This window comes from Allochromatium warmingii, assembly GCF_900107145.1.
GTDB classification, from domain to species: Bacteria; Pseudomonadota; Gammaproteobacteria; order Chromatiales; family Chromatiaceae; genus Thermochromatium; species Thermochromatium warmingii.
Genome location: NZ_FNOW01000005.1, coordinates 1 through 99,078 on the forward strand (window position 1 = coordinate 1; position 99,078 = coordinate 99,078).

The following is a 99,078-nucleotide window of genomic DNA, read 5'->3' on the forward strand; positions in this document are numbered from 1 at the left end:
TTACCCGTACTAATTGACCGTGCGGCTTGACCATATAACACCCAAGTGCGTTACAAAAAACCTTACGCTCTCACCGTTTCGCGGATCGCTGATCAGCTTTTTATATCAGATCAGTTATCCCACCCTTTCCTTGGCGGCCATAGAGACTTGGAACCACCTGATCCCGTCCCGAACTCAGACGTGAAACAGGTCTTCGCCGATCCTAGTGTGGGGCCTCCCCATGCGAACCTAGGGCACCGCCAGGGCCCTCTTCCTCAAAACCCCTGCCATCTATCGATGGCGGGGGTTTTGGCTTTTTCGTTACCCTAATTACTGTGCTGATCCCTTTCGATTCACCGCTGTTTGATCGCACGCGCTTGTTAATCGGCGATGCGGGTATTACGCGCTTGCACACCAGTCATGTGCTGGTGGTTGGTCTTGGCGGTGTTGGGGCGTTTGCGGCGGAAGCGCTGGCACGCGCTGGCGTCGGCGCACTGACGCTTGTTGACCATGATCGTGTTGAGCCGACGAATCTTAATCGTCAACTGATTGCGCTCAATTCAACACTAGGCCGACTCAAAACTGAGGTGCTGGCCGAACGCCTCGCTGACATCGCGCCCGACTGCCGTGTAACGCTGATCTCAGAATTTATGACCGCAGAACAGATTGATCCGTTGCTGGCTGTCGGTTTTGATCAAGTCATTGATGCAATTGATAGTTTAGCGAGTAAGGTCGCGCTGATTGAAACGGCGTATCGACTACATATACCGATTGTGAGCAGCATGGGCGCGGGTGGGCGTCTGGATCCAACGCGCATTCAAGTCGGTGATCTGATGGATACGCAGGTGTGTGCGTTAGCACGTTCTGTGCGTTTACGGGCGCGACGGCTTGGGGTCGGGCGTGGCGTGACGGTCGTCTGGTCAGATGAACCAGCGCGACGATCAGCGCCGCTGCCACACGCCACGCATCCAGAGCGCCCCCGTCCCGCAATTGGTACTTTGAGCTATTTGCCGGCCATGTTCGGTTTGATGTTAGCCGGCATGGTGGTGCGTCGCATACTGGGTGAAACGGCTATTTGATGCGCTCCCATGCGGCCAGCGCCTGCGTCCGTGACTGCGCTAAATCAACAATGGGCTGTGGATAATCATGGCCGAGGCGAATACCGGCAGCGGCTAACACGTTTTGCGGTGCGGTCCAGGGTTGTTGGAGGTATTTATCCGGCAATCGCGCCAGTTCAGGACACCAGTGTCGCACGTAGGCACCATCTGGATCGAAGCGTTGTCCCTGCAAAACCGGATTAAAAATTCGGAAATAGGGTGCCGCATCCGCACCACAACCGGCTGTCCACTGCCAGCCGAGCGTATTGTTGGCTAAATCCGCATCAACCAACGTATCCCAAAACCAACGCGCCCCGCTTTGCCAGGGAAGCAGCAGATTCTTGGTCAATAGTGAAGCAACAACCATTCGCACACGATTGTGCATCCAGCCGGTGTGCCACAGCTCGCGCATCCCAGCGTCAACGAATGGAATGCCAGTTTGCCCGCGTTGCCATGCTGTGCGTGTCATTTCCGCACGCTCTGTCGCCCACGGAAACGCCTGAAATCGTTCATCGAGCGGCGCGTCTGGGGTCTGTGGAAAATGATGCAGCAGATGATAGCCAAATTCACGCCAGCCGAGTTCGCGTATATAGGGTTCGGCTGTGCCCTGAGTTGGATCGCCGCCACTGCTGAGAATCATGTGCAGCACCCGGCGCGGACTGATCTCACCAAAATGCAAATGTGGCGAAAGACGCGATGTGCCGAGCTGATCGGGGCGATCACGCGCTGTGCCATAATCGGCCAATCCGTGTTCTATGAAGGCGTGCGCACGCGCTATCGCTCCGGTTTCGCCTGGCTCCCAAGTTGCGTGAAATCCGGCATCCCAGTTGCTAGACGGCAGCAATGCCAAGGATTTTAGCGCACAGGCTGCATTGAATTTGATACCGGTATATGACGGAATGTGCTCAGGCGGTGGGTGCGGAGATTCGATTTGCAGCGACCGAACACACGCCCGCCAAAAGGCGCTGAATACACGATAAGGTTGACCACTGCTGTTGAGAATCTCCCAGGGTTCAAACAGTACCTGCGCTTTGTGGCTCTCGCAGCCTAGCCCGTCAGCGCGTAGGTGTTGCTTGATGCGGGTGTCACGCTCGCGGGTTGCGGGGTCGTAGAGACGGTTCCAGTGTATCGCCTGTGCTCCGGTTTCGTGTGCGAGTTGCTGCAATACGGTCAAACTCGGCCCGTTGAATATCCAGAGCCGATTACCACGCGCCCGTAGTGCGGCATCGAATGCGGCGAGGCTCCAATGCAGCCACCAGCGGCTTGCCGCGCCTGGTTGCCAAGGGGCTTCTTCGTCTGGTGCATGGATATAAACCGGAATGATCGGCGCACCGCTGCTCAACGCGGCGCTGAGTGCAGGGTTGTCGTCTAGGCGCAGATCGCGCCGAAACCAGAGGATGACAGGGGCGGTTGCGTGCAAGGCGTTGCTTCCTAAGGGGATTAAGGTACGAATGCTAATCAGATGGTGTCAGCGTAACGATTGTGCAAATTAGGGCTTGCGCTATGCAACCGACATCGGTATTATGCGTCTCTCAGTTGCGGGGTGGAGCAGTCAGGCAGCTCGTCGGGCTCATAACCCGAAGGTCGTAGGTTCAAATCCTGCCCCCGCTACCATATTTGATATTAAAGGCTTAGAGGTCTGACCTCTAGGCCTTTTTTATTGTCCGAAGTAAGGTTAAAACCATCGCCTTTAGGCGGTCAGATTTATCTTTGAAGCCTTTTGCACAACTAGGGCACTACCCACCACCAGATAAATACGGCTTTTCAACGCAAATAAACCGCCAAACAGTTACAAGCCCAGACAATACCAATACGTCGGATAGTCCACAGTCATCGCTTCGATCACTGGATTTGTTGAACGCAGCTTGGCAAGCTGGCGCGTCACATCGGCCTCAAATGGAAATTCCGGGCCAATCTGACGGACAACGCGCCAATAACCAAATCCTTGATCCAAGCGCATCGACCACGTTTGACCGTCGTTCCAAGTCAAGGTTAGCTCCCGCGCATGAGGCAGCTCGCGAGTTGGTTTTTCATTCCAAGTGAAATTCGGCCACTGTGCGCCGAACCAATCTTCTGCAACCTGACGCCGATCTAAGGCATCGCACCAATCATGAAATAACCAGCGCGGTGATTCGCTGCTCAAGCGTTCTAAGGTCGCTGTTTCAATCTGCACCTGTGTTGTCACGCTCAGACCGCCCGAGTAACGCTGCAATCCGTCCAAAACAGCAGACAGCAGTAACAGCGTAAACGGGGAACGCAGATACCGATCAACATAATGCAGCGATTGCAGTGGTTGAGCAGCATTCAGGCGTTGCGCCAGCCCCGCGATCTGAGCGGTGAGATGCGCCCACGCCCGCTCACCAAAGGTCATGGCTGGGCCGTCGAGTTCTCGGGTCATTGACAGCGCGATCACGCCCGGCAGTGGGGCGCGTAGATCGGCTGGCTCCAACCGCTGCCAGGTTGTCGGGAGTGCTGAGAGCGGTTGCGATTCATGGATATGCACAAATGGCCCACCGGGTTCACCGCCGCCCCAAGTCGGACGCGGCACCAGCGCCGATGTCTCACGCGCTGCCCAGCGCACCCGCCGATCTGCGCTACCTAACTCAAGGATCAGCGGGTGTTCAGATACGCTTACACATGGTTCATTGGGCACGCGCCACACATCCGCACCGGTGTAAGCGATCAAAGCGGCGAGTTCGTCGCGTTGCGTTGGCATGAGGGCGTTTAGGGTGACTGCCGGTGCAATTAGATGCACCGCCAGCTCCAACTCAACGCAACGCGCCAGATGCGTGCGTAAACGCCAAGCCAGCGGTTCCCAGTCCGATGCGTCGCCGCCCAGATACACCCGCAATTCCGTCATCGCTGTGCGCTGGGCTTCACGATTCAACGCGACAATCAGCGGTTCCATTTCCAGTTGACTAGCTGGCCCAAAAGCAGAGAGCGCAGCGGGTAGCGCCAGCGCATCAAGGAACGCATCCGACAGCAGACGCAATGCCGCATAGCGATTCAGAGCTTCAACCTGATGCTGGGTGTCATGCGTGAGCACACAGCCCTGACAGGCCGCATTGCAGCCGCGTGGACACTGGAGGACAGCACGGGCTTGGCGCAACAGATCCGGCAACTGCGTTGCGACCTGACTAACATAGCCCGCGCCACCGGCGGCGGTATCGTAGAGATAGATTGAATAGGTCTCGCCGTTCGCGGTGCGACTCGGGGCGGCTAATGCGCCGACCTCGGCTTCTTCGATTCCGAGTGTTTGGCAGAGGGCGCGGCGTAGTGCGACAGCGAGAGTATAGGCGGTCTGTTGATCGATGGGGCGTAAATCCGCATCGCATAGTTGCAATTCAAACAGTTCCGTGTGGGTGACAATGCCCAGCCGAATGCCGCTGAGAATCGACCAATCGGCATCATTGCCTGGGCAATAGCGTTCTTTGTCATGTAAGCGCCCACCGCGCAGGCGCTGATGTGGAAACTGATTTAGCGGGCCGGTATGACCAAAGCCCGGCGGAAGCTGAGCGTCTGCCAGCATGGAATCAGCACGTCCACAGCGTAGGCACAGCGCATATCCACTGCCATAGAGACCGTTACTGCGATGAAATAACGATCCGTGCTGACTGGTGCGATAGCGCCCGAGCGCCGGAATCGGCAGTGGCATCCAGTCGGCACCGTCGAGCGATACCACCGGATTGAGCACCGGAATAAACTGCGGCGTGGTGACATCGTTATGCGGTGTGTCACGGATGTCCACAGCAAATCCGGCGGGCTGAATAAAGCGTTGGCGCGTCAAGGTTGCGCCTGCTGTGCCGCAATGTGGGCAGCGGGGTGGGGCGGTGATCCGCGTGCCGGTACTGCCGCAGTGTTTGCAGCGCCATGCCCAGCGCAAATCTTGAATTTCGGGCGCAGCCTGCGCCTCGGCGGGTATCTGCCAGTTCAGGGTCACGCCGCTACTGCGATAAACGCGCCCATCGAGTACGGTGTCTGTGCCCGGCGCGTAATCGCGGATAGCGATAGCCAGATGCCGACTCGGATAACCGGCACGCCGCGAGCGGTTATCCTCGCGTTCTGCGTGCTTGCTCAGGCGATTGAGGTTTTCCAGTGTTGTCGTGACCAACGGCACGACATGCGTCGGAAAACCATAGCCGGGCAAAAATCCCAGATTGGCCAATTCGCCGAGCAGGTATTCACCGCGTAGGCGCTTAAGTTGAATGTCAATCGCTTGTTCAGGTTTGCTGTCGCCCGTTGGCGTTTTGACAATCTGCCGCTGTTCGAGCAGCGCCTCAAGCTGGCGCAACCAGCGTTCGCCCACCTGCTCAATAGCGTGCGCGGTCTGTATCAAGAGTGAATCAACAGACCGGCCTGCCAGCGGTGTGCGGCGGCATAACGTGTTCAGACCGGTGCGTAATCCGGCAGCAGATAGCGCGGTCGATTCACACCACTCGGCAAAATGGCTGTAAGGAGCCGAGGTCGTTGCGTCGGGCGCTTCAAAAAACCAACCAACCTTGACAGAACGCGCATCGGGGACTTGATCGCGCAAAAAAGTCGCCAGCGTCAGCGCATTGAGATGGCGTTGCACGATGGGCACGCTCTGCAACGCCACACGCGGTAGTCTGAGGCGCGTTTCAAACGGCCAGAGCGGATTTTGAAACACCGCTTCACCCTGAGGCGTCGCCTTGCACAGGGTAAAACTCAAGGCTGCCGATTCAGCGCGTCGCCCAGCACGGCCCGCCCGTTGCAGAAAATTAGCCGGATGCGGTGGCACATTGTTCATCGCTACCGCTGTCAAACCGCCGATGTCCACACCCATTTCCATCGTCGTGGAACAGCTCAACAGATTGATCTGACCGTCTTTAAACGCCTGTTCGCGTCGCGTCAGCTCATTGCCATGAATCTGCGCTGAGTGTTCAGCGGCTTTGATATAGCGGCGATGGCGAGCAAGGCGATCACTGAGATCTGGCCAAGCACCAAGCTGGCGCAGTTCCACAATACGCGGGTCAGATTCCAACCAAGCATCTGCTTCCTCAGCAGTGCGGTTGAGCCAAAACGGATGCGGGAGACGTGGCAGCTCGACGCGCTGACAGTGAATCAACGACTCAGGCGCGGGCTGGATGGGCAGATACGGCGTAATACCGCGCACCGTAATCGGCAGCAAGCGGCGTGTCACCGGACACAACCACGCCGTATTGACCTGAGCCAGCACGGCATGTTTGTCGAGTTCCAGATGAAATCCATATTCGGTTTGCGTCAAAACTGGGCGGATTCCATCCCAAATGGCTTTAAGGATTTCTTCAAGTTGTGCGCCCTGATAGGCGTCATCCTGATTTAATTTGAATAGATATTCAAGGAAACGTATCAATAAATTCCGTTTTGCCCAGGGCCATGTAATGGATGGCCAAGTGCGCTGTGTTTTGCGGTTTTTCAATTGATTGGGCGGTATCAGTAAACTAGGACGACTTTTATAACCAAACCAGCGAATAACGGAATCGAGTGCCGCAACCGAAGGATGACCAGTGCGAACAACATGATTTATCGCTATATGCAATAAATCACGCCATTCATCGCGGCTGATGCCGTACCGCTTCATCACCGCCGGCAGCGGGGCATTTTCAAGTACCGGATAAACAAGCTGCACTAATCCTAGCCCTTCTAATGAAAACTGTCGTTTTGGGCGGAGAAAAAATTCACGCAATAAACACAGTTGCACCAGTTGGCGATCACTCGCCAACAGTCCAAAGGTCAAGGTTTTCAGCTCTGGCATTAACCACCGCTTGAAATCCTCAGAACCGAGCAATTTATTTTCGGCCTCTAGCCATGTCAGGCGACCTTGAGCGGAGGTTTGGAGTTTAGCGAGTTCTTGCCGTTTTTCCTCTAACACCGCTTCTAATATCGGATTGCTCGCTACTCGCTCTAATGCTTGAATCGTGGTTTTTACAGCCTGTATATCGGACGGATCAACTGTCGGAACACTGGCCGCTAAATGGTGATAGAGCAGACTGCGCACATAATCGCGCTCACTGTCTTGCTGAAGTTTCGCTGCAATACGCGCCGTTCCCTGCCGACTATCGGTAAACGTAATCAAGCGGCGTCCGTCGAGCGGGCGGGCCTCAGTGTTTTTGTTGAGCGGCGGCATGGCTTCGAGCAGCGTCGGAATCGCCGTACTCAGCAAAAACGGTGCGCCAATCCGCATCGGCGCGAACAGGTGTTGATCGCGCTCGTGCGCGTGGCACACCGGACACTGCAATCCCCGATCCTCAGGGAGGCGCAGATGCACCCGCACGCCGTTGTGTCCTGCTGGATCCAGCCGCCCGTCTGCCGCCAATCGCCAGTCGCGTACCATCGCCGCGTCCGCCGTCGTCAGTAAGCGCGGATTGGCTGTCAATGCTGTGTCCGGCGATGAATCCTTGTCATCCTCATCATCGCTGCTCAAGGGTTCAAGCGCCTGCTGAAACTCATCCTCGACAACATTAAATTGATGACGCTCTAACCAGTCCGCGCCGTCGTGATAGGTCTCCTGAGCCAACAGATATTCCGCACCACATTCGCGGCATTGCACCAAATCGAATACGGGCGTTTGGCAATGTGGACACTGTTCGCGTCGTTCCAAAAACACCGCGCCAAATGGCCAATCCGGTGCAGCCAGCTCAGTCGCTTCGCGCCCCGGACACTGCGCATTGGGACAGGCCCATAAGCCATTCAGCGTGCGATGAAACAGATGTCCACGCAGCGGCAAAAACGCTTCAGTGGGATGTTTAGCCGGGTGTGCTTGCGTTGCCAAATCCAGCCAACCCAATGTTTCACGTCGCGCTGCGAGGTCATCACATCCGAGCAGCGTCTGCGCCAGCGCACTCAACAGCCGAGGATGGTTCACCAGTTGTGCGCGTAGCTGCCGCAGGCGCGGATCGCTGGCTAAAGCGGCAAAACGCGCAACCGGATCCAGTCGGCGCACCGTCTCTTGATCGGAACAGGGTTGATTCAGTGCGCTGAAACATTCGGGCAAGTCGGGCGTGGCCCGCTGACCTTCAATAACCCGCACCTGATCGGCGCTGACACCCGCCACATCAGCCAAAAATTCCGCAAGCTGACGCCGCGATTCTTCGCTGGCATCGCCCAGCGTGGCCGATGTCGCAATCAATCGCACCTCACTCGCCCGACAGCCAAAAGCGTGCAACACGCGCCGGAGCAACAAGGTCAATTCCGCCGCCTGCGAACCGACATAGGTATGCGCTTCGTCAATTACGATCCAGCGCAAGGTTCCCTGTGATTGATTCAGAATTGGGCGATCTTCATTGCGAACCAGCAGATATTCGAGCATGGTCGCATTGGTAATTAACAGCGGCGGCGCATCCGAGCGTAATGTGCGTCGATCCGCGACCTCGCAATGCCAGTTGCTTTTGCCCTGATCCGGTGTATCGCCGTTATAAAGACAGAAACGCACGCCGCCCTTAAATGGCTCCGACCATGCGATAAGCCGATCTTTTTGACTCTTAATCAACGCATTAAGCGGATAAAGAAACAGAGCGCGAACACCGGTCAAAGGTACGCCCTGACGGTGCGCTAATTCAATAGCCAGATCGTTCAAAATCGGAATTAAAAAACACTCAGTTTTGCCAGAGCCGGTGCCACTAGAAACCAAAATTGAGCGTCCCGCTTTAATCAGCGTGCGCCACGCCTCTAGCTGATGTCGATACGGATGTTGCGTAACCGGAAAACTATAATCATCTAACAGGCCGTGTCGTTGTGGCGTGCTCAACGCCTGCACAAGCTGCGGATGCAGAAGCGAGCCGCTTAAATCGCCGAGCGACGCCTCCGCTTGCTCCCAACCGAAGCTCGCCTCAAACACCGGATCGGCTAAAAATGCCCCAGGTAATCCAGGCGCTTGATCGAGCAAAGCGCGTAAATATTCACGCAATGCACGATTACGAAAACCACACAAACCTAATACAGCGCGTGTGGCGCGGCGACTCAATTGTTCGGTCAGTGCCGCATAAAAACGATCATGCTGTTCCATATCAAGACTCCGATTTTATTTCAGCAAGGTGCATCGTTAATGCAACAGCGTATGCGACATCAAACCAATCTTGATCAAATAACCGAAGCAAACGAAGCTGATGGGGCAAGTGAAATGTCACACGGTCACTAGAATAACTAACCTGTGCAGCGATAGCCGGTGCAAAAAGCACCGCATCTTTTTCTGTCCAATCATGTTGCGTGTTCAGACTATTTTTAATAAGCTGACTCTGCGGCCAAATTTCATTCGCTTCATGCCGCAATAACAACTGATTACGCTCATCATTGATTAAAATGTGCAAGTGCGCATTCCCGCCATAACGCATCAATTGCAATTCGCTGTTGCGCGGAAGGGGGCGATTGTCAAATAAGCGTTCCTGTAACCAATCTGACAATGATTTCCAATACAATGGCCGCCGCACACTCATTCGCTCACGGAATCTTACAAATTGATCAAAAACAATCTCTGGCCCACCGTCAACCTGTGCAAGTGCGTCATTCAAACCGCCAAAATAAATCTGAGCGGCATATAACCAATCATTGACAGCGATCAATTCCCACAAAAACGGTAGCGATAAAGCCAATGACCAGACCGTTTCAAACATCGAATCATCCGCCCGCAGCAATGCTTGCGCCAATGTGCGTGGATGCTTAACTAATTGACGAACAATATCCAGTGCGCTTGGTGGAATATCGCGGATCAAATCTAAATAGCTAAATAACAACGGCCAATCTGGATGATTTGCATCCTCTCCAAGCGCAACAAGCAAACAATCTAATTCATGCAGACGTTTTTCTGCATTCGCCTCGCAAATAATGCGCGATAAACTAGACGCAGATTCCAACTGTTGTGAACATTCAGCATCCGTCATCACCGACCATAATAATGGTCTGAATCGCACCCAATCACGATCATAGCCAATAATCCACCACGGTCCGGTTTCAAGATCATCTGGAATCAACCAGCAGGCTGCTTGATGCGGATCTGATTGCAATACAATCGCGGGCAACTTGGGTTCCCACAGTCGCAACATTTTCAGCGTAATACGCGATTCCCAATCTGCGCCAAGATGCAATAGCGAACGTTCTGGAATCAAAACACAATTTTGCTTTTTATCTGGTTGCAATATCACATCAAAGCGTGCGATGCGAATTGAAGCCAAGCGTTCACCCGTTCGCGTGACAACGGATAATCGCACTTGATCTTCCAAATCATCGCTACTTGCTAACAAAGACTCAATCCGTTCTTGCCAACAAAATAACCAAATATCAAGTCGTTTATTAACTAATGATGGCAACGCCTCTTGGAAACCATATTTCTGCTCAACTAACGTGCGCAACGTATCAAGCGCAGACCAACTCGAACGCGCAGAGACGCGATTTGTAATGAGTTCGGCTTCTAAATAAAACCGCTGACTCGTTGGATCTTGTATAAAAATTTGCATTCCGCCTAAGCGATCAACCGGCGCTAAATCATCACGCGCTAACGTGTTTCCAGCTAATTGAAATGATACGCCGCGTTGCGGATACGGAACAGTCAATGGAACTGGTTTGGATTCTGGCCAATACAGCAAAAGATCCAGCGTCGGTAAAATGTTGAGCAGAGTGGGGCATTCAATTCGGACGCTTTGATCATCCGAATATAAAATATTGATTTTTAAATCTTTATTTTTTAACAACACCCGCGCTCCATGAATGCCGGTTAAATACACGCAACCTGAAGCAGAGGAATGACTCATTTCAAGATTTATTTTAAAATCTTGCGCAACAACATTGATCTGTTTTCTATAACGCTCAACACCATCATCCTCTACAAATCGCAACCAAATGTGTCCACACGCCTTCCAGCAAGTTGACTTCCATGCAAATCGCTCACCGACAAATCGCCACTCAGTTTTATAAGCGGTGGTGCATCGGCGACCATCTTCATGCACGGCATATAAATGCGGAAAGCCGCGATAAATTGGATGCGGTGACTGAATGTCAGTCAGAACATCACCTAAAACAATAAAGGTCTCTGCGGATTCTTCAGTAGCCTGACACAGAATACGATAGCGTTCATGATCTTGAGTTATCAACTCAACATGTCCGGCAATACGATAAACCAATCGATCAACAGATTCAGCTTCTCCCAAATATTCACATTCACCAGAAATAACTTTTGGATTGATATCTAATTCCGCTACAACCCAGACTTGATGCGCTTTAGTGCGCACCGATCCTTCAGCCAGCCATTCAAGCTCACCGGAACTCGATTGCTCGACGAAAATCCAAGGCGAATGCCCCCAGGCATCGGTATGTTTAACCTGTACCGGATATTCCTTTTGACCGTCATGTAAAATAAGTTGATATGATGCTTCGACTGCTGCGCCTTTTAGTAAAACGCCTTGAGTTTTCAACCATTCACGTCGATAACGCGCAGATTCATTTGCGCCCTGCACGAGCGTCAATTGCGCCACTGATTCAACCAAATCAGCGCCTTGCAGCACAATACGCCATCGTGGGCGATTTGCGTCTTGAATACCAACCCAGTGCGCAATCTCCTGCATCGTCAGTGAAGCGGGTAACTCAAGACGTTTTTCCACCAACCAGTTTTTACCGGAAGGATGCAAACATCCACGCCAATGCAGTTTAGCAGCGGTTTCAATCGCAAGCGTTTGCGAACGCTGTACCAACCCAATTAACAATGCTTCGGCAACTTGATCCTCAATACGCAATGGCAAATCTTGTCGCCATCTTGGTTGATGTTGATCGAGCACTGTCAGCGGATTTGTTGCCTTACCGACTATCGGTTGCAACTCGACGATTTTAGTAATCAGATGCCCTGCAAGATGAAACACCGGCTCATGCTGTAAACTGCGCGGCAGAAGACGCATTGCCTGATTCTTTGCAAGATAAATCGCATGATTTATATCACGCTGATGGCTGTGATAAAGATTTTCTAAAATATTTCGGAAAAAGCGCGTTAAATTAGCATTTTCGCGTTCGAGCAATCGCAGTGGCAGCCCACCTTCAACAACAATGGTGACTAAAAATTGTCGATGACCGTTTGCCGAATGCAATAACGTGCGTTTCCACCACTGCAAACCGGTTTCGATCCAATCGTGAATTTTGGTAACAACTGGTGGCTCTAAGCCAAGCGGATCAAAGACGGTTTTATAGCTCCAAGTTCCGTCGGTGTGTTCGCGCCGGAAGGTTTCTGCCGCATAAAGACAGAATAATCGATCAAAACCTACGCTTGCGTTAATACGGGATTCGTTCAGAAGCTGCTGGCGAATTAACTCTTTGAGTTCAACGTAACTGTTTTCGCTGATCTTATAAGCGTAGAGTGGGCGACTATCTGGAGTGCGTGATGCTTGGTGAGGCATCGCAAAAAACAAGAATTGTTTGAGCCAGTTGAGCATGATTCCATCGCTCCCATTTGAATCTACAGCGTCCAAGTTTGAATAAAATTGAGTGCTGATGCAACGTGTAATTGACAGCACATGGCTTGTCGTTGGCGCAAACTATTCTGCGTAGCTGATTAAGTATTGATACCTTGACGATGCTATCGCCCAACTGTCGCATGGCGTTTGGGTTGAATGTCCCGTCACCCTACAGGCATACTGCGTCGTTGTTCCAACCCCTTCATCGCCCCTCGGGCGACCCCCAACTTACAATCACAAAACGATTGGTGTGCGATCCGATGGGAAGTCAGCGTTCAAATCATCTCCGTATCACGCTTTTAGCGACGTTTGCCGCCTTGTTGCCGCTACAGACTGTGGCCGAAAGCGGCGAAACCTTTGTTGTCCAACAGGCGCAGGGCACGCCGACGGTCTCGCTTGGCGGCACCGTTATTCCGTATAAAGCGGTCACGCTTGCTGCCCAGCTTCCGGGGCGGGTGACGTTCATCGCCGGGCGCGAGGGCGATACCTTTACGCCGGATAAACTGCTGGTGGCGATTGGTGATGAAGAACTCATCGCCAAGCGTCACGCCCTGTTAGCGCAACTGACTGCCGCCGATGCCCAACTGCGCAACGCGGGCGTGCAGTACAACCGCGAATTGCACTCGCCGCAATCACGCACCGCGCCCGGCGGTATGGGACTGCCCAATCTGTTCGATCAGATGTTTACGCGCCCGATGGAAAGCTTTGTCGGCGAGCGCAATCAGAGCACTGAGCGGTCAGCGGACATCTTCGCCTCGGGTATTCAGATTCAGGAAGCTCAAAGCGCCATGCTGCGTTTGCAAGCGGAGTTGCAGGCGCTCGACGCCAAAATCCGCGATGCGCGGAGCATTGCGCCCTTTGCCGGCGTGATTATCAAAAAGCATGTCGAGGTCGGCGATACAGTGCAGCCGGGGCAGCCGCTGCTTAATTTCGCTGACATCGAATATCTGCAAGTCGAGGTCGATGTTCCGGCGCGTCTGCGTCCGAGTCTGCACGAAGGTCAAATGGTTCAGGCCGAAATCGACCCGAACAATCAGCGCGTGCCGGTGCGGGTGGCGCAGATTTTCCCGATGGCCGATCCGCAACGCCATACCGTGACCATCAAGTTTGATGTGCCGCAGGGGATTTCTGAGGCGGGGATGTACGCCAAAGTGTTGATTCCCGATCCCAGCGCCCCCGCACACGCCAATCCGGTGATTCCGCTCACCGCCGTGCGCTATAACGGCAGTCTGCCCGGCGTTTATGTTGTCAACGCAGCGGGCGAATCACAGTTGCGCCTGATTCGTGTCGGCGAGGAACTCAGCGGCGGTTTTGTCACCGTGCTCAGTGGCTTGCGGGCCGGTGAGCGCGTGTTGGCCAATCCTGGGCCGCAGGTGAGCGCCGGTTGGGCAAAGGGCGCAGGCGCTTTGCCGGATCGTTGAAGCAGGTCTAAAACTCCATCTATCTCGGGCGCTTTTGGATCGGATATTGAATAGATATGAACCAAGACCTTGACTCACCGTTGAGCGCAAAACACGCGCCACCGCCACACGTTGAAGCCCCCGGCATCGCCGGTCGCACGGCGCGGTTTTTTATCCGCTCGCCGCTCTCGCCGCTGTTTTATGCCGCGATGCTGATGATGGGCCTGCTGGGATTGATCCTGACACCGCGTCAGGAAGATCCGCAGATCTCGGTGCCCATGATCGACATTCTGGTGCAGTATCCGGGGGCATCAGCGCAACAGGTGGCCAATCTCGCCATTCAGCCGCTTGAGCGCCTGATGAGCGAAATTCCGGGGATTAAGCATGCCTATTCTGCCGCGCAACGCGGGCAGGGTCTGGTCACGGTCGAATTTGATGTCGGTCAGGCGATGGGGCCGTCGCTGGTCAAGGTCAACGACAAGCTTGCCTCGAATATGGACAAGATTCCGCCCGGCGTGCAGCCGCCGTTGGTGCGGAGCAAGGGCATCGACGATGTGCCGATTGTCACCTTGACACTGTGGTCAAAAGATCTCGACGGCGATGGCGGGGCCGATGTCGATGATGCGCAGTTGCGGCTGCTGGCACAGGACGTGCTCCAGGCGCTCAAGCAGGTTAAAAATACTGGCAATGCGTTTATCGTCGGCGGACGGCGCGAACAGGTTACGGTCAATGTCTGGCCGGAGCGCCTTTCGGGGTATCGCCTCAGTCTCGATCAGGTCGCGCAGACGCTCAAAAGCGCCAACGCTGAGGCGATTGCTGGCGGGGTTGAGAGCGGCGGGGCGCGGTTTTCGGTTACAACTGGCGCGTTTTTAACCAGCATCGAAGATATTAAACGGCTGGTCGTCGGCACCTATAATGATTTGCCGGTGTATATGCACGATATTGCCGATGTGCAGCTTGGCCCCGAAGCGGATGCCTCGCAATTAGTCAGTTATTACACCGGGCCAGCGGCAGAAATTCAGGAACGTGCCGATGGTCGTCCGGCAGTCACGCTGGCGATTGCGAAAAAAGAATTGACCAATGGTGTGACGGTCGCTAATGCCATTATTGATAAGGTCGAAGAACTCAAAGGCTCGCGTATTCCGGCGAATGTCGCAGTTAGTATTACCCGCAATTATGGTGAAACGGCGAATGACAAAGTCAATGAGCTGATTTTTAAGCTGGTCGTCGCCACCTTCTTTGTCTTTATTCTGGTACTCGTCGCCTTCCGCGCTTTACGCCCAGCCGTGGTCGTGATGCTGGTGATTCCGGTTGTATTATTTATGACCGTGTTCACCGCTTGGGTATGGGACATGACGATTGATCGCGTGAGTTTATTCGCGCTGATTTTTTCGATTGGCATTTTGGTCGATGATGCGATTGTCGTGGTTGAAAATATTTATCGGCGTTGGCTCGAACAGGGTCGCACCGATGATGATACTGCGATTGATGCGGTGCGCGAAGTCGGGAATCCGACGATTTTAGCCACCTTCACCGTCATTGCTGCGCTGCTGCCGATGGGCTTTGTCAGCGGCATGATGGGGCCGTATATGGCTCCGATTCCAAAACTTGGCTCAGTGGCGATGTTTATTTCGCTCTTTGCCGCCTTTGTCTTTACGCCCTATTTAGCTATTTCTAAATGGCTGCGCCCGTCGATGAGCTATTTAGCGGCGGCAGAAAAACGCGAGCATAAAGGCTCAGAACGACTCGAACGCTTTTTTAGAAAAGTGCTAACGCCTTTGATGGAAAATTCCAGCAAGCGCACGCTATTCCGTTTGGCGCTTTGGGGTACTTTTCTCTTTACCTGTTCGTTTTTCTATTTTCATTGGGTGGCAGTCAAAATGCTGCCACTCGATAATAAGCCCGAATTTTCGGTTGTCATTGATTTACCCGAGGGTACGGCGCTGCCGGTCACGGCTAATCTTGCGCAACGCATGGCTGAATCGATTCGCACCATTGATGAAGTGACAGCGGTGCAGTTGTATGCCGGAACGGCGCGGCCATTCGATTTTAATGGCATGGTGCGGCATTATTATCTGCGTTCAGAACCCTGGCAGGCCGAATTACAAATTCAGCTCACGCATAAAAATGACCGCGAGCGCAGTAGTCATGAGATTGCCGTGCAAGCCCGCGAGATGCTCGAACGCTTAACCGCCGATAGCGGCGCTCACATTGCCGTTGTTGAAATGCCGCCCGGGCCGCCAGTGTTGCAATCGGTGGTTGCCGAGATTTACGGCCCCTCACCAGAATTACGGCGCACATTTGCCCGTGATTTGACGGGTGTATTTGCGCAGGCTGCAAGCACCCGCGATGTTGATAATTATCTGCGCGATCCTTTTGATTATTGGCGCTTTGAAGTTGATACCGAAAAAGCGATTCGGCGCGGGATTTCGGTTGAGACCATCAATCGCAATTTATCTATGGCGCTGGGTGGAACAACATTAGGCGATATTAAGCCACAAGCTGGACGCCAAAGCGGACATGAGCCGATTCAAATTCAGCTTCAGGTGCCTTTAGCCGAACGCTCACAAATTCAGCGTCTCGGCGATCTGCCAATTCAATCGACATTCGGCTATACCGTGCCGCTGAGTGAATTGGGAGCTTTTCAGCGTGCGCCGGAAGATGATCTGATTTATCACAAGGATTTACGTCCGGTTGAATATGTTGTCGCTGATGTCGGTGGATTGCTCGCCGCGCCAGTCTATGCCATGTTCCAAATTCAGGATTTCATGGCCGAGACCAATTACACCGCACCGGATGGCAGTCGCCCGGCGGGTATGGCGGGCTTTGGTGATGCCTTTTATTGGCTTGGCCCGCCGCCGGATGATAGCCGTTTGGCGTGGGAATGGGGCGGTGAATGGACAGTGACCTATGAAACCTTCCGCGATATGGGCGCGGCCTTCATGGTGGCGCTGGTGCTGATTTATATTCTGGTGGTCTGGGAATTTGGGAATTTCCGCATTCCGCTAGTGATTATGGCCCCGATTCCGCTGACCCTGCTGGGCATTATTCCAGCTCATGCGGTGATGTTTGCGCTGGGTCTTGGTGGTGAATTTACCGCAACCTCAATGATCGGCTGGATTGCGCTGGCCGGCATTATTGTGCGCAATTCGATTTTGCTGGTGGATTTTGCCATTCACGAGATTCAAAAAGGCGTGCCAGTTGCCGAAGCGATGATTCGCGCTTGCAAAATCCGCACGCGCCCGATTTTGATTACAGCGTTGGCATTGGTTGCTGGATCAAGCGTGATTATCACCGATCCGATTTTTCAGGGTATGGCGATTTCGCTGTTATCTGGTGTTTTGGTTTCAACGCTGCTGACGTTAATCGTGATTCCGCTCGGTTGTGTTGCAGCAAAACAGGATATGTGCAAGGTCGCTGCGGCGTCATTACCCGCAGGGGTAGATATTCCGTGTCTCATGGAATTTGAGGGCACGGCACATGCTGACACAGCGAAATCTCCTAAAAAACGCGGTGTGATTGGGCGGCTGTGGGCGGGCTTAGTCAATGCGGTGGTGCTGGGTTTTTATTTGATTCGCGGCATTTTCCTGCTATTAGGTGAGGCGCTCAAAGGACTGCAAAAACGCTCGGCGTCAGCGGCTAAAACTAAAACCCAGCGGGCCGTTGATGCGAGTGCCACTGATGCCGAGGATTCGGCGGCGGGCGCGGCGCAACGCTCGACCACAGCGCGTAAAAGCACGCGGCGCGGGATTCGTCTTAAAGCGGAGCCGCCGTCGGACGGTGAATAAGCGCAAATGCAGTGGAATGGCGTGGCTGATGTTGAACGCGGTACTGGCGCTGCCGAGTGTGGCGCTGGCCCAGCCGACTGCTGATCTGACCGCGCCGGATTATGCGCACGGTTATGAGCGCCGGCCGCTGCCGCGCTTTGATGCGGAAAGCCCCTTGAATGCGTCATTGCCGGAACGTGACACGGAGCCGCGCTATCGCTTTCGTGGCGATCCGCCTTCGGCAAGCGGCTTCGATGCGCCCGCTGGTGACGCGGCGGGCTTGCGATTTCGACCGCTGACGCCGACAGAACGTGAGCGGGTCGGGCCGACGACGCGCTGGCGTCCGACCGATGCCGAGCGCAACTGAGCGCAATCAGTGCGATCTGTTCAAAACAACCAGAAGATGATGCGAGGAGTGTTCGTTATGTTGAAGCTGCACACATCAACCATCGCTGCGCTTTTGGGCGGGCTGCTGCTGGCCAGCAGCGCTCAAGCCGAGCTTGCCGGCGTTCAGTTCTCGGCTGATACCATCAGTCGCGGCGCGGATGGTCAGACGACGACCGGCAAGCTCTATGTTGGTGCGAATCGGATGCGGGTTGAGCTGGCCCATCAGGGACAAAACCGCGTGCGCATTCACGATCAAACCCGCCAACTAGAATGGATGCTGCTGCCCGAGCAGCAAGCCTATCTCGAACGCGCAGTGCCGCTGCCCAATGCCAATTCTGGCCAGCAGCCGACGCCTTCGGCAGAAACCAATCCGTGTCAGGGTATTGCTGAGCTAACTTGTCAGCGCGTCGGTGAAGAAACCGTTGCCGGACGGCAAGCGATCAAATGGGAAATGACCCTGACCCGCGACGGCCAGACGCTCACTGGCGCTCAATGGCTCGATGTCGAGCGCGGCTTGCCGCTCAAATATCAGATGCCCGATGGTCAAGCGATGGAACTGCGCCTGCTTGGTAACGAAACAGTCGCCGGACGCACGGTTGAAAAGTGGCAGATGACAACTAGCCTGCCGAATGCGCAACCCGAACACGCATTGCAGTGGTACGACCCACAATTAAAGTTGGCGGTGCGTGAAGAATTTCCGAACGGTTTCGTCCGCGAGTTGACCAACATTCAGATCGGGCCACAGGCGGATGCGCTATTTAGCGTTCCGGCGGGCTATCACAAACTGGAATCGCCTGCGCCACAGCGTTGACGTTTTGCGGCCATGATTACGATCATCGGAAGTCTGAAGGGTGGATCGGGCAAAAGTACGCTGACCTTCAATCTGGCGGTGTGGCTAGTCATGGCTGAGGCCAGCATCATGCTGGTAGATGCTGACCCGCAAGCCACCCTGACCGATGTCATCGAGGTGCGTCACGAGGAAGGGTTTAGCCCACAACTCACCGTGTTTGGCCCCGAAGCTCTGACAGCGGAACGCCTACGTGCCGCCGATGAAGCCCTGATTGATGTCGGCACGGCAGATATGGAGAGCGTGCGGCGAGCGTTGGCGCTCTGTGATCGGATCGTGATTCCGGTGCCACCCTCACAGGCCGATATTTGGTCAACGCAACGCTTTATGCGCATGATCGCTGCCGTTGAGCGACCAACACCACCGGAGATTATCGGCTTTATCAATCGCGGCGACACCCATCACGGCGTACAAGAAACCCATGAAACCGCCGCCGCACTGGTCGCACTCGCTGGGCTGCGCTTTATTAAGCCGCGCTTATCACAGCGCACCGTATTTCGCCGCTCATTTAGTGAAGGGCTGGCCGTTTTTGAGCTAGAGCCACGCGGCAAAGGCGCACGGGAATTCATCAGTCTGACGGCGGCGCTCTATCCGCGTCTCGTGAGTTGATGTTTGCTAACTGAATTGAATAAGTCAGGCTGAAAATCACCATGCACGATCACGAAACCGCAACGAACAGCCAAGAATTACCGCCTCAGGCTGAGGATACGCTGGTCAATGTTTATGCGATTGATCGGTTATCACAAGCCTTCGAGACCAGCGCCAAGCGGTGGGAATTGATTGTTTATCCCTCGCTATTTGCATTTATTATTTTGGCCGCCTATGGCTTTTATTTGGTCTTTAGTCTGGCAAAAGATGTGCATTATCTTGCGATTAGCGTCGATACGAATATGACCGTTATGGCGAGCAATATGCAATCCATGTCCGATCATGTCGCGCTCATGAGTCGCGATGTGCGCACCATGTCAACCAGTGTTGAATCCATGGCGCACGATGTCGAAATACTACAACCGCTTTTAGCCAGCATTCAAGATATGGATCGTTCGATGCGCATTATGACGCATTCAACAGCAGCGATGGGACAGGATATGGCGGTAATGAATCAAAGCATCAGTCGGCCAATGCAGTTTATGAATGGGTTTTTACCGTGGTGATAAAAGGTGCGTGACCCACTCAATGCGCCACAGTTATTCCGCTGCGCCCGTATCAATCAAATCAATTTCAATCCGGCGATTGATCCACGCGCCCAAACGCTGCTCATCTTCGGGCGAAAACTTCGGTTCTGATAATCCCTTGCCTTCATGGGTGATGCGCGTCTCATCAATGCCTTCACGCCGCAAAACCGCTGCAATATCTGCCGCACGGCGCTGTGAAAGCAATTGATTACTGGCACTAGAGCCTTGACTATCCGTGTGGGTGACAACATGCAGGCGAATCTGTTTATCGTCTTTAACCAGCGCGGCAAATTGCGCTAATAACACCCGCGCTGATTCATCTAATGCAGTTCGACCATCGCGGAATTGAATTAAACGCGATAAATCAGCGCGTAATTGATTGTTAGCGCGGGATTCAAATGGAATGCCGTGTTGCGCCAAGCGCGTCGCCAACCGATTCAGCGCCGCATATTCGGGAGTCGTTTCGACCGAATCAGGCGCGGCGGGCGGCTCCGATTCAGTGTCATGCACGGGCAGTGGCGCGGCGCTATCGTTACCGCTCGGCTCTTGCGCGAGCCGAATCAACACATCAAAGGGGACAGTTTCCGGCAGCGGATCAGGAGCGGCAGGCGACGGCAGCGCATCCGCATTGGGCGCGGGGTCAGCCAATCCCAGCAGCGTCAGCGGCGCAAAACCAGCGGGCAGGCTGTACCAAGCGACCGCGCCCACACTCACCACCACGCCGAGTGTGATGGCAGTCGTTTCCCAACGCCAACGCGGTTGCCGCCGTCGCCGCGTGTTCAGGGTACGCTGGCGCTCAAACCCAGGCGTGCTGCGGCTCCAGTTCGGCGCATAATCGCCGCGTGTTACCGGGCCACTCATACCCAACGGCGACGAAGCCGTATGTAAATGCGCTGAAATCGTTTCCGCATCGGCTTCCGGCTCTGGATCCGTGAGCGTGTGCGGCTCGACAACTGGTGGTGGGCTGGCCTTCAATGGGGACGGATGCAGATCACTGATGGGCGGCGGCGCTGATTCTCGCTCTGATTTCGGCAACGGTTCTTCGGGCGGCGCTGTCGGTTTAAGCGTCGCATCGAGTTCATCGGCTAAGATGGGCTGGTATTCGGCTAAGGGTTCGATTTCTTCGCCATCAATCGCAAATAACAAATGCGAACCATCGGAACGGACAAAGACATCAATAGCACGGCCGTCAATAAAACGATCACCCGCGCCATACGCAAAAACCAGCGCCGTGTCACAAATTAAATTGATCAGACGCGGAATGCCTTTGCTGTAATGAAAGATCGCATGACAGGCATCTGGAGTAAAAATATCAGGGCGACCGCCTGCGGCTTTCAGGCGATGTCGAATATAGCGGCAACTGTCTTCTTGACTCAAACGCCCGAGATGATACGACGCCGAGATGCGCTGAATAAATTGCTCTAATCCGGGCTGACGTAATTGCTCACGCAATTCCGGCTGACCGAGCAGCCATAATTGCAGCAACATATCATGCTCAGAATTGATATTCGACAACAGTCGAATTTCTTCGAGCATATCGCGGTCGAGATTTTGCGCTTCATCGACAATCAGCAGTGTTTTGCGGCCTTTGCTGTATTCATTCAGCAAAAAATCAACAAAGGCGCGATGTTGCGCTAAACGATTATCGCGAGGTGCATCGATTTCAAATGCAGCACAGATCCAATCTAAAATCTGCCCAAGCGACTGATGCGTATGCGAAATTAGCCCAACCGTCATATCGCGTTCAAGGCGTTCGAGCAAATAACGCATCAGCGTAGTTTTACCCGATCCGATCTCGCCAGTAATCACAGTAAAACCGGCTTGATTATAGAGACCATATTCAAGCAGCGTCAGGGCTTCGCGATGAATTTGGCTCGGATAAAAGAGACTAGGATCAGGCAGGAGCGAGAACGGCTTGTCGCGGAAGCCAAAAAAAGATTCATACATCGTTCAGGTTCCTAAACCGCATCCAGAGTCAGGTGATAGTACGTGTGCTGTGATGCTGTCAATCGAACGTACTGAATCCGACTGCAATCTACATTTCATATTGCCCGCCGGAGCCGGCGGCTTAATGCAGGTAATGCCCGATTATGATTATTCTGGAGTGCGGTAAAACAGACAGCACCACAATCACAACGCGCACCTAAACTCCACCTCAAACCGAAGGTTTTTTTTCTGCGTAATTCCGCGCTTTCAGCGGCGAAAAACGCGATTCAAACTCCTCCTCCGCCTGCGCTTGCAACTGAAGACGCTGCAACCGATAAACATGCCGAATAATCGCCTCACGATCGGCTTCACGCACATGCGCAAAATCGAGCGCCAACCGATAACTGCCGTCCTCAAACGGATCGCACCGCACCACCCGCGCCAGCGACCGCACCAACACCCGATCTGGAAACAACGTCAAACGCAAATCGACCACGCTCTTCACCGCAAATGCGGTTGGCCACTGCACACTCACACCCTGAGCACTCAAACACGCTGGCGTATCCGCCACACCCGGAAAATCCTCCGCCTCACCGACCGCCTGAGCCAGCGTATCGATTTGATGCTCAATAACCTTAATATAAGCTGCCACCGTCGGGAACTTATATTCCAACGCCCGCCGCTCGGGTAAATGCCGCTCACGAATCGCCTGCAAATCATTCAACAGCCCGGCGCGAGAACTGGGCGCTTCCAAGCGTTCGAGCAACTGTTCAGCTTCAGCGGCGGTCAGCGGCGTAAGCGCCAAACCGATCTGATCCGCGATACGAAAATAGCGGCGGCGATCTGATTCCGGCTCAATCGCATCGGCTTGGCACAGCTTCGAGTCATCGGCGCTCATCGCATCAACGCTCCTGGCGTCACGACGGGCACAGGCGCGGTGGGTTCTTCGGTAAGATTTTCCAACAGCGTTTTAGAACTGCGCTCGCCCAACACAATAATTTCCACGCGCCGATTTGCCGCCCGTCCCTCGGGGGTTTCATTCGACACCATCGGGCGATTATCGGCATAAGCGCGAATTTCCACACGCGGCGAAGCAATCCCACCAACGCGGGTCATAGTATGAGCGACAGCGGCAGCGCGAGCGGCAGACAACACCCAATTTGACGGAAATTCAGCGGTTTCAATCGGCACATCATCCGTATGACCGGCAATCAAAATGCGGCCCTCGACCTGATTTAAACCAGCGGCAATTTTCATTAACACACCGCGAAATGCGGCATCAATCCGCGCCGTCGCCGAAGGAAAGGAACCTTTTTCACGAATACTGATGATAACCTGATCGTCAACGGTATTAATTTCAATCAACCCATCGGCGAGTTCTTTTTTCAGTTCCTCTTGTAACTCTTCGGCTTTTTCTTGCGCATCCTGCACCGCTGGATCAATCACATCAAGCTGATTTTTGATTTCATCCGTTGTCTGCTGGCGCACATCGTTAATCACCGTTGGCTGGGGTTGAGCTGGTGAAAATTCCTGCATAATAATGCTGGTGCCCATTGGAATTTGCTCGGCGGGCACCTCACGTTGGACACCAAAGGCTTCTTTAAACGAACCAGAAAGCTGTTTGTATCTTTCCACATCCATTTCCGAAAATGCCAACAACAGCACGAAAAAACACATCATCAATGACATGAGATCGGCGAAAGTCGCCATCCATTCTGGTGCGCCCGATGGTGGTGGTTCGGGGCATTCGCATTCTTCGGTCATGATACAATCCTCATCGAATTGAAGCGATTTTTACGCTAACCCTTATCGCCTGAAGTACGCTGATGTTCGGGTAAATACGTCATCAACAATTGTTCCAGAACACGCGGATTGAGTCCTTCTTGAATACCGGAAATGGATTCAAGAATCAGCGTTTTAGCAAGCTTTTCTTCATTAGCGCGTAATTTCAGCTTTTCGGCAATTGGAATCGCCACCGCATTGGCTAACACCGCACCATAAAGCGTGGTGAGCAAGGCAACGGCCATTGCTGGCCCAATGGCTTTTGGATCGTCCATATTCGCCAACATTTGCACCAGACCGATCAGCGTACCGATCATGCCCATTGCTGGAGCGACCTCGCCTGTGGCCTTAAAGACACTATAACCAGCTTCCTGACGCTGAATAGCGAGATTGATGTCTTTACTCAAGACTTTTTGGACAACATCGGGCGCGTGACCGTCGATACACAGCGTAATACCGGTTTGCAAAAAGGGATGCGAGATTTCTTTGCCTTCCAGCGCCAGCAACCCTTCGCGGCGGGCGACATTGGCTAGAGTGACCGCCTCTTCGATGAGTGTCAGTGGCGGAGTTGCTTTGTGCAAAAATGCGCCCAGCACCACCTTGAAACTGCCGATAAATTGGCTCAGTGTGGTACGAAATAGCACGACAAACGCGGTGCCAACAAACACGATCACGATTGATGGCACATCGATGAAAATCACCGGATCGCCGCCTAACACGACGGCACCGATCATCACGCCGACGGCACCGATCAATCCCAACAGGGTCGCCAAATCCACAGTATTACCCTCGCTGATTCAAAACTGATTCAAAGCTAGTTCAAGACGCGCTGCGGGCGGCTGTTGTGACAAACCGCCGCGCACTCACAATAACGACACGAACCGACTGTCGCGCACTCAGTTGTCGCATCGCATCACTGGGCGCATTTTCAGTGATTCAACCAGTCAGGTCTAGCGGCTGACTGGCTAAACTGACGCGCTCATCACTTTCTATTCGCAAGACCCGAGACCCAAACACGATGTCATCTGTTGCTGATTTGTTTTCGTATCGTAAACATTGGGCGTACAAATTCGGCACTGCGCCCGAATTGCCGCTCTCCCGCGCTGAGATGGATCTGTTGGGCTGGGACAGTTGCGACATCATCATCGTCACCGGTGATGCCTATGTCGATCATCCCTCATTCGGCATGGCGATTATCGGGCGACTGCTGGAAGCGCAGGGATTTCGCGTCGGGCTGATTGTGCAGCCGGATTGGACATCAGCGGCGGATTTTCAGCGCCTCGGACGCCCCAATCTGTTTTTTGGCATCACTGCCGGCAATATGGATTCGATGGTCAACCGCTACACCGCCGACCGCCGCGCCCGTTCGGATGATGCGTACACGCCGAATGCCGAACCTGGCCGCCGCCCGGATCGCTCGGTGACTGTCTACGCGCAACGTGCCCGCGAAGCCTACAAGGGCGTGCCGATCATCATCGGCGGCATTGAGGCCAGTTTGCGCCGAATTGCGCACTTTGATTATTGGTCAGAAACCGTGCGTCGTTCGGTCTTAGTCGATGCGAAGGCCGATTTATTACTTTATGGCAATGCCGAACGCGCCATTGTCGAGCTGGCGCATCGGCTGGCACGCGGCGAACCGATTGCGACCATTCGCGATCTGCGCGGCACGGCTTTTTTGCGCCGCGACCTGCCCGAAGGCTGGACGCTGCTGGATTCGACCCAACTTGACGCGCCCGGGCCGCTGACGCTCTACAACGATCCGTATGAAGCTGACCCGCGCTGCGAACAGCGTGCCATTGGCGTACCGCGTGTTGCCCCACTGCCGCGCCCCGAACGCGATAAAACCGTGATTCGACTGCCGTCATTTGAGCAGGTACGCGACGATCCGCTGCTCTATGCCCATGCCTCACGAGTGTTTCATTTAGAAACCAACCCGGGCAATGCCCGCGCACTCGTGCAAGCACAAGGCGACCGCGATGTCTGGCTCAATCCGCCGCCGATCCCGCTGACCAGCGCCGAACTCGACCGCCTGCACGAACTGCCATTCACGCGCCGCCCACATTCGAGCTATGGCGAGGCGCGTTTGCCAGCGTGGGAGATGATTCGCCATTCGGTCATCATCTTGCGCGGTTGTTTTGGCGGCTGCACCTTTTGTTCGATCACTGAACACGAAGGGCGGATTATTCAGAATCGCTCGGAAGCATCGATTTTGCGCGAGATCGGCGATGTTCGCGACCGCGCCCCGAATTTTACCGGCACGATCTCTGATTTAGGCGGCCCGTCGGCGAATATGTGGCGGCTTGGCTGCCGCGATCCGCGCATCGAAGCGGCCTGCCGCAAGCTGTCCTGTGTCTATCCTGAGATCTGCCGCAATCTCAACACCGATCACAGCCCGCTGATTCAGCTCTACCGCAAAGCCCGCGCTGTGCCCGGAATCAAGCGCGTACTGATTGCCTCGGGCCTGCGCTACGATTTGGCGCTGCGCTCACCGGCTTATATTCGCGAATTGGTCACGCATCATGTCGGCGGCTATCTAAAAATTGCGCCCGAGCATACTGAAGCTGGGCCATTAAGCAAAATGATGAAACCCGGAATCGGGATTTTTGACCGCTTCAAAGAATTATTTGATCGTTATTCACGCGAAGCGGGTAAAGAGCAATATCTCATTCCCTATTTTATCGCCGGACATCCGGGCACGAGCGATGTCGATATGCTCAATCTCGCGGTATGGCTAAAACGGCATAAATTGCGGCTCGATCAAGTGCAATCATTCTTGCCGACCCCGCTGGCGATTGCGACGGCGATGTATCACACTGGACGCAATCCGCTCAAACAGGTGACACGCACGGCGGAATCGGTCTCGGTGGTGCGCGGAATGCGCCAGCGGCGGTTACAAAAAGCGTTTTTACGCTATCACGATCCTGAGAATTGGCCGCTGCTGCGACAGGCATTAAAAGATATGGGCCGCGCTGATTTAATCGGCAACGGCAAGCGGCATCTGGTGCCGACTTTTCAGCCGCCCGGAACCGGCGTCAGTGTGACAGACGGGGCGCGGCGTCCACAGCAGCGGCGCGATTCGGCTCCCAAATCGACGCCATCGAAGCATCCGCGCACCGTCGGGCGCGGCAAGACGTAACGACGCTGGAAGCTGGTAGCTGGAAGCTGGCCGCTAATGTTAGAATTTTGCGCTCAGGAGCTGACCAGACAGTCGCTCTTTCCACGCCAAACACGCGGAATGGGAGGAAAGTCCGGGCTCCATCGGGCAGGGTGCCAGGTAACACCTGGGAGGCGCAAGCCTACGGAAAGTGCCACAGAAAAGATACCGCCGGTTGCGGCTTGCGCCAACGCCGGTAAGGGTGAAAAGGTGCGGTAAGAGCGCACCGCGCCGCTGGCAACAGTGGTGGCAGGGTAAACCCCACCCGGAGCAAGACCAAATAGGGGAACACGCCGCTTCGAGCGGCAGCGTGCGGCCCGTGCGCGTTCCCGGGTAGGTCGCACGAGGCGTGCGGTGACGCACGTCCCAGATGAATGACTGTCCTCGACAGAACCCGGCTTATCGGTCGGCTCCTGACCAATCACTCACGACTCACTGATCGAACCCGCTGCCTGCTCCACCATCGGCCCTGACTGTTAGCCGCTGGACGCCGAGTGTGCGGCTGCGGTTCGGAGACAAATAACCTGTGTCGCACACCCCCGTATTGCTGGAGGAGACTGTCTCTGCGTTGCAGATTCAGTCCTTTGGCCGCTATGTTGATGGCACCTTTGGGCGAGGTGGGCACAGTCGCGCCCTCTTATCGCGTTTAGGTCAGGATGGGCGCGTGCTCGGCTTGGATCGCGATCCCGAAGCCGTGGCCGTCGGTGCGCAACTGGCCGCCGAGGATGCGCGTTTTCAAATCCAGCGCGGCTCCTTTGCCGACATCAGCGCCTTGCTGACCGCCGCCGAGTTTGCCCGACCCCTCAACGGTCTGCTGCTCGATCTGGGCGTCTCCTCGCCGCAACTCGATACCCCCGAACGCGGTTTTAGCTTCAAAGCTGATGGCCCGCTCGATATGCGCATGGATCCGCACAGCGGCGAATCCGCAGCAGACTGGTTAGCGCGTGCCGATCACGCCGAGATTGCCACCGTGATCCGCGAATTTGGCGAAGAACGCTTTGCCAATCGCATCGCCCGCGCCATCTGCGAGACGCGCCAGCACACGCCGCTTGTGACTACCGCGCACCTCGCCGAGCTGATCGCGCAGGCGGTGCCGACCCGTGAACCGGGCAAACATCCGGCCACGCGGACATTTCAGGCACTGCGGATTCAGGTCAACGGCGAGCTAGAGGCGCTGTGTCGCTGCCTAAATCAGGTCTGCGAACTGCTTGCTCCGGGCGGGCGGCTGGCCGTGATTAGCTTCCATTCGCTTGAAGATCGTCTCGTCAAACGCTTCATTCGCCGCGAAACGAAGGGGCCAGAGTTGCCCAAAGGTGTCCCAGCGCGTGCCGTCGAGATGCAGGGTCGCTTGCGCCCCATCGGTAAAGCGATCCGCCCGACGGAACGCGAAGCCAAGCTCAATCCTCGCGCCCGCAGTGCGGTGCTGCGCGTGGCCGAACGGTTACCGCACGGATGATGCGTGTGCGCGTGATGCTGCTGGTGGGGCTGATGCTCGCCGTGATTGTCACGGCGATGGGCGTGGTTCACACCAAATACCGCACGCGGCTACATTTTGCCCATCTGCAAGACCTGCGCACGCAGCGCGATGCCATCGAGGTGGAATGGAATCGGCTGCGGCTCGAAGAGGCGGCGCTGTCCACCCATGTGCTCGTCGAGCGTAAAGCGCGGCGTGAACTCAATATGTTCGCCCCGCGTATCGGCGATATTCTTTTGATTGAGGAGCGCACGCATGTCAAACCCTAGTCGTCGTCCGGTGCGCAAAAAAAAACCCCTGCCTTCTGCGCAACCCCGCCGCACGCCGAATATCGCCCTGCGCCGCCGGTTGCTGCTGTCAGTACTCGGACTGGCATTTGTGATCCTGACCGCTGGGGTGTTTTATCGGCAGGTGATTCAGACCGAGTTTTTGCAGCGCGAGGGCTATGCGCGGCATGTGCGCGATGCGGTGATTCCAGCGCGGCGCGGCATGATTATGGATCGCAACGGCGAGCCACTGGCGGTGAGCACGCCGGTCGAAACCATCACTGCCGAGCCGCGCAAGCTGATCGACTATGCGGCAGCTTTTCCGGCACTGGCACAGGCGCTGGACTTAGATGTCGCCTTTGTGCGTGACCGCATCGAAACCAATCGTGATAAAGGCTTTATTTATCTCAAACGGCGGGTGACGCTCGATGAAGCACGGGCGGTGCGGCAGGTTGTCACCGAACATAAGCTTCAGGGCGTTGGTTTTGAGACCGAATATCGGCGCTTTTATCCGGGCGCGGAGGTGTTCGCGCATGTCATCGGCTTTACCAATATCGAGGATCGCGGTCAGGAAGGTTTAGAACTGGTCTATGACTCGGTGCTAAAAGCTGAACCCGGCTTGCAGCGCGTGATTCTCGACGGACGGCGGCGCACGGTTGAGCAGATCGAACAGGTCAGTGCGCCTCAGCCCGGACAGGATTTGGTGCTGAGTTTAGATCGACGCTTGCAGTATCTGGCCTATCGTGAACTGAAAGCCGCCGTGACCGAACACAAGGCCAAAGGCGGTACCCTCGTTGTGCTCGATGTGGCCAGCGGCGATGTGCTGGCAATGGTCAATCAGCCCAGTTTTAACCCCAACAGTGATCGCACCGGACACAGTGAGCGCCGTCGCAATCGTGCCCTGACCGATGTGATGGAGCCGGGTTCAACGCTCAAGCCGTTTGTGGTCGCCGCCGCACTGGAAAGAAATCTGATCCGCCCCGGCACGCGCTTTTCCACCTCTCCTTACAATATCGGGCGTAATGTGGTGCGCGATGTCCACGATTACGGGATGCTCGATGTGACCGGCATCATCACCAAATCCAGCAATGTCGGCTCGGTCAAGATCGCACAGATGATGAGCTATGAGGATCTGTGGACGCTGTATGATCGGCTCGGTTTTGGGCATCCGACCGGCGTCGGTTTTCCGGGCGAGAGTCGCGGCATTTTGCGCCATTATTCGACCTGGCGACCCTTTGAACACGCGACGCACTCATTCGGCTATGGTCTCTCAGTCACCTCGCTGCAATTAGCGCAAGCCTATCTGGTGCTCGCCGCTGATGGCATCAAACGTCCAGTCAATCTGTTCAAACAGGATCCGCTGGCCGCACGCAGTAAACCGCGTGAGGCGGTGCGGATTCTCAGCCCGAACACCACGCGCCGACTGCGCACGATGATGGAAACCGTCGTCTCCGAACAGGGTACGGCCAAGCAAGCGATGGTCGCCGGTTATCGCGCTGCCGGCAAAACCGGCACGGCAAAAAAATCAGCGGGCAAAGCCGGTTATGCCAGCAATCGCTATCAATCCGTGTTTGCTGGATTTGTCCCAGCAAAACAGCCGCGTTTTGTGATGGTGGTGATGATCGACGAGCCGGGTGCGGGTGCCTATTACGGCGGTGTGGTGGCCGCGCCGGTGTTTCAAAAAGTAATGGAAGGCGCATTGCGGCTGTTCAATGTACCGCCGGATGATCCCGAACCATCGATGATGTTGGCGCAACATCGCCGAGGAGCTGCCGCACCATGACTGCACCAATGTGGACACTCGCGCAAGCTGTCGCGGCAGTCGGTGGGATCCGGCACGGCGCTGATGTCGCCTTTACCAGCGTCGGCACCGATTCCCGTGCCGATTGCAGCGGGCAATTATTCATCGCACTACGCGGCGAGCGATTCGACGGCCATGACTATGTTGCAGCGGCGCAGGCGGCTGGCGCAGTCGCGGCACTGGTCGAACAGCCGCTGGCGCTTGATCTGCCACAATGGGTGGTCGCGGATACACGGCTGGCGCTCGGTCAGTTAGCGGCAGCTTGGCGCAACCGCTTCGCCGGGCGGGTGATTGCGATTACCGGCAGCAACGGCAAAACCACCGTCAAAGAATTGCTTGCGGCCATTCTCGCCCAAGTCGGAACCGTGCGGGCGACGCGGGGCAATCTGAACAATGACATCGGAATGCCGCTGACGCTGTTGAGCGCCCGCGCTGAGGATTTTTTAGTGCTCGAAATGGGCGCGAATCATCCCGGCGAGATCGGCTATATGACCGACATCGCCCGCCCAGATGTGGCGCTGATTACCAATGCGGGACGAGCGCATCTGGAAGGGTTTGGCAGCATCGCAGGCGTGGCACAGGCAAAGGGCGAGATCGCACGCGGATTGCCGCCGGAAGGTGTGTTCGTCGTCAGCGGCGATTCGCCTTATCTTGAGTTATGGCGCGAGCTGGCCGCCGGACGGCGGATGCTGACTTTTGCGCTCGACGGCGCGGCGGATCTGAGCGCCAGCACCGCGTCACTGCGCGTGACCTGGGAACCTGAGGGCTTTCGCACTCAGTTTGTTGCGCAGATCGCGGGCGAAGCGTGGCCGCTGGCGCTGCAACTGGCTGGACAACACAATGTCCGCAATGCGTTAGCGGCGACTGCGGCGGCGCTGGCGGCGCTGGGGTTGGATCGTGAGGCGATTCACACCGGATTAGAAACGCTCACGCCGGTCAAAGGGCGCTTGTTTCCGCGCCGCTGCCGCGAGATCGGCGTCATTGACGATAGCTATAACGCCAATCCCGATTCACTCCGCGCCGCCATTGATGTGCTGGCCACACTCGACGGGCGGCGTACACTGGTGCTCGGCGATCTGGGCGAATTGGGGCCAGATGCCGCGCTGCTTCATGCTGAAATCGGTCAGTATGCGCGGGCTGCTGGACTCGATCAGCTCTGCACTGTCGGCACCCTGAGCGCCGAGGCCAGCCGCGCCTTTGGCACCGGCGGGGCGCATTTTGGCGATCAATCGGCGCTCCTCGCTTACCTGAAAACCACCTTACACCCCGGCGACCGCGTGCTGGTTAAAGGCTCGCGGCTGGCGCGGATGGAACGCATTGTTGAGGCGCTGTGCGCCGAGGATGATTGTTAGATGTTGCTGTATTTGACCGATTGGCTCACCGAATATCACAACGGGTTTTCGGTGTTTCGCTATTTGACCTTACGCGCCATTCTCGGCGTGCTCACGGCGCTCGGAATTGCACTGGTCGTCGGGCGACCGATGATTCGGCATTTGCGTGCCTATAAAATCGGTCAAACCGTGCGCGATGATGGCCCGCAAAGTCATTTATCCAAATCCGGCACCCCGACAATGGGCGGGGCACTGATTTTAGTTGCCGTCGCCATTGCGACGCTATTATGGTCAGATTTAAGCAATCGCTATGTTTGGATTGTTTTATTCACCACGCTGGCTTTTGGATTAGTCGGGCTGGTCGATGATTATAAAAAACTGGTCAAACGCGATCCGCGTGGTTTAGTCGCCCGCTGGAAATATTTTTGGCAAACTGTGTTTGGCTTTGCCGCTGCCGTGGCGCTCTATGTCACGGCTAATTCCCCGGCGGAAACCGCGCTGCTGATTCCCTATGCTAAACATCTCAGCATTCAGCTTGGCCCCTGGTTTATTTTACTGACTTATTTTGTCATTGTCGGTTCGAGCAATGCGGTCAATCTCACCGATGGTTTAGACGGCTTGGCGATCATGCCAACCGTATTAGTCGCCGGAGCACTGACGATCTTTGTCTATGCTGCTGGTCATGCGCAGATTGCTAATTATTTGCTGATTCCCTATATCCCAGAAGTCGGGGAATTGGTGATTTTCTGTGCTGCGTTAGTCGGCGCGGGACTCGGTTTTCTCTGGTTTAATGCCTATCCCGCAATGGTGTTTATGGGCGATGTCGGCGCGTTAGCATTAGGCGCGGCGCTCGGTGTGGTGGCGGTTGCAGCGCGGCAAGAATTGATTCTGTTTATTATGGGCGGCGTCTTTGTCGCTGAAACAGTTTCGGTGATGTTGCAGGTATTGTCATTTAAACTCACCGGCAAGCGGATTTTCCGCATGGCTCCATTGCATCATCATTTTGAACTCAAAGGCTGGCCAGAACCGCGTGTGATTGTCCGTTTTTGGATTTTAACCGTCGTGCTGGTGTTAATTGGTCTGGCGAGTCTGAAAATTCGGTAACGCAATCCGCCGATGAATACAAAAGCAAAACCCAAAGCCAAAGCTAAAACCAAAACCACAGTAAAAAAGTCGGCCAACGCGCCGACTGCCATGCCAAGCGAACCGTTGACGCTGGTGGTTGGTCTCGGCAAAACCGGACTCTCGTGTGTGCGTCATCTCTGCGCACGCGGTGTGCCGGTGGCCGTGACGGATAGCCGTTCGCAGCCGCCCGGTCTGGCGCAGCTTCAGGCCGACTGGCCTGAGGTCAAGGTCGCGGTTGGCGGCTTTGATCGGGCGCTGTTTGCGGCAGCGACGCAACTGGTTGTCAGTCCGGGCGTGCCACTCACGGAGCCGCTGATTCGGCGGGCGCTCGCACTCGGCGTGCCCGCGATTGGCGATATTGAATTGTTCGTGCGCGAAACCACCGCGCCGCTGTGCGCGATCACTGGCTCGAACGGCAAAAGCACGGTAACGACGCTGGTCGGGCTGATGGCGCAGCAAGCCGGACAGCGGGTGGCGGTCGGCGGCAATCTCGGCGAGCCGGTGCTCGATCTGCTTGCGCCGAATCTTGAACGCTATGTGATTGAATTATCGAGCTTTCAGTTAGAAACCGTGCCGAGTCTGCGGGCGGATGTTGCGGTGGTGCTGAATATTTCCGCCGATCATCTCGACCGGTACGCCAATCTCGATGCCTATGCGCAGACTAAAGCGCGGATTTATCAGGGCGCACGGATCGCGGTGGTCAATCGCGATGATCCGCGTGTCGTCGCCATGCCGCGTGCTGCCGAACAGGAAATCGGCTTTACCCTCGGCGAGCCGACGGGCGCTGATTTCGGCGTGCGCGTGCGCGACGGTCAAGCGTGGATCTGTCACGGCAGTGAACCACTGCTGCCGACGGCTGAGGTGCGCATTCCTGGGCGGCATAATCTGGCCAATGCGCTGGCGGCACTGGCACTGGCGCACGCCAGCGCGATCCCGTTGACTATGGCTTGCGAAACATTACGCACCTTTCCTGGGCTACCGCATCGCAGTGAATTTGTCGCCGAACGGGCTGGCGCACGTTGGTATAACGATTCCAAAGGCACCAATCCCGGCGCGACCCTCGCCGCGTTAGCCGGATTGACGCCCGAATCCGGCGGCGGGCGTGTGGTGCTGATCGCCGGTGGCGAGGGCAAGGGCGCGGATTTCAGCCCATTACGCGAGGCAGTGGCGCAGTCGGCGCGGGCGGTGGTGTTATTTGGCCGCGATGCCCCGCAACTGGCCGCCGTACTCTTTGGCACGGTGCCACTGTTTCGCGCCCGCGATCTGCACGAAGCGGTCGCACTGGCCGCGCAACAGGTGCAGCCGGGCGATTGTGTGCTGTTATCACCGGCCTGCGCCAGCTTTGATCTGTTCGAGAATTATGAACAGCGCGGTCAGGTCTTCGCCGAGGCCGTGCGGAGATTGCGAACATGACGGTTGCGGTGCGTGCAAAACGCTGGTTTCACACCCCGCGCTTGCGCCAAGCGGCAGCATTCGATTATCCGCTGCTGCTGTGCGCGATTGCGCTGCTGGCATTTGGCTGGGTAATGGTCACTTCGGCGTCGATGTCGATTGCCGAATCCTGCTGCCAAAATCCCTTTCATTATTCAATCCGCCATGCGCTGGCGCTGGGATTAGCACTCGGGCTGGGCGTGATTGCCTATCAGGTGCCGAGTGATTGGTGGGAGCGGCACGGTGTTTGGTTATTTTTAGCCAGCGTCTTGGTATTAGTGCTGGTGCTCATTCCCGGTATTGGGCGCACAGTCAATGGTGCAACGCGCTGGATTCCACTCGGGCCGCTGAATGTTCAGCCCTCGGAATTTGTTAAACTCTTTGCTGTGCTCTATGTCGCCGGATATTTAGTCCGTCATGCCGAAAAAGTGGTCAATCAGATTACCGGCTTTATTCGCCCGCTGGTGTTAATTGGCGCAGCCGCCGCGTTAATTTTAATGCAGCCGGATTTCGGTACCATGTCGGTGATGTTAGCGACCGTCATGGGAATGCTATTTTTAGGCGGCGCAACCCTATTGCCGTTTATTGTGCTGTTAGCGATGGTCGCTGCCGCCTTTGTCACGCTGGTGATTTTTTCACCCTATCGTTTAGAGCGCGTGATTTCCTTTCTCAATCCCTGGGAAGATCCGTTTAATTCCGGCTATCAACTCAGTCAGGCGCTGATTGCCTTTGGGCGCGGCGAATGGCTCGGCGTCGGGCTGGGCAATGGTATTCAAAAACAATATTTTCTCCCCGAAGCCCACACCGATTTTCTGCCGTCGGTGATTGGCGAAGAATTAGGCTTTGTCGGAATGCTGGTGTTAATCGCCGCCTTTGTGTTTTTAACTTGGCGGGCGGTGTCAATTGGTCTACGCGCTGAGGCGCTCAAGCGTCCCTTTGATGCCTATGTCGCGCAAGGAATTGGGCTGTGGCTTGGGATGCAATCATTTGTCAATCTTGGCGTGAATGTCGGTATTTTGCCCACTAAAGGCTTAACCCTGCCGTTTATGAGTTATGGGAGCAATAGTTTGATGGTCGGCTGCATGGCGATTGCCATTTTATTGCGGATTGATGTGCGCTTGCGGCATCTGGAAGCCGAGCGGGGGCGTCCGTGGTCGCGTGTGTAGCCGTGATGGCCGGGGGCACCGGCGGTCATGTGTTTCCGGCGCTCGCCGTTGCTGAGGCATTGCGGGCGCAGGGCGCGGAGGTGTTCTGGATCGGTACCCGCACCGGCCTCGAAGCGCGGCTGGTGCCCGAGCACGGCTTTGAGATCGAATGGCTGACGATTGCCGGGGTGCGCGGCAAGGGCGCGGCCTCGTGGCTCAAGGCACCGTTTCGGCTTGCGGGAGCCTTTGCGCAAGCGCGGGCGATTCTGCGCCGCCGTCAGCCGACCGCTGTGCTCGGCATGGGCGGATTTGTCTCGGGGCCGGGCGGTTTGGCGGCGCGGGCGCTGGGCATTCCGCTGCTGATTCATGAACAAAACTGCATCCCCGGCTTGACGAATCGCTGGTTAGCGCGGGTGGCAACGCAGGTGTTTGAAGCCTTCCCCGCGAGCTTTCCGCCAGCGCGTCGCGCTATTCTGAGCGGCAATCCGGTGCGGCAGGCAATTCTCGCTCTACCGGCACCGGCGCACCGCTTCGCTGGGCGCACTGGGCCAGCGCGGGTTTTAGTTGTCGGCGGCTCACTAGGCGCACAGGCGCTCAATACCACGCTCCCGCAGGCGCTGGCGCTGTTGCCGCCGGAGCAGCGCCCGCTGGTGCGCCATCAGGCCGGCGAACGCACGCTCGAACTGGCGCAGACAGCCTATCGTGAAGCAGGGGTGACGGCTGAGGTGGTGCCCTTTGTGCGCGATATGGCGGAAGCCTACGCTTGGGCCGATCTGGTGGTGTGCCGTTCGGGGGCGCTGACCGTCGCGGAACTGGCGGCCGCTGGCGTCGGCGCAATTCTCGTGCCCTATCCGTTTGCGGTGGATGATCATCAGGTCGGCAATGCGCGGTATCTATCCGAGATCGGCGCGGCGTATTTGATCGTACAGCATGAACTCACCGCCGCCGGTTTAGCCGCGCTGCTGCAACAGCTCGTTACCAATCGCGCTCAATTGCTCGTCATGGCCGAAGCCGCTCGGCGTCGCGCTCAACCCCATGCTACGGCACAGCTTGTGCGTGCCTGTCTCGCTTACTCCGCCCACGAGTCCCAGCTATGAGTCCGCATCTTCAGCACAGCGCCGCCCAGATGGGACGGGTGCGGCGTCTGCATTTTATTGGCATTGGCGGCTCGGGCATGAGCGGCATCGCCGAACTGATGGCCAATCTGGGCTATGAAGTCGCCGGTTCCGATCAGCGCGACAGCGAAGTTACGCAACGTCTGCGCTCGCTCGGCGTTGAAATCTTTATCGGTCATCGCGCCGAACAAGTGACCGACGCCGATGCGGTGGTTGTCTCGACCGCGATTGACGAAACCAATCCCGAGATTCAACAGGCCCGCGAGCAACGGATTCCGATTGTGCGCCGCGCCGAAATGCTCGCCGAGTTGATGCGCTTTTATTATGGCGTCGCGGTTGCGGGCACACACGGCAAGACGACGACCACCAGTTTAGTCGCCAGTCTGCTGGCTGAAGGGGGACTCGATCCGACCTTTGTCATCGGCGGGCGGCTGAACAGCGCCGGAGCCAATGCGCGACTCGGCACGACTAAATATCTGGTCGCCGAAGCCGACGAGAGCGATGCGTCCTTTCTCTATTTGCAGCCGATGGTGTCGATTGTCACCAACATCGACGCCGATCACATGCGCACTTACGGCAATGATTTTGACCGGCTGCGCCAGACGTTTATGGAGTTTTTACACCATCTGCCCTTTTATGGGCTGGCGGTGCTCTGTATCGACGATCCCGAAGTGCGGGCGCTGGTGCCGGAGGTGCCGCGTCCGGTGCGCACCTATGGCACCCGTCCCGAGGCCGATTTACGCGCCAGCGAGATTCAACAGGACGGAATGCGCACGTCTTTTCTGGTGCATGGCGCAGAGTTTGCACAACCGCTGGCGGTGACGCTCAATTTACCGGGGCGGCATAATGTGCTCAATGCGTTGGCGGCAATCAGTGTCGCGCTCGAATTGGGCGTCGATGAGGCGGCGATTGTGCGGGCACTGGCCGGCTTTCAGGGCGTGGGGCGGCGCTTTGTCGCCCATGAAGTCCGCGATCCGCACGGGCGGCAGATCTTAGTCGTCGATGATTACGGCCATCATCCACGCGAACTGGCCGCGACGCTCGCAGCAGCGCGTGAGGGCTGGCGCGGCCGTCGGCTGGTGCTGGTATTCCAACCCCATCGTTACAGCCGCACCCAAGAACAGTTCGAGGATTTCGTCGCCGTGCTCTCGACTCCGGATGCGCTGGTGCTGTGCGAAGTCTATCCGGCCGGTGAGCAGCCGATAGCTGGAGCCGATGGGCGGGCCTTGAGTCGAGCGATTCGCGTGCGCGGTGAATGCGATCCGATCTTTGCGCAAGATCTCGCCGCCGTGCCCGGACTGCTGGCCAAGCTGCTGCGCGATGGCGATATTGTGCTTGTTTCCGGCGCAGGCGATATCGGTGGTCTGGCGGCGCGTCTGCCGGAGCTGATCGAGCGGGGCTGGTGATGCGCGGTCAGTGGCAGTTTGATGAACCCTTAGCACGCTATACCACTTGGCGCGTCGGCGGCCCGGCGCGGCGGCTGTATCGTCCGGCGGATAGTGCCGATCTGTGCGACTGTCTGCGCCAGCTTGACCCGAATGAACCGCTGCTGTGGCTGGGCTTGGGCAGTAATCTGCTGATTGATGATGCCGGTTTTAACGGCACGGTGATCTTGACACTCGGCACACTGACTCAGTTAGAACAGCGCGGCGCAACGCGCCTGTATGTCGAAGCGGGAGTTTCAAGCGCCAAGCTCGCCCGCTTTGCCGCCCGTCACAATCTGACCGGCAGTGAATTTCTCGCCGGGATTCCGGGCACTGTCGGCGGCGCATTGGCGATGAATGCCGGTGCTTGGGGCGGTGAGACTTGGACGCTGGTGCAGCGGGTGTGGACAGTGGATCGACAGGGCCAGATCCGCGAGCGTCCGGCGACGGATTATCAACCAGCTTATCGTGAGGTACAGGGGCCGGCGGGCGAATGGTTTGTCGCCGCAGAATTGGAATTGACGCCCGGCGATGGGCAGGCCAGTCAAGCGCAGATCCGCGAGCTACTTGCCCGTCGCGCTGCCACCCAGCCCATCGGTCAAGCGAGCGGCGGTTCGGTGTTTCGCAATCCGCCCGGCGATCATGCCGCCCGCTTGATCGACGCGCTCGGACTCAAGGGCACGCGCAGCGGCGGGGCTGAAGTCTCCGACAAACACGCGAACTTTATTATCAATCGCGGCGGTGCGACTGCCGCCGACATCATTCATTTGATTGCGCATATTCAGCAACAGGTCGCGCAGGCTACGGGCATTCTGCTTGTGCCCGAAGTGCGCCGCGTGACCGGAGATTGTTAATGACGACCGAAGTGAACCGCTCACCGGAGCGATTTGGAACTGTGGCCCTTTTGATGGGCGGTCAGGCCGCCGAGCGCGAAGTCTCGCTCAAAAGCGGACGCGCCGTGCTGGAAGCATTGCAGCGTCTCGGCATCGCTGTCACGGCGCTTGATCCCGATGTCACCATCTTGGAGCGGCTGCGGGCGGGCGGTTATGATCGCGCCTTCATTATGCTGCATGGGCGCGGCGGCGAAGATGGGCAGATTCAGGGCGCACTCGAAACCATCGGCGTGCCCTATACCGGTTCGGGCGTGCTCGGTTCGGCGCTCGGCATGGATAAATATCGCTGCAAACTCGCTTGGCAGGGCGCGGGCTTGCCGACGGCTGAGAGTGTGTTAGTGCGCGAGGCCGCCGATCTCACCGCAGCGGCAGCACTGGGTTTTCCGCTGATGATGAAGCCGGTGCATGAAGGATCGAGCATCGGCATGGCGCGGGTGACATCGGTCGCGGAATTAGAACAGGCGTGGCACACAGCGCGGCAATTCGATGGGCTGGTGCTGGCTGAACGTTGGATTGACGGGATTGAATTAACGGCCGCGATTCTCGGTCGTGAGGCACTGCCATTGATTCGACTGGAAACACCGCACGCTTTTTACGACTATGATGCAAAGTATCGCGCCGAGAGCACGCGCTATCACTGTCCGTGTGGACTGGCACCTGAGGTTGAAACCCGACTGCAAGCCTTAGCCTTAGCGGCATTCGATGCCGTCGGTGCGCACGGCTGGGGGCGGGTGGATATCATGCTGGATCGCACCGGTCAGCCGTTTTTGCTCGAAATTAACACCGTACCCGGGATGACCGATCATAGTTTAGTGCCAATGGCGGCCAGGGCAGCGGGGATCGACTTTGATGAATTAGTGTGGCGAATTTTGGAAACCAGTGTAAATCGTCCGCGCTAATTCATCGCTACACAAGAATCTTTAACACGAGTCCGCACACAGTGAGTACGGCATCTGGCCCCGCAGAACTTCCCGCCCCTGAGCATCCGAGCCGCTTGGGTGCGCGGGTGCGGGCCGTATTTGGCGTGCTGATTTTGCTGGCGCTGGCCGGAGCGGGTTGGCAATTATTACGCTGGGAGCCAACGCTGTTACCGATTCGCTTTATTCAGGTCGAGGGCGAAGTGCATCATCACTCTTCGCAGCAACTGCAAGAGCGCCTGACGGCTCGGCTACGCGGCGGTATTTTGACGACCGATCTGCGCCAATTGCAGATCGCCGCCGAAGAACTGCCCTGGGTCGGTCATGCGACCCTGCGGCGCGTGTGGCCGGATACGCTCCGCGTCGCGGTGGAAGAATATCGTCCGGTGGCGCGGTGGAATTTCGACGGGCTGGTGACGGCTGAGGGCGTGGTGTTTCGACCGCAGGGTCAGACGATCTCGCCGAATCTGCCGCTGCTGGAAGGCGATGATCGCCGCGCCCCCGAGATCATGGCGCGTTATCTGGCGTGGCGCACCCAGCTCGATACGGTCAGTCAAGATATTGAGCGTCTGACCGTCGATGCGCGGGGCGATTGGCGGCTGAAGCTTTCTTCGGGCGTGGAACTGCGTTTAGGCACCATGCAGGTCGAAGAGCGGCTGGCGCGTTATGTGGCGAGCGCGTTAGAACTGGCCGCCGCTGGCCGACCGCTGCTGATTGATCTGCGTTACAGCAATGGGTTTTCGGTGAAATGGGCACCGAATACGGAGACGGGCGTTCGAGCACATCCGGATCGCGTGGCCGCGCACGCGAGCCGTCGAGGATAAATCAGGATGGCGCGACGTAACGACAAAAGTCTGTTGGTGGGGCTGGATATCGGCACCTCGAAGATCGCCTGTTTGGTCGGCGAACTCAAGGACGACGATCAGATCGAGATTATCGGCATCGGCACGCATCCCTCACGCGGCCTAAAAAAAGGCGTGGTAGTCGATATCGAATCAACGGTGCAATCGATTCAGCGTGCGGTTGAATCGGCTGAATTGATGGCCGATTGTGAGATTCATTCGGTGCATGTCGGCATTGCTGGCAATCATATTCGCAGTCTCAATTCCGATGGCATCACCGCGATTAAAGAACACGAAGTTAATCAAGCCGACGTAGATCGCGTGATTGAAGCAGCGCGGGCGGTGGCGATTCCTGCCGATCAAAAGATTCTGCATATTCTCCCGCAAGAGTTCATTATTGACGATCAAGAAGGCATCCGCGAACCAATTGGCATGTGTGGCGTGCGTTTAGAAGCACGGGTACACATGGTCACGGGTGCAGCGAGTGCAGCGCAGAATATTGTGAAATGCGTGCGCCGCTGTGGATTAGAAGTCGATGATTTAGTGCTGGCGCAATTGAGTTCGAGCTATGCGGTACTCAGTGAAGATGAAAAAGAATTAGGCGTGTGCGTGGTCGATATTGGCGGTGGCACGACCGATTTAGCCGTGTTTACCGATGGCGCGATTCGGCATACTGCGGTGATTCCCATTGCCGGCAGTCAGGTTACCAATGACATCGCCGTCGCCCTGCGCACGCCGACGCAACATGCCGAACAGATCAAAATTCAACACGCTTATGCGCTTACCCAGTTAGCCGAGCATGGCGAGATGATCGAGGTGCCGAGCATCGGCGACCGCCCACCGCGTCGGCTCTCGCGCCAGACACTGGCCGAGGTGGTCGAACCACGTTATGAAGAATTGCTCATTTTGCTGCATCGTGAACTGCGCCGGAGCAGTTTTGAAGATGTCATCGCCGGTGGCGTGGTGCTCACCGGCGGCGGTGCGAAGATGCAGGGCTTAATCGAGCTGGCCGAAGAGGTGTTTCATATTCCGGTGCGTTTGGGGCTGCCGAATCGTGTGCTGGGTTTGCCCGAAGTAGTCGATAATCCAATCCATGCTACGGGTGTGGGATTATTGATGTATGCGCGTCAAAATCGCCTATCGCGCCGTGTTGAACCGACAGATGGCACGGGGCTGCGAGTCTGGCTGGCGCGGATGCGGCGTTGGTTTCAGGGGAATTTTTAGTTTCCAGTCGTCAGCTTCCAGCGATCAGCCGCCAGCAATGGGGTACGACTCCATCGCATCGCAATCGGTACGGCATCACAAACTAGAACAAACAGAATAAAAACAAGAACAAAATTAAGACCGCATACAGATCAACAATCGGGGCGGAGTCAAGCCGCCCGCCGCACGGCAGAACAGTTCGTTTAGCTAAGCGGTTGCAGCGTGCCGAGCGCGGTAGCCGGGTCGGGGGTGGTTGTGGGCGTTGCGCCGATGACCAGAGTTTGTCAAGTTTTATGGTGGCGCACGGGCTGCGCCGGAGAGCAGAACAATGTTTGAATTGATGGATACTCACAGTCAGAACGCCGTCATCAAAGTCATCGGCGTTGGCGGCGGCGGCAGTAATGCGGTCAATCACATGGTCGCCTCGACGATTGAGGGCGTGGATTTTATCTGCGCCAATACCGATGCGCAGGCACTGCGGCATTCTAACGTCAAGACCATTCTGCAATTGGGCGCGGGGATCACCAAAGGTCTGGGCGCTGGTGCCGATCCCGATGTCGGGCGTCATGCCGCGCTCGAAGACCGTGATCGCATTCAAGAGGCGCTCGAAGGCGCGGATATGGTGTTTATCACCGCTGGCATGGGCGGCGGAACCGGCACCGGTGCTGCGCCGATTGTCGCGCAGGTGGCCAAAGAGTTGGGCATTCTGACCGTCGCCGTCGTCACCAAGCCGTTTCCGTTCGAGGGGGCCAGACGCCGCCGCATCGCCGATGAGGGCATCGCAGAGCTGGCCCAGCATGTCGATTCGCTCATCACCATCCCCAATGAAAAGCTGCTCGCCGTGCTCGGCAAGGATGTCAGCCTGCTCGATGCGTTCAAAGCCGCCAACGATGTGCTGCTCAACGCCACTCAGGGCATCGCAGAACTGATTACCTGTCGCGGTCTGGTGAATGTGGACTTCGCCGACGTAAAAACCATCATGTCGAATATGGGCGTGGCGATGATGGGCACCGGCTCGGCACGCGGTGAAAATCGCGCCCGCGCTGCGGCTGAAGCCGCCATCCGCAGTCCGCTGCTGGAAGACATCGACTTGGCTGGCGCGAAGGGCATTCTCGTCAACATTACGGCTGGCATGACCCTGACCATCGGCGAGTTCGATGAAGTCGGTAACACCGTGAGCGATTTTGCCGACGCTGATGCCACCGTGGTCGTCGGGACTGTAGTCGATCCCGATTTGGAAGACGAATTGCGCGTCACCGTGGTCGCCACCGGTTTGGGCGACCGACGGGCACGCATCAAGCGTCCAGGCGCGGAGACGATGCGTTTAGTCAGCGGCGAGAACAGCGCCGATCCAGATTATCGTGAACTGGAGCGCCGTCCGTCGGCCTATCGCAAGGGCACAGCAGCCGGTGGCGATAAAACCGACGGCACCGATCTGGATTATCTCGACATCCCGGCCTTTTTGCGCCGTCAGGCCGACTGATGCGGGAACTCCCGCATTCAGAAAAGCATGTAAAAACAATGCTTTCGGCTTTCTTCCGTTATTGTGCTTGAAAATATTTCGGGAAAACCCTAATATCCATCTCGCCGCGTCTACCTGCTACCGCAGGTGCGCGGCATGGGGCGGGAACTGAGGCAATGCCTGCGGTCTTCCGGTCGAATAGTCGATTGAGCGCCAACCGCTCGTCGCAGATGGTGATGGGAGATTCCGAACCAATGGTCAAGCAACGCACCCTCAAAACTGTCATCCGGGCAACAGGCGTCGGCTTGCACAGCGGCGAAAAAGTCGAGCTGACTTTGCGTCCGGCCGCTCCCGATACCGGCATCGTGTTCCGTCGCCTCGACCTCGAACACCCAGTCACCCTTGCAGCGACACCCTTTCAGGTCGGCGACACGCGGCTGTCTACCACCCTCGTACAGGGCGAAGTGCGGGTCTCGACTATCGAGCACCTGCTCTCGGCCTTCGCCGGTCTGGGGATTGATAATGCGTATGTCGATCTCGGCGCAGCGGAAGTGCCGATCATGGACGGCAGCGCCGCACCCTTCGTGTTTTTGCTGCAATCGGCCGGCATCGAAGAGCAACCAAAAGCCAAGCGCTTTATCCGCATCAAGCGTCCAGTGGAAGTGCGCGACGGCGACAAATTCGCCCGTTTTACGCCCTATGAAGGATTTAAGGTGCGCTTTGCGATTGACTTCGATCATCCGGCTTTTCAATCGCGCTCAAATTGCGCCGAAATTGATTTTTCGACGACCTCATTTGTGCGTGAACTCAGCCGCGCCCGCACCTTCGGCTTTTTGCGCGATATTGAAGCCCTGCGCCAGCAGAATCTCGCGCTCGGTGGCAGTCTGGATAATGCCGTTGTGATCGATGAATACCGCGTGCTGAATGAAGAAGGCTTGCGCTATGAAGATGAATTCGTGCGCCATAAAATTCTCGACGCAATTGGCGATCTCTATTTACTCGGTCACACCCTGATTGGTGCATTTGAGGGCTATAAATCCGGCCATGCCCTGAATAATTTGCTGGTGCGGGCATTGGTTGCTGATCCAGCAGCTTGGGAAGAAGTCGTATTTGATGATGCGACCGCTGCGCCGATTTGCTATGCCCAGCCGCTGCCGGCGCTTTAATTCTGTATGGCTGGCGCTTTGAGTGCATAGCTGGCTGCTAATGCTTCCCCTTCACTCCGCGCAATAATCACCGCACCGCAAGAATCGCTGAATACGTTAACGGCGGTGCGCAGCATATCCAGCAGTCGATCAACGGCGAGAATCAAACCAACCCCTTCAAGCGGTAATCCAACGGCGCTCAGAATCACGGTGATTGCCACCAAACTCGCCGCTGGAATACCGGCTACGCCAATGGATGTCAGCAGCGCCAGCAGCACGATAATAAATTGGGTGCCGAGCGCAAGTTCTAATCCATAGGCTTGCGCGATAAAAAGCACGGCAACACATTCATAGAGCGCCGTGCCATCCATATTCACCGTTGCCCCGAGTGGTAAGACAAAGCTGCTGGTGCGATTAGACACCCCCGCGTTTTGCTCAACACAATCAAGCGTAATGGGCAGTGTCGCCGAAGAAGAAGCCGTTGAAAACGCTGTGAGCAATGCTGCGCTCATCGCCATATAATGCGCGAGCGGATTGACTCGGCCAATCACATAAAGCAGCAGCGGCAAGACCAATAAAATATGCGTTGCTAATGCAACGGTCACCGTCAAGAAAAACAACGCCAGCGGGCCAAATGCAGCTAATCCGGTTTCTGCAACAGTTTTAGCAACTAGCGCAAAGACCCCGATGGGCGCAAACCGCATGATTAGATCGGTCATGCGTAGCATAATGGCGAACAATCCAGTAAAAAACTGGCGTTGCACATGGCGCTGATCTTCATGCAAACGGGCAAGAAAAAAGCCATAAAGCAGACTGAAAAAAATCAGCCCCAGCATTTGCCCTTCAGCCGCCGCCGCAATGATATTGGTTGGAATGAGGCGTAAAAAGACTTCGACTACATCGCTGGCATCGCGGTCGCCAAGCGTTGCTTGCACAGTTGCGGTGTCCGCACTCAGACCGAATACCTCGGCTGGATGGCCGTCAACCTGTCCGGGCTGAATCAGATTGGCAAAGAGCAAGCCAATTAGAATGGCTAACAGACTGGTCAGCGCGTAATAACCAATGGTTTTAGCGCCGAGTCGTCCGAGATGTTCCGATCCCCCAAAACCAGACATGCCGACGATAATCGACGACACAATCAGCGGCACGATGAGCATTTTTAGGGCATTGAGAAATAATTGCCCAATAAAGCTAAATATCGCATAAAAGCTCAGACCAAAAATACCGCCATCACGCCCGACGCTTAATCCAATAACAACGGCTAGGATCAGCGCAATGAGAATTTGCCAGTGAAGTTTAAGCGAGCTGAATTGCAGTGATGGCATCGCAGACAGTCCAATATAAGCGCATTACAAGATGGGTTGCCGCCAATTACGGCACACGCTGAAAGCCGATTGCTGGCCGCTTATCAATGCTCAATGCTAAAACCCACTGGTAATCGGATAGCGCCGATCACGACCAAAAGCGCGTTGTGAAATTCGCACGCCGGGCGGTGCTTGACGGCGCTTGTATTCATTGCGATCCACCAGCCGCGCCACCCGCGCTACGATTTCCGCTGGATAGCCCTGCGCAACAATAGTCGCGACACTTTCATCCGCTTCGATATATAACTTGAGAATAGCATCGAGCAATTCATAGGGCGGCAGGCTGTCCTGATCGGTTTGATCCGGTCGCAGTTCAGCAGACGGCGCACGTTCGAGCACCCGCAGCGGAATTGCTGGAGCACGACTATTACGATAGTGTGCGAGTCGATAGACCAGCATTTTTGGCACATCTTTAATTGGCGCAAAACCACCCGCCATATCGCCGTATAAGGTCGCATAACCGACCGCCATTTCGCTTTTATTGCCAGTTGTTAGCAAAATTCGCCCAGATTTATTGCTCATTGCCATCAAAATAATGCCGCGACACCGTGCCTGAATATTTTCCTCGGTGACATCCGCCGCTTGACCAGCAAAAACCGGTTCTAACATTCTAAGAAAGGCGCGAAATGCCGGTTCAATCGGTACGCATTGCGTGCTCACTCCGAGCCGCCGCGCTTGCTCTAGCGCATCGTCATTACTCATGTCGGCGGTGTAGCGCGAAGGCATTAGCACCGCTTCGACGCGATCTGCGCCGAGGGCATCGACTGCAATTGCCAGTGTGAGCGCCGAATCAATGCCGCCAGACAAGCCCAATATGGCCCCATCGAACCCGTTTTTTCGCACATAATCGCGCACACCCAATACCAACGCTTCGTAGATCATCGCCGCTTCGCTTGGCCATTGGATCAGTGGTTCATTGGGGACAGTGAGCGGCAGGCCATCGGCATTGAGCTTTAGGGTCAGCGTGGTTTCGCTAAAACAAGGGGCGCGATGCGTGATCCGGCCATCAGGATCGGCGACAAATGAGGCCCCATCGAACACCAATTCATCCTGACCGCCGACCAGATTGGCATATAGGATCGTCAAACCATGGGCACGGGCGCGGCGCGAGACTAGCATTTCACGTTCAGTTGTTTTACCGACATGAAAGGGCGAGGCATTGAGGTTGAGCAGCACCTGCGCACCGGCTTCGGCGGCTTCGCGGGTCGGATCATCCCACCAAATGTCTTCACAGACACTCAGGCCGAAGCGCAGTCCGCAGTGCTCGAATACGGTCGCGCCGCTGCCGGGCTGAAAATAGCGTTTTTCGTCGAATACGCTGTAATTTGGCAAATATTGCTTGGCATATTCGGCGATCAGGACGCCATCGCGGATAACGCCAGCGACGTTGAACAGGCCGCCGACCGAGGCGCGTGGATAGCCCAGCACCAACGTCAAACCTGCTGTTGCTTCGCAGAGACGGGTGAGGGCGGTTTCGACGCGGGTGATAAATTCGGCGCGGAGCAACAGATCTTCGGGTGGGTAGCCAGTGAGCACTAATTCCGGGCAAACAAGCAAATCAATGCTGTGATCGCGGGCGTGCTCTAGCGCGGCGAGCAGACGTTCTGTGTTGCCGACCACATCGCCAACGACGGGATTGAGTTGCAGGATTTGAATGTGACAGGACACGAGCGACACTCCAGCGATACGGGTGCGGGGATTAAAGCACGCGATTGTAGCGCGTCTGGTGAGGCGCTAGACGCTGGGGTTCAACACACAGCGTTTCTACTCACCGCCGCCCTATTCTTCTCCGCACTGCATCAGCGCCACCCGCACCCGAACGGTATTCCCGCTACCTTGATAGTCAAGACTCGCAAAGGCGAGATGTCGCGCCATGGCAATGCCGCGTCCGTGGCTGTCGAATGCACGCGCTGGGTCAAGATCGAGATAGCGTTGCCAATCAAAGCCCGGCCCCTGATCGCGGATCACAAAACACAGATGGGCGTCTGGATCGCGCCGCAATTCGAGGCTGGCATAGCGTGCGCCGATGGTGGCGTCCGCGAGGCGACGTTCGACTTCGTCTTGCCACAATCCGTCCTCAATCAGTCGCCCTTTTTCCGCGTAGTTGATGCCCAGATTGCCATGCTCGACAGCGTTGAGCATCAGTTCAGATAAACCCATTGCGACAGTTTCGGGATTGGGGCACATCTGTGCGAGGGTCGCAGAGAGAATCGCAACATCGTCGAGCGTGCGAAAGCGGAACTGTGCTTGATTGGTTAGCTGTAGCACGGTTTGTAGGCGGTCGCCGATCCGCGCTAAATCTTTGCGTGTGCGCCGATCATCGAGCGCAGCGATGACAATGCTCCGCAGGGCTTTGGGCGCGTAGGGTTTGGCTAGATAATACCAAGCGCCAGCGGCTAGTCCTTCGGCAACTTGTTCTGAGCTATCCGCCGCGCTCTGCATGATGACCGGTACGTCGCGAAATCGCCGATCCGCTTTGAGTCGTCGCAGGACTTCCATGCCGTCCATGCGCGGCATCATGCGGTCGAGAATCACGCCATCATAGGCATGCGGTGCCGCTTCCAGTTTGCTCCAGGCTTCTAGGCCATCCTCTGCAAAGTCCAACTGATGTTCGTCCTCCAGACAGTGGCCGATGATCTCCAGATTGATCGGCTCATCGTCCACCACCAGTAACTTAGCCATCGAACTCGTCCTCTGTTTGTCCTGTTATTGAATTATTCGTGAGCCGTCAGAAGTTCGCGCAGTACGCTGGTTGCGTATGATCCAGCCGTGAGCGCAAAGTGTAGCGTCAGTCTTTCCTCAGAACACTCGGCTTCAAGCTGCTCAACTCGCAGGCGTAGGGCGCGGCGTTCGTGTTCTAAACCGAATTCGGCTAATCGTTCCGGCCACGGGGCAAAATGTGCGGCTGTCTGCTGTTCGAGTGTTTGGATCGCTTGGCGCGTCGGTAGTGTCCCGCGTCCCCAGAGCGGCCCAGTCGGGTGTAGATCCCAGTGTGCAACCCGCTCGTTTAGGGTCGCGTCGATGTCTTCAGTACAAAAAAATGACTGTCGCCCAGCAAGTTGGGCGCAGTCGCCTGGCTGAAGGTGCTTCCAGTCACCGCGCCGCACGCGCTCGGCTAGGAGTTCGTTGAAGAGTTGCGAGCGTGCTGCGGAGATCCAGAGGCCGCGCTGGTGCGGCGGTGGCCGTTTGATCGCTCCGGTTAAAAAAGCGTGTGCGTGATGGAGGTTGCTGTCGGCGTGACCAAATCGTTGCTCACCAAAATAATTCGGGACACCATGAGCGCGGATGGCGTCGAGTCGCGCTGTCAGGGCGGCAGGATCGCCGTGCCAGTCGCGGATGGTGATGTGAAAGTGATTGCCAGTGAGTGTGCCGCGCTTGAGTTTGCGCCGATGGGCGTGGACGGCTAAGACCTCGATGCCTGCGTCAGTGAGCGTGCTCCAATCCGGTTCCGCTGCCTCGCGTTGTGGGGCGGGGAGCGAAAACCATTGCTCGGTTACGGCCCAGCGGTCTTTGAGTCCCGCATAGCCAACCGTTGAGACCGGTACGCCCGCAGTTGCGGCGAGGCGTCGCGCAACCCATTCGGTGTTTGCACCTGTTTTGCGTACCCAGAGTAGGCGATGATCGCCGGTACCGTCTGGGGTAAAGCCGAGTTGTTCGGTGACGTGGAAATCTTCGGGGGTAACACGGAGTCGTCCGCTGCCGAGCGGTGCGCCGTGCGCACGCGGTAGGTCGGTAACAGTCGTCCAGGTTGGGAGCGCAGCGGGTGACATGCGTGATTTAAGCCGCTGAAAACGCGGAAAGCGCGGAAGTGTCTGGCGCTTCGATTAGGAGCACCACCGCTGAAGCGGCAATTCCTTCGCCGCGTCCCGTAAATCCCATGTGTTCCATCGTCGTCGCTTTGACGTTGACGCGCTCGACCGGACAGGCTAAATCCGCCGCTAATGTCTCGCGCATCGCCGGAATGTGGGGGGCGAGTTTGGGGCGTTGGGCGATTAGGGTCATGTCGGCATTATGTACACGCAAGCCGCGACTGTGCAGGCTCTCACAGACGCGCCGCAGTAAGATGCGACTGTCGATTCCGGCATACGCTGCATCGGTATCGGGGAAATGCCGTCCGATGTCTCCCAGTCCCGCTGCGCCAAGTAGTGCGTCGCAGAGTGCGTGGATCAAGACATCGCCGTCTGAATGCGCGAGCATCCCTTGATCGTGCGGAATTTCGACCCCGCCGAGTATTAACCGCCGCTCCGCTGCGAAGCGATGGGCGTCAAAGCCTTGTCCAATGAGCATGGTTGCGAGCCTCACACGCAGCGTCCTTGTTGCTGTAAATAAAACTGCGCGAGCGGTAAGTCTTCGGCTCGCGTGATTTTGATGTTATCGGCATGACCTTCGATCAGGCGCGGTGCCAGTCCAAGTCGTTCAATCGCTGAAGCATCATCTGTGACCAGATCGCCCGCCGTCAGTGCCGAATCCAGCGCCCGTTGCAGCAAACCCAGCCGAAACATCTGTGGTGTGTAAGCATGCCAGAGGTGCGCCCGCTCAACCGTCGCGTCGATTCGTTCATCAGCTCCGGCGCGTTTCATCGTGTCGCGCACCGGAATGCCCAGCAGCCCGCCGACCGGATCATCAAGCAGACTGTTGATTAACTGGTCGAGATCACTGCGTCGCAAGCAGGGTCGCGCCGCATCATGCACCAGCACCCAATCTTCTGCATCGGCCTGCGCGGTCAGCACGGTCAGTGCATTGAGCACAGAATGACAGCGTTCCGCGCCGCCCGGAGCGCGTTGCACCTTCGGATGTGCGGCATAAGCCGTTGTCTCCCAATAGCCATCTTCTGCACCCAGCGCCACCACAATGCCGACGATGCGCGGATGTTCGATAAAACCGTGCAAAGTCTGGTCGATGACCGTGCGTCCAGCTAAATCAAGATATTGCTTCGGCAGCGTGCCGCCCATGCGTCGCCCCACACCAGCAGCAGGGATAATGGCCCAGAGTCGTGCCATTTATGGAGTCTCCTCGGCGTTCTCAGACGTGGGACGTTCGATGACCTGAATAAAAATCTCGCCCGGTTTAATCATGCCCAGCTCACTGCGGGCGCGTTCCTCGATGGCTTCCGAACCTTGCCGCAGATCGTCTACTTCCGCTTGCAGTTCGCGGTTACGCGCTCGCAGTCGCTCTAGCTCAGATTCTTCCAGCGCAATTTCACGCTTCAGGCTATACAACTCGGCCAAGCTCCCCTCGCCCATCCACAGACGATACTGGAGCGTGCCCAACAGCAGAACTAACACCAGAATCAGCCAGTGCATGGATAACCTTAGCCGAGTCGGTGGCGCAAAGCTCCCAAGCTCGCGCCCCAGGCGGATAACCTCAAAGCCACTTGAACGCAGCGCGGCCAGCATACACGGCCTCATCGCCCAACTGGTCTTCGATGCGCATCAATTGATTGTACTTGGCCACCCGGTCGGAGCGCGACAGCGAGCCGGTTTTGATCTGTCCGGCGCTGGTCGCCACCACCAGATCCGCAATCGTCGTGTCCTCAGTCTCGCCCGAACGATGCGACACCACCGCCGTGTAACCAGCCTTGTGCGCCATCGCAATCGCTTCTAGCGTCTCAGTCAGCGTGCCAATCTGATTGACCTTAATCAAAATCGAATTAGCAATGCCCTTATCAATACCTTCTTGCAAAATGCGCGTGTTCGTGACAAATAAATCATCACCAACAATTTGCACCTTATCACCGAGCCGCTCCGTGAGACGCTTCCAGCCATCCCAATCGCCCTCGGCTAAACCATCCTCAATTGACAAAATCGGATAGCGCGTCACCCACTGATCCAGCAAATCAATCAGGCCATCAGAACTCAATGTGCGCCCCTCGCCTTTCAGCACATATTGACCATCCTGATAAAATTCCGACGCCGCAACATCTAATCCAAGATAAATATCTGCGCCAATCTTAAAGCCGGTTTGATGAATCGCTTCGAGAATAGCTTCAATTGCCGCTTCATTTGACGCTAAATCCGGCGCAAAACCACCTTCATCACCAACGGCTGTCGCCAATCCACGACCATGCAGCACCGATTTCAGCGCATGGAACACCTCCGCCCCATAACGCACTGCTTCTCGAATACTGCCCGCGCCAACCGGCAGAATCATAAATTCCTGAAAATCGACGCTATTATCCGCATGTTCGCCGCCATTGATAATATTCATCATTGGCACCGGCAGCCGATACGGGCCACTGGCCAGCGATTGATACAGCGGCAGCGCCTTTTCCTGCGCTGCTGCATGGGCTACAGCTAATGACACGCCGAGCAGCGCATTTGCACCGAGACGGGTTTTATTCTCCGTGCCATCGAGTTCAATCATGCAGCGATCAATGGCAGTTTGATCGGCTACATCCAGTCCGATCACTGCGTCACGTAATTCACTGCGAATATTCGCCACAGCGGTCAATACGCCTTTGCCCTTGTAACGTAATGTATCGCCGTCGCGCAATTCCAGCGCCTCGCGTGAACCAGTCGAAGCACCCGACGGCACAATCGCCCGACCAATCGCACCATCAGCGGTAATCACATCGGCCTCAACGGTCGGATTACCACGCGAATCCAGCACCTCACGGGCGCGAACATCAACAATTTCAGACATACCGAATAGCTCCTAAAGCAGGTGAGTGAATGTGAATGTGAATGTTAAAAATCAATGGCATCATTATATTTAATCTAAATGCTGTGATCTAAGAATTATGCAAACTTGCCGCGAAACATAAAATAAACCGCGCCAACTAAACACAATCCCGCCCAAAGATAATCGAGCTTTAACGGCTCGCGCAAATAAAACAACGAAAACGGCACAAACACGCCCAGCGTAATGACTTCTTGAATAATTTTCAGTTCGCCAACTGACAGCACAGTATAGCCGATCCGATTTGCTGGCACCTGAAACAAATATTCCAACAGCGCAATCCCCCAACTGACCAATGCCGCGACAAACCAGGGTTGGCTATTGAGTTCTTTCAGATGCGCATACCACGCAAATGTCATAAAAACATTGCTGCACAACAAAAGCAGAATTGCAATCAGGACGGGGTTCAATTGGAAATCCCTAGCGCAAAATCAAGATACTATTCAGAAAATTTAATTGCTTTCAGGCAACATTCTGTAGCAGATTCACGCAATCTTTCCCGGATGTTGCTTTAGGAAGGGGTTTGTTATCACAGTGATACAATTCAATCATTTCTTCTACAATTTGACACAACTCATCAAAAACCACTTTCTCATCATCACCATGACAGCCGCCAAACATCAAACCAGGACAACTTCCGATATAACACTGATCTTCTTCAGACCATTCAACAATTTTTACATAGCGTGCGCTCTCTTTCATTGCTGTGATTCCTCAATAGCTTTTTGTACGGCTTTAACGATATAAAGTCGCGCATCATCTCCAGGATTTCCAGAAACTGTGATGGGTTTAATCACTTTTGGGTGTACATAGTTACGGTGACTTCCTTTTCCACCGCGATCTACAAAACCGGCCTGTTCTAGCATGGCTATCATTTCACGAATCTTAGGAGGCACTTACAGTCACTCTAGCTATTTTTCAGCATTAAACTCAATCAAAATTGCTATACAGGTAACAATCTTATCCCTGCTCAATCAATCCAGCCGATTTAACTAACCGATCAAGCTCAATCAATGTCGTCAGTAATTCACGCATTCGATTTAATGGCCACGCATTCGGGCCATCACTCAATGCGCGATCTGGATCGGGATGGGTTTCCATAAATACACCCGCAATTCCAACTGCAACAGCAGCCCGCGCCAACACTGGCACAAATTCACGCTGCCCTCCCGAACAGGTACCTTGACCGCCGGGCAACTGTACCGAATGCGTAGCATCAAAAACCACTGGGCAACCCGTCTCGCGCATCACTGCCAGCGAGCGCATATCCGACACTAAATTGTTATAGCCGAATGATACGCCGCGCTCGCACACCATAATCTGTTCATTACCGGTTGCGCGTGCTTTAGCAACCACCTGTTTCATATCCCAGGGCGCAAGAAATTGCCCTTTTTTAATATTAACCGGTAATCCTAGACTCGCCACTGCATCAATAAAATTGGTCTGACGGCAAAGAAATGCCGGCGTTTGTAATACATCGACTACATCCGCAACTTCATTCAGCGGCGTATCTTCATGCACATCGGTTAATACCGGCACGCCAATACGGGTGCGCACCGCTTCCAGAATACGTAAGCCTTCTTCTAAGCCAGGCCCGCGAAAACTACTGCCAGATGAGCGATTCGCTTTGTCAAATGACGATTTGTAAATAAACTGAATTCCAAGCGCCTCGGTTAATTCTTTCAGTGCGCCCGCTGTCTCCTGTGCCAATGTCTCGCTTTCAATAACACAGGGGCCAGCGATTAAAAACAATGGCCGGTCGAGACCGACCTCAAAACCGGCCACTTCAATCATGCGCTTTGCTCTCCGTTGAATTGCCGTTGCACTAACGCCGCCCGCACAAATCCCTCAAAAAGCGGATGTCCGTCGCGGGGGGTTGAAGTAAATTCTGGATGGAACTGACAGGCGATAAACCACGGATGATCGGGTATTTCGATAATCTCAACCAGTCGATTATCTAATGACCAGCCCGAAAACCGTAATCCGGCATCTTTCAGGGTGTCGAGATACGCATTATTAAATTCATAACGATGCCGATGTCGCTCGCGTACCTGTGGCTGACCATAAACCGAACGCGCTAAACTCCCCGGCTCTAAACGACAATTCTGCCCGCCGAGGCGCATCGTACCGCCAAGATCATCGCTTTCCGAGCGCGTTTCAATCCGTCCCTGTTCATCACGCCATTCTGTAATCAGCGCAATCACTGGATGCGGTGTTTGGCAATCAAATTCGGTACTATGTGCGCCCGCTAAATCGGCCATGTGACGCGCATATTCAATCACGGCGACTTGCATTCCCAGACAAATGCCAAGATAAGGCACGCGCTGCTCACGCGCATATCGCACAGCTTGAATTTTGCCCTCAACGCCACGCTCACCAAAACCGCCCGGCACTAAAATCGCATCCAATCCATTAAGACAGGCAGTGCCCTCGCGCTCAATAACTTCGGAATCAACATAGACGATTTCAACTTTGGTGCTGGTATGCACACCAGCATGAGCCAGTGCTTCAGAGAGCGATTTATAGGCTTCGGTCAAATTCATATATTTGCCGACCATGCCAATGCGCACGCGCTGTTCAGGATGGTCAAAACCATCCATCACGCGATCCCATTCCGCAAGATCGGCTTCGGGGACATCCAGATGAAATTGCCGCACCACTAAATCATCAAGCTGCTGGGCATGAAGCAAGCGCGGAATGCGATAAATATTATCAGCATCAATCGCGGAAATAACCGCTTTTTCCGAGACATTGGTAAAGAGCGCAATTTTGCGCCGCTCTTCATCCGGTAAGATTTTTTCAGAGCGACACAATAAAATATCCGGCTGAATGCCAATTGAGCGCAATTCTTTGACCGAATGCTGGGTCGGTTTAGTTTTAATTTCACCGGCGGTGCGAATATGCGGCACCAGTGTCAGGTGCATAAACAGCGAATTGTCTGGCCCTTCTTCAACGCGCATCTGGCGAATCGCTTCCAAAAACGGCAACGATTCAATATCGCCCACAGTGCCGCCGATTTCGACCATCGCAATATCACAGCCTTCAGCGCCGAGGCGAATACTGGCCTTGATTTCATCGGTTATATGCGGAATAACCTGCACCGTGCGCCCTAAATAATCACCGCGTCGCTCTTTACGAATCACGCTTTCATAAATCTGGCCCGTGGTGAAATTATTATTACGCCCCATGCGGGTGCGTAAAAACCGCTCGTAATGACCGAGATCTAAATCGGTTTCTGCGCCATCATCGGTAACATAAACCTCGCCGTGTTGAAACGGACTCATTGTGCCCGGATCGACATTGATATAAGGATCGAGCTTAATCATGGTGACGCGCAAACCACGCGCCTCCAGCAACGCCGCCAGCGATGCCGATGCAATGCCCTTGCCCAGCGATGAAACCACACCGCCGGTGATAAAGATGAACTGTGTCATAAAAAAATGAGTGGGGGCCGAAGGAGGGTCGAGCGCACCGCGCAGGGCGACGCGAATAACCCGACAAACTACCAAAATCGTCGCGGGGTCTCAATCTGAGTTTCAGCGTCCAGCGATTCACGGCTGGACGCTGGAAGCTGGCGGCTGCTTCCACGCTTGAGTTTCCGAGGGGATCGGGTTAAAAACGCCAATAGTTGACCTAGATCAAAAACAACAACGGTTAGCCTATATAACAGCGGGCGACCACTAAAGGAGCGAGGGCGAAGTCTTGAAGCAGAGCACGGTGATTTCGTTCGAATCTATCCGCGTGGCCTGTCGCCACTGTACGCTATCGGCGCTGTGCCTGCCGATGGGGTTGGCAGCGGAGGATGTCGAGCGCCTTGATGAGATCGTCAAGCGCACTCGCCCGCTGCATCGCGGCGATATGTTGTTCCGCGACGGCGATCATTTTCGTTCTCTTTATGTGGTCAAAACCGGCTCGTTTAAGACCTTTGCGCCCAGCGGCGAGGGCGGCGAACAGGTGCTGAGTTTCCATTTGCCCGGCGAATTGCTCGGGCTAGATGCCATCGATCAGGGCGAACATGCCTGTTCCGCCAGTGCGCTAGAAACCTCAGCCGTGTGTGAAATTCCCTTTGCACGGTTAGAAGAGCTGACCGCGTTAATTCCAAGTCTGCAACATCATATGTATCGGCTATTGAGTAAAGAAATCGGCCACGATACTGATTTATTGGTCTTGCTTGGCAAAAAGAATGCAGAAGAACGGCTTGCAGCGTTTTTGCTGGATTTTTCAAAACGACTGCATAAACGCGGACTCTCAGCGACAGATTTTCATCTCAGCATGTCACGGCACGAAATCGGTAATTATCTCGGACTGGCTGTGGAAACCATTAGCCGTTTATTTACGCGCTTTCAGGAAGACGGGCTGGTGCGGGTCGAACGCAAACACATTGAATTACTGAATCTTCAAGGATTAGAAAACCTGATTGCCAGTTCTCATCTCGGACGCCGCCAGCCGCCGCAGCGTCAACAACAAACCTAAAGCCTCGACTCAATAACGACAGGATAAATATTATCAATGCTGGTACAATCAGCATCGTGTTTATCCTGTCGCTGCCTATCAATTCGGTGCGTTAAAAACGCCATCCAACACTCAATTCCAGCTCCCATTGTTCCATTGCAATATTGATCGACTTTGGGCCGCCCGAAAATGGCAGCGAACACCCGCAATCTAAATCTCCTTCCGGTGCATACATGGCTGCAAAGCTGATTTCCATGCGCTCATCAAGTTCTTTCGTTAAGCCCAGCGTAAAATGCTGCTCAATCACGGCTGGTGCAATAACATTGAACAACACGCCATCTTCTGGCACCGGCTGTTTGCCATAGCTATAACCAGCGCGTAAGGTGAGATCAGGACGCATCGCCCATTGCGCACCGATTTTATAAATCGTCATATCACGCCAGCCAAAACCAACGCCTTGACTGCCGCCCAAACAATGCGCAGTTTGCCCCTGCATACATAACTGGATATTGCGCGTCATATCATTGCCCAGCGCATTGACATCGCTGTACCAAATATGCTGAATATCAAAATTGAGCGTTAAATCTGATGTGGCTTTAAATGCCAAGCCAAGATTCACCAGCGCCGGCGCATCTAAATCACCATTCTCGGCAAAGAGATCGTCATATTGCTCGAAACGCTCAAAATCAACCTGCGTTTGATAAGCCGCTGCCAGTGATAGCCGATCATTCACCTGCCAGAGTGCGCCGAGTTGTACGCCCCAACCCAAGACATTTTCGCGTCCGTTCCGCGATAGATTATCAGGATTGCCATCAGCAGCGAGATTGCCAAGCGATGCTAGGCCTTTTGCTTTAAAAGATTGATAGGCTAAAATCAAGCCCGCGCCGACGGAAAACTCTTCACTCAGCTTGCGCGAATAATTCAAATTCAGCGCCACTTGAATTAAATCGACGCCGGTCGAGGCATCTGAGGGCGACAGTTGCGCACCGCCATAGGTACCCTGTCCCATCATGGTATCTGAAGCGCGATAGGTGGTATTCATGCCACCATTGCCATATAGCGCCACACCCAGGGCGCTGATTTCATCGAGCGGATGGCTATAAGCAAAATGCGGAATTAAAAAGAGATCGCGGTCACTCTCAACGGCGCCAGTACCAGTTAATTCACTGCCAATTGGAATCGGCGGGCGACCCGGAATACCCGATACCATTGAATGCTGCGTGTAATCACGGCTCGGCGTAAACAGCGATGCACCAATATCGAGGCGTTGTTCACTCAGCCACACCACGCCGGCGACATTCGTGGCGGAAATCATGGCATCTTGCGGTAGCGCCGATCCAGCACCGGCCATGCCTTTGCTTTTGGTGCCGAAGCCGTGCGACATATAGCCATTTGTGGCTTGCACACTACACGGCAGCGCCAGCGTCAACAGCAGACCGCTGGCCAGCGTTGAGCGTTTAAACAACATGATGAATCCCCCTTTGATGGCTGTTGTTGTCGTCACCCGTCGCGGCGCTCGAATGCGTTGACGGGGGACGAAATTTAGCACAAGGTGGACATGAACACGCATCTCGATTGATAAATATCAATCGGCAACGCGATTGGCGCTCGGGCACCGTGTGGTACCCGAAGCGCGGTCGGGATGCGTCAAACTTGCGGCAGCAACGGCGCTCGCCCAATGGAGATATAGGTTAGACCGGCGGTGCAGGCCAGTGGCCCGTCGAGAATATTGCGGCCATCAAAGATCACCGGCGTGCGCAGACGCGAGCGGATCGCATCAAAGTTCGGGCTACGGAACTGCGACCACTCCGTGACCACCACCAGCGCATCTGCGCCCTCGGTTGCAGCGAGCGCATCGGCAGCAAACGTCAGATCAGCGCGTTCGCCATACAAACGGCGCGTTTCGGCCATCGCTACCGGATCATAGGCCCGCACCTGCGCTCCAGCTTGCCACAGTGCTTCCATCAACACTCGACTGGAGGCCTCGCGCATATCATCGGTATTCGGCTTGAACGCCAGCCCCCAGAGTGCGAACGTCTTGCCGCTGAGATCGCCGCCGAAATAGTCGCGAATCTTCGCAAACAGCACGTCTTTTTGCCGAAAGTTGACCGCCTCGACCGCTTGCAGCAATGCCGCCGTATAGCCCAGCCCGCGTGCGGTGTGTTCGAGCGCCCGCACATCTTTTGGAAAACACGAACCGCCATAACCACAGCCCGGATAGATAAACTGATAGCCGATGCGTGGATCAGAGCCGATCCCGACGCGCACTTTTTCGATATCCGCGCCGACGGCTTCCGCGATATTCGACAGCTCATTCATAAAACTGATTTTGGTCGCCAACATTGCATTGGCCGCGTATTTCGTTAGTTCCGCCGACCGCACATCCATCAACATCAAGCGGTTATGACTGCGATTAAAGGGCGCATACAATGCCCGCAACAGCTCGCCGGTGCGCGGATTATCCGTACCAACGATGATGCGATCCGGGCGCATAAAATCCTCAATCGCCGCCCCTTCTTTGAGAAATTCTGGATTGGAGACGACATCGAACTCAATCGCCTGCCCGCGCTGCGCCAATACCTCGCGCACCCTGTCCGCGACCCGATCCGCCGTCCCAACGGGCACCGTAGATTTATCCACCAAAATGCGATAATCCGTCATGTGTTCAGCAATCGTCTGCGCCACCGCGAGCACATATTGCAGATCGGCTGATCCATCCTCATCGGGCGGCGTTCCGACGGCGATAAACTGAAACAACCCATGCGCGACACCGGCCTGCGCATCGGTCGAAAAGCGCAGCCGCCCGGCGGCGCGATTCGACTGAATCAGCTCATCGAGTCCCGGCTCATAGATCGGCACCCCGCCGCTATTAAGCAGCTCGATCTTGTGCGGATCGATGTCGATACAGAGCACATTATTGCCCACCTCAGCGAGACAGACGCCGGTTACCAGCCCCACATAGCCCGTACCAAAGATCGTTACATCCATCGCGGTTATTCTCGAAAAGGGTTCAAAATACCGTTGAAATGGCGCATGGTAGCAGCTTGAAGCGCATGGCTACATGACAACGGCAGTCACCGCGCCGCCACCGAAATAGCTGGCGACTGGAAGCTGGCCGCTGAAAGCTAAAAGCCACAAAAAAACCTGTTGACGCCCCCAATATTCCCACCTACAATGCGCCGCTCATTTGGAGGGGTTCCCGAGCGGTCAAAGGGATCAGACTGTAAATCTGACGGCTCAGCCTTCGGAGGTTCGAATCCTCCCCCCTCCACCAAACACTGTTCGTTGCGATTGACGTTCTCGCGGATGTCCGGCGCGGCTCGACGCTTTCGCGGGTGTAGTTCAATGGTAGAACCTCAGCCTTCCAAGCTGATGGTGTGGGTTCGATTCCCATCACCCGCTCCAGAACTTGCATGAAGGTCGTTTAAGTTTCTGCCCATGTAGCTCAGATGGTAGAGCACACCCTTGGTAAGGGTGAGGTCACCGGTTCGATTCCGGTCATGGGCTCCAGAGTTTGGAATTTACACAAGGGTCTTGCGTGCCGTGAGGCGCGTTTAATCGATTTGTCACATGCGGGGAGCCGTTCATGTCCAAAGAAAAATTTCAACGCAGCAAGCCACACGTCAACGTTGGCACAATCGGCCACGTCGATCACGGCAAGACCACGCTGACGGCGGCGATCACCACGCATCAGGCCAAGAAGTTCGGTGGCGAAGCGCGGGCGTATGATCAGATTGACAACGCACCGGAAGAGCGTGAGCGCGGCATCACCATTGCCACCGCGCACGTGGAGTACGAGAGCGACAAGCGTCACTACGCGCATGTTGACTGCCCGGGCCATGCTGACTATGTCAAAAACATGATCACTGGCGCGGCACAGATGGACGGTGCGATTCTCGTCGTCTCGGCGGCTGATGGCCCGATGCCGCAGACCCGCGAGCACATTCTGCTGTCGCGTCAGGTCGGTGTACCCTACATCGTCGTCTACCTGAACAAGGCCGACATGGTCGATGATGCCGAACTGCTGGAACTGGTCGAAATGGAAGTGCGCGAGCTGCTCTCCAGCTACGACTTCCCGGGTGACGACACCCCGATCATCACCGGCTCGGCCAAGCTGGCACTGGAAGGCGTAGACAGCGAAATCGGCGGCCAATCCATCGACAAACTGATGGAAGCCCTCGACAGCTACATCCCTGAGCCAGAACGGGCGATTGACGGCGCCTTCCTGATGCCGATTGAAGACGTATTCTCGATCTCCGGTCGTGGTACTGTCGTCACTGGTCGTGTCGAGCGCGGCATCGTCAAGGTCGGCGAAGAAGTCGCCATCGTCGGCATCAAAGATACCGTCAAGACCACCTGCACCGGTGTGGAGATGTTCCGCAAGCTGCTCGATCAGGGTCAAGCTGGCGACAACATCGGTGCCCTGCTGCGTGGCACCAAGCGTGAAGATGTCGAGCGCGGTCAAGTGCTGGCCAAGCCTGGCTCGATCACCCCGCACACCCACTTCGAGGCCGAAGTGTACGTCCTGAGCAAAGAAGAAGGTGGCCGTCACACGCCCTTCTTCAACGGCTATCGCCCGCAGTTCTACTTCCGCACCACCGACGTGACCGGAGCCTGTGAACTGCCCGAAGGCGTCGAGATGGTGATGCCGGGCGACAACATCAAAATGACGATCAAGCTGATCGCCCCGATTGCCATGGAAGACGGGCTGCGCTTTGCCGTCCGTGAGGGCGGTCGCACGGTCGGCGCTGGCGTGGTTTCTAAGATCATCGAGTAATCTGCGATCCTTGCAACGCGAAATCACCCCAGATTTCGCGTCTGCTAAAATCGCTTCGAGTTTAGGCCAGTAGCTCAATTGGCAGAGCGGCGGTCTCCAAAACCGCAGGTTGGGGGTTCGATTCCCTCCTGGCCTGCCATTCACGTCACCAATACCGCTCCAGTTGGAGCGGTTTTTGGTGAATCCTCCTCGCTTCGCGTGAGTCAATGTGGCTTCTAGTTAGGCGCGTTTGATGTGTCTGAATCCGCGTCGCACTAAGTCCATTGTTTGTGATGGGCGGTGTTTAGGTTAGAACACGCAACACGCTCACCCTGTCGCGCTCGGTGCGGTTTGAAAATAGGCGAATTCATGAGTTCACGCGCAGAGACCCGCAGTGCCAATTTGGATGTTCTCAAGCTGGGCGGCGCTGTTTTCCTCTTGATCGGCGGCATTCTCGCCTTCTATGTGTTCGCTGATATCTCAACGCTGCTGCGAGTGATTGTGCTGCTACTCATCAGTGGTGGTGCGGTCGCATTGGCTTTCCAGACTGAACGCGGTCGTGCGCTGTGGCAATTTATTGCCGATTCCCGCATGGAAGTGCGCAAGGTGGTGTGGCCGACGCGCCAAGAAACCTTACAAACGACGCTGGTTGTTGTGGTCATGGTGTTGCTGCTCGGCATTGTGCTGTGGCTGTTCGATATGATCCTGATGTCGATTTTGCGATTCCTGACCGGCCAAGGGGGCTGAGCATGTCCAAGCGCTGGTATGTGATTCATGCCTACTCAGGGTTTGAGGGGCAGGTGAAGCGTTCGTTAGAGGATCGCGTTAAACGCGCTGGACTCGAAGACTTGTTCGGTCAGATTTTGGTGCCAACCGAAGAAGTGGTCGAAATGCGCGGCGGTCAGCAGCGCAAAAGCGAGCGCAAGTTCTTTCCGGGCTATGTGTTGGTGCAGATGGAGCTGACCGACGAGACCTGGCATCTGGTCAAAAATGTGCCGAAGGTCATGGGTTTTATCGGCGGAACCAATGACCGTCCGGCCCCGATTCCCGATTCTCAAGCTGAGGTCATTCTGCAACGGATGCAGGAAGGCGGCGAAAAACCGCGTCCAAAAGTGCTCTACGAGCCAGGCGAGGTGGTGCGCGTCATCGATGGCCCCTTTACCGACTTCAATGGCGTGGTCGAGGATGTGGACTACGACAAGAGTCGCGTCAAGGTTTCGGTGCTGATCTTTGGACGTTCCACGCCAGTTGAGCTGGAATTTGCCCAAGTCGAGAAAGTCTGAGCCAGCAAAATCGCGCCTGCACTGTCGCACCCATTCATACGCATTTCAATCATTCCGGCTGCATCGATTCTGATGCAGTCTCCCAGCCCCTAACGGGGATCGACACTCGGGGAGCCAGAGCGATCGTCTGGCGCTTGTACCCATTGGAGAATCAGCGTGGCAAAGAAGATCAATGCCTACATCAAGCTTCAGGTCAAGGCGGGGATTGCAACGCCTAGCCCGCCGGTCGGCCCGGCGCTTGGTCAGCATGGCGTCAACATCATGGAGTTCTGCAAGGCGTTCAACGCTCGCACGCAGGAACTAGAGCAGGGCTTGCCGATTCCGGTGGTGATCACCGTGTATTCGGATCGGAGCTTCACCTTCATTACTAAGACGCCGCCGGCTTCCATTCTGCTGAAAAAAGCAGTCGGGATTAGCAGCGGTAGCGCCAAGCCGAATACCAATAAAGTCGGCACCGTCACCCGCGAGCAGCTCGAACAGATTGCCAGCGTCAAGATGCCTGATTTGACCGCCGCCGATATGGATGCCGCTGTGCGCACCATCGCCGGCAGTGCGCGGTCGATGGGTCTGAACGTCGAAGGGGTGAACTGAGATGGCGCGTCTAAGTAAACGTGTACGGGCGATCCGTGAGCGAGTCGAAACCGGCAAGCTGTATCCGGCAGATGAAGCCTTCGTGCTGCTGAAAGAACTCTCGCAGGTGAAGTTCGCCGAGAGCGTCGATGTGGCGGTGAATCTGGGCGTCGATCCGCGTAAATCCGATCAGGTCGTGCGCGGTTCGACTGTACTGCCGCATGGTATCGGCAAAACGGTGCGGGTGGCTGTCTTTGCTCAGGGTGCAGCGGCTGATGCAGCGCGTGACGCCGGAGCCGATAAGGTCGGGTTTGAAGATCTGGCCGAAGAGATGAAAGCCGGTCAGCTTGACTATGACGTGGTGATTGCCTCACCGGATGCGATGCGCATTGTCGGTCAGCTCGGCAAGATCCTCGGCCCGCGTGGTCTGATGCCCAATCCAAAAGTCGGCACGGTGTCGCCCGATGTCGCCGAAGCAGTGCGCAATGCGAAAGCTGGTCAGGTGCGCTATCGCACGGATAAAGCCGGCATTATTCATTGCCCGCTTGGCAAGATCGATTTTGAGCCAGAAAAACTGCGCGAGAATCTCGAAATGCTGCTTGGCAGTCTGATGAAGGCCAAGCCAACGGCAGCCAAAGGCATTTATATGAAAAAGGTCACCGTCTCCAGCACCATGGGGCCGGGCCTAACGGTCGATCATTCGGCGCTCAGTTTTTGATAGGTACGTGTATTTTCTTTGAGGTCTCGGGCATCGCTGGAGACCGTTAAAGACCGCGGGTGTCCGAGCGCCGTGAGGGATGGCAGCGACTGGACTTAATGCCCACCACGCCCGCGCAGACGGTGCTCCCGAGTCAGATCGTTAGCTGATGACGGCGCACGAACCCTGGTGACACGGTAGATCACGGGATGTGATGTACCGCTCGCCGCTCGGTTTCGACCGAGTTCCAATGTCAGTAGAGGTGACGACAGTGGCGCTGAATTTTGCGCAAAAAGAAGCAATCGTCGCCGAAGTCGCGGAAGTTGCAAAGAGCGCCTATTCGGCCATCGCGGCCGAGTACCGGGGTCTGACCGTCGAGCAATTGACCAAGCTGCGTGTGGAAGCACGCAAAGCCGGTGTCTATGTGCGCGTCGTCAAAAATACCCTGGCCAAGCGTGCGCTGGAAGAAACCGATTTTGTCTGTATGCGCGAGGGGCTGACTGGCCCGATGATTCTCGCGTTTTCGCAGGACGATCCGGGTTCGGTCGCGCGCGTGCTGGAGCCGTTCGCCAAAGAGCATGACAAGTTCCAGGTGCGGATGATCGCCCTGGGCGGCAAGCTGCTCGCCCCGTCGGAGATTGGCAATCTGGCCAAGATGCCGACCTACGATCAGGCGATCAGCCTGCTCATGGCGACCATGAAGGCTCCGGTGCAGAAGCTCGCCGCAACGCTCAACGAGGTGCCGGGCAAACTCGTCCGCACCGTCGCCGCGATTCGCGATGCCAAGGAAGCCGCCTAATCGGGCGCGTTTTCCATCCATCAGCTACCCGATTAACCGTATTTTCTAGGAGAAACCCATGGCCGTTTCGAAAGACGACATTCTCGAAGCGATTGGCAACATGACTGTGCTGGAAGTCGTTGACCTCATCAGCGCGATGGAAGAAAAGTTCGGCGTGACCGCTGCGGCTGCTGTTGTCGCCGCTGGCCCGGTTGCCGCTGAAGCCGCGCCGGTCGAAGAGCAGACCGAATTTAACGTCGTGCTGACCTCGTTTGGTGCCAACAAGGTTGGTGTCATCAAGGCTGTGCGCTCGCTGACCGGTCTGGGCCTGAAAGAAGCCAAAGACGCCGTTGAAGGCGTGCCGACCGTCCTGAAGGAAGGCGTGTCGAAAGCTGAAGCTGAAGCTGCGAAGAAGGAACTCGAAGAGGCTGGCGCAGCGGTCGAAATCAAGTAACGACGCGTTGCGTCGCGATTCGTTCGACCCGGTATTAAGGCTGGCGGCGATAAGCCGCCGGCCTTTTCCCGTTGGATTGGGCGAGTTCAGCGAGATGAATTCGATGGATGCAACGGCTGTTGTGGCGGCGTTGTATCAAGTTATCTCGTGATTTCGGTTTTCAGCCACCCGCAATCCGCATTCGTGTCCGTGTTCCGTCATGGACTCACGCAAGCATCTCGAGGGAAGGCATCATGGCCTATTCGTTCACCGAAAAGAAGCGCATCCGCAAAGACTTCGGCAAGCGTCCCAAAATTTTGGACGTTCCATTCCTGCTGAAAACTCAGATTGACTCCTATCGCGAGTTCCTGCAAGCCGATGTGCCGGTCAAAGACCGCCGCGATCTGGGTTTGCATGCGGCCTTCAAGTCCGTGTTCCCCATCGAGAGCTATTCCGGCAATGCGGTTTTAGAGTATGTCAAATATCGGCTGGGTGAGCCGGTGTTTGATGAGCGCGAATGTCATTTACGTGGCGCAACCTTTGCCGCGCCGCTGCGCGTGTTATTACGGCTGGTTATTTACGATAAGGACGCGCCGGCTGGTGCAAAAGTCGTCAAAGACGTGCGCGAGCAAGAAGTCTATATGGGCGAATTGCCGCTCATGACCGGAACCGGTACCTTTATTATCAATGGGACTGAGCGCGTCATTGTTTCGCAGTTGCACCGATCACCTGGCGTGTTTTTCGATCACGATAAAGGCAAAACCCATTCATCGGGGAAATTACTGTTCTCGGCGCGAGTGATTCCCTATCGCGGTTCTTGGCTCGATTTTGAATTTGACCCCAAAGATAATGTTTTTGTGCGCATTGACCGGCGGCGCAAGCTGCCCGCGACCGTGCTATTACGGGCGTTGGGCTATGGGGTTGAGGATATTTTGTCGCACTTCTTCAAAACCGATACCTTCCGGTTTCAGGAGCAGAGCATCACGCTCGATTTAGTGCCAGAGCGGTTACGCGGCGAAACCGTGCCTTTTGATATTTGCATTGGCGAGCAAGTGCTGGTTGAAGCCAGCAAGCGCGTGACGGCCAAACATATCCGCGAATTACAAAAAGCCGGCATTGAACGGCTAGATGTGCCGTTTGATTTTCTCTTCGGGCGGATTCTTGCGCACACTCAGGTCGATCCGGAAACCGGCGAAGTGCTGGCCGAAGCCAATGAGGCGATCACCCCCGAATTGCTCGAAACCCTGATGCACAAGCGCGTCGAACAGGTTGAAACCCTGTTCGTCAATGAATTGGATCAGGGTGCGTACATTTCCGAAACCCTGCGGATTGACCAGACGACCAATGATCTGGATGCGCAGATTGAAATTTATCGCATGATGCGCCCCGGCGAACCGCCAACGAAAGATGCGGCGCAAAATCTGTTTCACAATCTCTTTTTTACGCCGGATCGCTATGATCTCTCCGCTGTTGGGCGGATGAAGTTTAATCGGCGGCTCGGGCGGGTGGAAGAAATTGGGCCGGGCGTGCTCTATGATGGGCGCTATTTCAGCACGCGCAATGATGAATTTTCCAAAAAGCTGTTTGAAGCATACGGCGAAGCGCATTCCGATATTATCGATTCGCTTAAAGTTTTAGTTGAACTGCGCAACAGTCGCGGCACGGTTGATGATATTGACCATTTGGGTAATCGGCGCATTCGCTGTGTCGGTGAAATGGCCGAAAATCAATTCCGCGTCGGTTTAGTGCGCGTTGAACGGGCGGTCAAAGAGCGGTTATCGTTGGCTGAATCCGAAGGGCTGATGCCGCAAGAATTGATTAACGCCAAGCCGGTGTCGGCGGCGATTAAAGAATTTTTCGGCTCGTCGCAGTTGTCGCAATTCATGGATCAGAATAACCCGCTGTCCGAAGTGACGCACAAGCGGCGCGTGTCGGCACTTGGTCCGGGCGGTTTAGCACGCGAGCGGGCGGGCTTTGAGGTGCGCGACGTGCATCCGACGCATTATGGTCGGGTGTGTCCGATTGAAACACCGGAAGGCCCAAATATCGGTCTGATTAATTCGCTGGCCGTTTATGCGCAGACCAATTCGTATGGCTTTTTAGAAACGCCTTACGTGAAAGTCGCAAATGGCCGAGTGCAAATGGAATTGAAAGACGGGCAGGTGACCAACGCCGAGATTCATTATTTATCGGCGATTGAAGAAGGGAATTATGTCATCGCGCAGGCAAATGCAACGCTCGATGCCGATGGCAATTTGATGGATGCGTTGGTGTCCTGCCGTCATGCCAATGAATTTACGATGCGGGCACCGGAAGATGTGCAATACATGGATGTCTCGCCGCGTCAGATTGTATCGGTCGCTGCGTCGCTGATTCCGTTCTTGGAGCACGACGACGCCAACCGCGCATTGATGGGATCGAACATGCAGCGCCAAGCAGTGCCGACCTTGCGGGCGGAAAAGCCACTGGTTGGTACCGGCATGGAGCGCGTGGTGGCGCGGGATTCGGGCGTGTGCGTGGTGGCGCGACGCGGCGGAATGATTGAATCCGTTGATGCGGCGCGGATTGTGGTGCGCGTAAATGATGATGAGGCGGCATTGACGCCAGATATTCCGGGTGTGGATATCTATAATCTGACCAAATACACGCGGTCGAATCAAAATACCTGTATCAATCAGCGGCCATTAGTCAAGCTGGGGGATACGGTGAAGTGCCAAGATATTCTCGCCGATGGCCCGTCAACTGATATGGGTGAATTGGCGCTGGGGCAGAATCTGCGCGTCGCGTTTATGCCTTGGAATGGCTATAACTTCGAGGATTCAATTCTGATCTCGGAGCGGGTGGTGCAAGAAGATCGCTTCACCACCATTCATATTGAAGAGCTGTCTTGTTTGGCGCGTGATACCAAACTTGGGCCGGAAGAAATTACCGGCGATATTCCGAATGTCGGTGAATCGGCGCTGGCCAAGCTCGATGAATCGGGCATTGTGTATGTCGGCGCGGAAGTGCGCGATGGCGATATTTTGGTCGGTAAGGTTACGCCCAAAGGCGAGACGCAATTGACGCCAGAAGAAAAGCTATTGCGGGCGATTTTTGGCGAAAAAGCCTCGGATGTGAAGGATACCTCGCTGCGCCTGCCCACCGGCATGAACGGCACGGTGGTCGATGTGCAGGTGTTCACCCGCGACGGCGTGGATAAGGATCAACGCGCCATCCAGATCGAAGAATTGGAATTGGAGCGGGTGCGCAAGGACTTTGCCGACCAGTTGCGCATCATGGAAAACGATACCTTTCAGCGCGTCGAGAAGCTGTTGCTTGGCAAGGTCGCCGACGGTGGCCCGGGCGGATTCCGGCCCGGTTCGAAAATCACGTTGGAGTATCTCGATTCGATCAAAACCAAAGGCTCGCAAGATGCGTGGTTCGAGATTCGGATGCGTGATGAAGAAGTCGCCACCCAGCTCGAAACGGTCGCCGCGCAGGTCAAACAGCAGCGCGATGAGTTCCGCGAGCGTTACGAAGTTAAAAAGCGCAAGGTGGCCAGCGGTGACGATCTCGCGCCCGGCGTGCTCAAGATGGTCAAGGTCTATGTGGCCGTCAAACGTCGCATCCAGCCTGGTGACAAGATGGCCGGGCGTCACGGTAACAAGGGCGTGATCTCGAAAGTAGTGCCGGTTGAAGACATGCCGTTTTCGGCGGACGGCGTGCCGGTTGACATCGTGCTCAATCCGCTCGGAGTGCCCTCGCGCATGAACGTCGGTCAGGTACTCGAAACCCATCTCGGTTGGGCGGCACAGGGTTTGGGCGAAAAAATCGGGCGGATGCTGCAACGCCAGACAGCGATTGGCGAGTTACGGGCGTTCTTAGAGCAGGTCTATAACACCAGCGGCAAGCGCGAAGATTTGACGGAATCGAGCTTCAGCGATGACGACATTCTCGAACTCGCACGCAATCTGGTGCGCGGCGTGCCGCTGGCGACACCGGTATTTGACGGTGCGACCGAAGAGGAAATCAAAGCACTGCTGCGCCTAGCCGACCGCGACAACTCCGCACAAGGCGTCCCGATTGGGCAAACGATCCTGTTCGACGGGCGTTCTGGTGAGCAGTTCGAGCGTCCGGTCACCGTAGGTTATATGTACATGATTAAGCTCAACCATTTGGTTGACGACAAGATGCACGCCCGCTCCACTGGCCCCTACAGCTTAGTCACTCAGCAACCGCTGGGCGGCAAGGCCCAGTTCGGCGGTCAGCGTTTCGGCGAGATGGAAGTCTGGGCGCTAGAAGCCTATGGCGCGGCCTACACCCTGCAAGAGATGCTGACGGTCAAATCCGACGACGTGAACGGACGCACCAAGATGTACAAAAACATCGTCGATGGCGATCACCGCATGGAGGCCGGGATGCCCGAGTCCTTCAACGTGCTGGTCAAGGAAATCCGCTCGCTCGCCATCAATGTCGAGCTACAGCAGGATTGAGAGCGCAGAGCGGTTAGCTTCCAGCGGTCAGCAGTCAGCCACCAGCTTCCAGCCTCCAGCTTTCAGCAGCATTCAGCGGTCGGCTTGCATCAAGCTGGCTGCTGGTCGCTGGAAGCTGGTGGCTTAAAACGGAGATCAAGGTCTTGAAAGATCTACTCAAAATCATCAAGCAGCAGGGTCAGGCACTCGAATTCGACGCGATCAAGATTGGGCTGGCTTCGCCCGAGATGATTCGTTCTTGGTCTTATGGCGAGGTCAAAAAGCCTGAGACGATCAACTATCGCACCTTTAAGCCGGAGCGCGATGGGTTGTTTTGCGCCAAGATCTTCGGCCCCATCACCGATTACGAGTGCATCTGCGGGAAGTACAAGCGCCTCAAACATCGCGGCGTGGTGTGCGAAAAATGCGGCGTCGAGGTGACGCTGGCGAAGGTGCGCCGCGAGCGCATGGGGCATATCGATCTCGCCAGCCCGGTGGCGCATATTTGGTTTTTGAAGTCACTGCCCTCGCGCATCGGTCTGCTGCTCGATATGACGCTGCGCGACATCGAGCGCATTCTCTATTTTGAATCCTTCGTCGTCATCGATCCGGGCATGATCGTCGAACTCGAGCGCGGGCAATTGCTCAATGATGAGCAATATCTCGATGTGCTCGAAGCCAATGGCGATGAGTTTGACGCCCGCATGGGTGCCGAGGCGATTTACGAGCTGTTGCGCAGTATCGACATGGCCGCCGAAATTCGGCGGATGCGCGAAGAGATCGAATCCACCAATTCCGAGACCAAAATCAAAAAGCTCGCCAAACGGCTGAAGCTGATGGAATCGCTGTTGGCCTCGGGTAATCGTCCCGAGTGGATGATTCTGACCGTGCTGCCGGTGCTGCCGCCGGAACTGCGCCCGCTGGTGCCGCTCGATGGTGGACGCTTTGCGACTTCGGATTTGAATGATCTTTATCGGCGCGTGATTAACCGCAACAACCGCTTAAAACGCCTGCTGGATCTGATTGCGCCTGACATCATCGTGCGCAACGAAAAGCGCATGTTGCAAGAAGCGGTCGATGCGCTGCTCGATAACGGGCGGCGCGGACGGGCTATTACTGGCACCAATAAGCGCCCGCTCAAGTCGCTCGCCGACATGATTAAGGGCAAGCAAGGTCGCTTCCGGCAAAATCTGCTCGGCAAGCGCGTCGATTATTCGGGCCGCTCGGTGATCGTGGTCGGCCCGACGCTCAAGCTGCATCAATGCGGCCTGCCGAAGCGCATGGCGCTGGAGCTGTTCAAGCCGTTTATTTTTAGCAAGCTGCAACTGCGCGGGCTGGCCGCGACCATCAAAGCTGCGAAAAAGATGGTCGAGCGCGGTACACCTGAGGTTTGGGACATCCTCGAAGAGGTGATCCGCGAACATCCAGTGATGCTCAACCGTGCGCCGACCCTGCATCGACTCGGCATTCAGGCATTTGAGCCGGTGTTGATCGAAGGCAAGGCGATCCAACTGCATCCGCTGGTCTGTACCGCGTTCAACGCCGACTTTGACGGCGACCAGATGGCTGTTCACGTTCCGCTGTCGCTGGAAGCGCAGTTAGAAGCGCGGGCGCTGATGATGGCCTCGAACAATATCCTCTCGCCCGCGAATGGCGAGCCGATCATTGTGCCGTCACAGGACGTGGTGTTAGGACTTTATTACATGACCCGTGAGCGCATCGGCGCACGCGGCGAGGGCAGTCAGTTCGTCAATATCGACGAAGCCCGCCGCGCTTATGAGACCGGACAGGCAGAACTGCACGCCCGCTGTCGCGTGCGGCTGCGCGAGGTCATCAAAAACAAAGATGGCAGTCTGACTGAGCGCACCAGCATCAAAGAAACCACCATTGGGCGGGCGATGGTATTTGCCATTGTGCCCGAAGGCTTGCCCTTTAGTCTGGTCGATCAGCCGCTGGGCAAAAAGCAAATCTCGATGCTGATTAACACCTGCTATCGTCGCTTGGGTCTAAAAGACACGGTGGTGTTTGCCGACCAGATTATGTATCTGGGTTTCCGCATGGCCACCCGTGCCGGGGTGTCTATCGGTCTCGATGACATGGAAGTGCCCCGCGATGCCCAGGATGCCAAGATGGACAAGGGCGCATTGTTGGCGGCAGCAGAAGCGGAAGTGCAGGAAATTCAGCATCAATATGCGTCAGGTTTAGTTACCAACGGCGAACGCTATAACAAGGTCGTCGATATCTGGTCGCGCACCAACGATCAGGTTGCCAAAGCGATGATGTCGAAGCTGGGCACCGATTTAGCGCCAGCAAATCCGGGCTTTGAGGCCGAGCGGCTGGTACGTGAATATCGGCAAGCGGCACTGGCGGCCGGCGCTGCGGAACAGAACGACGCACTGCGCACGCTTTTTGCGACCTGGTTGGGTGAGCTGCGGGCCGCAACTCAGGCACTGGCCGGCGCTGAACTGTCGCTTGCTGATTTCAACGCCCGTTTTGATGCGCTCACCGCCTGCTATCAGCCGCAGGTTGCCGCACTGCTTGACCCCGAGCGGAGCAAGGCCGCCGATGTACGTGACCGGCTCACCACCGGTCTAAAAGATGCGCCAACGCGCTTGGTCAAGGAGCGCAAGCAGGATTCGTTCAACTCGATCTACATGATGGCCAATTCTGGGGCGCGTGGTTCGGCGGCGCAGATTCGTCAGCTTGCCGGAATGCGCGGTCTGATGGCCAAGCCCGATGGCTCGATCATTGAGACGCCGATTACCGCGAACTTCCGCGAAGGCCTGAACGTTATCCAGTACTTCATCTCGACCCACGGCGCTCGTAAAGGTCTCGCTGATACGGCGCTCAAGACCGCAAACTCCGGGTATCTTACGCGCCGTCTGGTCGATGTCGCGCAAGATATGGTCGTGCTGGAAGAAGACTGCGGCACCGATCAGGGCTTGCTGATGACGCCGGTGATCGAAGGCGGCGATGTCGTCGATCCATTGCGTGAACGCATTTTGGGGCGCGTGGCCGCCGTCGATGTCTATCGCCCGGGGGTCGAAAATCCAGAACTGATCTGCAAAGCCGGAACCCTGCTCGATGAAAGCTGGGTCGAGCGGTTTGAAGAAGTCGGCATTGACCAAGTGCGGGTACGTTCGCCGATTACCTGCGAATCACGGCTCGGCGTCTGCGCTCAATGCTACGGGCGCGATCTGGCACGCGGGCATCGCGTCAACATGGGTGAAGCGGTCGGCGTCATCGCGGCGCAATCCATCGGCGAACCCGGCACCCAGCTCACCATGCGCACCTTCCATATCGGTGGTGCGGCCTCGCGTGCGGCGGCCGTCAGCAGTATCGAGATCAAAAACGGCGGCACCGTGCGTTTGCACAATATCAAGACCGTGCAGCATCACTCGGGCAATTTGGTCGCCGTCTCGCGTTCGGGCGAACTGACGGTTTTAGATGATCGTGGCATGGAAAAAGAACGCTACAAGGTGCCCTATGGTGCGACCTTGCGCGTTGGCGATGGCGATGCCGTCAAGCCCGGTGATGTGGTGGCGACCTGGGATCCACATACCCATCCCGTTGTCACCGAGGTGGCCGGTCGCTTGGAGTTCGAGGACTTTATCGAAGGCGTGACCGTGCAGTCGCATACCGATGATGTCACCGGATTGAGTTCGCTGGTCGTTATTGATCCAAAGCAACGCCCAGCAGCGGGTAAAGATTTGCGCCCGATGGTCAAGCTGCTCGATGCTGACGGCAACGAGCTGAATATCGCCGGTACCGATCTGCCCGCCCGGTATGCGCTGTCCTCGGGGGCAATCGTCAATGTTGCCAATGGCGCACAGGTTGGCGTCGGTGACATCTTGGCGCGTATTCCGCAGGAATCGTCAAAAACCCGCGACATCACCGGCGGTCTGCCGCGTGTAGCCGATTTGTTTGAGGCGCGTAAGCCAAAAGAACCGGCACTGCTTGCTGAAGCCAGCGGTAACATCAGTTTCGGCAAAGACACCAAAGGTAAGCAACGGCTTATCATCACCAAAGATGATGGCGAGACGGTCGAAGAGCTGATTCCGAAGTGGCGGCATGTCAACGTCTTTGAAGGCGAGCGCGTGGAGCGGGGCGAAGTCATCGCCGATGGTGAGTTAGCCTCGCACGACATCCTGCGCTTAAAAGGCGTCACGGCGCTGGCTGAATATCTGGTCAAAGAAATTCAGGACGTTTACCGCTTGCAGGGCGTGAAGATCAACGACAAGCATATTGAAGTGATCGTCCGTCAGATGCTGCGTAAGGTCGAAGTCACCTCTCCGGGCGACACGCGACTGTTACGCGGCGAACAGGTTGAACACGCGCTGCTGATTGATGAAAACCGGCGCGTGATGGCTGAAGGCAAGCAACCGGCGCTGTTCGAGCCGCTATTGCTCGGAATCACCAAAGCGTCGTTGGCGACCGAATCGTTTATCTCGGCGGCTTCATTCCAAGAGACGACCCGCGTGCTCACCGAAGCGGCAGTGCGCGGCTCGACCGACCGCCTCACCGGCCTGAAAGAAAATGTCATCGTTGGACGGCTGATTCCGGCTGGTACTGGCCTATCCTATCATCAGGAACGGCGGCGGCAGCGGGCGGCTGAATCCGGCAAGGTCGAAACGAGCACTGAAGATCCGGAACAGGCGCTAAAAAAAGCCTTCAACACGCCAGCGGTGACTAAGTAGTCAGACGGTGTGCATTCTCACGCATCGGTGTGAGAATGCGCCGCCGAGGGATTTTTGCTCAAGCAAACGATTGACACACCCCAAGCATCTCCCTATACTGTTCTGTCTCAGCTAGCCGACGGCCTGTCGGCTAGCTTCATTTTTTATCCGGTTTCCTGGTTTGGGCTTTATGCGCCCGACCTCTGAGCAGACGGTCGCAGTTCGTGCGTATCCATGCTGGCGCTGACATCAAGCCGGCCCATGTGCGCCGACTTCGTTTGACTCCAAAGACGCATCATGGCGCGAGGGCGCCGCTGGAGACTTAATCGCATGGCAACGATCAACCAACTCGTCCGCAAGCCTCGCAAGCGGAATGTAGCCAAAACCAACGTGCCCGCCCTCGAGGCCTGTCCGCAACGGCGCGGCGTCTGCACGCGCGTTTACACCACCACGCCCAAAAAGCCGAACTCGGCACTGCGTAAGGTGGCGCGTGTGCGTCTGACCAACGGGTTTGAGGTCGCCTCCTACATCGGCGGCGAAGGCCACAACCTTCAAGAACACTCGGTTGTTCTGATTCGCGGCGGTCGTGTCAAAGACTTGCCTGGCGTGCGCTACCACACTGTGCGCGGCACCTTGGATACTTCGGGTGTTGAGAAGCGCCGTCAAGCGCGTTCCAAGTACGGCGCTAAGCGTCCGAAAAAGTGATCGCACCCTGCCGCGACTAGCCTATAACGAATACGATCGGAGCCTTAGAGACCATGCCAAGAAGACGCGTTGCCGCTCGTCGTCAAGTCCTTCCGGATCCCAAGCACGGAAGTGAGTTGTTGACCAAGTTCATCAACATGATGATGGAAGACGGCAAAAAGTCCGTCGCCGAGCGCATCATTTATACCGCCCTCGATCAGATCGCTGCCAAAAAAGGTGGTCGTCCCATCGAGTTCCTCGAACAGGCGATGGAAAATGTGCGTCCAGTGGTCGAGGTTAAGTCACGGCGCGTCGGCGGTGCTACCTATCAGGTTCCGGTTGAGGTGCGTCCGACCCGTCGCAACTCCTTGGCTATGCGTTGGCTGATTGACTCGGCACGTAAGCGTTCCGAAAAGTCGATGGCCCAACGGCTCGCGGGTGAGCTGATGGATGCCGCTGAGTCGCGTGGCACAGCCGTGAAGAAGAAAGAAGATACGCATCGTATGGCCGAAGCCAACAAAGCCTTCTCGCACTATCGCTGGTAACGTTTCATAACCCTCCAGCGGTTTCGCGTTCGTTTTTTTCGAGTTCTTTAGGATCATCAGGGCGGATTCAGTCGTGGCACGTAGCACACCCATTGAGCGGTATCGCAATCTTGGCATCATGGCGCACATCGATGCTGGGAAAACCACTACCACGGAGCGCATCCTGTTCTACACGGGTGTCTCGCATAAAATCGGTGAGGTACACGACGGTGCCGCCACCATGGACTGGATGGAGCAGGAGCAGGAGCGTGGTATTACTATCACGTCCGCTGCGACGACCTGCTTCTGGAAGGGCATGGCGCTCGACCGTCCTGAACACCGCATCAATATTATCGACACCCCCGGACACGTTGACTTCACCATCGAAGTCGAACGCTCGCTGCGCGTCCTCGATGGCGCGTGCGCGGTGTTCTGTGCCGTCGGCGGTGTCGAACCGCAATCTGAAACCGTCTGGCGTCAAGCCAATAAATACGGTGTCCCGCGTCTGGCATTCGTCAACAAGATGGATCGCATGGGCGCAAACTTCCTGCGCGTTGTCGGTCAGGTTAAAGATCGTCTCGGTGGCAATCCGGTGCCGCTCCAGTTGCCGATTGGCGCTGAAGAGCATTTTAAGGGCGTCGTCGATCTGCTCAAGATGAAGGCGATCCTGTGGGATGAAGAATCCAAAGGCACCAAGTTCGAGTACGGTGACATCCCCGCCGACATGCAGGATCTCTGCGAAGAGTGGCGCGAGAAGCTGATTGAAGCCGCCGCTGAGTCGAACGAAGAGCTGATGGAAAAGTACCTCGAAGGCGAGAGCCTAACCGAGGACGAGATCAAGGCTGGTATTCGTGCTCGCACTCTGAAAAGCGAAATCGTGCCTATGCTGTGCGGTTCGGCGTTCAAGAACAAGGGCGTGCAAGCCATGCTCGACGCCGTGCTCGACTACATGCCGTCGCCAGTCGATGTGCCCGCGATCAAGGGTATTCTCGACGACAAGGACGAGAGCGAAGGTACCCGCGAGGCGTCTGACACTGCGCCCTTTGCTGCACTGGCGTTCAAGATCGCCACCGATCCCTTTGTTGGTACCCTGACCTTTTTCCGTGTCTATTCGGGCGTGCTCAACTCGGGCGATACCCTGTACAACCCGGTCAAGGGCAAAAAAGAGCGCATTGGCCGTATCCTCCAGATGCACGCCAATCAGCGTGAAGAAATCAAAGAAGTGCGTGCCGGTGACATCGCCGCTGCGGTCGGTCTGAAGGATGTCACGACGGGTGACACCCTGTGCGATCTCAACCAGATCATCACGCTGGAGCGCATGGAATTCCCTGAGCCGGTGATTTCGGTCGCCGTCGAGCCGAAAACCAAAAGCGATCAGGAAAAGATGGGCATTGCGCTGCAAAAGCTGGCGCAGGAAGACCCGTCGTTTCGTGTCCATACCGATGAAGAATCCGGCCAGACCATCATCTCAGGCATGGGTGAGCTGCATCTGGAAATCATCGTTGACCGGATGCGCCGCGAATTTAAGGTCGAGGCCAATGTCGGTGCGCCCCAGGTCAGCTACCGCGAAACCATCCGCACCAGCGTCGAGCAAGACACTAAATTCGCCCGTCAGTCCGGCGGTCGTGGTCAGTATGGTCACGTTCTGATTCGCGTCGAGCCGATGGAAGCTGGTGGCGGCTATGAGTTCGTCAACGGCATCGTTGGCGGTACCGTGCCGAAGGAATACATTCCGGCGGTCGACAAGGGCATCCAGGAAGCCATGAAAAACGGTATCCTGGCTGGCTTCCCGATGGTTGACATCAAGGTCACGCTCTACGACGGTTCGTATCACGAAGTCGATTCGAGCGAAATGGCATTCAAGATCGCCGGTTCGATGGCGATCAAGGAAGCGGCAGCGAAAGCCAAGCCGGTGCTGCTCGAACCTATCATGAAAGTTGAAGTGGTCACGCCCGAAGAGAACATGGGCGATGTCATGGGCGACATCAACAGCCGTCGCGGCATGATTCAGGGCATGGACGATTCCCCATCCGGCAAGATCATTCGCGCCGAGGTTCCGCTGTCAGAAATGTTCGGGTACGCCACCGATCTGCGTTCGGCAACTCAGGGTCGTGCGACCTACAGCATGGAATTCTGCAAGTACAACGAGGTGCCCGCCAGCATTGCCGACGCGGTCTCCAAGAAGAAGTAACGATTCATCCGAAGGGTAGAGCGGGATGTCCAAAGAAAAATTTCAACGTAGCAAGCCTCATGTCAATGTTGGCACGATCGGCCACGTCGATCACGGCAAGACCACGCTGACGGCGGCGATCACCACGCATCAGGCCAAGAAGTTCGGTGGCGAAGCGCGGGCGTATGATCAGATTGACAACGCACCGGAAGAGCGTGAGCGCGGCATCACCATTGCCACCGCGCACGTGGAGTACGAGAGCGACAAGCGTCACTACGCGCATGTTGACTGCCCGGGCCATGCTGACTATGTGAAGAACATGATCACTGGCGCGGCACAGATGGATGGTGCGATTCTCGTCGTCTCGGCCGCTGACGGCCCCATGCCGCAGACCCGCGAGCACATCCTGCTGTCGCGTCAGGTTGGTGTACCCTACATCGTCGTCTACCTGAACAAGGCCGACATGGTCGATGATGCCGAACTGCTGGAACTGGTCGAAATGGAAGTGCGCGAGCTGCTCTCCAGCTACGACTTCCCGGGTGACGACACCCCGATCATCACCGGCTCGGCCAAGCTGGCACTGGAAGGCGTAGACAGCGAAATCGGCGGCCAATCCATCGACAAACTGATGGAAGCCCTCGACAGCTACATCCCTGAGCCAGAACGGGCGATTGACGGCGCCTTCCTGATGCCGATTGAAGACGTATTCTCGATCTCCGGTCGTGGTACTGTCGTCACTGGTCGTGTCGAGCGCGGCATCGTCAAGGTCGGCGAAGAAGTCGCCATCGTCGGCATCAAAGATACCGTCAAGACCACCTGCACCGGTGTGGAGATGTTCCGCAAGCTGCTCGATCAGGGTCAAGCTGGCGACAACATCGGTGCCCTGCTGCGTGGCACCAAGCGTGAAGATGTCGAGCGCGGTCAAGTGCTGGCCAAGCCTGGCTCGATCACCCCGCACACCCACTTCGAGGCCGAAGTGTACGTCCTGAGCAAAGAAGAAGGTGGCCGTCACACGCCCTTCTTCAACGGCTATCGCCCGCAGTTCTACTTCCGCACCACCGACGTGACCGGAGCCTGTGAACTGCCCGAAGGCGTCGAGATGGTGATGCCGGGCGACAACATCAAAATGACGATCAAGCTGATCGCCCCGATTGCCATGGAAGACGGGCTGCGCTTTGCCGTCCGTGAGGGCGGTCGCACGGTCGGCGCTGGCGTGGTTTCTAAGATCATCGAGTAAGGGCATGACGAATCAGAGAATCCGAATTCGGCTGAAGGCGTTCGATCATCGTCTGATCGATCAGTCCGCACGTGAGATCGTTGACACCGCTAAGCGCACCGGCGCTCAGGTGCGCGGCCCCGTGCCACTGCCGTCCAAAAAGGAGCGCTTTACCGTTCTGGTCTCGCCGCACGTCAATAAAGACGCCCGCGATCAGTACGAACTGCGTACCCATAAGCGTCTGATGGACATTGTCGATCCGACGGACAAAACCGTAGACGCGCTGATGAAACTGGATCTGGCCGCTGGGGTCGATGTCCAGATCAAGCTGAGCTGAGGACGAAATCATGTCGATCGGAGTTATCGGACGCAAAGCCGGCATGACTCGCCTGTTCACCGAAGACGGGGAGAGCATCCCAGTCACCGTGATCGAAGTCACGCCCAATCGCGTCAGTCAAGTCAAGTCCGAAGAGACCGATGGCTATCACGCCATTCAGGTCGCGTTCGGCGAGCGCCGCGCCTCGCGGGTGACCAAGCCAATGGCTGGACATTACGCAAAAGCGGGTGTTGAAGCCGGTGAAGTGCTGCGCGAATTCCGCTTAGAAGGCGAAGAAGGTACCGACCTCGCTGTCGGTCAGGAAATCACAGTTTCCATCTTCGAGCCAGGGCAGAAGGTCGATGTGCGCGGCGTGACCAAAGGTCGTGGCTTTTCCGGCGTCATTCGCCGTCACCACTTCGCTGGTCAGGATCGCACGCATGGTAACTCGCTGTCGCACCGTGCGCCGGGTTCCATCGGTCAGAACCAAAGCCCAGGTCGCGTCTGGAAGGGTAAAAAGATGGCGGGTCATCTCGGTGCCGCCAATCGTTGTCAGCAAAATCTCGAGGTCGTGCGCATCGACGCTGAACGCAACCTACTCCTCGTCCGTGGCGGTGTGCCCGGGCCGACGGGAGGGCGTCTGGTGGTGCTGCCGTCCGTGAAGCAAAAGAACAAGGGCTGAGCACTCATGGAGATCGCCATTCGAAACCACACTGGCGCGTCCAGTGTGCAGGTTTCCGACGCCGTCTTCGGCGTGGAATACAAACCAGGTCTGGTTCACCAGGTCGTGACCGCCTATATGGCCGGCGCACGCTCAGGAACCAAGGCCCAGAAAAACCGTGCAGCGGTTTCCGGTGGCGGTGCCAAGCCGTGGCGCCAGAAGGGTACTGGTCGTGCCCGCGCCGGTACCTCGCGTAGCCCGCTGTGGCGCACCGGTGGTGTGACTTTCGCGGCCCAGCCACGCGACTATAGCCAAAAAGTCAACCGCAAGATGTATCGCGGTGCCGTGCGCTCGATTCTCTCCGAGCTGGTGCGCACCGAGCGTCTGGTCGTGGTCTCTGAGCTGGCGCTGGAAGCAGCCAAGACGAAAGCATTGATTGCGCTGCTGAAGCAACACGAGCTGACCGATGTGCTCATCCTCACCGATGGCTTTGACGACACGCTCTATCTGGCAGCACGCAATCTGCACAAGGTCGATGTGCTCTCGGCACAAGAGGTCGATCCGGTCAGCCTGATTGCCTTCGAGACCATCCTCGCCACTGAGGCGGCGATCAAGAAGCTGGAGGAACGGCTGGCATGAACAAAGAGCGTCTGATGCAGGTGCTGGTCGCGCCCGTGATTACCGAAAAGGCGACCCGTCTGGCCGAGAATTACCGTCAGGTAACGTTTCGCGTGCTCACCGACGCCACCAAGCGCGAGGTCGCGAAAGCGGTCGAGCTGCTGTTTGAGGTTCAGGTTGATCGCGTCCAGATTCTCAACGTCAAGGGCAAGCAGAAGCGCCACGGACAACGTTTGGGCCAGCGGCAAGACTGGCGCAAAGCCTATGTACGTCTGAAGCCCGGCCAAGACATCGACTTCGGCGACGCCGCCTAAGCGCGGCGGCGGACAGTAACGGATAGATCAAGATGCCAATCGTAAAGACCAAACCGACGTCCGCCGGACGACGCTTCGTCGTCAAGGTGACGACACCCGATCTGCACAAGGGCGAACCCTATGCGCCCCTGCTCGACAAGCAGACCAAACGCGGCGGACGTAACAATCAGGGCCGCGTGTCTGTGCGTCATCAAGGCGGCGGCCATAAGCAGCGTTATCGGATCATCGACTTCAAGCGCAACCGTAAAGACGGGATTCCCGCCACGGTGGAGCGGCTGGAATACGACCCGAACCGCTCGGCGCATATTGCGCTATTGAAATATGCCGATGGCGAACGCGCCTACATCATCGCCCCAAAAGGCCTAAAAGCCGGTGACGCGGTGATTTCGGGCGAGAGCGCACCGATTGCCGTCGGCAACTGTATGCCGCTGCGTAACATTCCGGTCGGCACCCAGGTGCATTGCATCGAAATGCGCCCCGGCAAAGGTGCCCAGCTCGCACGTTCAGCGGGTGCTGCCGTGCAACTGGTGGCGCGTGAATCCGGCAGCGCGACCCTGCGTCTGCGCTCGGGTGAGATGCGCAAAGTGCATTCCGACTGCCGCGCCGTGATCGGCGAGGTGGGCAACAGCGAACACAGCCTGCGCAAACTCGGCAAAGCCGGTGCCAGCCGCTGGCGCGGGATTCGCCCGACGGTGCGCGGCGTGGTGATGAACCCAGTCGATCACCCGCACGGCGGTGGTGAGGGTCGTACCTCCGGTGGTCGGCATCCGGTCACGCCCTGGGGTGTGCCGACGAAGGGTCATAAGACACGCCACAACAAGCGAACCGACGGCATGATCGTGCGTCGTCGCGGTCAGAAATAGCATCAGTCGAGGTTGAGCCAGTGCCACGTTCGATTCGAAAAGGGCCGTTCGTCGATCATCACCTAATTAAAAAGGTCGATGAGGCGGTCGCCCAAAACAGCAAGCGTCCGATCAAGACTTGGTCGCGCCGTTCCATGATCCTGCCAGAAATGGTTGGATTGACTATCGCCGTTCACAATGGGCGGCAGCATGTGCCGGTGCTTGTCAACGAAAACATGATCGGCCACAAGCTCGGCGAGTTTGCGTTGACCCGTACCTATCGTGGTCACGCCGCCGACAAAAAAGCGAAGAAGCGCTAGTCGGAGATCGCGATGCAAGCCGTAGCCACCCACAAATACGCCCGAATTTCGGCGCAAAAGGCCCGACTGGTCGCGGATCTGATTCGCGGCAAGCGTGTCGAGGAAGCCCTCAACACGCTGGCCTTCAGCCCCAAAAAAGGTGCTGACATTATTAAGAAAGTCCTGGAATCGGCGATTGCCAACGCCGAGCACAATGAAGGTGCCGACATCGACGCCCTCAAGGTCGCGGCCATCCAGGTCAACGAAGGGCCAACCATGAAGCGGATCATGCCGCGTGCCAAAGGCCGCGCCAACCGCATCATGAAACGCACCAGCCATATCACGCTGACCGTGGCCGAAGCCTAGAGGATCCAGGGGACCAGTATGGGACAGAAAGTTCATCCGAATGGGATCCGCCTTGGCATCGTCAAGGACTGGACATCCAAGTGGTACGCGAATTCAAAAGATTACGCCGATCTGCTTAACACCGATCTCCAAGTGCGTGACTTCCTGCGCAAGGAACTCGCTAAGGCGTCGGTGAGCCGCATCCAGATCGACCGTCCGGCCAAAAATGCCCATATCACCATTCACACGGCGCGTCCGGGTGTGGTGATCGGCAAAAAAGGCGAGGACATCGACAAGCTGCGCACCAAAGTGTCGGCGATGATGGGCATTCCAGTACACATTGCTATCGAAGAGATCCGCAAGCCGGAACTCGACGCGCAACTGGTTGCGGAAGGCATTGCCCAACAGCTTGAACGGCGTATTATGTTCCGCCGCGCTATGAAGCGTTCAATTCAGAACACGATGCGTCTGGGTGCTGAAGGCATCAAGGTCAGCGTCGCCGGGCGTCTGAATGGCGCTGAAATTGCACGCAGTGAGTGGGCGCGTGAAGGTCGGGTGCCGTTGCACACCTTACGTGCTGATATTGACTACGGCTTTGCCGAGGCCAAGACGACCTACGGCGTGCTCGGCGTCAAAGTCTGGATCTTCAAGGGCGAGGTATTCGGCGACCAATTGCCCGAGGAACCGGCACCGAAAGCGGCCGGAAAGAAGGGTTAAGTCATGCTGCAACCGAAACGCACCACATTCCGCAAGCAACACAAGGGCCGCAATCGCGGTCTAGCCCAGAGCGGCAACCGCGTCAGCTTTGGCGAATACGGTTTGAAAGCGACCGAACGCGGTCGGCTCACCGCCCGCCAGATCGAAGCGGCGCGGCGGGCCATCTCCCGTAGCGTCAAGCGTGGCGGCAAGATCTGGATTCGGGTATTTCCTGACAAGCCGATCTCGAAAAAACCGCTCGAAGTGCGCATGGGTAAGGGTAAGGGTAATGTCGAGTACTGGGTCGCGCTGATTCAGCCAGGCAGTATGCTTTACGAGATCGAGGGTGTCAGCGAAGAACTTGCACGCGAAGCCTTCAAGCTGGCGGCGGCCAAACTGCCGGTGCAGACTACCTTTGAAAAGCGGACGATTCTGTGATGAAGGCCAACGAGCTTAGAACCAACAGCGCCCAAGAGCTTCAGACACAGTTGATGGAGCTGCTGCGCGAGCAATTTAATCTGCGGATGCAGCGGGGCACCGGTCAGTTGTCCAAGCCCTCGCGCATGAAGGCCGTGCGTCGGGACATCGCCCGGATCAAGACCATCATGGCCGAACAGCAAGCGGGCGGGAAATCATGAGCGACGACAACGCGATCAAAACCAACCGGACACTTGAAGGGCGCGTCACCAGCAGCGCCATGGACAAAACCATCACAGTGCTGATTGAGCGTCGGGTCAAGCATCCGCTCTATGGTAAGTTCATGCGCCGCTCGACCAAGATTCACGCTCACGACGAAAGCAATAGCTGCACCGTCGGCGATCTAGTGCGGGTTGAGCAGTGCCGTCCGCTCTCCAAGACCAAGACTTGGCGTCTGATCGAGATCCTCGAAAAGGCCCGCTAAACGGCCTTCGCCTGTCTCGCGTATTGCCGGCCTGTGACCCCTGCGGACTGGCCGGTGCGGTCATTCGCAGAGCCATTGATCCACTCACGGATCAGCAACGAGCTTTTTAGGTGTAAAGACAATGATTCAGATGCAGACCAATCTGAGCGTCGCCGACAACAGCGGCGCCAAGAGCGTGATGTGCATCAAGGTGCTCGGCGGGTCGCATCGTCGCTACGCGGGCATCGGCGATGTTATCAAGGTCACCGTCAAGGATGCGATCCCACGCGGTAAGGTCAAGAAAGGCGATGTCTACAATGCGGTCGTGGTGCGGACTCGTCATGGCGTGCGTCGCCCCGACGGTTCGCTGATCCGCTTTGACGGCAACGCGGCGGTGCTCTTGAACAACCAGCTTCAACCCATCGGCACCCGTATCTTCGGCCCCGTGACACGCGAGCTACGCGGCGAGCGTTTCATGAAGATCATCTCGCTGGCGCCGGAAGTGCTCTGAGGAGACGAGATTCATGAGAAAGATCAAAAAAGGCGATGACGTGATGGTCATCGCGGGCAAGGATAAGGGCAAGCGCGGCACGGTGCTCAAAGTCATCGACGAGAATCACATCGTCGTCGAGAACATCAACATCGCCCGCAAGCACCAAAAAGCCAATCCGCAGGCTGGTGAGCCAGGCGGCATTGTGGATAAAGCGATGCCGATTCACGTCTCCAATGTCGGGCTGTACAACCCGATCAAGGGTGCAGCCGACCGTGTCGGTTTTAAGACCCTGGATGACGGGCGCAAGGTGCGTGTGTTCAAGTCCAACGGCGAAGTCGTTGACGTCTGACCGGGTGAAGCGAGATGTCCAGATTACAGACTGAATACAAAGAGCGCATCATTCCTCAGCTCAAGGAACGCTTCAATTATCAAAGCGTGATGCAGGTGCCCAAGATCGAAAAGATCACGCTCAATATGGGCGTGGGCGAGGCCGTAGCTGACAAAAAGATCATGGATCATGCGGTTGCCGATCTGCGTGCCATCGCCGGTCAGCAGCCAATTGTGACCTATGCCCGCAAATCAGTTGCTGGTTTTAAGATCCGCGAAGGCTGGCCGATTGGCTGTAAAGTCACGCTGCGTCGTGAGCGCATGTACGAGTTTTTGGATCGCTTAATCAGCATCTCGATTCCGCGTATCCGTGACTTTCGTGGTTTGAGTGCGAAGGCATTCGACGGTCGTGGCAATTATTCGATGGGCGTGCGTGAACAGATCATGTTCCCCGAGATCGACTACGACAAGATCGACGCGCTGCGCGGACTCGACATCACCATCACGACCACGGCGCGGACGGATGAAGAAGGCCGTGCCCTGCTCGAAGCCTTCAACTTCCCCTTCCGCACCTAAGGTAATCGCATGGCGAAGAAGAGTATGATTGCGCGTGACCGCAAGCGCACGGAAATCGCTGCCCGGTTCAGCGCCAAACGCGTTGCACTCAAGGCGGTCATCAATGATCGCAGTGCCACGCCGGAGCAGATCGACGAAGCCACGCTGAAGCTGCAAAAGCTGCCGCGTGATGCTGGCCCGACACGCCAGCAGCGGCGTTGCCGCGTCAGTGGTCGTCCGCACGCGGTCTATCGCAAATTTGGCCTCTCGCGCAACAAGCTGCGCGAAGCCGTGATGCGCGGGGATGTCCCGGGCGTCGTCAAGGCGAGCTGGTAAGCAGAGAGAGCGGCCAGCTTTCAGCCATCAGCTTCCAGCTTTTCAGAGCACCTCAGTTCCGCTGATAGCCAATCGCTAAAAGTTGGTAGCTGATAGCTGGAAGCTAGATTTTTTAACCTACCGGGTATCGCGTCGCAACGACGGCCTGACCCACGGAGAAGCCAATGAGTATGTCGGATCCGATTGCGGATATGCTGACACGCATCCGCAACGGCCAGCAGCGCGGTAAGATCACGATTGTGATGCCGTCTTCTAAGCAGAAAGTCGCGATTGCGAAGCTGCTGAAAGATGAAGGCTATATCGCTGATGCACTGGTCGAGACCAAGAGCGGCAAGCCCGAGCTGGTCATCAAGCTGAAGTATTATCGCGGTAAGCCCGTGATCGAGTTCCTCAAGCGCGTTTCGCGCCCTGGACTGCGCATCTATCGTGGCAAGGACGAACTACCGAAGGTCTGGGCAGGACTGGGCATCGCTATCGTCTCCACCTCCAAAGGTCTGATGACCGACCGCGCCGCTCGTCAAGCGGGTCATGGCGGCGAGATCATCGCCTACGTCGCTTAAGGGGAGACCAAGATGTCACGCGTTGCAAAAGCTCCCATTAAGCTGCCGAAAGGCGTTACCGTCGCCATCACGGGTCAGGATGTGGCCGTTACTGGGCCGAAAGGAACCCTGAACTGGCTAGTTCATCCGACCGTGCGCGTTTGCGAAGAGAACGGCGAGATTCGCGTTGCCCCCGCTGAGGGTCAGACCGAAGCTTGGGCGATGGCCGGTACCACCCGCGCCCTGCTCAACAATATGGTCATCGGCTGTAGCACGGGTTTTACGCGCAAGTTGACGCTGGTTGGCGTCGGCTATCGTGCGCAAGCCAAGGGCGATGTGCTCAATCTCAGCCTCGGCTTCTCCCATCCGGTCGATTATCCGGTGCCGCAGGGCATCACGATTGAGACCCCCAGTCAGACCGAAATTCTGGTATCCGGTGCGGATAAGCAGCAGGTCGGTCAGGTCGCCTCCGAGATTCGGGCCTATCGTCCGCCGGAGCCGTACAAGGGCAAGGGTGTTCGTTACGCGGACGAGAACGTCCTGCGTAAGGAAGCCAAGAAGAAATAAGGGGTCTCAACGATGGACAAAAAACAGGCTCGTCTGCGTCGTGCGACGCGGGCACGCGCCAAGATTCGCGAGCTTGGCGTTTATCGGCTGTGCGTGCATCGCACGCCGCGCCATACTTACGCCCAGATCATCACGCCCAGCGAAAACGGCGACCGCGTGCTGGCCAGCGCCTCGACTGTCGAGAAAGCGTTAGCCGAGCAGATCGCGGGCAACAAGGCCAATATCACCGCTGCCACCGTGATCGGCAAGGCGATTGCCGAGCGTGCCCTGGCCGCTGGTGTCGAGACGGTCGCGTTTGACCGCTCCGGCTTCCGTTATCACGGCCGTCTTAAGGCGCTGGCGGATGCCGCGCGTGAAGGCGGACTGAAATTCTAAGGGCGCGAATACATGGCAAACTTTAATCAAAAAACGGAAGGCGACGATCTGCTCGAAAAGCTGGTCGCCGTCAATCGTGTCGCCAAAGTGGTCAAGGGTGGCCGTCAGTTCGGCTTCGCAGCACTGACTGTGGTCGGCGATGGCAAGGGGCGGATCGGTTTTGGGCGCGGTAAGGCACGCGAGGTGCCGATTGCGATTCAAAAGGCGATGGAAAACGCCCGCAAAAATATGATCGAGGTCAAGCTTAACGGCACCACGCTGCAATATCCGTTGCAGGGTAAGCACGGCGCGGCCAAGGTCTTTATGCAGCCGGCTTCCGAAGGTACCGGCATCATCGCCGGTGGCGCGATGCGTGCGGTGTTTGAGGTACTGGGCGTGCAAAACGTGCTCGCTAAGTGCATCGGCACCAATAACCCGATCAACGTTGTGCGTGCGACTGTCAACGGTCTGCGTGCCATGACCGATCCGGCGACCGTTGCCGCCAAGCGCGGCAAGAGCATCGACGAGATCCTGGGGTAAGCGATGTCCGACAAGAAAATGATGAAGGTCAAGCTGGTGCGCAGCATTCATGGCCGCTTAGACAAGCATAAGGCCTGTGTGCGCGGTCTGGGTCTGCGTCGGATGCACCAAGTTGTCGCGGTCGAGGATACGCCCTGTACTCGTGGCATGGTCAATGCCGTGCAGTACATGGTCAAGATCGTGGAGGAAGCCTGATGAAACTCAATGATCTACGGCCCGATCCGGGCAGTCGTCCTGATGCCAAGCGCGTCGGGCGCGGTATCGGCAGCGGCTTGGGCAAAACCTGCGGTCGCGGCCACAAAGGTCAAAAAGCCCGCGCTGGTGGTTTCCACAAAGTCGGCTTTGAGGGCGGTCAGATGCCCTTGCAGCGCCGTCTGCCGAAGGTCGGCTTCCGCTCGCGCAAGTCGCTGGAAAAAGATGAAGTGCGCTTAACCGAGCTGAATCTAGTTGCCGGCGATGTCGTCGATCTGGAGACACTGCGGGCGGCTGGCGTGCTTAACCGCGTTGTTAAAAACGTCAAGATCATCGCTTCTGGTACCGTCACCCGCGCCCTGACCATCCGTGGTCTGGGTGTGACTAAGGGCGCACGCGCTGCCATTGAAGCGGCTGGCGGCACGATCGAAGACTAACCGACTAACCACATAGGTTTGAGACGGATGGCTAAACAAGCAGGATCGATGGCCGGGGCGCTCGGCGGGATGGGGCAGTTGACCGAATTGCGTCGGCGACTGCTGTTCCTGTTAGGAGCCTTGCTCGTTTACCGGATCGGCACCTTCATTCCGGTTCCCGGGGTGAATCCGGAGGCGTTAGCCATCCTCTTCGACCAAAATCAGGGTTCCATCCTCGACATGTTTAACATGTTCTCCGGTGGTGCTCTGGAGCGTGCGAGTCTGTTCGCGCTCGGCGTCATGCCCTATATTTCGGCGTCCATCATCGTGCAGTTGATGACCTCGGTGGTGCCGCAACTGGAACAGTTGAAAAAAGAGGGCGAAGCCGGGCGGCGCAAGATCACCCAATATACCCGCTATGGCACGGTGTTCTTGGCGACCTTTCAAGCTATCGGCATCTCGATGGCGCTGCAAGGCCAGACCGCAGGCGGCTCGGCGCTGGTGGTGCATTCGGGCTTAGGTTTTGTGTTCACGGCGACTGTATCGCTAGTAACCGGTACCATGTTTCTGATGTGGCTCGGCGAGCAGATCACCGAGCGCGGCATCGGCAACGGTATCTCGATGATTATCTTTGCCGGTATTGTCGCCGGTCTACCCGCTGCACTCGGCGGCACGCTGGAACTGGCCCGCACCGGTGAGATGAATGCCCTAGCCGTGCTGGCGCTGTTTGCGATGGCACTGGCGGTGACCGCCTTTGTGGTCTTCGTCGAACGCGGTCAGCGGCGGATCACGGTGAACTATGCACGCCGTCAGCAGGGGCGCAAGATGATGCAGGCGCAAAGCACGCATCTGCCGCTGAAGCTGAATATGGCGGGTGTCATTCCGCCGATTTTTGCTTCCAGCATCATCCTGTTTCCGGGTACGCTCGGGCAGTGGTTTGGCAGTAGCGAAGAGTGGCGCTGGATCGCGGATATCACCTCTAAGCTCGCGCCTGGTGAGCCGGTTTATGTGCTGCTGTATACGGCTGCGATTGTTTTCTTTTGTTTCTTCTATACTGCGTTGGTCTTCAACGCGAAAGAAACGGCGGATAATCTCAAGCGGTCGGGAGCCTTTATTCCGGGCATCCGTCCGGGCGAGCAGACGGCTAAGTATATTGATGGCGTGATGACACGTCTGACTGCTGCCGGTGCCATTTACATTACCGCCGTTTGTCTGCTGCCGGAGTTCCTGATCGTCGGCTATAACGTGCCCTTCTATTTTGGCGGCACCTCGCTGCTGATTGTGGTTGTGGTGGTCATGGACTTCATGGCCCAGGTGCAAGCACATCTGATGTCGCACCAGTATGAAGGGCTGATGAAAAAAGCCAATCTGAAGGCTCCGGGCGGCGGACTGCTGCGCTGAGGCCGTCAACACATATCTTAAGTAGACCGCGTTCAGCGCGGCGACCGTCCGGAGTCGCTCTCGGACGGTCGGTTCATTACACACACCGCCTATCATACGTGGACGCGGTTTGGGAGAGAAAAACATGAAAGTGCGTGCATCCGTCAAAAAGCTGTGCAGAAACTGCCGAATTATTCGGCGCAATGGTTCGGTACGTGTGATCTGTACGGATCCACGTCACAAACAGCGCCAAGGTTGATTGAGACTTGGTTGACCTGAACAAACTGTTTGATATACTGCGCGGTTTACCCGCTGAGCATTTAGGACTAAGGGGTTCGTAAACATGGCCCGTATCGCCGGCGTCAATATCCCAGATAAAAAACACGCTGTGATCGCGCTCACCGCGATCTATGGCATCGGTCGCACCCGCGCGGGCCTGATTTGCGATGCAGCGGGAATTGCGCGTACCACGAAGGTGCAGAGCCTCACGGAAGAAGAAGTCGACAAGCTGCGTAATGAGGTCGCAAAGTTCACGGTCGAGGGCGATCTGCGGCGCGAGGTGTCGATGAACATCAAGCGGCTGATGGATCTCGGCTGCTACCGGGGCATCCGTCACCGTCGCGGGCTGCCGCTGCGTGGTCAGCGCACCCGTACCAACGCTCGGACCCGTAAGGGCCCGCGTCGCCCGATCAAACGCTAAGCGCCTCGCGCTCGCCCAGATGAGCTGGATTACGTCGAATGGCTAAACCGATTCGCAACACAAAGAAAAAGATCAAAAAGCAGGTGGCGGATGGGATCGCCCACGTCCACGCCTCTTTTAATAACACCATCATTACCATCACTGACCGACAGGGCAATGCGTTAGCTTGGGCCACCTCCGGCGGTTCGGGTTTTCGTGGCTCGCGCAAGAGCACACCGTTCGCCGCGCAGGTCGCCGCCGACAAGGCTGGCCAAGCCGCGAAAGAATACGGTTTGCGTAACTTGGATGTCAACGTCAAGGGGCCGGGGCCGGGCCGTGAGTCTGCCGTGCGTGCGCTCAATAATGCCGGGTTCAAGATCACCAGCATCACTGACGTGACGCCCATCCCGCACAACGGCTGCCGCCCGCCCAAGAAGCGGCGCGTCTAACGGCCCGACAGTTCAACAGGAAGACACATGGCACGTTACATAGGCCCGACCTGCAAGCTGGCGCGGCGCGAAGGGGTAGACCTTTCGCTCAAAAGCCGCGTGCGTTCGCTCGATACCAAATGCAAGCTCGACAAGCAGCCCGGCCAAATGGCCGAACGCCGCCGTCGCCTTTCCGATTACGGCGTGCAGTTGCGCGAAAAGCAGAAAGTGCGCCGGATTTACGGAGTGCTAGAGCGCCAGTTCCGCAACTATTACAAAAAAGCCGCGCAGTCGAAGGGCGCAACGGGTGAGAACCTGTTGCAGCTTCTGGAGCGGCGGCTTGATAACGTCGTGTACCGGATGGGCTTTGGGGCGACCCGCGCTGAAGCGCGTCAGCTCGTCAGTCACAAGAGCATTCTGGTCAACGGCCGTATTGTCAACATTCCGTCCTATCAGGTCGGTGCTGACGATCATGTTGAAGTACGTGAGCCAGCCAAGAAGCAGTTGCGCGTGCAAAATGCGATGGCATTAGCCGAGCAGTATGGCTTTCCGGATTGGGTCGAGGTCGATAGCAAGGGTCTAAAAGGCGTATTTAAGCGCATTCCAGACCGTTCGGATCTGCCAGCCGACATCAATGAATCGCTGATCGTCGAGCTGTACTCCAAGTAAGGAGCATCCTGAGAGGCACTGAATGACTGACGCTATTGGCGAATTTCTCAAACCGCGCATCGTCAGGGTCGAATCGGTTGACGGTAACCTGCGTCATGCGCGGATTTCGCTTGAACCACTCGAACGCGGTTTCGGCCACACGCTCGGCAACGCGCTGCGGCGGATCTTGCTGTCGTCGATGGACGGGTACGCCGTAACGGAAGTCGAGATCCAGGGCGTGCTGCATGAGTACACCACGCTGGAGGGGGTGCAGGAAGATGTGCTCGAAATCCTGCTCAACCTCAAGCAACTGGCGATCACGCTCAATGGCAAAGATGAGGCGATCTTTGCTCTGAGCAAGCGCGGCCCGGGGCCAGTGAAAGCCAGCGATATTGCGATTGACCATTCGGCTGAGATCGCAAATCCGGAGCTGGTGATTGCCAATCTGACGGCAGCCACCGAGTTGAGCATGACGTTGACCGTGCGGCGCGGACGTGGCTATGAGCCAGCCAGTCAGCGCGAACTCGATGGTACGGAAGATCGGCCTATCGGCAAGCTACCAATCGACGCTTCGTTTAGTCCAGTGCGGCGCGTGGCCATCGAGGTACAGTCGGCGCGGGTTGAGCAGCGCACCGATCTCGACCGGTTGGTGATCGATCTGGAAACCAGCGGCACCATTGATCCGAAGGAAAGTATCCAGCGGGCCGCGACCATTCTGCGCGATCAGTTATCGAGCTTCGTCGCCCTAGAAGGGACGGCACCGGCTGAAACCCTGCTGCCCGAGACCCGCGACGAGTCGCCGTATGATCCGATTCTGTTGCGGCCAGTCGATGATTTGGAGCTGACGGTGCGTTCGGCGAATTGTCTCAAGGCCGAAAACATCTATTTGATTGGCGATCTGATTCAGCGCACCGAGGTCGAGTTGCTCAAAACGCCTAATTTGGGCAAAAAGTCGCTCACTGAGATTAAGGACGTGCTGGCCACTCGCGGGTTGTCACTCGGGATGCGGCTGGAAAATTGGCCGCCCGACAACATCGCCGAACTCAGTATTCGCTAAGGCTGATGCGTGGATCCTGTGTCGATCCGCGCCAGCCGACCCCTGTCATCTAACGCTTTAACGATTATTTTAGGATCAGGATCATGCGTCACCGCAAAGCCGGAAGGCAACTGAATCGCACCAGCTCGCACCGCGAAGCCATGTTCCGCAACATGGCCGCTTCGCTGTTTCGTCATGAGCTGATTAAGACCACACTGCCGAAGGCGAAAGAACTGCGTCGTGTTGCTGAGCCTTTGATCACCCTAGCGAAGACGGACTCAGTTCACAAGCGCCGTTTGGCGTTTGCTCGTCTGCGCGACAAAGAGGTTGTCGGCAAGTTGTTTGTTGAACTTGGGCCACGTTATCAGAGCCGCCCAGGTGGGTATCTGCGTATCCTGAAGTGCGGCTATCGTCACAGTGACGCAGCACCGATGGCGTATGTCGAGCTGGTTGATCGCCCAGAACAGGCAACGGCATTCGAGGACGACGCGGATTGATGGCGTTGTTTTAAGCCGTGCCTGAGTGCGACGAAAGCCGAGCAAATGCTCGGCTTTTTTGTGTCTGCTTGATTGGGTTGGATTGCAAAGAACGGTGAACCGCAATTGCCACGATGAATATCAAACGCATCTTGCTTGCGACCGATTTTGGCGCAGATTTGTATGTCGGGCAGATACAGGCGCGTTTACATGCGCACCTGCCCAATTTGCCCTGTATTGGTTTGATGCAGGATTTACCACCGTTTCGGCCAGATGTGGCCGCTTATCTGCTGCCGGCGCTGTTGCGTGATCTACCGCGTGATTCGCTGGTGCTCGGTATTGTTGATCCCGGGGTCGGCGGTGCGCGAGCGGGGCTGCTGATGCGGGCAGATGGTCAGTGGTTGATTGGGCCAGATAATGGGGTGTTGGCGCTGGTGGCGCGACGTGCTGACGATGCCGCTGTATGGCGGATCGGTTGGCAGCCGGAGCAGATGTCAGCGAGTTTTCACGGACGCGATTGGTTTGCACCAGCGGCAGTGCGCTTGGTTGTGGGTGAAGATTTGGCGTTAGCGCCGTTGGCACGCGCTGATCTGATCGGCGCAGACTGGCCGGATGAGCGGGCGGTGATTGTCTATGTCGATCATTTCGGCAATTTGATGACGGGGATACGTGCGGCGAGCGTAGCGGCTGAGACAGAATTGCGGGTTCGCGGTCAATTGCTGCCCAGTGCGCGGACGTTTTGCGCGGTCGCGCCGGGGCAGGCGTTTTGGTATGAAAATGCGCTGGGGTTAATTGAGATTGCGGTTAATCAAGGATCGGCAACCCGACAGCTTGCGTTAGGGGTGGGCGATGGGGTTGAGATTGGCTGAAGTTGCTGTTTAAAAGCCACCTAACAACTTGAAAATAGCATGACGGAATTTCGTGATATGTCCTCGATTGATACCACTGACACCACCGCTCCCGAAGCCGTTGATGCCTTCATCGCCCGTTGGGGAGCGGTGCAGAGCAAAGGCGGCAACGAAACCGCGAATCTGCAACCGTTCATCATTGAGTTGTGTGAACTGCTCGATCTGCCGCGCCCCGATGTGGCGGGTTCGCAGCACACTGACAATGCGTATGTATTCGAGCGCAAGCTAACCGAATATTTTGCCGATGGCGGTCAGACACCGCGCAAGGTGGACTGTTATCGGCGGGCGTGTTTTGTGCTCGAAGGTAAGGACACTGGCAAAACGGTCGGCAGCGGCGGTTGGGATACGGCGATTCTCAAGGCGCGTCAGCAGGCCGAGAACTATGTGCGCTGTTTGCCGCCGGAGGAGGGGCGACCGCCGTTTATCATCATCGCTGATGTCGGGCGGGCGTTGACGCTCTATGCCGAGTTCAGTTGTACCGGCGGGAATTATGTCGCCTTTCCCGATCCGCGCAGTCATACGATCACGTTGGAGCAGTTGCGCGATCCGCTGATGCGTGAGCGATTGCGGTTAGTGTGGCTGGATCCGTTGCGACTTGATCCGACGCGCTATGCTGGTCAGGTGACTCGCGGAATCGCCGATCAGTTAGCGCGGTTGGCGAAATCGCTGGAAGAGGAGAGCGGGCAGGAGCCGGAAGCGGTGGCCAGCTTTTTGATGCGCTGTTTGTTTACGATGTTTGCGCAGAATGTCGGGCTGTTGCCGGAGCGCAGTTTTACGGCGTTATTGGAGCGGTTGCAGGTCAAGCCGGAGTCATTCGCACCGCAGTTACGCAGTCTGTGGCTGACCATGAATACGGGTGGATTTGCTCCGGCGTTGGATGTCGAGGTGTTGCAATTTAATGGCGGGTTATTTGCCGATCCGCAGGTGATCGCGCTGAATGCCGCACAGATTGGGCAGTTGTTAGAGGCGGCGCGGGCCGATTGGCGGCATGTGGAACCGGCGATTTTCGGCACGCTGTTAGAACGGGCGCTCAATCCGCGTGAGCGGCATAAGCTGGGAGCGCATTATACGCCGCGTGCCTATGTCGAGCGATTGGTGTGGCCGACGGTGATTGAGCCGTTGCGGGCCGAGTGGATGGAGACACAGAGCGCGGTGCTGGCGTGTGAACGCGAAGGCAAGCGCAAAGACGCGATTGCCGAGCTACGGGCGTTTCATCAACAGTTGTGTACAACACGCATTCTCGATCCGGCCTGTGGCAGTGGCAATTTTCTCTATGTCGCTTTTGAACACATGAAGCGGCTGGAAAGCGAGGTGCTGGAAACTTTGAGCGGTTTGCTTAAAGCGCGGGCGTTTGATTTAAAAGGCTTGACCGTCGATCCGCGTCAATTTCTCGGCTTGGAAATCAATCCGCGTGCGGCGCGAATTGCTGAAATGGTGTTATGGATCGGCTATTTACAATGGCATTTCCGCACCTATGGCGCGGTGAATCCGCCAACGCCGGTATTACGCGATGCGCACAATATTCAGCATCAAGATGCGCTGATTGAATATGACGCGGTGGAGCCGCTCCGTGATGCGCACGGTCAGCCAGTGACGCGCTGGGATGGGATGACGAAAAAAATCAGCGCGACCACCGGCGAGCTGATTCCCGATGACGCAGCGCAGGTGGCGCAGGTGCGCTATGTCCAGCCGCGTCGGGCGGCGTGGCCGGAAGCGGATTACATCGTCGGCAATCCGCCGTTTATTGGCGCGGCGACGATGCGCGGGACATTGGGTGATGGGTATGTCGAGGCGGTGCGCGGAACTTGGCCGGAGGTGCCCGAATCGGCGGATTTCGTGATGTATTGGTGGCATCTCGCGGCAGAAGCGGTACGTGCAGGACGGGCAAAACGCTTTGGGTTTATCACCACCAATTCGATTCGGCAGACGTTTAATCGGCGCGTGATTCAGGCGCAGTTAGCCGCACAACCGCCGCTGGCGCTGACCTTTGCGATTCCCGATCATCCCTGGGTCGATGCGGCAGATGGGGCGGCGGTGCGGATTGCGATGACGGCGGGAATCGCGGGCGAATGTGAGGGGCGATTGCTTCAGGTGCGCTCAGAACACGCGAGCGATGCCGATGCCGTCCAGATCGCGCTACAGGAGCGGTCGGGGCGGATTTTTGCCGATTTGACGATTGGGGCGAATGTGGCGGGCGCACAGCCGTTGCGGGCTAATCAGAACGTCAGTCAACGCGGATTCGAGCTTGGCAATGCTGGTTTTATCGTGACGGCTGAAGAAGCTGCTGCGCTGGGACTAGGGCGCATGGTTGAACTCGAACGCTTTATTCGCAGTTATCGCAATGGCCGCGATCTGACCGATAAACCGCGTGGTGTCATGGCTATCGATCTGTTCGGATTAACAGTTGAGATCGTGCGCGAGCGTTTTCCTGAAGTCTATCAATGGCTATTAGAGCGAGTTAAACCTGAACGCGAGCAAAACCGCGATCCTCGATTACAGCGTCAATGGTGGCTACATCGGCGATCCCGCGAAGATTTGCGTAATATGCTTGCTGGACTACCGCGCTATATCGCTACAGTTGAAACAACAAAGCATCGAATTTTTCAATTTCTCGATGCCGCGATTTTGCCGGATAACATGCTGGTTAATATCGCCAGCGATGAGGCGTTTATTCTTGGGATATTATCAAGCCGCGTGCATGTTATCTGGGCGCTTGCGACAGGTGGCACACTTGAGAATCGTCCGCGCTATAACAAAACGCTTTGCTTTGAAACCTTCCCTTTCCCCGACGCGACTGTTGAGCAAATCGCCACCATCCGCGATCTAGCCGAACAACTCGACGCCCACCGCAAGCGCCAGCAAGCCGCGCATCCGGATCTGACCCTAACCGCGATGTACAACGTCCTCGAAAAACTCCGCGCTGGCGAGGAACTCAACGCCAAAGACAAGATCATCCACGCTCACGGCCTGACCTCGGTGCTCGCCGAACTGCATGACCAACTAGATCGCGCCGTCTTTGCCGCCTACGGTTGGGACGATCTGGCCGAACGGCTGGTCGGCCAACCCGAAGCTACCACCCCGCGCCCCGACAAATCCGCCGCTCAAACCGACGCCGAAGACCTATTGCTGCAACGTCTCGTCGCCCTCAACGCCAGCCGCATCGCTGAAGAAACCAGCGGCCAGATTCGCTGGCTACGCCCCGCCTATCAACACCCCAGCGCCACCGCCGCACCCGAACAAACTCAAGCCGACCTCAACGCCTCGAACCTCGACGCCGCGCCATCGGTGACTGCTGCCACAAAACGCACCTGGCCCAAAAATCTTCGCGAACAGATCGCCGCCGTGCGCGACAGCCTCGGCGATCAAGCCCTGACGCTCGACGCCATCGTCGCTCAGTTCCGCAGCCCCAAAACCACCGCGCCCAAAATCGCCAATGTCCTCGCTGCACTCGAAGACCTCGGGCGCATCAGCCGCGATGGAGAGCGGTATCGGGTGGTAGGGTGAGGCGTGGGTGTGGGTGTGGGTGTAGTGTAGATGTTGGGTACGCAATGCGTACCCGACTACTCAGACGGATCGTTCAGACACGCAGGATTCAGCGCACCAACGCCCCCGCCTGCTGTTCAGCATGATAAGACGAACGCACCAGTGCGCCACTGGCGACCGTTGCAAATCCCATCATTTCACCAGCGCGGCGCAGCGCGTTGAATTCATCCGGCGTCCAATAACGGCGCACCGGCAAATGATTGCGTGAAGGCTGAAGATATTGCCCAATGGTGAGCATCTCGCAATCATGTGCGCGTAAATCACGCATCACCGCTAATATTTCATCCTCAGTTTCACCCAGTCCAAGCATCAATCCTGATTTCGTCGGCACGGCTGGATAACGCGCTTTAAATGCTTGCAACAGTCGTAATGAACCGGCGTAATCCGCTCCCGGCCGTGCCTCAGCATATAAACGCGGCACAGTTTCCAAATTGTGATTAAAAATATCGGGTACTGCTGCATCAATAAAATAATCCAGCGCCACCGCTTCACGGCCGCGAAAATCCGGCACTAAACATTCAATCCGAATCGCCGGACAGCGCCCGCGAATTGCACGCAAACAGGCCGCAAAATGCCCCGCGCCACCATCGCGTAAATCATCACGATCTACAGATGTCATCACGACATAATGCAAACCTAATTGCGCAATCGATTCGGCTAACTGCTCGGGTTCAAGCGGATCGGGTGGCTGTGGACGACCGTGCGCCACATCGCAGAATGGACAGCGGCGCGTGCAAACATCGCCCAAAATCATAAAAGTCGCGGTGCCATGCGCGAAACATTCGCCCAAATTCGGGCACTGTGCTTCTTCACAGACCGTTTTAAGCTGACGATCACGCAGCAGCCGTTTGAGGCGCACCACATCCGGCCCAACCGGAGCGCGAGCGCGAATCCAACTCGGCTTGCGCAAGATCGGCGCGTCAGTTGCAACCTGAATGGGAATCCGTGCGAGCTTATCGTGACCGCGTTGATGGGTATCGGGCGTGGTACGTGAGGGGGCGTTGAGCGGGTCGGACGATGACATGGGATAGTCTGATATTCTCAGCAAGCGACCTAAAAAACGGCTCCGATTTGTTTCGGACAATCTCGCCTATCTATTCTTTTCTGTGGTGCCATAGTCGTAGCCATCATTCCGGTGCAGGGGTTGAAAGGTTCGCATCGGACGGCTGAACGGTTTCCCACCATCGAATGGCCGCATCTCGAAACTGCCTTTGACACGCGGCGAAATACGCCCCGTCTTGCCTTCGCAGCGTGCGATGTCGCCAGACCGCCAGCCGTGAAGCGGTTTTAGGCTGCGGTGCTGTTTTGGGTAGCCGAATTGATCGAGCACGGCTTTCTGCCGCCCACCCTGCCCTTTGGCGACTATGTGCAATGGTCGGTCTGTGGCAAGCACCAGAGAGCCGATCGCCCCAACCGCCGCAGCGTCCAACCAGTGGGCCTT

The 99,078-nt window shown here is 56.4% G+C and carries 90 protein-coding genes, 5 tRNA genes, 1 rRNA gene, 1 other RNA gene and 1 pseudogene; 74 read left to right on the forward strand and 24 right to left on the reverse strand.

The window, feature by feature from the left end; genetic code table 11:
* Window positions 1–129 precede the first annotated feature (129 nt).
* A 5S ribosomal RNA gene (gene rrf, locus BLW10_RS02320) occupies window positions 130–245 on the forward strand.
* Between the two features lie 69 nt (window positions 246–314).
* Window positions 315–1,058 (forward strand): tRNA threonylcarbamoyladenosine dehydratase, encoded by a 744-nt coding sequence (locus BLW10_RS02325; protein ID WP_342707497.1) that lies wholly within the window; start codon window positions 315–317, stop codon window positions 1,056–1,058.
* Here the strand turns inward: BLW10_RS02325 and BLW10_RS02330 are convergent.
* Window positions 1,051–2,496, reverse strand: coding sequence for a cryptochrome/photolyase family protein (locus BLW10_RS02330; RefSeq protein WP_091332069.1), 1,446 nt, complete (start codon window positions 2,494–2,496; stop codon window positions 1,051–1,053). The two genes, BLW10_RS02325 and BLW10_RS02330, sit on opposite strands and share 8 nt — an antisense overlap.
* Window positions 2,497–2,613: 117 nt before the next feature.
* On the opposite strand from BLW10_RS02330, the gene BLW10_RS02335 reads away from it, so the two are divergent.
* Window positions 2,614–2,690: transfer RNA gene (locus BLW10_RS02335), tRNA-Met, on the forward strand.
* A 175-nt stretch (window positions 2,691–2,865) separates the two neighbouring features.
* On the opposite strand, the gene BLW10_RS02340 is transcribed toward BLW10_RS02335, so the two are convergent.
* Both BLW10_RS02340 and BLW10_RS02345 read right to left on the reverse strand, forming a co-directional pair.
* Window positions 2,866–9,081, reverse strand: a complete 6,216-nt coding sequence (locus tag BLW10_RS02340) for a DEAD/DEAH box helicase (protein WP_091332071.1) — start codon at window positions 9,079–9,081, stop codon at window positions 2,866–2,868.
* A 1-nt stretch (window position 9,082) separates the two neighbouring features.
* On the reverse strand, window positions 9,083–12,565 hold the full coding sequence (locus tag BLW10_RS02345) for an STY4851/ECs_5259 family protein (protein WP_143116991.1): 3,483 nt from the start codon (window positions 12,563–12,565) through the stop codon (window positions 9,083–9,085).
* A 257-nt stretch (window positions 12,566–12,822) separates the two neighbouring features.
* On the opposite strand from BLW10_RS02345, the gene BLW10_RS02350 reads away from it, so the two are divergent.
* The 6 genes from BLW10_RS02350 to BLW10_RS02375 are packed head-to-tail and all read left to right on the forward strand — an operon-like array spanning window position 12,823 to window position 20,060.
* On the forward strand, window positions 12,823–13,926 hold the full coding sequence (locus tag BLW10_RS02350) for an efflux RND transporter periplasmic adaptor subunit (protein WP_091332221.1): 1,104 nt from the start codon (window positions 12,823–12,825) through the stop codon (window positions 13,924–13,926).
* 56 nt (window positions 13,927–13,982) lie between these two features.
* Window positions 13,983–17,693: an efflux RND transporter permease subunit gene (locus BLW10_RS02355; RefSeq protein ID WP_091332075.1), complete on the forward strand. Its 3,711-nt coding sequence runs from the start codon at window positions 13,983–13,985 to the stop codon at window positions 17,691–17,693.
* A 28-nt stretch (window positions 17,694–17,721) separates the two neighbouring features.
* Window positions 17,722–18,039: a hypothetical protein gene (locus BLW10_RS02360; protein WP_177168964.1), complete on the forward strand. Its 318-nt coding sequence runs from the start codon at window positions 17,722–17,724 to the stop codon at window positions 18,037–18,039.
* Between the two features lie 57 nt (window positions 18,040–18,096).
* Window positions 18,097–18,870: a hypothetical protein gene (locus BLW10_RS02365; RefSeq protein WP_091332079.1), complete on the forward strand. Its 774-nt coding sequence runs from the start codon at window positions 18,097–18,099 to the stop codon at window positions 18,868–18,870.
* Between the two features lie 12 nt (window positions 18,871–18,882).
* Window positions 18,883–19,515, forward strand: coding sequence for a nucleotide-binding protein (locus tag BLW10_RS02370; protein WP_091332081.1), 633 nt, complete (start codon window positions 18,883–18,885; stop codon window positions 19,513–19,515).
* 41 nt (window positions 19,516–19,556) lie between these two features.
* The gene (locus tag BLW10_RS02375) at window positions 19,557–20,060 is read left to right on the forward strand and encodes a hypothetical protein (protein ID WP_091332083.1); all 504 of its coding nucleotides are present in this window, start codon (window positions 19,557–19,559) and stop codon (window positions 20,058–20,060) included.
* A gap of 33 nt (window positions 20,061–20,093) precedes the next feature.
* On the opposite strand, the gene BLW10_RS02380 is transcribed toward BLW10_RS02375, so the two are convergent.
* The 4 genes from BLW10_RS02380 to pomA form a co-directional block, all read right to left on the reverse strand.
* Window positions 20,094–22,028, reverse strand: a complete 1,935-nt coding sequence (locus BLW10_RS02380; protein WP_091332085.1) for an AAA family ATPase — start codon at window positions 22,026–22,028, stop codon at window positions 20,094–20,096.
* Between the two features lie 208 nt (window positions 22,029–22,236).
* Window positions 22,237–22,905, reverse strand: a complete 669-nt coding sequence (locus tag BLW10_RS02385) for a PilZ domain-containing protein (protein WP_091332087.1) — start codon at window positions 22,903–22,905, stop codon at window positions 22,237–22,239.
* The gene (locus BLW10_RS02390) at window positions 22,902–23,771 is read right to left on the reverse strand and encodes a flagellar motor protein MotB (RefSeq protein ID WP_091332089.1); all 870 of its coding nucleotides are present in this window, start codon (window positions 23,769–23,771) and stop codon (window positions 22,902–22,904) included. The genes BLW10_RS02385 and BLW10_RS02390 overlap by 4 nt, the downstream gene beginning before the upstream one ends.
* A 35-nt stretch (window positions 23,772–23,806) precedes the next feature.
* Window positions 23,807–24,568, reverse strand: a complete 762-nt coding sequence (gene pomA, locus BLW10_RS02395) for a flagellar motor protein PomA (protein WP_091332091.1) — start codon at window positions 24,566–24,568, stop codon at window positions 23,807–23,809.
* Window positions 24,569–24,807: 239 nt separating this feature from the next.
* On the opposite strand from pomA, the gene BLW10_RS02400 reads away from it, so the two are divergent.
* The 17 genes from BLW10_RS02400 to lpxC all read left to right on the forward strand — a co-directional run bounded on the left by BLW10_RS02400 (window position 24,808) and on the right by lpxC (window position 44,538).
* Complete coding sequence (locus tag BLW10_RS02400) at window positions 24,808–26,925, forward strand: YgiQ family radical SAM protein (RefSeq protein WP_091332092.1); 2,118 nt, start codon at window positions 24,808–24,810, stop codon at window positions 26,923–26,925.
* A gap of 56 nt (window positions 26,926–26,981) precedes the next feature.
* Window positions 26,982–27,361: RNase P RNA component class A (gene rnpB / locus BLW10_RS02405), an RNA gene on the forward strand.
* A gap of 108 nt (window positions 27,362–27,469) precedes the next feature.
* On the forward strand, window positions 27,470–28,399 hold the full coding sequence (rsmH, locus tag BLW10_RS02410; protein WP_091332094.1) for a 16S rRNA (cytosine(1402)-N(4))-methyltransferase RsmH: 930 nt from the start codon (window positions 27,470–27,472) through the stop codon (window positions 28,397–28,399).
* Entirely contained in the window at window positions 28,396–28,686 is a 291-nt protein-coding gene (gene ftsL, locus BLW10_RS02415) for a cell division protein FtsL (protein WP_091332095.1), read from the forward strand. Before rsmH ends, ftsL begins: the two co-directional genes overlap by 4 nt.
* Entirely contained in the window at window positions 28,673–30,466 is a 1,794-nt protein-coding gene (locus BLW10_RS02420) for a peptidoglycan D,D-transpeptidase FtsI family protein (protein ID WP_091332097.1), read from the forward strand. The genes ftsL and BLW10_RS02420 overlap by 14 nt, the downstream gene beginning before the upstream one ends.
* 8 nt (window positions 30,467–30,474) lie before the next feature.
* Entirely contained in the window at window positions 30,475–31,836 is a 1,362-nt protein-coding gene (locus BLW10_RS02425) for a UDP-N-acetylmuramoyl-tripeptide--D-alanyl-D-alanine ligase (protein ID WP_091332099.1), read from the forward strand.
* The gene (gene mraY, locus BLW10_RS02430) at window positions 31,837–32,919 is read left to right on the forward strand and encodes a phospho-N-acetylmuramoyl-pentapeptide-transferase (RefSeq protein ID WP_091332101.1); all 1,083 of its coding nucleotides are present in this window, start codon (window positions 31,837–31,839) and stop codon (window positions 32,917–32,919) included.
* Window positions 32,920–33,009: 90 nt separating this feature from the next.
* Window positions 33,010–34,353, forward strand: a complete 1,344-nt coding sequence (gene murD / locus BLW10_RS02435) for a UDP-N-acetylmuramoyl-L-alanine--D-glutamate ligase (RefSeq protein ID WP_091332223.1) — start codon at window positions 33,010–33,012, stop codon at window positions 34,351–34,353.
* Window positions 34,350–35,537: a putative lipid II flippase FtsW gene (gene ftsW / locus BLW10_RS02440; protein ID WP_091332103.1), complete on the forward strand. Its 1,188-nt coding sequence runs from the start codon at window positions 34,350–34,352 to the stop codon at window positions 35,535–35,537. Before murD ends, ftsW begins: the two co-directional genes overlap by 4 nt.
* Window positions 35,522–36,613 carry an undecaprenyldiphospho-muramoylpentapeptide beta-N-acetylglucosaminyltransferase gene (gene murG / locus BLW10_RS02445; protein WP_177168965.1) on the forward strand — a complete coding sequence of 364 codons (1,092 nt, stop codon included), beginning with the start codon at window positions 35,522–35,524 and terminating at the stop codon, window positions 36,611–36,613. Before ftsW ends, murG begins: the two co-directional genes overlap by 16 nt.
* Window positions 36,610–38,037, forward strand: a complete 1,428-nt coding sequence (gene murC / locus BLW10_RS02450) for a UDP-N-acetylmuramate--L-alanine ligase (protein ID WP_091332107.1) — start codon at window positions 36,610–36,612, stop codon at window positions 38,035–38,037. Before murG ends, murC begins: the two co-directional genes overlap by 4 nt.
* Entirely contained in the window at window positions 38,037–38,909 is an 873-nt protein-coding gene (gene murB, locus BLW10_RS02455) for a UDP-N-acetylmuramate dehydrogenase (RefSeq protein WP_091332109.1), read from the forward strand. The genes murC and murB overlap by 1 nt, the downstream gene beginning before the upstream one ends.
* Window positions 38,909–39,847 carry a D-alanine--D-alanine ligase gene (locus BLW10_RS02460; protein WP_091332111.1) on the forward strand — a complete coding sequence of 313 codons (939 nt, stop codon included), beginning with the start codon at window positions 38,909–38,911 and terminating at the stop codon, window positions 39,845–39,847. Before murB ends, BLW10_RS02460 begins: the two co-directional genes overlap by 1 nt.
* 41 nt (window positions 39,848–39,888) lie before the next feature.
* Complete coding sequence (locus tag BLW10_RS02465; RefSeq protein ID WP_245709057.1) at window positions 39,889–40,689, forward strand: cell division protein FtsQ/DivIB; 801 nt, start codon at window positions 39,889–39,891, stop codon at window positions 40,687–40,689.
* Window positions 40,690–40,695: 6 nt separating this feature from the next.
* Window positions 40,696–41,931, forward strand: coding sequence for a cell division protein FtsA (gene ftsA, locus BLW10_RS02470; RefSeq protein ID WP_091332114.1), 1,236 nt, complete (start codon window positions 40,696–40,698; stop codon window positions 41,929–41,931).
* Between the two features lie 307 nt (window positions 41,932–42,238).
* Entirely contained in the window at window positions 42,239–43,393 is a 1,155-nt protein-coding gene (ftsZ, locus tag BLW10_RS02475; protein ID WP_091332116.1) for a cell division protein FtsZ, read from the forward strand.
* Window positions 43,394–43,626: 233 nt separating this feature from the next.
* Window positions 43,627–44,538: a UDP-3-O-acyl-N-acetylglucosamine deacetylase gene (lpxC, locus tag BLW10_RS02480; RefSeq protein ID WP_091332224.1), complete on the forward strand. Its 912-nt coding sequence runs from the start codon at window positions 43,627–43,629 to the stop codon at window positions 44,536–44,538.
* On the opposite strand, the gene BLW10_RS02485 is transcribed toward lpxC, so the two are convergent.
* The 13 genes from BLW10_RS02485 to BLW10_RS02545 all read right to left on the reverse strand — a co-directional run bounded on the left by BLW10_RS02485 (window position 44,535) and on the right by BLW10_RS02545 (window position 55,993).
* A complete protein-coding gene (locus BLW10_RS02485) occupies window positions 44,535–45,842 on the reverse strand; it encodes a dicarboxylate/amino acid:cation symporter (protein ID WP_091332118.1) in 1,308 nt (435 codons plus the stop codon). The two genes, lpxC and BLW10_RS02485, sit on opposite strands and share 4 nt — an antisense overlap.
* Before the next feature lie 96 nt (window positions 45,843–45,938).
* Window positions 45,939–47,549 carry an NAD+ synthase gene (locus tag BLW10_RS02490; protein ID WP_091332226.1) on the reverse strand — a complete coding sequence of 537 codons (1,611 nt, stop codon included), beginning with the start codon at window positions 47,547–47,549 and terminating at the stop codon, window positions 45,939–45,941.
* A gap of 111 nt (window positions 47,550–47,660) precedes the next feature.
* The gene (locus BLW10_RS02495) at window positions 47,661–48,563 is read right to left on the reverse strand and encodes an ATP-binding response regulator (protein ID WP_091332119.1); all 903 of its coding nucleotides are present in this window, start codon (window positions 48,561–48,563) and stop codon (window positions 47,661–47,663) included.
* Window positions 48,564–48,595: 32 nt separating this feature from the next.
* Window positions 48,596–49,651 (reverse strand): tRNA pseudouridine(13) synthase TruD, encoded by a 1,056-nt coding sequence (gene truD, locus BLW10_RS02500; RefSeq protein ID WP_091332121.1) that lies wholly within the window; start codon window positions 49,649–49,651, stop codon window positions 48,596–48,598.
* A gap of 7 nt (window positions 49,652–49,658) precedes the next feature.
* Window positions 49,659–50,168 (reverse strand): 2-C-methyl-D-erythritol 2,4-cyclodiphosphate synthase, encoded by a 510-nt coding sequence (gene ispF, locus BLW10_RS02505; protein WP_091332123.1) that lies wholly within the window; start codon window positions 50,166–50,168, stop codon window positions 49,659–49,661.
* Window positions 50,169–50,179: 11 nt separating this feature from the next.
* Window positions 50,180–50,881, reverse strand: a complete 702-nt coding sequence (gene ispD, locus BLW10_RS02510; RefSeq protein WP_091332125.1) for a 2-C-methyl-D-erythritol 4-phosphate cytidylyltransferase — start codon at window positions 50,879–50,881, stop codon at window positions 50,180–50,182.
* On the reverse strand, window positions 50,882–51,184 hold the full coding sequence (gene ftsB / locus BLW10_RS02515; protein ID WP_091332126.1) for a cell division protein FtsB: 303 nt from the start codon (window positions 51,182–51,184) through the stop codon (window positions 50,882–50,884).
* A gap of 61 nt (window positions 51,185–51,245) precedes the next feature.
* Complete coding sequence (gene eno / locus BLW10_RS02520; RefSeq protein WP_091332128.1) at window positions 51,246–52,523, reverse strand: phosphopyruvate hydratase; 1,278 nt, start codon at window positions 52,521–52,523, stop codon at window positions 51,246–51,248.
* 95 nt (window positions 52,524–52,618) lie between these two features.
* Window positions 52,619–52,969 (reverse strand): DMT family protein, encoded by a 351-nt coding sequence (locus BLW10_RS02525; RefSeq protein ID WP_091332130.1) that lies wholly within the window; start codon window positions 52,967–52,969, stop codon window positions 52,619–52,621.
* A gap of 52 nt (window positions 52,970–53,021) precedes the next feature.
* Window positions 53,022–53,261 carry a hypothetical protein gene (locus tag BLW10_RS02530; RefSeq protein ID WP_091332132.1) on the reverse strand — a complete coding sequence of 80 codons (240 nt, stop codon included), beginning with the start codon at window positions 53,259–53,261 and terminating at the stop codon, window positions 53,022–53,024.
* Window positions 53,258–53,455 (reverse strand): type II toxin-antitoxin system HicA family toxin, encoded by a 198-nt coding sequence (locus tag BLW10_RS02535; protein ID WP_091332134.1) that lies wholly within the window; start codon window positions 53,453–53,455, stop codon window positions 53,258–53,260. Before BLW10_RS02535 ends, BLW10_RS02530 begins: the two co-directional genes overlap by 4 nt.
* A gap of 64 nt (window positions 53,456–53,519) precedes the next feature.
* Window positions 53,520–54,353, reverse strand: a complete 834-nt coding sequence (gene kdsA / locus BLW10_RS02540) for a 3-deoxy-8-phosphooctulonate synthase (protein ID WP_091332135.1) — start codon at window positions 54,351–54,353, stop codon at window positions 53,520–53,522.
* On the reverse strand, window positions 54,350–55,993 hold the full coding sequence (locus tag BLW10_RS02545; protein WP_177168966.1) for a CTP synthase: 1,644 nt from the start codon (window positions 55,991–55,993) through the stop codon (window positions 54,350–54,352). The genes kdsA and BLW10_RS02545 overlap by 4 nt, the downstream gene beginning before the upstream one ends.
* Before the next feature lie 268 nt (window positions 55,994–56,261).
* Between BLW10_RS02545 and fnr the strand changes: the two genes are divergently transcribed.
* Window positions 56,262–57,032 carry a fumarate/nitrate reduction transcriptional regulator Fnr gene (gene fnr / locus BLW10_RS02550; RefSeq protein WP_091332137.1) on the forward strand — a complete coding sequence of 257 codons (771 nt, stop codon included), beginning with the start codon at window positions 56,262–56,264 and terminating at the stop codon, window positions 57,030–57,032.
* Window positions 57,033–57,123: 91 nt separating this feature from the next.
* Here the strand turns inward: fnr and BLW10_RS02555 are convergent, their stop codons facing one another.
* Together BLW10_RS02555 and BLW10_RS02560 are read right to left on the reverse strand one after the other, a co-directional pair.
* Window positions 57,124–58,479, reverse strand: coding sequence for an OmpP1/FadL family transporter (locus tag BLW10_RS02555; RefSeq protein ID WP_091332139.1), 1,356 nt, complete (start codon window positions 58,477–58,479; stop codon window positions 57,124–57,126).
* 179 nt (window positions 58,480–58,658) lie between these two features.
* Window positions 58,659–59,999, reverse strand: a complete 1,341-nt coding sequence (locus BLW10_RS02560) for a UDP-glucose dehydrogenase family protein (protein ID WP_091332140.1) — start codon at window positions 59,997–59,999, stop codon at window positions 58,659–58,661.
* A 201-nt stretch (window positions 60,000–60,200) separates the two neighbouring features.
* Here BLW10_RS02560 and BLW10_RS02565 point away from each other — a divergent pair.
* From BLW10_RS02565 to BLW10_RS02795, 47 genes are all read left to right on the forward strand, one after another.
* Window positions 60,201–60,285, forward strand: a tRNA-Tyr gene (locus BLW10_RS02565).
* 57 nt (window positions 60,286–60,342) lie between these two features.
* Window positions 60,343–60,416 (forward strand) — tRNA-Gly (locus BLW10_RS02570).
* Window positions 60,417–60,445: 29 nt separating this feature from the next.
* Window positions 60,446–60,521 (forward strand) — tRNA-Thr (locus tag BLW10_RS02575).
* A 76-nt stretch (window positions 60,522–60,597) separates the two neighbouring features.
* On the forward strand, window positions 60,598–61,788 hold the full coding sequence (gene tuf, locus BLW10_RS02580; protein WP_091332142.1) for an elongation factor Tu: 1,191 nt from the start codon (window positions 60,598–60,600) through the stop codon (window positions 61,786–61,788).
* A gap of 63 nt (window positions 61,789–61,851) precedes the next feature.
* Window positions 61,852–61,927 (forward strand) — tRNA-Trp (locus BLW10_RS02585).
* Between the two features lie 209 nt (window positions 61,928–62,136).
* On the forward strand, window positions 62,137–62,514 hold the full coding sequence (gene secE / locus BLW10_RS02590; protein WP_091332144.1) for a preprotein translocase subunit SecE: 378 nt from the start codon (window positions 62,137–62,139) through the stop codon (window positions 62,512–62,514).
* A gap of 2 nt (window positions 62,515–62,516) precedes the next feature.
* The gene (gene nusG / locus BLW10_RS02595) at window positions 62,517–63,050 is read left to right on the forward strand and encodes a transcription termination/antitermination protein NusG (RefSeq protein ID WP_091332146.1); all 534 of its coding nucleotides are present in this window, start codon (window positions 62,517–62,519) and stop codon (window positions 63,048–63,050) included.
* 156 nt (window positions 63,051–63,206) lie between these two features.
* Window positions 63,207–63,641 carry a 50S ribosomal protein L11 gene (gene rplK / locus BLW10_RS02600; protein WP_091332149.1) on the forward strand — a complete coding sequence of 145 codons (435 nt, stop codon included), beginning with the start codon at window positions 63,207–63,209 and terminating at the stop codon, window positions 63,639–63,641.
* Window position 63,642: 1 nt separating this feature from the next.
* On the forward strand, window positions 63,643–64,338 hold the full coding sequence (gene rplA, locus BLW10_RS02605; RefSeq protein WP_091332151.1) for a 50S ribosomal protein L1: 696 nt from the start codon (window positions 63,643–63,645) through the stop codon (window positions 64,336–64,338).
* A 250-nt stretch (window positions 64,339–64,588) separates the two neighbouring features.
* A complete protein-coding gene (gene rplJ, locus BLW10_RS02610) occupies window positions 64,589–65,116 on the forward strand; it encodes a 50S ribosomal protein L10 (RefSeq protein ID WP_091332229.1) in 528 nt (175 codons plus the stop codon).
* A 58-nt stretch (window positions 65,117–65,174) separates the two neighbouring features.
* The gene (rplL, locus tag BLW10_RS02615) at window positions 65,175–65,549 is read left to right on the forward strand and encodes a 50S ribosomal protein L7/L12 (protein WP_091332153.1); all 375 of its coding nucleotides are present in this window, start codon (window positions 65,175–65,177) and stop codon (window positions 65,547–65,549) included.
* Window positions 65,550–65,782: 233 nt separating this feature from the next.
* Window positions 65,783–70,000 carry a DNA-directed RNA polymerase subunit beta gene (gene rpoB / locus BLW10_RS02620; protein ID WP_091332154.1) on the forward strand — a complete coding sequence of 1,406 codons (4,218 nt, stop codon included), beginning with the start codon at window positions 65,783–65,785 and terminating at the stop codon, window positions 69,998–70,000.
* A 143-nt stretch (window positions 70,001–70,143) separates the two neighbouring features.
* Complete coding sequence (gene rpoC / locus BLW10_RS02625) at window positions 70,144–74,676, forward strand: DNA-directed RNA polymerase subunit beta' (protein ID WP_091332156.1); 4,533 nt, start codon at window positions 70,144–70,146, stop codon at window positions 74,674–74,676.
* A gap of 309 nt (window positions 74,677–74,985) precedes the next feature.
* On the forward strand, window positions 74,986–75,360 hold the full coding sequence (gene rpsL / locus BLW10_RS02630) for a 30S ribosomal protein S12 (RefSeq protein WP_091332158.1): 375 nt from the start codon (window positions 74,986–74,988) through the stop codon (window positions 75,358–75,360).
* 53 nt (window positions 75,361–75,413) lie between these two features.
* Window positions 75,414–75,884, forward strand: coding sequence for a 30S ribosomal protein S7 (gene rpsG, locus BLW10_RS02635; RefSeq protein WP_091332160.1), 471 nt, complete (start codon window positions 75,414–75,416; stop codon window positions 75,882–75,884).
* A gap of 73 nt (window positions 75,885–75,957) precedes the next feature.
* On the forward strand, window positions 75,958–78,054 hold the full coding sequence (fusA, locus tag BLW10_RS02640) for an elongation factor G (RefSeq protein WP_091332162.1): 2,097 nt from the start codon (window positions 75,958–75,960) through the stop codon (window positions 78,052–78,054).
* A 25-nt stretch (window positions 78,055–78,079) separates the two neighbouring features.
* Complete coding sequence (gene tuf / locus BLW10_RS02645; protein ID WP_091332142.1) at window positions 78,080–79,270, forward strand: elongation factor Tu; 1,191 nt, start codon at window positions 78,080–78,082, stop codon at window positions 79,268–79,270.
* 4 nt (window positions 79,271–79,274) lie between these two features.
* A complete protein-coding gene (gene rpsJ, locus BLW10_RS02650) occupies window positions 79,275–79,586 on the forward strand; it encodes a 30S ribosomal protein S10 (RefSeq protein WP_007040450.1) in 312 nt (103 codons plus the stop codon).
* A 10-nt stretch (window positions 79,587–79,596) separates the two neighbouring features.
* Complete coding sequence (gene rplC, locus BLW10_RS02655; RefSeq protein WP_091332164.1) at window positions 79,597–80,247, forward strand: 50S ribosomal protein L3; 651 nt, start codon at window positions 79,597–79,599, stop codon at window positions 80,245–80,247.
* A 6-nt stretch (window positions 80,248–80,253) separates the two neighbouring features.
* Window positions 80,254–80,865, forward strand: a complete 612-nt coding sequence (gene rplD, locus BLW10_RS02660) for a 50S ribosomal protein L4 (protein ID WP_091332166.1) — start codon at window positions 80,254–80,256, stop codon at window positions 80,863–80,865.
* Window positions 80,862–81,158 carry a 50S ribosomal protein L23 gene (gene rplW, locus BLW10_RS02665; protein WP_091332168.1) on the forward strand — a complete coding sequence of 99 codons (297 nt, stop codon included), beginning with the start codon at window positions 80,862–80,864 and terminating at the stop codon, window positions 81,156–81,158. Before rplD ends, rplW begins: the two co-directional genes overlap by 4 nt.
* A gap of 32 nt (window positions 81,159–81,190) precedes the next feature.
* A complete protein-coding gene (gene rplB, locus BLW10_RS02670) occupies window positions 81,191–82,021 on the forward strand; it encodes a 50S ribosomal protein L2 (protein ID WP_091332170.1) in 831 nt (276 codons plus the stop codon).
* Between the two features lie 20 nt (window positions 82,022–82,041).
* A complete protein-coding gene (gene rpsS / locus BLW10_RS02675) occupies window positions 82,042–82,320 on the forward strand; it encodes a 30S ribosomal protein S19 (RefSeq protein ID WP_091332172.1) in 279 nt (92 codons plus the stop codon).
* A 12-nt stretch (window positions 82,321–82,332) separates the two neighbouring features.
* Entirely contained in the window at window positions 82,333–82,665 is a 333-nt protein-coding gene (gene rplV, locus BLW10_RS02680) for a 50S ribosomal protein L22 (RefSeq protein ID WP_091332174.1), read from the forward strand.
* An 18-nt stretch (window positions 82,666–82,683) separates the two neighbouring features.
* Window positions 82,684–83,361: a 30S ribosomal protein S3 gene (rpsC, locus tag BLW10_RS02685; RefSeq protein ID WP_091332176.1), complete on the forward strand. Its 678-nt coding sequence runs from the start codon at window positions 82,684–82,686 to the stop codon at window positions 83,359–83,361.
* A 3-nt stretch (window positions 83,362–83,364) separates the two neighbouring features.
* Complete coding sequence (gene rplP, locus BLW10_RS02690; protein WP_091332178.1) at window positions 83,365–83,778, forward strand: 50S ribosomal protein L16; 414 nt, start codon at window positions 83,365–83,367, stop codon at window positions 83,776–83,778.
* Window positions 83,778–83,978, forward strand: coding sequence for a 50S ribosomal protein L29 (rpmC, locus tag BLW10_RS02695; RefSeq protein WP_091332180.1), 201 nt, complete (start codon window positions 83,778–83,780; stop codon window positions 83,976–83,978). Before rplP ends, rpmC begins: the two co-directional genes overlap by 1 nt.
* Window positions 83,975–84,241: a 30S ribosomal protein S17 gene (rpsQ, locus tag BLW10_RS02700; protein ID WP_091332181.1), complete on the forward strand. Its 267-nt coding sequence runs from the start codon at window positions 83,975–83,977 to the stop codon at window positions 84,239–84,241. The genes rpmC and rpsQ overlap by 4 nt, the downstream gene beginning before the upstream one ends.
* A gap of 121 nt (window positions 84,242–84,362) precedes the next feature.
* Complete coding sequence (gene rplN, locus BLW10_RS02705; protein WP_012971542.1) at window positions 84,363–84,731, forward strand: 50S ribosomal protein L14; 369 nt, start codon at window positions 84,363–84,365, stop codon at window positions 84,729–84,731.
* Window positions 84,732–84,744: 13 nt separating this feature from the next.
* Window positions 84,745–85,062, forward strand: a complete 318-nt coding sequence (gene rplX, locus BLW10_RS02710) for a 50S ribosomal protein L24 (protein WP_091332183.1) — start codon at window positions 84,745–84,747, stop codon at window positions 85,060–85,062.
* A gap of 14 nt (window positions 85,063–85,076) precedes the next feature.
* Window positions 85,077–85,616 carry a 50S ribosomal protein L5 gene (gene rplE, locus BLW10_RS02715; protein ID WP_091332184.1) on the forward strand — a complete coding sequence of 180 codons (540 nt, stop codon included), beginning with the start codon at window positions 85,077–85,079 and terminating at the stop codon, window positions 85,614–85,616.
* A 9-nt stretch (window positions 85,617–85,625) separates the two neighbouring features.
* Complete coding sequence (rpsN, locus tag BLW10_RS02720) at window positions 85,626–85,931, forward strand: 30S ribosomal protein S14 (RefSeq protein ID WP_091332187.1); 306 nt, start codon at window positions 85,626–85,628, stop codon at window positions 85,929–85,931.
* A gap of 164 nt (window positions 85,932–86,095) precedes the next feature.
* A complete protein-coding gene (gene rpsH, locus BLW10_RS02725) occupies window positions 86,096–86,491 on the forward strand; it encodes a 30S ribosomal protein S8 (RefSeq protein ID WP_091332189.1) in 396 nt (131 codons plus the stop codon).
* 12 nt (window positions 86,492–86,503) lie between these two features.
* Window positions 86,504–87,037 carry a 50S ribosomal protein L6 gene (rplF, locus tag BLW10_RS02730; RefSeq protein WP_091332191.1) on the forward strand — a complete coding sequence of 178 codons (534 nt, stop codon included), beginning with the start codon at window positions 86,504–86,506 and terminating at the stop codon, window positions 87,035–87,037.
* Window positions 87,038–87,049: 12 nt separating this feature from the next.
* Complete coding sequence (gene rplR, locus BLW10_RS02735) at window positions 87,050–87,412, forward strand: 50S ribosomal protein L18 (protein WP_091332193.1); 363 nt, start codon at window positions 87,050–87,052, stop codon at window positions 87,410–87,412.
* 12 nt (window positions 87,413–87,424) lie between these two features.
* Complete coding sequence (gene rpsE / locus BLW10_RS02740; RefSeq protein ID WP_091332195.1) at window positions 87,425–87,931, forward strand: 30S ribosomal protein S5; 507 nt, start codon at window positions 87,425–87,427, stop codon at window positions 87,929–87,931.
* 3 nt (window positions 87,932–87,934) lie between these two features.
* A complete protein-coding gene (gene rpmD, locus BLW10_RS02745; RefSeq protein WP_091332197.1) occupies window positions 87,935–88,126 on the forward strand; it encodes a 50S ribosomal protein L30 in 192 nt (63 codons plus the stop codon).
* A complete protein-coding gene (rplO, locus tag BLW10_RS02750; RefSeq protein WP_091332199.1) occupies window positions 88,126–88,560 on the forward strand; it encodes a 50S ribosomal protein L15 in 435 nt (144 codons plus the stop codon). The genes rpmD and rplO overlap by 1 nt, the downstream gene beginning before the upstream one ends.
* 27 nt (window positions 88,561–88,587) lie before the next feature.
* Window positions 88,588–89,940 carry a preprotein translocase subunit SecY gene (gene secY, locus BLW10_RS02755; protein ID WP_091332201.1) on the forward strand — a complete coding sequence of 451 codons (1,353 nt, stop codon included), beginning with the start codon at window positions 88,588–88,590 and terminating at the stop codon, window positions 89,938–89,940.
* Between the two features lie 124 nt (window positions 89,941–90,064).
* On the forward strand, window positions 90,065–90,178 hold the full coding sequence (rpmJ, locus tag BLW10_RS02760; RefSeq protein ID WP_091332231.1) for a 50S ribosomal protein L36: 114 nt from the start codon (window positions 90,065–90,067) through the stop codon (window positions 90,176–90,178).
* Window positions 90,179–90,262: 84 nt separating this feature from the next.
* Entirely contained in the window at window positions 90,263–90,619 is a 357-nt protein-coding gene (gene rpsM, locus BLW10_RS02765) for a 30S ribosomal protein S13 (protein ID WP_091332204.1), read from the forward strand.
* 38 nt (window positions 90,620–90,657) lie between these two features.
* On the forward strand, window positions 90,658–91,047 hold the full coding sequence (rpsK, locus tag BLW10_RS02770) for a 30S ribosomal protein S11 (RefSeq protein ID WP_091332206.1): 390 nt from the start codon (window positions 90,658–90,660) through the stop codon (window positions 91,045–91,047).
* A gap of 27 nt (window positions 91,048–91,074) precedes the next feature.
* Window positions 91,075–91,695: a 30S ribosomal protein S4 gene (gene rpsD, locus BLW10_RS02775; protein ID WP_091332208.1), complete on the forward strand. Its 621-nt coding sequence runs from the start codon at window positions 91,075–91,077 to the stop codon at window positions 91,693–91,695.
* Window positions 91,696–91,717: 22 nt separating this feature from the next.
* Window positions 91,718–92,731, forward strand: coding sequence for a DNA-directed RNA polymerase subunit alpha (locus BLW10_RS02780; RefSeq protein WP_091332210.1), 1,014 nt, complete (start codon window positions 91,718–91,720; stop codon window positions 92,729–92,731).
* Between the two features lie 83 nt (window positions 92,732–92,814).
* On the forward strand, window positions 92,815–93,207 hold the full coding sequence (gene rplQ / locus BLW10_RS02785) for a 50S ribosomal protein L17 (RefSeq protein WP_091332212.1): 393 nt from the start codon (window positions 92,815–92,817) through the stop codon (window positions 93,205–93,207).
* Window positions 93,208–93,320: 113 nt separating this feature from the next.
* Window positions 93,321–94,055, forward strand: a complete 735-nt coding sequence (locus BLW10_RS02790) for an SAM hydrolase/SAM-dependent halogenase family protein (RefSeq protein WP_091332214.1) — start codon at window positions 93,321–93,323, stop codon at window positions 94,053–94,055.
* A gap of 39 nt (window positions 94,056–94,094) precedes the next feature.
* Complete coding sequence (locus BLW10_RS02795) at window positions 94,095–97,598, forward strand: class I SAM-dependent DNA methyltransferase (protein WP_091332215.1); 3,504 nt, start codon at window positions 94,095–94,097, stop codon at window positions 97,596–97,598.
* A gap of 88 nt (window positions 97,599–97,686) precedes the next feature.
* Here BLW10_RS02795 and lipA read toward each other — a convergent pair whose 3' ends face one another.
* Together lipA and BLW10_RS02805 are read right to left on the reverse strand one after the other, a co-directional pair.
* Complete coding sequence (gene lipA, locus BLW10_RS02800) at window positions 97,687–98,661, reverse strand: lipoyl synthase (RefSeq protein WP_091332217.1); 975 nt, start codon at window positions 98,659–98,661, stop codon at window positions 97,687–97,689.
* 66 nt (window positions 98,662–98,727) lie between these two features.
* Window positions 98,728–99,078: pseudogene (locus BLW10_RS02805) on the reverse strand (hypothetical protein); the annotation flags it as partial.

Coding starts and splice junctions, on each gene's coding strand:
- BLW10_RS02340 (WP_091332071.1), bottom strand. CDS start 9,081: ATGGAACAGCATGATCGTTTTTATGCGGCACTGACCGAACAATTGAGT.
- BLW10_RS02355 (WP_091332075.1), top strand. CDS start 13,983: ATGAACCAAGACCTTGACTCACCGTTGAGCGCAAAACACGCGCCACCG.
- BLW10_RS02360 (WP_177168964.1), top strand. CDS start 17,722: ATGTTGAACGCGGTACTGGCGCTGCCGAGTGTGGCGCTGGCCCAGCCG.
- BLW10_RS02365 (WP_091332079.1), top strand. CDS start 18,097: ATGTTGAAGCTGCACACATCAACCATCGCTGCGCTTTTGGGCGGGCTG.
- BLW10_RS02370 (WP_091332081.1), top strand. CDS start 18,883: ATGATTACGATCATCGGAAGTCTGAAGGGTGGATCGGGCAAAAGTACG.
- BLW10_RS02375 (WP_091332083.1), top strand. CDS start 19,557: ATGCACGATCACGAAACCGCAACGAACAGCCAAGAATTACCGCCTCAG.
- BLW10_RS02380 (WP_091332085.1), bottom strand. CDS start 22,028: ATGTATGAATCTTTTTTTGGCTTCCGCGACAAGCCGTTCTCGCTCCTG.
- BLW10_RS02385 (WP_091332087.1), bottom strand. CDS start 22,905: ATGAGCGCCGATGACTCGAAGCTGTGCCAAGCCGATGCGATTGAGCCG.
- BLW10_RS02390 (WP_091332089.1), bottom strand. CDS start 23,771: ATGACCGAAGAATGCGAATGCCCCGAACCACCACCATCGGGCGCACCA.
- BLW10_RS02400 (WP_091332092.1), top strand. CDS start 24,808: ATGTCATCTGTTGCTGATTTGTTTTCGTATCGTAAACATTGGGCGTAC.
- ftsL (WP_091332095.1), top strand. CDS start 28,396: ATGATGCGTGTGCGCGTGATGCTGCTGGTGGGGCTGATGCTCGCCGTG.
- BLW10_RS02420 (WP_091332097.1), top strand. CDS start 28,673: ATGTCAAACCCTAGTCGTCGTCCGGTGCGCAAAAAAAAACCCCTGCCT.
- BLW10_RS02425 (WP_091332099.1), top strand. CDS start 30,475: ATGTGGACACTCGCGCAAGCTGTCGCGGCAGTCGGTGGGATCCGGCAC.
- mraY (WP_091332101.1), top strand. CDS start 31,837: ATGTTGCTGTATTTGACCGATTGGCTCACCGAATATCACAACGGGTTT.
- murD (WP_091332223.1), top strand. CDS start 33,010: ATGCCAAGCGAACCGTTGACGCTGGTGGTTGGTCTCGGCAAAACCGGA.
- ftsW (WP_091332103.1), top strand. CDS start 34,350: ATGACGGTTGCGGTGCGTGCAAAACGCTGGTTTCACACCCCGCGCTTG.
- murC (WP_091332107.1), top strand. CDS start 36,610: ATGAGTCCGCATCTTCAGCACAGCGCCGCCCAGATGGGACGGGTGCGG.
- murB (WP_091332109.1), top strand. CDS start 38,037: ATGCGCGGTCAGTGGCAGTTTGATGAACCCTTAGCACGCTATACCACT.
- BLW10_RS02460 (WP_091332111.1), top strand. CDS start 38,909: ATGACGACCGAAGTGAACCGCTCACCGGAGCGATTTGGAACTGTGGCC.
- ftsA (WP_091332114.1), top strand. CDS start 40,696: ATGGCGCGACGTAACGACAAAAGTCTGTTGGTGGGGCTGGATATCGGC.
- ftsZ (WP_091332116.1), top strand. CDS start 42,239: ATGTTTGAATTGATGGATACTCACAGTCAGAACGCCGTCATCAAAGTC.
- lpxC (WP_091332224.1), top strand. CDS start 43,627: ATGGTCAAGCAACGCACCCTCAAAACTGTCATCCGGGCAACAGGCGTC.
- BLW10_RS02485 (WP_091332118.1), bottom strand. CDS start 45,842: ATGCCATCACTGCAATTCAGCTCGCTTAAACTTCACTGGCAAATTCTC.
- BLW10_RS02495 (WP_091332119.1), bottom strand. CDS start 48,563: ATGGCTAAGTTACTGGTGGTGGACGATGAGCCGATCAATCTGGAGATC.
- truD (WP_091332121.1), bottom strand. CDS start 49,651: ATGTCACCCGCTGCGCTCCCAACCTGGACGACTGTTACCGACCTACCG.
- ispF (WP_091332123.1), bottom strand. CDS start 50,168: ATGCTCATTGGACAAGGCTTTGACGCCCATCGCTTCGCAGCGGAGCGG.
- ispD (WP_091332125.1), bottom strand. CDS start 50,881: ATGGCACGACTCTGGGCCATTATCCCTGCTGCTGGTGTGGGGCGACGC.
- ftsB (WP_091332126.1), bottom strand. CDS start 51,184: ATGCACTGGCTGATTCTGGTGTTAGTTCTGCTGTTGGGCACGCTCCAG.
- eno (WP_091332128.1), bottom strand. CDS start 52,523: ATGTCTGAAATTGTTGATGTTCGCGCCCGTGAGGTGCTGGATTCGCGT.
- BLW10_RS02530 (WP_091332132.1), bottom strand. CDS start 53,261: ATGAAAGAGAGCGCACGCTATGTAAAAATTGTTGAATGGTCTGAAGAA.
- kdsA (WP_091332135.1), bottom strand. CDS start 54,353: ATGATTGAAGTGGCCGGTTTTGAGGTCGGTCTCGACCGGCCATTGTTT.
- BLW10_RS02545 (WP_177168966.1), bottom strand. CDS start 55,993: ATGACACAGTTCATCTTTATCACCGGCGGTGTGGTTTCATCGCTGGGC.
- BLW10_RS02555 (WP_091332139.1), bottom strand. CDS start 58,479: ATGTTGTTTAAACGCTCAACGCTGGCCAGCGGTCTGCTGTTGACGCTG.
- BLW10_RS02560 (WP_091332140.1), bottom strand. CDS start 59,999: ATGGATGTAACGATCTTTGGTACGGGCTATGTGGGGCTGGTAACCGGC.
- tuf (WP_091332142.1), top strand. CDS start 60,598: ATGTCCAAAGAAAAATTTCAACGCAGCAAGCCACACGTCAACGTTGGC.
- secE (WP_091332144.1), top strand. CDS start 62,137: ATGAGTTCACGCGCAGAGACCCGCAGTGCCAATTTGGATGTTCTCAAG.
- nusG (WP_091332146.1), top strand. CDS start 62,517: ATGTCCAAGCGCTGGTATGTGATTCATGCCTACTCAGGGTTTGAGGGG.
- rplA (WP_091332151.1), top strand. CDS start 63,643: ATGGCGCGTCTAAGTAAACGTGTACGGGCGATCCGTGAGCGAGTCGAA.
- rplL (WP_091332153.1), top strand. CDS start 65,175: ATGGCCGTTTCGAAAGACGACATTCTCGAAGCGATTGGCAACATGACT.
- rpoB (WP_091332154.1), top strand. CDS start 65,783: ATGGCCTATTCGTTCACCGAAAAGAAGCGCATCCGCAAAGACTTCGGC.
- rpsL (WP_091332158.1), top strand. CDS start 74,986: ATGGCAACGATCAACCAACTCGTCCGCAAGCCTCGCAAGCGGAATGTA.
- rpsG (WP_091332160.1), top strand. CDS start 75,414: ATGCCAAGAAGACGCGTTGCCGCTCGTCGTCAAGTCCTTCCGGATCCC.
- tuf (WP_091332142.1), top strand. CDS start 78,080: ATGTCCAAAGAAAAATTTCAACGTAGCAAGCCTCATGTCAATGTTGGC.
- rpsJ (WP_007040450.1), top strand. CDS start 79,275: ATGACGAATCAGAGAATCCGAATTCGGCTGAAGGCGTTCGATCATCGT.
- rplC (WP_091332164.1), top strand. CDS start 79,597: ATGTCGATCGGAGTTATCGGACGCAAAGCCGGCATGACTCGCCTGTTC.
- rplD (WP_091332166.1), top strand. CDS start 80,254: ATGGAGATCGCCATTCGAAACCACACTGGCGCGTCCAGTGTGCAGGTT.
- rplW (WP_091332168.1), top strand. CDS start 80,862: ATGAACAAAGAGCGTCTGATGCAGGTGCTGGTCGCGCCCGTGATTACC.
- rplB (WP_091332170.1), top strand. CDS start 81,191: ATGCCAATCGTAAAGACCAAACCGACGTCCGCCGGACGACGCTTCGTC.
- rplV (WP_091332174.1), top strand. CDS start 82,333: ATGCAAGCCGTAGCCACCCACAAATACGCCCGAATTTCGGCGCAAAAG.
- rpsC (WP_091332176.1), top strand. CDS start 82,684: ATGGGACAGAAAGTTCATCCGAATGGGATCCGCCTTGGCATCGTCAAG.
- rplP (WP_091332178.1), top strand. CDS start 83,365: ATGCTGCAACCGAAACGCACCACATTCCGCAAGCAACACAAGGGCCGC.
- rpmC (WP_091332180.1), top strand. CDS start 83,778: ATGAAGGCCAACGAGCTTAGAACCAACAGCGCCCAAGAGCTTCAGACA.
- rpsQ (WP_091332181.1), top strand. CDS start 83,975: ATGAGCGACGACAACGCGATCAAAACCAACCGGACACTTGAAGGGCGC.
- rplN (WP_012971542.1), top strand. CDS start 84,363: ATGATTCAGATGCAGACCAATCTGAGCGTCGCCGACAACAGCGGCGCC.
- rplX (WP_091332183.1), top strand. CDS start 84,745: ATGAGAAAGATCAAAAAAGGCGATGACGTGATGGTCATCGCGGGCAAG.
- rplE (WP_091332184.1), top strand. CDS start 85,077: ATGTCCAGATTACAGACTGAATACAAAGAGCGCATCATTCCTCAGCTC.
- rpsN (WP_091332187.1), top strand. CDS start 85,626: ATGGCGAAGAAGAGTATGATTGCGCGTGACCGCAAGCGCACGGAAATC.
- rpsH (WP_091332189.1), top strand. CDS start 86,096: ATGAGTATGTCGGATCCGATTGCGGATATGCTGACACGCATCCGCAAC.
- rplF (WP_091332191.1), top strand. CDS start 86,504: ATGTCACGCGTTGCAAAAGCTCCCATTAAGCTGCCGAAAGGCGTTACC.
- rplR (WP_091332193.1), top strand. CDS start 87,050: ATGGACAAAAAACAGGCTCGTCTGCGTCGTGCGACGCGGGCACGCGCC.
- rpsE (WP_091332195.1), top strand. CDS start 87,425: ATGGCAAACTTTAATCAAAAAACGGAAGGCGACGATCTGCTCGAAAAG.
- rpmD (WP_091332197.1), top strand. CDS start 87,935: ATGTCCGACAAGAAAATGATGAAGGTCAAGCTGGTGCGCAGCATTCAT.
- rplO (WP_091332199.1), top strand. CDS start 88,126: ATGAAACTCAATGATCTACGGCCCGATCCGGGCAGTCGTCCTGATGCC.
- secY (WP_091332201.1), top strand. CDS start 88,588: ATGGCTAAACAAGCAGGATCGATGGCCGGGGCGCTCGGCGGGATGGGG.
- rpmJ (WP_091332231.1), top strand. CDS start 90,065: ATGAAAGTGCGTGCATCCGTCAAAAAGCTGTGCAGAAACTGCCGAATT.
- rpsM (WP_091332204.1), top strand. CDS start 90,263: ATGGCCCGTATCGCCGGCGTCAATATCCCAGATAAAAAACACGCTGTG.
- rpsK (WP_091332206.1), top strand. CDS start 90,658: ATGGCTAAACCGATTCGCAACACAAAGAAAAAGATCAAAAAGCAGGTG.
- rpsD (WP_091332208.1), top strand. CDS start 91,075: ATGGCACGTTACATAGGCCCGACCTGCAAGCTGGCGCGGCGCGAAGGG.
- BLW10_RS02780 (WP_091332210.1), top strand. CDS start 91,718: ATGACTGACGCTATTGGCGAATTTCTCAAACCGCGCATCGTCAGGGTC.
- rplQ (WP_091332212.1), top strand. CDS start 92,815: ATGCGTCACCGCAAAGCCGGAAGGCAACTGAATCGCACCAGCTCGCAC.
- BLW10_RS02790 (WP_091332214.1), top strand. CDS start 93,321: ATGAATATCAAACGCATCTTGCTTGCGACCGATTTTGGCGCAGATTTG.
- BLW10_RS02795 (WP_091332215.1), top strand. CDS start 94,095: ATGACGGAATTTCGTGATATGTCCTCGATTGATACCACTGACACCACC.
- lipA (WP_091332217.1), bottom strand. CDS start 98,661: ATGTCATCGTCCGACCCGCTCAACGCCCCCTCACGTACCACGCCCGAT.